This window comes from Mycobacterium sp. 134 (assembly GCF_048282715.1).
GTDB lineage: Bacteria > Actinomycetota > Actinomycetes > Mycobacteriales > Mycobacteriaceae > Mycobacterium > Mycobacterium septicum.
In genome coordinates this window covers 3,455,014-3,570,356 of sequence record NZ_JBLVUN010000008.1, presented here as the reverse complement: position 1 = coordinate 3,570,356, position 115,343 = coordinate 3,455,014, and the positions used below count along the sequence as shown (strand labels likewise).

99 protein-coding genes and 2 pseudogenes (2 of these 101 only partly in view) are annotated in these 115,343 nt (G+C 67.1%); 74 read left to right on the top strand and 27 right to left on the bottom strand.

Going from position 1 to position 115,343, the window contains the following annotated elements; translation table 11 throughout:
• From gmk to metK, 4 genes are all read left to right on the top strand, one after another.
• Positions 1–6, top strand: the end of a protein-coding gene (gene gmk / locus ACNQVK_RS21750; protein ID WP_418031151.1) for a guanylate kinase. The gene continues 588 nt to the left of window position 1, outside the view; the window shows 6 of its 594 coding nt (coding positions 589–594); its start codon lies beyond the left edge, outside the window; the stop codon is at positions 4–6.
• A gap of 94 nt (positions 7–100) precedes the next feature.
• Complete coding sequence (gene rpoZ / locus ACNQVK_RS21745; RefSeq protein WP_044518192.1) at positions 101–421, top strand: DNA-directed RNA polymerase subunit omega; 321 nt, start codon at positions 101–103, stop codon at positions 419–421.
• A gap of 19 nt (positions 422–440) precedes the next feature.
• Positions 441–1,688, top strand: a complete 1,248-nt coding sequence (coaBC, locus tag ACNQVK_RS21740) for a bifunctional phosphopantothenoylcysteine decarboxylase/phosphopantothenate--cysteine ligase CoaBC (protein ID WP_418031149.1) — start codon at positions 441–443, stop codon at positions 1,686–1,688.
• Positions 1,689–1,832: 144 nt separating this feature from the next.
• Positions 1,833–3,032: a methionine adenosyltransferase gene (gene metK, locus ACNQVK_RS21735; protein ID WP_409551994.1), complete on the top strand. Its 1,200-nt coding sequence runs from the start codon at positions 1,833–1,835 to the stop codon at positions 3,030–3,032.
• Between the two features lie 56 nt (positions 3,033–3,088).
• Here the strand turns inward: metK and ppk2 are convergent, their stop codons facing one another.
• Positions 3,089–3,955: a polyphosphate kinase 2 gene (gene ppk2, locus ACNQVK_RS21730; RefSeq protein WP_418031148.1), complete on the bottom strand. Its 867-nt coding sequence runs from the start codon at positions 3,953–3,955 to the stop codon at positions 3,089–3,091.
• 115 nt (positions 3,956–4,070) lie between these two features.
• On the opposite strand from ppk2, the gene ACNQVK_RS21725 reads away from it, so the two are divergent.
• The gene (locus ACNQVK_RS21725; protein ID WP_418031147.1) at positions 4,071–4,520 is read left to right on the top strand and encodes a hypothetical protein; all 450 of its coding nucleotides are present in this window, start codon (positions 4,071–4,073) and stop codon (positions 4,518–4,520) included.
• 12 nt (positions 4,521–4,532) lie between these two features.
• Here ACNQVK_RS21725 and ACNQVK_RS21720 read toward each other — a convergent pair whose 3' ends face one another.
• Complete coding sequence (locus ACNQVK_RS21720; RefSeq protein ID WP_418031146.1) at positions 4,533–6,005, bottom strand: flavin-containing monooxygenase; 1,473 nt, start codon at positions 6,003–6,005, stop codon at positions 4,533–4,535.
• Complete coding sequence (locus tag ACNQVK_RS21715) at positions 6,005–7,384, bottom strand: cytochrome P450 (RefSeq protein ID WP_418031145.1); 1,380 nt, start codon at positions 7,382–7,384, stop codon at positions 6,005–6,007. The genes ACNQVK_RS21720 and ACNQVK_RS21715 overlap by 1 nt, the downstream gene beginning before the upstream one ends.
• Before the next feature lie 88 nt (positions 7,385–7,472).
• On the opposite strand from ACNQVK_RS21715, the gene ACNQVK_RS21710 reads away from it, so the two are divergent.
• The 3 genes from ACNQVK_RS21710 to ACNQVK_RS21700 all read left to right on the top strand — a co-directional run bounded on the left by ACNQVK_RS21710 (position 7,473) and on the right by ACNQVK_RS21700 (position 10,302).
• Entirely contained in the window at positions 7,473–8,525 is a 1,053-nt protein-coding gene (locus ACNQVK_RS21710; protein WP_418031144.1) for an AraC family transcriptional regulator ligand-binding domain-containing protein, read from the top strand.
• A gap of 74 nt (positions 8,526–8,599) precedes the next feature.
• Positions 8,600–9,736 carry a catalase family peroxidase gene (locus ACNQVK_RS21705; protein ID WP_418031143.1) on the top strand — a complete coding sequence of 379 codons (1,137 nt, stop codon included), beginning with the start codon at positions 8,600–8,602 and terminating at the stop codon, positions 9,734–9,736.
• Positions 9,736–10,302, top strand: a complete 567-nt coding sequence (locus tag ACNQVK_RS21700) for a cytochrome b (protein ID WP_418031142.1) — start codon at positions 9,736–9,738, stop codon at positions 10,300–10,302. The genes ACNQVK_RS21705 and ACNQVK_RS21700 overlap by 1 nt, the downstream gene beginning before the upstream one ends.
• A 13-nt stretch (positions 10,303–10,315) precedes the next feature.
• On the opposite strand, the gene ACNQVK_RS21695 is transcribed toward ACNQVK_RS21700, so the two are convergent.
• Complete coding sequence (locus ACNQVK_RS21695) at positions 10,316–11,260, bottom strand: alpha/beta hydrolase (RefSeq protein WP_418031141.1); 945 nt, start codon at positions 11,258–11,260, stop codon at positions 10,316–10,318.
• On the opposite strand from ACNQVK_RS21695, the gene ACNQVK_RS21690 reads away from it, so the two are divergent.
• From ACNQVK_RS21690 to ACNQVK_RS21650, 9 genes are all read left to right on the top strand, one after another.
• A complete protein-coding gene (locus ACNQVK_RS21690; protein ID WP_418031140.1) occupies positions 11,223–11,981 on the top strand; it encodes a lysoplasmalogenase in 759 nt (252 codons plus the stop codon). The genes ACNQVK_RS21695 and ACNQVK_RS21690 overlap by 38 nt on opposite strands.
• Complete coding sequence (locus ACNQVK_RS21685) at positions 11,978–13,978, top strand: primosomal protein N' (RefSeq protein WP_418031139.1); 2,001 nt, start codon at positions 11,978–11,980, stop codon at positions 13,976–13,978. Before ACNQVK_RS21690 ends, ACNQVK_RS21685 begins: the two co-directional genes overlap by 4 nt.
• 48 nt (positions 13,979–14,026) lie before the next feature.
• Positions 14,027–15,856: a DUF2207 domain-containing protein gene (locus tag ACNQVK_RS21680; protein WP_418031138.1), complete on the top strand. Its 1,830-nt coding sequence runs from the start codon at positions 14,027–14,029 to the stop codon at positions 15,854–15,856.
• Positions 15,850–16,386, top strand: coding sequence for a LemA family protein (locus ACNQVK_RS21675; protein ID WP_409551969.1), 537 nt, complete (start codon positions 15,850–15,852; stop codon positions 16,384–16,386). The genes ACNQVK_RS21680 and ACNQVK_RS21675 overlap by 7 nt, the downstream gene beginning before the upstream one ends.
• Positions 16,387–16,419: 33 nt before the next feature.
• Positions 16,420–17,349: a methionyl-tRNA formyltransferase gene (gene fmt / locus ACNQVK_RS21670; protein WP_418031137.1), complete on the top strand. Its 930-nt coding sequence runs from the start codon at positions 16,420–16,422 to the stop codon at positions 17,347–17,349.
• Entirely contained in the window at positions 17,346–18,746 is a 1,401-nt protein-coding gene (locus ACNQVK_RS21665) for an RsmB/NOP family class I SAM-dependent RNA methyltransferase (protein ID WP_418031136.1), read from the top strand. Before fmt ends, ACNQVK_RS21665 begins: the two co-directional genes overlap by 4 nt.
• A gap of 5 nt (positions 18,747–18,751) precedes the next feature.
• Positions 18,752–19,429, top strand: a complete 678-nt coding sequence (gene rpe, locus ACNQVK_RS21660; RefSeq protein WP_418031135.1) for a ribulose-phosphate 3-epimerase — start codon at positions 18,752–18,754, stop codon at positions 19,427–19,429.
• The gene (ribD, locus tag ACNQVK_RS21655; protein ID WP_418031134.1) at positions 19,426–20,427 is read left to right on the top strand and encodes a bifunctional diaminohydroxyphosphoribosylaminopyrimidine deaminase/5-amino-6-(5-phosphoribosylamino)uracil reductase RibD; all 1,002 of its coding nucleotides are present in this window, start codon (positions 19,426–19,428) and stop codon (positions 20,425–20,427) included. Before rpe ends, ribD begins: the two co-directional genes overlap by 4 nt.
• 154 nt (positions 20,428–20,581) lie before the next feature.
• A complete protein-coding gene (locus tag ACNQVK_RS21650) occupies positions 20,582–20,737 on the top strand; it encodes a hypothetical protein (RefSeq protein WP_418031133.1) in 156 nt (51 codons plus the stop codon).
• Positions 20,738–20,742: 5 nt separating this feature from the next.
• Here ACNQVK_RS21650 and ACNQVK_RS21645 read toward each other — a convergent pair whose 3' ends face one another.
• Together ACNQVK_RS21645 and ACNQVK_RS21640 are read right to left on the bottom strand one after the other, a co-directional pair.
• A complete protein-coding gene (locus tag ACNQVK_RS21645) occupies positions 20,743–22,416 on the bottom strand; it encodes an MFS transporter (protein ID WP_418031132.1) in 1,674 nt (557 codons plus the stop codon).
• Positions 22,416–23,135 (bottom strand): LppX_LprAFG lipoprotein, encoded by a 720-nt coding sequence (locus ACNQVK_RS21640; RefSeq protein WP_090425546.1) that lies wholly within the window; start codon positions 23,133–23,135, stop codon positions 22,416–22,418. Before ACNQVK_RS21640 ends, ACNQVK_RS21645 begins: the two co-directional genes overlap by 1 nt.
• Positions 23,136–23,208: 73 nt before the next feature.
• Here ACNQVK_RS21640 and ACNQVK_RS21635 point away from each other — a divergent pair, with 73 nt between their 5' ends.
• From ACNQVK_RS21635 to ACNQVK_RS21620, 4 genes are all read left to right on the top strand, one after another.
• Positions 23,209–23,808 (top strand): riboflavin synthase, encoded by a 600-nt coding sequence (locus ACNQVK_RS21635; RefSeq protein WP_044518217.1) that lies wholly within the window; start codon positions 23,209–23,211, stop codon positions 23,806–23,808.
• Positions 23,809–23,905: 97 nt separating this feature from the next.
• Entirely contained in the window at positions 23,906–25,234 is a 1,329-nt protein-coding gene (locus ACNQVK_RS21630; protein WP_090426248.1) for a bifunctional 3,4-dihydroxy-2-butanone-4-phosphate synthase/GTP cyclohydrolase II, read from the top strand.
• Positions 25,231–25,710, top strand: a complete 480-nt coding sequence (ribH, locus tag ACNQVK_RS21625; RefSeq protein ID WP_276125550.1) for a 6,7-dimethyl-8-ribityllumazine synthase — start codon at positions 25,231–25,233, stop codon at positions 25,708–25,710. The genes ACNQVK_RS21630 and ribH overlap by 4 nt, the downstream gene beginning before the upstream one ends.
• 7 nt (positions 25,711–25,717) lie before the next feature.
• Entirely contained in the window at positions 25,718–26,170 is a 453-nt protein-coding gene (locus tag ACNQVK_RS21620) for a PH domain-containing protein (protein WP_418031131.1), read from the top strand.
• A gap of 10 nt (positions 26,171–26,180) precedes the next feature.
• On the opposite strand, the gene ggt is transcribed toward ACNQVK_RS21620, so the two are convergent.
• Positions 26,181–28,235 carry a gamma-glutamyltransferase gene (gene ggt, locus ACNQVK_RS21615; RefSeq protein ID WP_418031130.1) on the bottom strand — a complete coding sequence of 685 codons (2,055 nt, stop codon included), beginning with the start codon at positions 28,233–28,235 and terminating at the stop codon, positions 26,181–26,183.
• Between the two features lie 50 nt (positions 28,236–28,285).
• Between ggt and uvrC the strand changes: the two genes are divergently transcribed.
• The 11 genes from uvrC to secG all read left to right on the top strand — a co-directional run bounded on the left by uvrC (position 28,286) and on the right by secG (position 40,083).
• Entirely contained in the window at positions 28,286–30,409 is a 2,124-nt protein-coding gene (uvrC, locus tag ACNQVK_RS21610; RefSeq protein ID WP_418031128.1) for an excinuclease ABC subunit UvrC, read from the top strand.
• A gap of 37 nt (positions 30,410–30,446) precedes the next feature.
• Complete coding sequence (rapZ, locus tag ACNQVK_RS21605) at positions 30,447–31,361, top strand: RNase adapter RapZ (RefSeq protein ID WP_044518226.1); 915 nt, start codon at positions 30,447–30,449, stop codon at positions 31,359–31,361.
• Entirely contained in the window at positions 31,358–32,416 is a 1,059-nt protein-coding gene (gene yvcK / locus ACNQVK_RS21600; RefSeq protein ID WP_090425560.1) for a uridine diphosphate-N-acetylglucosamine-binding protein YvcK, read from the top strand. The genes rapZ and yvcK overlap by 4 nt, the downstream gene beginning before the upstream one ends.
• On the top strand, positions 32,413–33,390 hold the full coding sequence (gene whiA / locus ACNQVK_RS21595; RefSeq protein WP_301684381.1) for a DNA-binding protein WhiA: 978 nt from the start codon (positions 32,413–32,415) through the stop codon (positions 33,388–33,390). The genes yvcK and whiA overlap by 4 nt, the downstream gene beginning before the upstream one ends.
• Positions 33,391–33,638: 248 nt before the next feature.
• A complete protein-coding gene (locus ACNQVK_RS21590) occupies positions 33,639–33,785 on the top strand; it encodes a hypothetical protein (RefSeq protein WP_418031127.1) in 147 nt (48 codons plus the stop codon).
• A 129-nt stretch (positions 33,786–33,914) separates the two neighbouring features.
• The gene (locus tag ACNQVK_RS21585; RefSeq protein ID WP_418031126.1) at positions 33,915–35,690 is read left to right on the top strand and encodes an ABC transporter ATP-binding protein; all 1,776 of its coding nucleotides are present in this window, start codon (positions 33,915–33,917) and stop codon (positions 35,688–35,690) included.
• Positions 35,687–36,679, top strand: a complete 993-nt coding sequence (locus ACNQVK_RS21580) for a phospholipase D-like domain-containing protein (RefSeq protein WP_418031125.1) — start codon at positions 35,687–35,689, stop codon at positions 36,677–36,679. The genes ACNQVK_RS21585 and ACNQVK_RS21580 overlap by 4 nt, the downstream gene beginning before the upstream one ends.
• 81 nt (positions 36,680–36,760) lie before the next feature.
• Positions 36,761–37,783, top strand: a complete 1,023-nt coding sequence (gene gap / locus ACNQVK_RS21575; RefSeq protein ID WP_418031124.1) for a type I glyceraldehyde-3-phosphate dehydrogenase — start codon at positions 36,761–36,763, stop codon at positions 37,781–37,783.
• Between the two features lie 5 nt (positions 37,784–37,788).
• Positions 37,789–39,015 (top strand): phosphoglycerate kinase, encoded by a 1,227-nt coding sequence (locus ACNQVK_RS21570; RefSeq protein WP_418031123.1) that lies wholly within the window; start codon positions 37,789–37,791, stop codon positions 39,013–39,015.
• 3 nt (positions 39,016–39,018) lie between these two features.
• Entirely contained in the window at positions 39,019–39,804 is a 786-nt protein-coding gene (gene tpiA, locus ACNQVK_RS21565; protein WP_044518247.1) for a triose-phosphate isomerase, read from the top strand.
• A 45-nt stretch (positions 39,805–39,849) separates the two neighbouring features.
• Entirely contained in the window at positions 39,850–40,083 is a 234-nt protein-coding gene (secG, locus tag ACNQVK_RS21560) for a preprotein translocase subunit SecG (protein ID WP_019348649.1), read from the top strand.
• An 18-nt stretch (positions 40,084–40,101) separates the two neighbouring features.
• On the opposite strand, the gene ACNQVK_RS21555 is transcribed toward secG, so the two are convergent.
• Positions 40,102–40,725, bottom strand: a complete 624-nt coding sequence (locus ACNQVK_RS21555; protein ID WP_418031122.1) for a LysE family translocator — start codon at positions 40,723–40,725, stop codon at positions 40,102–40,104.
• 107 nt (positions 40,726–40,832) lie between these two features.
• Here ACNQVK_RS21555 and ppc point away from each other — a divergent pair, with 107 nt between their 5' ends.
• Positions 40,833–43,646 carry a phosphoenolpyruvate carboxylase gene (ppc, locus tag ACNQVK_RS21550; RefSeq protein WP_418031121.1) on the top strand — a complete coding sequence of 938 codons (2,814 nt, stop codon included), beginning with the start codon at positions 40,833–40,835 and terminating at the stop codon, positions 43,644–43,646.
• Positions 43,647–43,668: 22 nt separating this feature from the next.
• Here ppc and ACNQVK_RS21545 read toward each other — a convergent pair whose 3' ends face one another.
• The 9 genes from ACNQVK_RS21545 to tkt all read right to left on the bottom strand — a co-directional run bounded on the left by ACNQVK_RS21545 (position 43,669) and on the right by tkt (position 54,597).
• Positions 43,669–44,793, bottom strand: a complete 1,125-nt coding sequence (locus ACNQVK_RS21545; RefSeq protein WP_418031120.1) for an FAD-dependent oxidoreductase — start codon at positions 44,791–44,793, stop codon at positions 43,669–43,671.
• Positions 44,794–44,809: 16 nt separating this feature from the next.
• On the bottom strand, positions 44,810–46,117 hold the full coding sequence (locus ACNQVK_RS21540; protein ID WP_418031119.1) for an ABC transporter substrate-binding protein: 1,308 nt from the start codon (positions 46,115–46,117) through the stop codon (positions 44,810–44,812).
• Entirely contained in the window at positions 46,084–47,379 is a 1,296-nt protein-coding gene (locus tag ACNQVK_RS21535) for an MFS transporter (protein ID WP_418031118.1), read from the bottom strand. The genes ACNQVK_RS21540 and ACNQVK_RS21535 overlap by 34 nt, the downstream gene beginning before the upstream one ends.
• Positions 47,380–47,585: 206 nt before the next feature.
• Positions 47,586–47,963: a hypothetical protein gene (locus ACNQVK_RS21530; protein ID WP_044518257.1), complete on the bottom strand. Its 378-nt coding sequence runs from the start codon at positions 47,961–47,963 to the stop codon at positions 47,586–47,588.
• A 214-nt stretch (positions 47,964–48,177) separates the two neighbouring features.
• Complete coding sequence (gene pgl, locus ACNQVK_RS21525; protein WP_418031117.1) at positions 48,178–48,885, bottom strand: 6-phosphogluconolactonase; 708 nt, start codon at positions 48,883–48,885, stop codon at positions 48,178–48,180.
• Positions 48,878–49,789, bottom strand: a complete 912-nt coding sequence (gene opcA / locus ACNQVK_RS21520; protein ID WP_044518261.1) for a glucose-6-phosphate dehydrogenase assembly protein OpcA — start codon at positions 49,787–49,789, stop codon at positions 48,878–48,880. Before opcA ends, pgl begins: the two co-directional genes overlap by 8 nt.
• Positions 49,789–51,336, bottom strand: a complete 1,548-nt coding sequence (zwf, locus tag ACNQVK_RS21515) for a glucose-6-phosphate dehydrogenase (protein WP_418031115.1) — start codon at positions 51,334–51,336, stop codon at positions 49,789–49,791. Before zwf ends, opcA begins: the two co-directional genes overlap by 1 nt.
• A 28-nt stretch (positions 51,337–51,364) precedes the next feature.
• On the bottom strand, positions 51,365–52,480 hold the full coding sequence (tal, locus tag ACNQVK_RS21510) for a transaldolase (RefSeq protein ID WP_418031114.1): 1,116 nt from the start codon (positions 52,478–52,480) through the stop codon (positions 51,365–51,367).
• A 26-nt stretch (positions 52,481–52,506) separates the two neighbouring features.
• Positions 52,507–54,597: a transketolase gene (gene tkt, locus ACNQVK_RS21505; protein WP_418034254.1), complete on the bottom strand. Its 2,091-nt coding sequence runs from the start codon at positions 54,595–54,597 to the stop codon at positions 52,507–52,509.
• Positions 54,598–54,831: 234 nt separating this feature from the next.
• Between tkt and ACNQVK_RS21500 the strand changes: the two genes are divergently transcribed.
• Together ACNQVK_RS21500 and ACNQVK_RS21495 are read left to right on the top strand one after the other, a co-directional pair.
• Positions 54,832–55,764 (top strand): heme o synthase, encoded by a 933-nt coding sequence (locus tag ACNQVK_RS21500; protein WP_418031113.1) that lies wholly within the window; start codon positions 54,832–54,834, stop codon positions 55,762–55,764.
• A 72-nt stretch (positions 55,765–55,836) separates the two neighbouring features.
• Positions 55,837–56,766, top strand: coding sequence for a DUF1254 domain-containing protein (locus tag ACNQVK_RS21495; protein ID WP_418034253.1), 930 nt, complete (start codon positions 55,837–55,839; stop codon positions 56,764–56,766).
• A gap of 91 nt (positions 56,767–56,857) precedes the next feature.
• Here ACNQVK_RS21495 and ACNQVK_RS21490 read toward each other — a convergent pair whose 3' ends face one another.
• Positions 56,858–57,832 (bottom strand): quinone oxidoreductase family protein, encoded by a 975-nt coding sequence (locus ACNQVK_RS21490; protein WP_418034252.1) that lies wholly within the window; start codon positions 57,830–57,832, stop codon positions 56,858–56,860.
• Between the two features lie 32 nt (positions 57,833–57,864).
• On the opposite strand from ACNQVK_RS21490, the gene ACNQVK_RS21485 reads away from it, so the two are divergent.
• On the top strand, positions 57,865–58,803 hold the full coding sequence (locus ACNQVK_RS21485) for an ATP-grasp domain-containing protein (protein ID WP_418031112.1): 939 nt from the start codon (positions 57,865–57,867) through the stop codon (positions 58,801–58,803).
• Positions 58,804–58,862: 59 nt separating this feature from the next.
• Complete coding sequence (locus tag ACNQVK_RS21480) at positions 58,863–59,666, top strand: SDR family NAD(P)-dependent oxidoreductase (protein WP_418031111.1); 804 nt, start codon at positions 58,863–58,865, stop codon at positions 59,664–59,666.
• Between the two features lie 16 nt (positions 59,667–59,682).
• Here ACNQVK_RS21480 and ACNQVK_RS21475 read toward each other — a convergent pair whose 3' ends face one another.
• The 4 genes and pseudogenes from ACNQVK_RS21475 to mptB all read right to left on the bottom strand — a co-directional run bounded on the left by ACNQVK_RS21475 (position 59,683) and on the right by mptB (position 64,066).
• Entirely contained in the window at positions 59,683–60,585 is a 903-nt protein-coding gene (locus tag ACNQVK_RS21475; RefSeq protein WP_418034251.1) for a COX15/CtaA family protein, read from the bottom strand.
• Positions 60,586–60,683: 98 nt separating this feature from the next.
• Positions 60,684–61,464: pseudogene (locus tag ACNQVK_RS21470) on the bottom strand (ABC transporter permease).
• On the bottom strand, positions 61,461–62,399 hold the full coding sequence (locus ACNQVK_RS21465) for an ABC transporter ATP-binding protein (RefSeq protein WP_418034250.1): 939 nt from the start codon (positions 62,397–62,399) through the stop codon (positions 61,461–61,463). The pseudogene ACNQVK_RS21470 and the gene ACNQVK_RS21465 overlap by 4 nt, the downstream one beginning before the upstream one ends.
• Positions 62,390–64,066, bottom strand: a complete 1,677-nt coding sequence (mptB, locus tag ACNQVK_RS21460) for a polyprenol phosphomannose-dependent alpha 1,6 mannosyltransferase MptB (RefSeq protein WP_418031110.1) — start codon at positions 64,064–64,066, stop codon at positions 62,390–62,392. The genes ACNQVK_RS21465 and mptB overlap by 10 nt, the downstream gene beginning before the upstream one ends.
• A gap of 116 nt (positions 64,067–64,182) precedes the next feature.
• Here mptB and ACNQVK_RS21455 point away from each other — a divergent pair, with 116 nt between their 5' ends.
• The 13 genes from ACNQVK_RS21455 (at position 64,183) to ACNQVK_RS21395 (ending at position 75,164) form a co-directional block, all read left to right on the top strand.
• Positions 64,183–65,007, top strand: coding sequence for a helix-turn-helix transcriptional regulator (locus ACNQVK_RS21455; RefSeq protein ID WP_418031109.1), 825 nt, complete (start codon positions 64,183–64,185; stop codon positions 65,005–65,007).
• Positions 65,004–66,434 carry a Fe-S cluster assembly protein SufB gene (gene sufB, locus ACNQVK_RS21450; RefSeq protein ID WP_276125525.1) on the top strand — a complete coding sequence of 477 codons (1,431 nt, stop codon included), beginning with the start codon at positions 65,004–65,006 and terminating at the stop codon, positions 66,432–66,434. The genes ACNQVK_RS21455 and sufB overlap by 4 nt, the downstream gene beginning before the upstream one ends.
• Entirely contained in the window at positions 66,435–67,613 is a 1,179-nt protein-coding gene (gene sufD, locus ACNQVK_RS21445) for a Fe-S cluster assembly protein SufD (protein WP_418031108.1), read from the top strand.
• 2 nt (positions 67,614–67,615) lie between these two features.
• Positions 67,616–68,389 (top strand): Fe-S cluster assembly ATPase SufC, encoded by a 774-nt coding sequence (gene sufC, locus ACNQVK_RS21440; RefSeq protein WP_418031107.1) that lies wholly within the window; start codon positions 67,616–67,618, stop codon positions 68,387–68,389.
• 1 nt (position 68,390) lies between these two features.
• Positions 68,391–69,647 carry a cysteine desulfurase gene (locus tag ACNQVK_RS21435; RefSeq protein WP_418031106.1) on the top strand — a complete coding sequence of 419 codons (1,257 nt, stop codon included), beginning with the start codon at positions 68,391–68,393 and terminating at the stop codon, positions 69,645–69,647.
• 2 nt (positions 69,648–69,649) lie between these two features.
• Entirely contained in the window at positions 69,650–70,102 is a 453-nt protein-coding gene (gene sufU / locus ACNQVK_RS21430) for a Fe-S cluster assembly sulfur transfer protein SufU (protein WP_210741441.1), read from the top strand.
• Complete coding sequence (locus ACNQVK_RS21425) at positions 70,099–70,479, top strand: metal-sulfur cluster assembly factor (protein WP_418031105.1); 381 nt, start codon at positions 70,099–70,101, stop codon at positions 70,477–70,479. Before sufU ends, ACNQVK_RS21425 begins: the two co-directional genes overlap by 4 nt.
• A 28-nt stretch (positions 70,480–70,507) precedes the next feature.
• Entirely contained in the window at positions 70,508–71,035 is a 528-nt protein-coding gene (locus ACNQVK_RS21420) for a hypothetical protein (RefSeq protein ID WP_418031103.1), read from the top strand.
• A gap of 128 nt (positions 71,036–71,163) precedes the next feature.
• The gene (locus ACNQVK_RS21415) at positions 71,164–71,850 is read left to right on the top strand and encodes a heme peroxidase (protein ID WP_418031102.1); all 687 of its coding nucleotides are present in this window, start codon (positions 71,164–71,166) and stop codon (positions 71,848–71,850) included.
• A 113-nt stretch (positions 71,851–71,963) separates the two neighbouring features.
• Positions 71,964–72,338, top strand: coding sequence for a thioredoxin (gene trxA / locus ACNQVK_RS21410; protein WP_044518301.1), 375 nt, complete (start codon positions 71,964–71,966; stop codon positions 72,336–72,338).
• 18 nt (positions 72,339–72,356) lie between these two features.
• Positions 72,357–73,187, top strand: coding sequence for an enoyl-CoA hydratase (locus tag ACNQVK_RS21405; RefSeq protein WP_418031101.1), 831 nt, complete (start codon positions 72,357–72,359; stop codon positions 73,185–73,187).
• A gap of 24 nt (positions 73,188–73,211) precedes the next feature.
• A complete protein-coding gene (locus ACNQVK_RS21400) occupies positions 73,212–74,840 on the top strand; it encodes an ABC-F family ATP-binding cassette domain-containing protein (RefSeq protein ID WP_409551940.1) in 1,629 nt (542 codons plus the stop codon).
• Positions 74,841–74,969: 129 nt separating this feature from the next.
• The gene (locus tag ACNQVK_RS21395; RefSeq protein ID WP_409551939.1) at positions 74,970–75,164 is read left to right on the top strand and encodes a helix-turn-helix domain-containing protein; all 195 of its coding nucleotides are present in this window, start codon (positions 74,970–74,972) and stop codon (positions 75,162–75,164) included.
• 29 nt (positions 75,165–75,193) lie between these two features.
• On the opposite strand, the gene ACNQVK_RS21390 is transcribed toward ACNQVK_RS21395, so the two are convergent.
• Both ACNQVK_RS21390 and acnA read right to left on the bottom strand, forming a co-directional pair.
• Positions 75,194–75,772 carry a TetR/AcrR family transcriptional regulator gene (locus ACNQVK_RS21390; RefSeq protein WP_044518305.1) on the bottom strand — a complete coding sequence of 193 codons (579 nt, stop codon included), beginning with the start codon at positions 75,770–75,772 and terminating at the stop codon, positions 75,194–75,196.
• A 67-nt stretch (positions 75,773–75,839) separates the two neighbouring features.
• Positions 75,840–78,668: an aconitate hydratase AcnA gene (acnA, locus tag ACNQVK_RS21385; RefSeq protein WP_409551938.1), complete on the bottom strand. Its 2,829-nt coding sequence runs from the start codon at positions 78,666–78,668 to the stop codon at positions 75,840–75,842.
• 274 nt (positions 78,669–78,942) lie between these two features.
• Here acnA and ACNQVK_RS21380 point away from each other — a divergent pair, with 274 nt between their 5' ends.
• From ACNQVK_RS21380 to ACNQVK_RS21340, 9 genes and pseudogenes are all read left to right on the top strand, one after another.
• On the top strand, positions 78,943–79,527 hold the full coding sequence (locus ACNQVK_RS21380) for a DUF6676 family protein (protein WP_418031100.1): 585 nt from the start codon (positions 78,943–78,945) through the stop codon (positions 79,525–79,527).
• A 222-nt stretch (positions 79,528–79,749) separates the two neighbouring features.
• On the top strand, positions 79,750–81,195 hold the full coding sequence (ripA, locus tag ACNQVK_RS21375) for an NlpC/P60 family peptidoglycan endopeptidase RipA (RefSeq protein WP_418031099.1): 1,446 nt from the start codon (positions 79,750–79,752) through the stop codon (positions 81,193–81,195).
• Positions 81,196–81,205: 10 nt separating this feature from the next.
• Positions 81,206–81,901, top strand: a complete 696-nt coding sequence (gene ripB, locus ACNQVK_RS21370) for an NlpC/P60 family peptidoglycan endopeptidase RipB (protein WP_211154230.1) — start codon at positions 81,206–81,208, stop codon at positions 81,899–81,901.
• A gap of 136 nt (positions 81,902–82,037) precedes the next feature.
• On the top strand, positions 82,038–83,201 hold the full coding sequence (locus tag ACNQVK_RS21365) for an AAA family ATPase (protein WP_418031098.1): 1,164 nt from the start codon (positions 82,038–82,040) through the stop codon (positions 83,199–83,201).
• Positions 83,198–84,142 carry a DUF58 domain-containing protein gene (locus tag ACNQVK_RS21360; protein WP_276125512.1) on the top strand — a complete coding sequence of 315 codons (945 nt, stop codon included), beginning with the start codon at positions 83,198–83,200 and terminating at the stop codon, positions 84,140–84,142. Before ACNQVK_RS21365 ends, ACNQVK_RS21360 begins: the two co-directional genes overlap by 4 nt.
• 75 nt (positions 84,143–84,217) lie before the next feature.
• On the top strand, positions 84,218–85,225 hold the full coding sequence (locus tag ACNQVK_RS21355) for a VWA domain-containing protein (RefSeq protein ID WP_044518318.1): 1,008 nt from the start codon (positions 84,218–84,220) through the stop codon (positions 85,223–85,225).
• An 84-nt stretch (positions 85,226–85,309) separates the two neighbouring features.
• Complete coding sequence (gene fabG1 / locus ACNQVK_RS21350; RefSeq protein ID WP_418031097.1) at positions 85,310–86,086, top strand: 3-oxoacyl-ACP reductase FabG1; 777 nt, start codon at positions 85,310–85,312, stop codon at positions 86,084–86,086.
• Between the two features lie 62 nt (positions 86,087–86,148).
• A complete protein-coding gene (gene inhA, locus ACNQVK_RS21345) occupies positions 86,149–86,958 on the top strand; it encodes an NADH-dependent enoyl-ACP reductase InhA (RefSeq protein WP_044518324.1) in 810 nt (269 codons plus the stop codon).
• A gap of 125 nt (positions 86,959–87,083) precedes the next feature.
• Positions 87,084–88,196 (top strand): annotated as a pseudogene (locus ACNQVK_RS21340) (ferrochelatase); the annotation flags it as partial.
• On the opposite strand, the gene ACNQVK_RS21335 reads toward ACNQVK_RS21340, so the two are convergent.
• Entirely contained in the window at positions 88,165–89,022 is an 858-nt protein-coding gene (locus ACNQVK_RS21335) for a hypothetical protein (RefSeq protein WP_044518328.1), read from the bottom strand. The pseudogene ACNQVK_RS21340 and the gene ACNQVK_RS21335 sit on opposite strands and share 32 nt — an antisense overlap.
• Before the next feature lie 57 nt (positions 89,023–89,079).
• On the opposite strand from ACNQVK_RS21335, the gene ACNQVK_RS21330 reads away from it, so the two are divergent.
• Both ACNQVK_RS21330 and ACNQVK_RS21325 read left to right on the top strand, forming a co-directional pair.
• Positions 89,080–89,514: an NfeD family protein gene (locus ACNQVK_RS21330; RefSeq protein ID WP_418031096.1), complete on the top strand. Its 435-nt coding sequence runs from the start codon at positions 89,080–89,082 to the stop codon at positions 89,512–89,514.
• A 51-nt stretch (positions 89,515–89,565) separates the two neighbouring features.
• Positions 89,566–90,780 carry an SPFH domain-containing protein gene (locus tag ACNQVK_RS21325; RefSeq protein WP_418031095.1) on the top strand — a complete coding sequence of 405 codons (1,215 nt, stop codon included), beginning with the start codon at positions 89,566–89,568 and terminating at the stop codon, positions 90,778–90,780.
• A gap of 10 nt (positions 90,781–90,790) precedes the next feature.
• Here the strand turns inward: ACNQVK_RS21325 and ACNQVK_RS21320 are convergent, their stop codons facing one another.
• Complete coding sequence (locus ACNQVK_RS21320) at positions 90,791–91,267, bottom strand: nitroreductase family deazaflavin-dependent oxidoreductase (protein ID WP_418031094.1); 477 nt, start codon at positions 91,265–91,267, stop codon at positions 90,791–90,793.
• Between the two features lie 22 nt (positions 91,268–91,289).
• Entirely contained in the window at positions 91,290–92,045 is a 756-nt protein-coding gene (locus ACNQVK_RS21315) for a TVP38/TMEM64 family protein (protein WP_418031093.1), read from the bottom strand.
• A 138-nt stretch (positions 92,046–92,183) separates the two neighbouring features.
• Here ACNQVK_RS21315 and mutA point away from each other — a divergent pair, with 138 nt between their 5' ends.
• From mutA to ACNQVK_RS21250, 13 genes are all read left to right on the top strand, one after another.
• On the top strand, positions 92,184–94,088 hold the full coding sequence (mutA, locus tag ACNQVK_RS21310) for a methylmalonyl-CoA mutase small subunit (protein ID WP_418031092.1): 1,905 nt from the start codon (positions 92,184–92,186) through the stop codon (positions 94,086–94,088).
• A gap of 1 nt (position 94,089) precedes the next feature.
• Complete coding sequence (gene scpA / locus ACNQVK_RS21305; protein WP_418031091.1) at positions 94,090–96,348, top strand: methylmalonyl-CoA mutase; 2,259 nt, start codon at positions 94,090–94,092, stop codon at positions 96,346–96,348.
• Positions 96,349–96,388: 40 nt separating this feature from the next.
• Positions 96,389–97,360: a methylmalonyl Co-A mutase-associated GTPase MeaB gene (meaB, locus tag ACNQVK_RS21300; protein WP_418031090.1), complete on the top strand. Its 972-nt coding sequence runs from the start codon at positions 96,389–96,391 to the stop codon at positions 97,358–97,360.
• Between the two features lie 66 nt (positions 97,361–97,426).
• Positions 97,427–97,768 (top strand): DUF4333 domain-containing protein, encoded by a 342-nt coding sequence (locus tag ACNQVK_RS21295; protein WP_418031089.1) that lies wholly within the window; start codon positions 97,427–97,429, stop codon positions 97,766–97,768.
• A 75-nt stretch (positions 97,769–97,843) separates the two neighbouring features.
• Positions 97,844–99,109, top strand: a complete 1,266-nt coding sequence (locus ACNQVK_RS21290) for a serine hydrolase domain-containing protein (protein WP_418031088.1) — start codon at positions 97,844–97,846, stop codon at positions 99,107–99,109.
• Between the two features lie 512 nt (positions 99,110–99,621).
• Positions 99,622–101,244: an IS21 family transposase gene (gene istA, locus ACNQVK_RS21285; protein ID WP_055111511.1), complete on the top strand. Its 1,623-nt coding sequence runs from the start codon at positions 99,622–99,624 to the stop codon at positions 101,242–101,244.
• 1 nt (position 101,245) lies between these two features.
• On the top strand, positions 101,246–102,046 hold the full coding sequence (gene istB, locus ACNQVK_RS21280) for an IS21-like element helper ATPase IstB (protein ID WP_055110181.1): 801 nt from the start codon (positions 101,246–101,248) through the stop codon (positions 102,044–102,046).
• A gap of 684 nt (positions 102,047–102,730) precedes the next feature.
• Positions 102,731–109,018 carry a sulfolipid-1 biosynthesis phthioceranic/hydroxyphthioceranic acid synthase gene (gene pks2 / locus ACNQVK_RS21275; protein WP_418031087.1) on the top strand — a complete coding sequence of 2,096 codons (6,288 nt, stop codon included), beginning with the start codon at positions 102,731–102,733 and terminating at the stop codon, positions 109,016–109,018.
• 24 nt (positions 109,019–109,042) lie between these two features.
• The gene (locus ACNQVK_RS21270) at positions 109,043–110,494 is read left to right on the top strand and encodes a condensation domain-containing protein (protein ID WP_418031086.1); all 1,452 of its coding nucleotides are present in this window, start codon (positions 109,043–109,045) and stop codon (positions 110,492–110,494) included.
• A 24-nt stretch (positions 110,495–110,518) separates the two neighbouring features.
• Positions 110,519–111,931, top strand: a complete 1,413-nt coding sequence (locus ACNQVK_RS21265; protein WP_418031085.1) for a hypothetical protein — start codon at positions 110,519–110,521, stop codon at positions 111,929–111,931.
• A 3-nt stretch (positions 111,932–111,934) separates the two neighbouring features.
• Positions 111,935–113,308 (top strand): hypothetical protein, encoded by a 1,374-nt coding sequence (locus tag ACNQVK_RS21260; protein ID WP_418031084.1) that lies wholly within the window; start codon positions 111,935–111,937, stop codon positions 113,306–113,308.
• Between the two features lie 100 nt (positions 113,309–113,408).
• Positions 113,409–115,157 carry an AMP-binding protein gene (locus ACNQVK_RS21255; protein ID WP_418031083.1) on the top strand — a complete coding sequence of 583 codons (1,749 nt, stop codon included), beginning with the start codon at positions 113,409–113,411 and terminating at the stop codon, positions 115,155–115,157.
• On the top strand, positions 115,157–115,343 hold the beginning of the coding sequence (locus ACNQVK_RS21250; protein WP_418031082.1) for a hypothetical protein. It continues 1,094 nt past the right edge of the window; only the first 187 of its 1,281 coding nucleotides appear in the window; its start codon is at positions 115,157–115,159; its stop codon lies beyond the right edge, outside the window. The genes ACNQVK_RS21255 and ACNQVK_RS21250 overlap by 1 nt, the downstream gene beginning before the upstream one ends.

Genomic DNA, 115,343 nt, shown 5'->3' with positions numbered 1-115,343 from the left:
CGATGACTCATCGTGGCGGGACCGACGCGATCGGATCCGCGAGCCACCAGCACGCTGTTCGCAAAATGCATTTTCGCCATAACCGCCAGGAGACTTTTTAGTGAGCACCCCGCACGCCGATGCGCAGCTGGCCGCTGCGGACGACATCGATTCGTCCGCCGCCAGCGCCTACGACACTCCGCTGGGCATCACCAACCCGCCCATCGACGAGTTGCTGGACCGCGCGTCGAGCAAGTACGCGCTGGTGATCTACGCCGCCAAGCGCGCGCGTCAGATCAACGATTACTACAACCAGCTGGGTGACGGCATCCTTGAGTACGTCGGCCCGCTGGTCGAGCCGGGTCTGCAGGAGAAGCCGCTGTCGATCGCGATGCGGGAGATCCACGAGGACCTGCTCGAGCACACCGAGGGCGGCGAGTAGCCAGGCCAGGGCCGGGCACGTGAACGCGGGTAAGCGAATCGTCGTCGGCGTGGCCGGCGGCATTGCCGCCTACAAGGCGTGCACCCTGGTCCGTCAACTCACCGAGGCCGGCCACTCGGTGCGCGTGCTGCCCACCGAGTCGGCCCTGCGCTTCGTCGGAGCCGCCACGTTCGAGGCCCTGTCGGGCAATCCCGTGCACACCGGTGTCTTCACCGACGTGCACGAGGTGCCGCACGTGCGGATCGGCCAGGAAGCCGATCTCGTCGTCGTCGCACCCGCCACCGCGGATCTGCTGGCCCGCGCGGTCGCCGGCCGGGCGGACGACCTGCTTACCGCCACGCTGCTCACGGCGCGATGTCCCGTGTTGTTCGCCCCGGCGATGCATACCGAGATGTGGTTCCACCCGGCCACCGTCGACAACGTGGCCACGCTGCGCCGTCGGGGTGCGGTGGTACTTGAGCCCGCGTCTGGGCGGCTCACGGGAGCCGACAGCGGCGCGGGACGGCTACCTGAGGCCGAAGAGATCGCCACGTTCGCACAGCTCCTGCTGGAGCGGGGCGACGCCCTGCCCTACGACCTGGCCGGGGTCAAGGCACTGGTGACCGCCGGCGGCACCCGTGAACCCCTCGATCCGGTGCGGTTCATCGGCAACCGCAGTTCCGGCAAGCAGGGATATGCCGTGGCCAGAGTCCTGGCCCAGCGCGGCGCGGACGTGACATTGGTCGCGGGCAATACCGCAGGTCTGGTCGATCCGGCCGGCGTCAACGTCGTCCACATCGGCTCGGCCGCGCAGTTGCGCGATGCGGTGTCCAAGTACGCCCCGGAATCCAACATCCTGGTGATGGCCGCGGCCGTCGCCGACTTCCGGCCCGCGCAGGTGGCCACCAGCAAGATCAAAAAGGGCGGTGCCTCCGAACCCAGCTCCATCGACCTCGTCCGCAATGACGACGTGCTCGCCGGGGCGGTGCGGTCCCGCACCGAGGGGCAGTTGCCAAATATGCAGGCCATCGTCGGTTTCGCCGCCGAGACCGGCGACGCCAACGGCGATGTGTTGTTCCATGCCAGGGCCAAGCTCCAGCGCAAGGGATGCGACCTGCTGGTGGTCAACGCGGTGGGGGAGAACCGGGCGTTCGAGGTCGACAACAACGATGGTTGGTTGCTGAGCGCCGACGGCGCCGAGGTCGCACTCGAGCACGGTTCGAAGACGCTGATGGCCACCCGTATCGTGGACGCGATCGCGGCGTTTCTGGGCAAGAACGACGGGTGATCCGACGTACGCATCAAGGTGCGGATAAGGGTTGCGCATTCGCGCCCCACGCGCTTGGGTGCAACAGAGCATGGATATTATTCGCCTAACTAAGTAGTTTTGAGACTGAGAACTTTTTCAGATCGCCAAGGAAGGAAGCAGACCGTGAGCCAAGGTCGCCTGTTTACCAGTGAGTCGGTAACCGAAGGACACCCCGACAAGATCTGTGATGCGATCAGCGACTCGGTGCTCGACGCGCTGCTGGAGCAGGATCCCAAGTCGCGGGTTGCGGTGGAGACGCTCGTCACCACCGGTCAGGTGCACGTCGCAGGTGAGGTCACCACGTCCGCCTACGCCGACATTCCGAAGATCGTCCGTGACCGCATCCTGGAGATCGGCTACGACTCGTCGACCAAGGGTTTCGACGGCGCGTCCTGTGGTGTGAACATCGCCATCGGCGCACAGTCGCCCGACATCGCCCAGGGCGTGGACACCGCCCACGAGGCGCGTGTCGAAGGAGCCGGCGATCCGCTGGACTCCCAGGGCGCCGGCGACCAGGGCCTGATGTTCGGTTACGCCATCGGTGACACCCCCGAGCTGATGCCGCTGCCCATCGCACTGGCCCACCGGCTGTCGCGCCGGCTGACCGAGGTCCGCAAGAACGGCGTGCTCGATTACCTGCGCCCGGACGGCAAGACCCAGGTCACCATCCAGTACGACGGCAAGACGCCGGTCCGGTTGGACACCGTGGTGCTGTCCACCCAGCATGCCGACGGCATCGACCTCGACGGCACCCTGACCCCGGACATCCGGGAGAAGGTCGTCAACACCGTGCTGGCCGACCTCAACCACGAGACGCTGGACACCTCCGATTTCCGCCTCCTGGTCAACCCGACCGGCAAGTTCGTGCTCGGCGGGCCGATGGGTGACGCCGGTCTGACCGGCCGCAAGATCATCGTCGACACCTACGGCGGCTGGGCCCGCCACGGCGGCGGCGCCTTCTCGGGCAAGGATCCGTCAAAGGTGGACCGTTCGGCCGCGTACGCGATGCGCTGGGTGGCCAAGAACGTGGTCGCCGCCGGGCTGGCGGAACGAGTCGAGGTGCAGGTGGCCTACGCGATCGGCAAGGCCGCCCCGGTCGGCCTGTTCGTCGAGACCTTCGGCACCGAGACCGTCGACCCGGCCCGCATCGAGAAGGCCATCAGCAGCGTGTTCGATCTGCGCCCCGGCGCGATCATCCGCGACCTGGACCTGCTGCGGCCGATCTACGCCCAGACGGCGGCCTACGGCCACTTCGGGCGTACCGATATCGAGCTGCCCTGGGAGCAGCTGAACAAGGTCGACGACCTGAAGGCCTCGGTCTAGCTTTTCCTGCCAACAGCCCCCGATCGCTGATCGGGGGCTGTTGTGTATACCGGGGTCTACTCGCGGTCGCCGGTCAGTGTCGCAACATGATCGTCGACGTATCGGGCCAGATCGCGCGACGGGCGTCGGTAATCAGCTCCTGGCACCGGCCGTTCCGGCAACGTCACCTGGGGCCGCTCTACGTCATGGTGGTCGATCGTGGACAGCAGATGCGCCATCATGTTGAGCCGCGCGTGCTTCTTGACATCGGATTCGACGATGTACCAAGGGCTTTGCGGAGTATCGGTATGAACCATCATCTGGTCCTTCGCCCGCGAGTAGTCCTCCCAGCGGTACACCGACTCCAGATCCATCGGCGAGAGCTTCCACTGCCGGACCGGGTCGCTCAGCCTCGACCTGAACCGACGTAGTTGTTCGTCCTCGGAGACCGAGAACCAGTACTTCCGCAACAGGATCCCGTCCTCGACCAGCATCTGCTCGAAGATCGGCGTCTGTCGCAGGAAGAGCTGGTGCTCTTGTGGCGTGCAGAATCCCATCACCTGTTCGACACCGGCGCGGTTGTACCAAGACCGGTCGAACAACACGATCTCGCCCTTGGCGGGCAGGTGCGCGATGTATCGCTGGAAGTACCACTCGCCCCGCTCGCGTTCGGTGGGCGCAGGCAGCGCGGCCACCCGGGCGACACGCGGGCTGAGATATTCGGTGATCCGTTTGATGGTGCCGCCCTTGCCCGCGGCGTCGCGACCCTCGAATACCACTACGACACGAGCGCCGGTGTGTTTGACCCACTCCTGCAGTTTCACGAATTCGGTTTGCAGCCGGAACAACTCGGCCTCATACACCTTGCTCGACAGTTTCGGCCGGCTGCCACGCGGGGATTTTTTCTTCCTGGCCGCCGTCTCGTCGTTGAATCCTGCACCCATGTTCAGATCCTAGGACCACACAGCATCAACACAGATGCAGCCAAGTGCTTTCCCATCGATGTTGATCAGGATGTTCCGGTTGCTCTTTTGACCCAACCGGAAGGAACCCTCTGCGATGACGATCGACTCTCCGCCGGCAGCGGCACGGCGCCGACGGGCCGCGCTCGCTCTCGGGACGGCTGCGCTGGCGGCCTCGTTCGCGGTGGCGTGCGGCTCGCACGGCTCCGGCCCGGAGAAGACCACCACGACCACCACCACGACGCCGACAACGACCGCGACCACCGCCGCGAACGACAACAGCGGATCCTCGGGCGGCGGCAGCGCCGGCGGCGGCGGTGGCGGCGGCCACCACCACGAGGGCGGCCAGCAGCAGGCGCCGGTGACCGATACCGTCACGCAGACCGACACCGCTACCGCCACTGCGACGCAAACCGAGACCCAGACGCAGACGTCCACGCAGACCGTGCAGCAGCGGCCGGGCGGGCAGAACCAGTACGGCGGGCAGAACCAGTACGGCGGGCAGAACCCGTACGGCGGGCAGAACCAGCAGCCCGGTCATCACTGACGCCGGGGGCGGCTACGAGGTGAACGCGTAGTCGTCGAGGTCGAAGCTGCGGCTGCGCCAGTACGCCTCGAACGTGGTGGCGGGCCGCAGCGGCACGTCCCCGTTGCGGTCGAAGTAGTAGCTGTTGGCCAGGCTGCAGCTGTCCTGCCAGAAGATCTGGCGGTGACGCTTGCGCATCATCTCGGCGAAGTACCGGTCGTTGGCCTCCTGGCGGACCTCGACGCGGCGGGCCGTCCGGCGGTCGGCCTGCTCGATGCACCGCACCAGATGACGGGTCTGGGCCTCGATCATCGCGAAGTAGGACGACCCGACGTAGCCGTACGGGCCCATCACGGAGAAGAAGTTCGCGAAACCGGGAACGCTGACGCCTTCGTAGGCCTGCATCCGGTGCTGCTTCCAGAACTCGCTCAGCGACTGCCCGCCCGACCCCACGATGTCGAACGTCAGCGCGTCGACGTCCATCACCTTGAAGCCGGTGGCCAGGATCAGCACGTCGACGTCATGGCTCTCACCGTCGCTGGTCGCGACACCGGAGCCGGTGATCTTGTCGATCGGTTCGGTGACCAACCGGACGTTGTCCCGGTTGAATGTGGCCAGATAGCTGTTGTGGAAGCCGGGTCGCTTACATCCCACCGCGTACCGAGGTGTGAGCTTGTCGCGCACCTCCGGATCACGCACCTGTTGGCGTAGGTACGCCCGGCCGGCTCCACCGGCCCGCTTGGCGAACGGGTTGATCGTGAAGTACTGCGCGGCGAGCGGGAACGTGAACTCCACGTACGCCTGGCTGATCAGGCGGTGCAGCGTCCGGCCGCCGGGCAGCCGCAGCGCCCAGCGTGCGACCGGCGGGATCGGCACGTCGAACTTCGGGAAGCACCAGATCGGGGTGCGCTGAAACACCGTGAGCTGTTTGACCTTCGGGGCGATTTCGGGGATCACCTGGACCGCTGACGCGCCGGTACCGATGATCGCCACCCGCTTACCCGTCAAATCCAGGGTGTGATCCCAGCGGGCGGTGTGCACGGTGGTTCCGGCGAAGGAGTCCACGCCGTCGATCTCGGGCAGCTTCGGGACGGTCAGCACCCCGCTGGCATTGACCAGGAACCGGGCCGTCAGTGTCTCGCCCGAGCCGAGATCCAGCCGCCACAGGTTCTCCCCGTCATCGAAGACCGCGCGGGCGACGGTGGTGTTGAACCGGATCCGGGGCCGCAGGCCGTACTTGTCGACGCAGTTGTCGGCGTAGGCGCGCAACTCATTGCCGGGGGCGTAGGTGCGTGACCACACCCGCGACTGCTCGAACGAGAACTGGTAGGAGAACGACGGGATATCCACGGCCACACCGGGGTAGGTGTTCCAGAACCAGGTTCCACCGGCTCCGTGTCCGGCCTCCACGATCAGATAGTCGTGCAGCCCCGCCTTGTCCAACGCGATGGCGGCGCCGATGCCGGAGAATCCGGCGCCGACGATGAGGGTGTGAAAGTCGGGCATCAGGCCACCTCCCGGCTGCGTCCGGTCATATGAACGCCGTGTTTGGGTCGCAACGTCAACGTAGCCTCCAACTCCACCGAGTGATCAGGATTGAGGTCGAATACGAACCGCCGGCTCATGATCGCGGCGATCAGCGCCATCTCCATCAGCGCGAAACTCTGTCCGGTACAGATGCGGCGCCCGCCCCCGAAGGGGAGATAGGCCGAGCGGGGGCGGTTCTTGGGCGCATCGCCGAGAAAACGGCGGGGGTCGAAGGTTTCCGGATCGGGCCACCATCGGCTGTCGTGGTGGATCTGGTGAATCGGGATGACCACCGTGGTGCCCGGACGGATGCGATGGCCGTCGATGGCGTCGGGTTCGACGGCCTCGCGCGCGACGATCCACACCGCGGAGTAGTACCGCTGCGACTCCTGAAGGCACGCGGTCGTCCACGGCAGCCGGGTCAGGTCGGCGGCTGTGGGACGACGCGCCCCGATCACGTCATCGACCTCGGCCAGCATCCGGTCCCGGGCTTCGGGATGGCGCGCCATCAGGAACCAGAACCACGCCATCGCGTTGGCGGTCGTCTCGTGCCCCGCGAGCATGAACGTCAGCGCCTCGTCCCTGACGCGCCGGCGGGGCCAGGTTCCGTCGTCGGCGCCGAACAACACGTTGAGCAGGTCGGCCGATTCCGTGGGATGGGCGAGACGCTCGTCGAGCACGGTGTTCACCGCGGTGTCGAGAGCAAGGGCGATCCGCTGGCCTTCGCGAAGCGGTGGGGGCAGCGGGATCCCGGAGAACGTGCTGGTGGCGATGGCGTCGTAGACCGGGCGGGGGAGCAGGCCCAGGAGCCCGAGTCTGGCCAGCAGTTCGGTGCGTCGGAGTCCACGGGTCGTGAGGTCTCGCATGCTGTGAACGATCGGGCCGAAATCCTGGCTGAACAGCGCGTTGGAGACCACCCGTAGGGTCGTTTCCACCATTGCCGCGTGCATGTCGAACTGCACGCCGTCGCCCTGTTCGGTGAGCTCGTCCGTGGCCCGTTCGATCGGGTCGATCATCAGGTCGACGATCGTATTGAGGTGACGGCGCGCGAACGTCGGATTCAGTGCCGTGCGGTGACCGGCCCAGGAGTCGCCCTCGTCGGTCAGCAGGTTGATCCCCGCCGCCGCCCGAATCGGTTCGTACTCGTTGGATTTGACGTACCGAAGGCGCGCCTGGTGCAGCACATGGTCGACGTAATCAGGATGCGTGATCGATACGAAACGCCGTCCTGCACAGCGGAACCGGGTGATGTCCCGGCCTTGGGTCCGGGCCAGGAAGCCTCCGTCTGTGCTGAATCCGACCGTGATGGCCTCGCGGGTCATGGTCCACGTGCTCAGTCGTGCCGCCGGCGCCGCCATGAATCCAGCGTATGAGTGACAAGACCGACGAGGAATGGGACTATCGGACACAGAGTTGGGATTTTGGGACAGCGGCTGGAGGCGGACCATGGCCAGGTCGGGTTCGATCTCGCGATCAACATGGTCGGCCGACGTGTGCCATCCGATCCATGCCACCCGGGTGCTGTGCGAGGTGGCCGTGGAGCGCGGCGTCAGTGCGGCGCAGGTGCTGGCCGGAACCGGTGTGACGCCAGCGGATCTCGATGACCCCGATGGTGTGATCAGTGCCCACGACGAGATCCTGGCGGTCCGCCACCTGCAGGCCCGCCTTCCCGATGAACCCGGACTGGGCATCGATGTCGGTGGCCGGTCGGCCCTGACGCACATGGGACTGTTCGGGTTCGCCGTCATGTCCTGTGCCACCCTGCGCGAACTGTTCAGTATCGGGATGCGGTATTTCGCCCTGACGACCCTGCAGATCGATCTGCAACTGTTCGAGGGTGCCGAGGACTGTGTACTCGAACTCAACGCCGGCCATCTGCCCCGCGACGTCCAGCGCTTCTTCGTCGAACGGGATATCGCCGGAATGATCGCCACTACAACAAGTTTCGCGTATCCGGTGGTGGCGCAGTACTCCGACCGGATATCTGCGGAGGTGTCGATCGACGAAGAAGTGCTGCAGCCGCTGCTGACGTTGATGCCGCTGCCGAACGTGGCGTTCGGCCGTGCGCACTCCCGATTGCACTTTCCCCGCGCCATGCTCGACGAGCCGCTGCCGCAAGCTGATCCGTACACGCTCGATCTGTGCATCGCCCAGTGCGATGCGCTGATGCAGCGCTACGAGCAACGTCGCGGTATCACGGCTGTGGTGCGCAGCAAGCTTTTTCGCGATACCGGCCGGTTTCCGGCCCTGCCCGACGTGGCAGCCGAGCTCGACATGCATCCGCGCACATTGCGGCGCCGGCTCGCCGACGAGGGCACGTCATTCCGCGCGTTGGTGAACGAGGCACGCTCGGCGCTCGCGCGCGATTTGCTGTGCAATGTCGGGCTGACCGTCGACGAGGTATCGCGGCGCCTCGGCTACACCGAGACCTCGACGTTCTGCCACGCGTTCAAACGCTGGCACGGGGTGCCGCCGAGCACGTTCTCACAGACACGCTGAGGGAATGAACCGCGGCGCCCGGCAGTTCGTTTCACACTAGGCCGAGGGCGGCGCGGGAAAGGGGAACGACCACGATGGAATCCGATGACGACTCCTCGTTGGCAGACGATGCGGGGGAGAACGAATCGCAGGCTCGATCCCCGGGTGTTCGACCGGTGCTCAGTCGCAGGGGCGCGCTGCTCGGTCTGGCCGCGGTCGGCGGTGTCGCGGCGGTCGGTGTCGGCGGTCTCGCCGAGGCGGCGGGCTGGCTGCGGCCCGGTGCGCTGACTCCGGCGGATTTCGCCGACCGCTTCGAACAGGTCTCCGGCCGTCACGAGGGATTCCGCCGCAACCACGCCAAGGGACTGGCCGCGACGGGAACGTTCACCAGCACGGGCGCGGGCGCTCAGGTGAGCAGGGCGGCGGTGTTCAAACCCGGGACTGTGCCAGTCATCGGACGGTTCTCGCTGTCCGGTGGGCTGCCCGATCAACCCGACAAACCCGACACGGTCAGGGGACTGGGTCTGATGTTCCGGTTGCCCGACGGCGAGCAGTGGCGCGTCGCGATGGTGAATCTTCCGGTGTTCCCCGACAGCACCCCGCGGGGTTTCTATGACCGGATGCTGGCCTCGCGTCCCGTTCCAGAGACCGGCAAGCCGGATCCGCAGGCGATGACGGCGTTCCTGGCCGACCACCCGGAAACCGCCGCGGCGATGAAGATCATCAAGCAGTCTTCGCCGAGTGCAGGGTTCGCAGACAGTACGTACCGCGGCCTCAACGCGTTCCGAGCTACCAACGCCCAGGGCGAGACGACGGCGATCCGGTGGGCGGCCGTGCCGATGACAGGGGAGCTGCCCGCCGGGCAGCCCCTCGGCAACGACAGGGACGTCCTCTTCGACGCGCTCATCGACACTGTTGCCCGTGGCCCGGTCAGCTGGAAGCTCATCCTCACCCTGGCCGACCCCACCGATCCCACCCACGACGCCACCCTGCCGTGGCCGCAGAACCGCGCCACCATCGATGCGGGCACCATCACCATCGATGCCGTACAGACCGAGGCACCCGGCAACGCCCGCGATGTCAACTTCGACCCACTCGTGCTGCCCGACGGGCTCGCCGCCTCTGACGATCCACTGCCGAGCGCCCGATCCGCGGTCTATGCCCGGTCCTTCAACCGAAGGGCCCGAGAACCCAAGTCGCCCAGCGCAGTCGTCGTCCCCGGGGGTGCGTGATGACCACCGCGACGAAGCCGCCGATCACGAAGTTCAACCTGGCGGCCAGGCTGCTGCACTGGTCGATGGCGGTCATGGTGATCGCGCAATTCTTCATCGGTGTCACGATGATCGCGGCGCTCAGTTACTACCCGTTGCTGCTCGCCATTCACCGGCCGTTGGGTATCGCGATCCTGGTGTTCGCGATCGTGCGGCTCGTGAACCGGCTCACCCGCCGACTGCCGCCATTTCTGAAGACCATGGGGCCCGTGGAACGACGGGTCGCCAGCTACTCCGAATACCTGCTGTACGCGCTTCTTTTGGTGCAGCCCCTGATCGGATGGGCCATGCTGTCGGCCGCGCAATCGCCGATCGTGTTGTTCGGGGCGCTTCACCTTCCGGCGATCGCCCCGCACAACATCACCCTCTACGCGGCACTGCGCACGGCACACACCGTGGCCGCCTACCTGTTGTTCGCGACGTTCACCGCACACATCTGTGCGGTGCTGTTCCACGGGCTGGTGCTACGTGACGGGATCATCCGTCGAATGTCGTTGTGGCCCGGCAGAAACCATCTTGACGAGTAGGGGACAGAGACCGTCAGCCGTGCAGCGCATCCCGCAGCGCGGCGATGGCCTTCTCGAACGATTCGGTGGAGGCGGGCACCACGCCGACGTAGCCGAGGTAGCCGTGCACCAGGGTCTCGGCATTGTCGAGCTGCACCGGAACGCCTGCGGCAGCCAGCAATTCGGCGTAGCGGATGCCGTCGTCGCGCAACGGGTCATGGCCGGCCACCGCGACGTAGGCCGGCGCGAGTCCGGACAGGTCGGCCGCACGGGCCGGCACCAGCGTGGCCGGTGGGTCCGAAAGATCGACGTGACCGGCGTACCAACGGGAGAACCCTGTGACGGCGTCGAGCCCGAGGATCGGTGCCTTGGCGTTCTCGGTGAACGACGGCAGGCTGGTGTCCCATGTGGTCGCGGGGTACCAGAGCAGCTGCAAACGCAACGGGACCCCGGCGTCACGCGCCAGCAGCGCCACCACCGCGCTGAGGTTGCCGCCCGCAGAATCGCCGGCGACGGCCATCCGGTCGGCGTCGACGCCCAGCTCTGCGGCGTTGGCGGCCACCCACTGCGTCACGGCCCAGACGTCTTCGACCGCGGCGGGGTACGGGTGCTCGGGAGCCAGCCGGTAGTCCACCGACACCACCACCGCGTTGGCGCCCACGGCATGCTGGCGGGCCGTGCCGTCGTAGCTGTCCAGGTCACCCAGTGCCCAGCCGCCACCGTGGATGAACACGATGACCGGCAGCGACGCACCGTCGGCGGTCGGCGGCCGGTACACGCGGACCGGGACCGGGCCGGCCGGCGCGGGGATCTCGCGGTCCTCGGTCTTCACATCGGGGTGGACCGGCATCCGCGGAATCTCGCTGAATTGGCGCCGGGCTTCCTCGACGCCAATGTCAGTAGATAGTTGGAACGGCACTGCCTCCAGTACCTTCTGCAGGATGGCATCGACAGCCGGTTTTTCGTCAGCAACGGACATCCCGCAACCGTACGCAACCCGCGTCACGGTGTGGTTGTGGGTGGCGGCCGTGGTCGTCGCCGCGGGCTATGGCGTATTCCTGATCGTCACTGCGACGCAGTTGCCGAGAGGTGCCGATCTGACCGGTCAATTCACCCTCCAACCTGCGGTGAAGGCGCTGGCGGCGGTCCTGCTGGCCGCGGCGGCGTGGTCACATCCGATTGTGCGGGAACGTCGCTGGCTCGTCGGTGCGCTGCTGTTCTCCGCGCTCGGCGACTTCCTGCTCGCCATCCCGTGGTGGGAGCCGTCCTTCGTGCTCGGTCTGGGCGCATTCCTGGTCGCGCACCTGTGCTTTCTCGGCGTCCTGGTGCCGCTGGCGCGGCGTTCGACCCCGCGACTGATCGCCGTCGCACTCACCGTCCTGGCCTGCCTGGCACTGCTGACCTGGTTCTGGCCCCGTCTCGTCGAACAGGGGATGGCCGTCCCGGTCGTCGCCTACATCGCCGTGCTCGGCGCCATGGTGTCCGCCGCGTTGCTGGCCCGGCTGCCCACCCTGTGGACCGCGCTCGGCGGGGTGTGTTTCGCGGTGTCGGACGCGATGATCGGTATCAGCCAGTTCGTGCGCGGCGACCAGTTGCTCGCTGTCCCGATCTGGTGGGGCTACGCGGCGTCACTGGTACTGATCACCGCCGGCCTCTTCTTCCGGCGCGCGACACAAGCTCCTGCTAAACCTGCACAGTGACCATCACCCGCCGCGCCGCCGAGCATGAGCCCATCGCGCGGGTGCTTCCCCTACTCACCGTTCCGCACCTGGACCGGGAGTTCGACTATCTGGTGTCGGAGGAGCAATCCGACGACGCCCAGCCCGGCGTGCGGGTCCGGGTGCGTTTCAACGGCAGGCTGGTCGACGCCTATCTGCTGGAGCGGCGGTCCGACACCGACCACACCGGCAAGCTGGGCTGGCTCGATCGGGTGGTCTCGCCCGAGCCGGTACTCACCGCGGAGATCCGGCGGCTCGTCGACGCTGTCGCGGCGCGCTACGCCGGAACACGCGCGGACGTGCTGCGCCTGGCGGTGCCACCGCGCCACGCCAGGGCCGAGAAGCAGACTTCCGCCGAGCCGGAGCCGGTCGCGGCCGTTCCGGTCGACACCAGCGCGTGGGGGCGTTACGGCCGTGGCGAACAGTTCCTGACCGCAATCGGTGAAGGCCGCGCGGCGCGGGCCGTGTGGCAGGCGCTGCCCGGCGAGAACTGGGCACACCGGCTGGCCGAGGCGGCCGCCGTCGCGGTCAACGCGGGTCTGGGCGTGGTGGCCGTGGTGCCGGATCAGCGCGACGTGGATGCGCTGCATGCCGCGGCGACCGAACAGGTGCCCGCGTCGCGGGTGGTGGCGTTGTCGGCCGGGCTCGGCCCGTCGGCCCGGTACCGCCGCTGGCTGGCTGCGCTGCGCGGACAGGCCCAGGTGGTGATCGGCACCCGCAGTGCGGTGTTCGCCCCGGTGACCAACCTCGGGTTGGTGCTGGTGTGGGACGACGGCGACGACAACCTCGCCGAGCCGCGCGCGCCGTACCCCCATGCCCGCGAGGTCGCCATGCTGCGAGCGCATCAGCTGCGCTGTGCCGCGATCATCGGCGGCTACGCGCGGACCGCCGAGGCGCAAGCCCTGGTGCGGACCCGCTGGGCGCACGACGTGGTGGCGGCCCGGCCGGTGGTTCGCGCCGCCGCACCACGGGTGGTCGCGCTGGAAGACAGCGGGTACGCGCAGGAACGTGACCCCGCCGCCCACACCGCCCGGCTGCCGTCCATGGCGCTGCAGGCGGCCCGTTCGGCGCTGCAGGCCGAACATCCGGTGCTCATCCAGGTTCCGCGCCGCGGCTACGTGCCTGCGCTGGCCTGTGCGCGGTGTCGCGCCGTGACCCGCTGCAGGCACTGCACCGGCCCGTTGGCCTTGCCGGACCGCGGGAGCGCAGCCGCCGAATGCCGGTGGTGCGGCCGGGCCGAACCCGCATTACGTTGTGCGCGTTGCGGTTCGGATGCGGTGCGGGCGGTCGTGGTGGGGGCGCGCCGCACCGCGGAGGAGTTGGGCCGGGCGTTCCCGGGCACCTCGGTGATCACCTCGGGCGGCGACGCGGTACTCGGTGCGGTGGGAGCCGGACCGGCCCTGGTGGTCAGCACTCCGGGTGCGGAGCCGATCGCCGAAGGCGGCTACGGCGCGGCCCTGCTGCTCGACGCGTGGGCGCTGTTGGGCCGGCAGGATCTGCGTGCCGCCGAGGACACGCTGCGTCGATGGATGGCCGCCGCGGCCCTGGTCCGGCCGCGCACCGACGGCGGGGTGGTGGCCGTGGTGGCGGAGTCGGCGATCGCCACCGTGCAGGCGCTGATCCGGTGGGATCCGGTGGGGCATGCCGACGCCGAGCTCGACGGCCGCGGTGAGGTGGGACTGCCACCTGCGGTGCACATGGCCGCCATCGACGGGACGACCGCGGCAGTGTCGGCGTTGTTGCTGACCGCGCAGTTGCCCGACGCCGCGGAAACTCTCGGGCCGGTGGAACTCCCGGTCGGAGCGCGCCGGCCACCGGGCCTGGACGCCGACGCCGAGGTGAGCCGGATGCTGGTCCGGGTGCCCAGGGGTGGGGGCCTGGAGTTGGCGGCCGCGCTTCGCAAGGCCACCGCGGTGCTCAGCGCGCGCAAGGATCAGCAACCATGTCGTATCCAAATCGACCCGTTGCACATAGGGTAGGGCGAACACCTCACCCGGTATCGGTGAGTGCCGAACCAGGAGGCTGCCATGCGCCGGGTGTTCTCGTGGCTGTTTACGTTGGGACTCATCGCCTTTGGTCTGCTATGGCCACTGGTGTTCACCGGTGGGTCAGCGTCGGGTCCCGCCGTGGGGCCCGCCGATCCGGTGGTGATCACCGACTACCGGGCCGATTTCACCGTCGACGCCGATGGACGGATGACCGCGGTCGAGACGATCACCGGCGATTTTCCCAGCGGCCGGCACGGCATCTTCCGCTACTGGGATGTGGCGAATCAGAACAATGCCCGCGTCCGGCAGGTACCTGAGATCACGTCGATCACCCTCGACGGGGCTCCGGTGCCCTACCAACTGCTGTGGGAGAGCGGCAAACGGTTCCGGGTGGCCAAGATCGGCGACCCCGCCACCACCCTGGACTGGGGCAGCCACGTCTTCGAGCTCCGCTACATCATCGACGGCGTGCTCGATCCGGGCACCGTCGGTGTCAACCGTCAGTTCGCCGCGAACACCGGTAGCCCCGATGCGCGATCGGCCTTCTACTGGAACGTCGTCGCACCGGCCTGGAACAACACCATCGAGCGTGCCGACATCTCCGTCACCCTGCCCGCCGAGATCACCGGAGCCGGTTGCAGTGTCGGGTTCGGTGTCGGCAGCGCCTGCACGGACCTGCGCACCGATGGCAACACCGTGCGCCTGGTGGCGACCGGCCTGGAGCCCCACACCCCGGTGACGTTGCGCGCCGGGGTCGACGTGGCCACACCGCCGCAGACCACCCTGCCGTGGCCGTTCACCTGGGACCGGATCCTCGGCCGGTCGATGACCGCACTGGCCTGGATCGCCCTGCTCACCGCCGGGATGGGACTGCTCGCCTACTTCTGGTCGCGGAGCACCGTCGAGCCGTCGCCGGGATTTCCGGTGCAGTACGCCCCGCCGGAAGGGCTCGGGCCGGTGCAGACCGAGTTCATCCGCACCGAGACCGTCCCCGCGAACGGTCTCAGTGCGACGCTGTTCCACCTCGCCGAGCGCGGTCTGGTGGAACTGCGGCAGGTCAGTGACAAACATTGGAAGGTCAAGGGTCTCGCGAAGCCGGCGGAGTGGACCGGCGTCGATCCGGTCGGCATCGACGTGGGTGCCGCGCTGAAGGTGATGTCGGTGGGTGCCGAGTTCTCCGCCAAGAACACCGCGACATCGGGCAAGAAGCTGAGCAAGGCCAAAGCCGACATGGCTGTGGCCGTACGCAAATGGGCCTTCGACGGCGGCTTCATGGTCAAGCGCCGCAAGGAGCTGTGGATCCGCGTCGCCAACGTCGCGGCGTTCTTCGCCGCACTTGCGGGCTTCTGGCTCTGGTTCGGAATCCCGATGACGGTGTGGGGGCTGCCCTTCGCGGCGTTCTTCCTGTGCTCATTGCGTGGCTGGTCGGGCGGGGTAGGGACCCGCCGTACTCCCGCAGGCCGGGAATTGTGGTCGCGGGCAGAAGGGTTTCACCGCCTGCTGTCCACCGACTCCGCCGAGACCAGGTTCGACTTCGCCGCCCGCAAGGACCTCTACCTGGCTTACATCCCGTTCGCGGTGGCCGGCGGTGCCGCCGCGCTGTGGGCCAAGAAATACCAGGACACCATGGGCGCCGCTGCGCCCCAACCGGATTGGTACAACTCGTCGTCGTCCTCGTCGGACAGCGGCCACGGGTTCGCCGGCGGATCCGGCGGTGCGGACTTCGACAGTTTCGAATCGGCACTATCGTCGTCGATCGGGGCGTACACCGCCTCCCAGTCGTCGTCCTCCTCTTCGTCGGGCGGCGGATCGTCGTCGTCCGGCGGAGGTGGCGGCGGCGGCGGAGGAGGGGGAGGCGGATCGTGGTGAGCCTGCTGCTGGTCGTGGTGCTGGTACTCGCGGTGGCGGTCTTGGTGGGCTTCGTCATCGGCTACAACAAGCTGAGGGCGGCCGAGGTGCACGTCGCCGAGGCGTTGAGCGGCATCGACGTCGAGCTGACCCGCCGGGCGGCGCTGATCCCGGCGTTGGTGCAGACCGTGGCGACGTTCGCCACACACGAGACGGCGGTCCTCGGCCGGGTCAGCAGTGCCCAGGCGGCGCTGACCTCGGCGACCGGCGGAGCCTCAGTGGTACAGCGCAGCGCTGCCGAACGTGATCTCGACTCCGCGCTGACCGGGGTGCTGGCGCTGGGATCGTCCTACCCGCAACTCAATTCGTCGAACAACTTCCTGAACTTGCAGGAAAACCTGGCCGACACCGAGAACAAGCTGGCGTTCGCCCGGCAGTACTACAACGATGCTGTGGCCACTCTCAACCGGCTCGTCGGCACCATTCCCTGGGTGTATCTCGCCCCGCTGGCCGGAGTGTCCGAGCGGGAGTACTACCAATCGCCGCATTAGGGAAGCAGCGGACCGGATACCTAGACTGATTCGGTGCGCCTCGTCTTTGCCGGAACCCCAGAGCCCGCCCTCCCGTCGTTGCAGCGGCTGATCGACTCGCCCCGTCACGACGTGGTCGCGGTCCTGACCCGGCCCGACGCCGCCGCCGGACGACGCGGCAAGCCCGAACCGTCGCCGGTCGCGAAGCTGGCACTCGAGCACGCGATACCGGTCCTACGGCCGGCCAAGCCCAATTCCGACGAGTTCATCGCCGAGCTGTCCGAGCTGGCACCGGATTGCTGTGCCGTGGTCGCCTACGGCGCCCTGCTGAGTGAACGGCTGCTCGCGGTGCCCAAGCACGGCTGGATCAACCTGCACTTCTCGTTGCTGCCTGCCTGGCGCGGAGCGGCGCCGGTGCAGGCCTCCCTGGCCGCCGGTGACGAGGTGACCGGGGCCACGACCTTCCTGATCGAACCGGCACTCGACTCCGGTCCGGTCTACGGGGTGGTCACCGAGCGGGTGCGTGACACCGACACGGCGGGCGAACTGCTTGGGCGGCTTGCTGATTCGGGTGCGGCGCTGCTGGAGTCCACGCTGGACGGCGTCGCCGAGGGAGCGCTGACCGCAGTGCCCCAGCCGGCCGACGGGGTGAGCCTGGCGCCCAAGATCACCGTGGAGTCGGCCCGGGTGCGTTGGGACCTGCCGGCCCACGTCATCGACCGGCAGATCCGTGCGGTCACCCCGAATCCCGGGGCCTGGACGATGATCGGGGACCTGCGGGTCAAGGTCGGTCCGGTCACGGTGGAACAGTCGGAAGATTCGTTGGCGCCCGGCGAAATCCGTGTCGAACGCAATGCGGTGTTGGTCGGTACCGGCTCACGACCGGTACGGCTGGGGCAGATCCAGCCGCCCGGCAAAAAACTCATGAACGCTGCCGACTGGGCCCGCGGCGCGCGGTTGGAGGAATCGGTGCGCGCATCATGAGCAATACGCCGAACCGGCCCAACCGTGCGACGCAAGGCAAGCGCCCGACCAGGCGCACACCGCTGGATCCCGCCCGCCGCGCGGCGTTCGACGTGCTGCGCGCCGTATCGGAGCGGGACTCCTATGCCAACCTGGCCTTGCCCGCACTGCTGCGCGAACGGGGGATCGAGGGACGCGACGCGGCCTTCGCCACCGAGCTGACCTACGGCGCCTGCCGGACGAAGGGGCTGCTCGACGCGGTCATCGCCGCGGCGGCCGGGCGCCCGACAGACCGGATCGATCCGGTGCTGCTCGACCTGTTGCGGTTGGGCGCCTACCAGCTGCTGCGCACGCGGGTCGAACCACACGCCGCGGTGTCCACCACCGTCGAGCAGGCCGGGATCGAATTCGACTCGGCCCGAGCCGGTTTCGTCAACGGCGTGTTGCGGACGATCTCCCGGAGCACCGAGCAGGAATGGATGGAACAGCTGGCACCGCCGGCGGCCACCGATCCGGTCGGGCACGCCGCGTTCCTGCATGCCCACCCGCGGTGGATCGCCCAGGCCTTCACCGATGCGCTGGGGGCTCGGGCCGGTGAACTCGACGCCCTGCTCACCAGTGACGACGAACGTCCGGTGGTCCACCTGGCGGCGCGGCCCACCGCACTGACCGCGGCCGAGCTGGCCGCACAGTCCGACGGCACAGTGGGCCGCTACTCGCCCTACGCGGTGTATCTGCCCGGTGGCGACCCCGGACAGTTGGCGGCCGTGCGCGACGGTGCGGCCCAGGTGCAGGACGAGGGCAGCCAGCTGGTCGCCCGCGCCCTGACCCTGGCCGAACTCGACGGCCCGGACAACGGTCGCTGGCTGGACCTGTGTGCGGGCCCGGGTGGTAAGACCGCACTGCTGGCCGCCATCGGTGCGGCCTCGGGGGCCCGGGTCACCGCGGTCGAGCCCACGCCGCGGCGTGCCGATCTGGTGGAGGAGAACACGCGCGGTCTCTACGTCGACGTGCGTCGTGTGGACGGCCGGGAATCCGGCCTGGAGCCCGGCTTCGACCGGGTCCTGGTCGATGCACCCTGCACCGGGTTGGGAGCGCTGCGCCGGCGCCCGGAGGCCCGTTGGCGTCGGCAGCCCGGTGACGTCCCCGGGCTGGCGAAACTGCAGCGTGAACTGCTTGCCGCGGCCATTTCGCTGACCCGCCCCGGCGGCGTGGTCCTCTACGCGACCTGCTCGCCGCACCTGGCCGAGACGGTCGGGGTGGTGGCCGACGCGGTGCGCCGGCATCCGGTGACCCAGCTGGACGCCCGCGAGTTGTTTGCCCCGGCCGACGACCTCGGGGACGGACCGCACGTCCAGCTGTGGCCGCACCGGCACGGGACCGATGCGATGTTCGCCGCGGCGCTGAAAGTAGGGTGATCGCCATGGCAGAACCCCTGATCGCCCCGTCCATCCTGTCCGCTGACTTTGCGCGGCTGTCCGATGAGGTCGCCGCGGTGGCCGGGGCCGACTGGCTGCACGTCGATGTGATGGACAACCATTTCGTGCCCAACCTGACGCTGGGTCTGCCCGTGGTCGAGTCCCTGCTCAAGGCGACCGACATCCCGATGGACTGCCATCTGATGATCGACCAACCCGAACGCTGGGCACCGCCGTACGCCGAGGCGGGCGCCTACAACGTCACGTTCCACGCCGAGGCCACCGACAACCCGATCGGGGTGGCGCGCGATATCCGCGCCGCCGGCGCCAAGGCGGGCCTGTCGGTGAAGCCCGGCACCCCGTTGGAGCCGTATCTGGAGATCCTCACGGAGTTCGACACCCTCCTGGTGATGTCGGTGGAGCCCGGCTTCGGTGGGCAGAAGTTCATCCCGGAGGTGCTCTCCAAGGTGAGCACCGTGCGCCGGCTGGTGGATTCGGGTGAGCTGACCATCGTCGTCGAGATCGACGGTGGCATCAATGCCGACACCATCGAGCAGGCGGCCGAGGCCGGCGTGGACTGCTTCGTCGCCGGCTCGGCGGTGTACAGCGCGGCCGATCCGGCCGCCGCGGTGAAGTCCCTGCGTCGGCAGGCGGCGAGCGCCTCGAGACATCTGACGCTATGACGCCCGAGGCCGCAATGCGGCTGGCCATCGAGCAAGCCGAACAGGTCAAGGGCTCGACCTACCCGAACCCGCCGGTCGGCGCGGTGATCCTGGACAGCGACGGGCAGATCGCCGGTGTCGGCGGGACGCAACCCGTCGGAGGCCCGCACGCCGAGGTGATGGCATTGCGGGCGGCCGGGGACCGTGCCAAGGGTGGCACCGCCGTGGTCACCCTGGAACCGTGCAATCACCACGGTCGCACCCCGCCGTGCGTGGATGCGCTTCTGGCAGCAGGGATTTCGTCGGTCACCTTCGCGGTGTCCGATCCCAACCCGGCGGCGGAAGGCGGGGCGCACCGGCTCGCCGAGGCCGGCGTCACGGTCAGCGCCGGGGTGCTGGCGGACGAGGTCGAAAAGGGACCGCTGCGCGAGTGGCTGCACAAGCAGCGCACCGGATTGCCGCATGTCACATGGAAATTCGCGACGAGTGTGGACGGCCGCAGCGCCGCCGCCGACGGTTCCAGCCAGTGGATCACGAGTGAGGCCGCCCGCGCGGACGTCCATCGCAAGCGGGCCGCGGCCGACGCGATCGTGGTCGGTACCGGGACCGTGTTCGTCGACGATCCGACGTTGACGGCGCGTCGGGCCGACGGTTCGCTGACCGGTCATCAGCCCCTGCGGGTCGTGGTGGGTATGCGCGAGGTGTCGCCGGACGCCAAGGTGCTCAACGACGATTCGCACACGATGCTGATCCGTACGCATGATCCGCACGAGGTGATGCGGTCGCTCGGCGACCGGACCGACGTGCTTCTGGAGGGCGGACCGACCCTGGCCGGAGCGTTCCTGCGGGCAGGAGTGGTCAACCGGATCCTGGCCTATGTGGCGCCGATATTGCTGGGCGGCCCGATAACTGCGGTCGATGACATCGGGGTGCCGAGCATCACCCACGCGCAGCGGTGGGGGTTCGACGGCATCACTGCCATCGGGCCGGATGTTCGCCTGAGTCTGGTACCCAACTGATAGTGGGCTCGCAGTCGGTAGCCAGCTTTAGTTAGGGTGACCTAAGTTACGCTCGTGAAATGCCGGGCATCGTCGGTCATGATCGGTACACTCGTACCAAAGCGCGTTCGCTGCCGAATGTGCGCCGGGTGAACACGAGCAAAGGACGCGAGCAATGACTGCACTGCAGGACTGGCTCCCCATGACGCCATGGACTCCCCGCACGATCCGCGCACTGGTGCGCGCTCCGCTACGCCTCGTGCTGCCCGGCCGGCCCGAGGAGGCCGACCGGGCGCCACGTTTGCTGAGCCCCGGAGTCGAACGCTGCTGAGCCGATCAGCTCGATCGATGGCGTCCCGGCGGTTGGTCGGTGCCCTGGACTGGCTGGTCGGCTGACTGGACCGGCAGCACCTCCGTCGGCAGGTACAGCTGCCCCGTCGACGTGTCATCGCTCCCACCGGTGCGCAGCTCCTCGGGAGGACCCGCAGGTTCGTCGACGTGGACGTGCCGCGCGGCGATCAGCAGGCCGAGCACCGCACCCACCACACAGACGATCGCGGTGATCCCGAAGATGTCGCCGTACATCGACACGTAGGCCTCGCGATAGCGCACCGCTTGCGATGCCAGCCGCTCCTGCAGCGACATCTGGCCGGTGTTCGCGGCGGCCGACAAGGATGACAGGTGCTGGTTGAACCGGTACAGACCCCAGGCCGACAGGCCCGCCATGCCGATCAGCATGCCGATCATCCGGGCGACCACCACGAAGGCCGAGGCGATGCCGTGCTGTGCGGCAGGCACCACCCGCAGGGTGGCCGAGGTGAGCGGAGCGATCACCAGTCCGAGTCCCAGGCCGACGATCGCCAGATCGGAGTCCAGGACCGGCACCTTGAACAGAACCAGGTCGTGGACGGCGTCGAGCACATCGATCGACCACTGGGTGATCAGCCAGAATCCGCCGGCCGCGATCATCAGGCCGACGAACGTGATGATGCGATCCCCGACCCGGGTGGCGATCCAGCCACCGATCAGCGCACCGATCGGCAGCGCACCCAGGAACCACAGCAGCAGGAAGGCGGTCTCGTACTTGTCCTTGCCGAGCACGCCCTGACCGAACAGTTCGACGTTGACCAGCGTGACCATCAGTGCGGCGCCGGTGCACAACGAGGCGGCGAGCGCGGCCAGGAACGGCCGGAACTTCACACCCGCGGGTTCGATCAGCCGGGTACGCGCCATCCGTTCCCACACGAAGAACGCCACGGCTGCCACCAGTGCACCGATCAGAACCGGTAGGCCCCAGTTGGGCAGAACCTGCTTGCCGTCGGGTTCCGGGTTGTAGAGGCCGACGACGGCCAGGCCCAACGCGATCGCCAGCAAGATGCCGCCGACGACATCGACCTTCTCGGGGTGGTCGCTCGGCTCCTTGCCCGGCAGGCTGAAATGGATCATCACCATGGCGATGAGCGCCAGCGGCACATTGATCCAGAACACCGATTGCCAGTGATGGAACACCGCCACGGCGCCGATGCCGTACAGCGGGCCAAGCACGCTGCCGAACTCCTGGGCGGCTCCGACGCCGCCGAGCACCGCGGCCCGGTTACGCGCGGCCCACAGATCGGCGGCCAGTGCGAGCGTCACGGGCAGTAGTGCACCGCTCGCGGTGCCCTGCACCACGCGGCCGATGACCAGCATGGTCAGGTCGCTCGACAGCGCGGTGATCACCGAGCCGATGGCGAAGCCGGCCAGGCCGACCTGGATCAGCATCTTGCGCCCGAACCGGTCCGAGGCCCGCCCCAGCAGCGGCATCGCCGCGATGTAGCCCAGCAGGTAACCCGTGATGATCGGCGTGACCTGCTGGATCTTGTTGATCGCGATACCGACGTCGGACATGATGTCGGTCATGATCGTGACCACGACATAGGTGTCGAGGGCACCGAGCAGCACGGCAAGACTGCCCGCGCTGATCGCGATGTGGCGGTTGCGGCCGGACCTCACCGACTCCGCGGTCGACATCAGGAAGCGGGCTTGGTGACGGTGACCTGCTTGCCCCAGTCAGACAGGGTCATGGTGACGCTGTTTCCGGGCGTGGGTTCGAGCTTGGCCTGCAGCAGGGTGTGATTCCCGTCCTCGGTGATCCAGGCGGTTCCCGGGACCGGGCCTTCGGCCTTGAGCTGCGGGGCGATCTTGTTGACCGCGTCGGCGCTGACGGTGCCGGTCACCCGGACCGCTTCCGTGCCGCCGATGGACTCGCGGCCGTCGGCCTTGGGGTCACTGAAGTTCGCCAGCACGTTGGCCAGGCCGTTGTCGGGGTTCAGGATCGCCGAGATGTCGTAGATGTTCGTGGCGGGCCCGTAGTTGGACAGCGGATCGCCCGGGGTGAGCGCCGCGTACAGATCGCCGCCGGCCACCACGAACTTCGCGTCGGCCAGCTTCTGGCCCGCGAACAGCAGGTCGGCGGTGCCCTCGGCAGCCACCTCGGGGGTGTTGGTCAGGTCGCCGTCGAGCTTCTCCACGGGAAGACCCTTGATGGTGCCCTGCACGGTGAGCAGCAGATGCACGCTCTGCTGCGCCTTGGTGCTGGCCGAGGACTCCTGCAGTAGCTGGGCCGCGTCGGGCAGCGGGGCGTTCGACTTCTCCGAGGACGAAGACGACGAGCAGCCGGCCACGAGGGCGGCCGCTGCGAAGAGAATTGCGAGTAAGGACTGGACTGCGAACCGTGGGCGCGTCTGCATTACTGCATCGTAGAGGCTCGCGGCAGTCGGGCGTTTTCTCCAACTCGTACTCGGGCCGAATAGTCTGGTCGGCGTGTTCACCGGAATCGTTGAAGAGCTGGGTGTCCTGGTCGACAAGGCGGAGCTGACGGATGCCGCCCGATTCACCATCCGCGGCCCCGTGGTCACCGCCGACGCCGGCCACGGCGACTCGATCGCCGTGAACGGGGTCTGTCTGACCGTGGTGGACGTGCTGCCCGACGGAGCGTTCACCGCCGACGTCATGGGGGAGACGCTGAACCGGTCGAGCCTGGGTGGGGTCGGGGTGGGCAGCCAGGTCAACCTGGAGCGGGCCGCCGCGGTCAACAGTCGCCTCGGCGGCCACATCGTGCAGGGCCACGTGGACGGCACCGGCACTGTGATCTCCCGCACGCCTTTCGATCACTGGGAAGTGGTCCGCATCGGCCTGCCCGCCGCGCTGTCGCGCTATGTCGTGGAGAAGGGCTCGATCACCGTCGACGGGGTGTCGTTGACGGTGTCCGCAGTGGGTGACGACTGGTTCGAGGTATCGCTGATTCCCACCACGCGTGAGCTCACCACGCTGGGTCAGGCGGACGTCGGGACAACGGTCAATCTGGAGGTGGACATCATCGCCAAATACGTGGAACGGCTGATGGCCGGTCCCGGTGAGTAAGAGCTGGCAATAACCGCTGGATTTCGGTGGTTCATACTGGAGTCGGCGATTGGTCCCGCATTGGGGACCTGTCATTAGAACAGGCAAGGTGGCGCAGATGACCAGGCTCGATTCCGTCGAGAGGGCGATAGCCGATATCGCGGCGGGCAAAGCCGTGGTGGTGATCGACGACGAGGATCGCGAGAACGAGGGCGATCTCATCTTCGCTGCCGAGAAGGCCACCCCCGAACTCGTGGCGTTCATGGTGCGCTACACCTCCGGCTACCTGTGTGTGCCGCTGGACGGCGAGATCTGCGACCGGCTGGGCCTGCTGCCGATGTACGCGGTCAACCAGGACAAGCACGGCACTGCCTACACCGTCACGGTGGACGCGAAAAAGGATGTGGGAACCGGTATTTCGGCTTCCGACCGGGCGACCACCATGCGTACGCTCGCCGATCCGTCCGCCGTCGCCGACGACTTCACCAAGCCCGGCCACGTGGTTCCGCTGCGGGCCAAGGACGGTGGCGTGCTGCGCCGTCCCGGACACACCGAGGCCGCCGTGGACCTGGCCCGCCTGGCCGGGCTGCAACCCGCCGGCGCGATCTGCGAGATCGTCAGCCAGAAGGACGAAGGTGACATGGCGCGCACCGACGAGCTGCGCGTCTTCGCCGACGATCACGACCTGGCGCTGATCTCGATCGCCGACCTGATCGAGTGGCGCCGCAAGCACGAGAAGCACATCGAGCGCATCGCCGAGGCGCGGATCCCGACCCGGCACGGCGAGTTCGTGGCAGTCGGTTACAAGAGCATCTACGAGGACGTCGAGCATGTCGCGCTGGTTCGCGGCGACATCTCCGGTCCGGCCAGCGACGGTCATGACGTCCTGGTCCGGGTCCACTCCGAATGCCTGACCGGTGACGTGTTCGGGTCCCGGCGTTGTGACTGCGGCCCGCAGCTGGACGCCGCGATGGCCATGGTGGCCCGTGAGGGCCGCGGCGTGGTGCTCTACATGCGCGGGCATGAGGGCCGCGGCATCGGTCTGATGCACAAGCTGCAGGCGTATCAGTTGCAGGACGCGGGCGAGGACACCGTCGACGCGAATCTGAAACTCGGTCTGCCCGCCGACGCTCGCGATTACGGCATCGGCGCGCAGATCCTCGTCGACCTGGGTATCCGATCGATGCGGCTGCTGACCAACAACCCGGCCAAGCGGGTGGGCCTGGACGGCTACGGGCTGCACATCATCGAGCGGGTACCGCTGCCGGTGCGGGCGAACTCGGAGAACATCCGCTACCTGATGACCAAGCGGGACCGGATGGGCCACGACCTCGTCGGCCTCGAAGACTATGACGAAGCGGTGAGCATGGACGACTACGACGAGGCGGTGTACCTGCTCGGTGACCGCCGGCCGCCCAGTGCCACCGATTCGGGTTCCACCCTGTGAGCGGCCACGGAGTCCCTGATCTGCCCCAGGTGGACGCGTCGAATGTGAAGCTGGCGATCGTGGCCAGCACCTGGCACACCCAGATCTGCGATGCGCTGCTGGACGGCGCGCGCAAGGTCGCCGCCGACGCCGGCATAGCCGAGCCGACGGTGGTGCGCGTGCTCGGGGCCATCGAAATCCCCGTGGTGGCACAGGCATTGGCGGCCACTCATGACGCAGTGGTGGCGTTGGGTGTGGTGATCCGAGGCCAGACCCCGCATTTCGACTACGTGTGTGACGCGGTGACGCAGGGCTTGACCCGGGTGTCGCTCGATGCATCCACTCCGGTCGCCAACGGTGTGCTCACCACGGACAACGAGGACCAGGCACTGGATCGTGCCGGTCTCCCGGATTCCACCGAGGACAAGGGCGCCCAGGCGGCCGCAGCGGCCCTGACCACCGCGCTGACCCTGCGGGAACTGCGCGCCAAGGCGTGACCGAGAGATGACTGCAGAAACCTGGGATATAGACATCCGGCCTTACCGGACACCGTATTTCGCCTACGGCGCGGCGTTGATCATCTTCCTGGCGCACGTTGCGGTCGGCGTGCTGCTGAAGGTCGGGTCCACCGGCGTGGTCTTCCAGACGTCCGATCAGGTGGCGATCGCCTTGCTGGGAGCCATCATCGGCTGCGTCGTGCTGTTGTTCGCGCGGCCGCGGCTGCGCGTCGGCCCGTCGGGCGTGGCCGTCCGGAATCTGATCAGTTTCAAGGTGATTCCCTGGTCCGAGGCCCTCAGCGTGTCGTTCCCGGTCGGAGCCCGCTGGGCGCGGTTGAACCTGCCCGACGACGAGTACATCCCGCTGATGGCGATCCAGGCGATCGACAAGGACCGTGCAGTCAAGGCGATGGACGAGGTCCGGGACCTGATCGACCGCTACCGCTCAAATCTCGTCTGACACCGCGGGATCAGCCGGCATCGCCCAACACCAGGCCTTCCCGGCGCGGATCGGCGCCGCCGATCCAGCCCGACGGAGTCCGCACCAGGGCTGACAGCCCACTGGACTGATCCGCCAGCGACACCTGATGCCCGAGTGCCCGCAGGCCCTCGACCAGCTGATCACGGTCTCCGTTGGCGACCGTGTCGACCAACGGGTGCTCACCTCCGACGTTGGTCACGGGGGTGTTGGCCGCGCCGAAGTCGATCATCGACACCGCCTGCTGTGGATCCAGGTTCCAATCCATAATGCCGACAAGGGTTTTCACGACGAACTGGATGATCACCGAGCCGCCGGGGGAGCCGACGACCGCGTACAGGGGGCCCCGTTGCGGCCCCGTCTTGTCGAACACCAGCGTCGGCGCCATGGTGCTGCGTGGCCGCTTGCCCGGCTGAACCCGGTTGGGTACGGGCTGGCCCTCGGCGCTGGTCGGCTCGGCGGAGAAGTCGGTGAGCTGGTTGTTGAGCAGGAAGCCGTCGACCATGTGGAACGAACCGAAGGCGGACTCGATCGTGGTGGTCAGTGACGCCGCATTGCCGTGGCTGTCGATCACGCTGATCTGGCTGGTGCCGTGCTCGGGCGGCGGCGGGATGGTCATCGGCGGGGCGAAGTCCCCGGGCGCGGCGGCGCCCATCGTATGGTTGCGCGAGATCAGGGCGGCGCGGCCGGTGAGATAGGCGCCGCCGAGCAGCGACTCGGGCGATCCGCCGGGCAGTGGGACGAAATCGGTGTCGGCGACGTAGCGATCGCGGTCGGCGTAGGCGAGGCGTTCGGCCTCCGAGATCAGGTGCACCCCGGTCACCGATGGGTGTCCGCCGTTGAGGTCGACGCGGACCGGCTTGTAGTCGCTCATGGGGAAGTGCTCGAGCATGCCGAGGGTTGCGGCCACGGCGATGCCGCCCGACGACGGCGGTGGCATACCGCACACCTCGCGACCGCGGTAGGTGGTGCACACAGGGTCGCGGTGTTTGACGGTGTAGCCGGCGAGATCCTGTTCGGTCATGACGCTCGGCGTGCGGCCGCCGCTGGTATCGGCGGCGGCCGCCACGACAGCTCGGGCGATGTCGCCGCTGTAGAAGGCCTTAGCCCCCTCGGATGCGATGGCGCCCAAGGTTTTCGCGTAGGCGGGGTTGGTCATGCGGGTGCCCACCGGCTTGGGGCTGCCGTCGGGGTTGAGGAAGTAGCCGGCGGCGGTGGGATCCAGCCGAAGCTGGGCGTCGGCGTCGTCGATGGCCGCAGCCAGGCGCGGGCTGACGTCGAACCCCTTGTCGGCCAGCGACACGGCCGGGTCGAAGAGATCGCGCCAGGCCTTCTTGCCGAACTGGTGGTGCACGTCGTCGAGCAGCCGCACGATCCCCGGCACCCCGATCGAGCGGCCCGATGCCCGGGCGTCGGGTTTGGGGATGGTGCGGTCGGTCTCCGACACCCAGCGCAGGTAGTTCTCCGTCGCCGCGGCGGGTGCGGTCTCACGTCCGTCATAGGCGCGCACCGCGTTGCCTGCCGCGTCGTAGTAGAGCAGGAAGCCGCCGCCGCCGATCCCGGAGGACTGGGGCTCGACGAGACCGAGCACGGCCTGTGCGGTCACCAGTGCGTCGGCAGCCGTGCCGCCGTCGCGCAGCACCTTGCAGGCGGCTTCGGTGGCCAGTGGATTGGCGGTGGCCACCGCGTAGGTGGCGGTGCGGACGGCTGTCATGTCGCTGCGGTAGCCGGTGCCGATCTCGGGGTTGGCCGCGAGGTCGCGGGTCGTCGGCGGTGCCGACGGTTGGGCAGGGGGCGGCGGTGCCGGCGGTTGGGCAGGGGTCGGCGGTGCCGACGGTTGGGCAGGGGTCGGCGGTGCCGACGGTTGGGCAGGGGTCGGCGGTGGTGCTTGCGGAGGTTTGGGCGACGGGGTCCCGTTGGAAACGATCTGGCACGGGCCGGCATCGGTCCTCGCCGGGCGCCGACTGCCGTCGGAGCATCCGGCAAGGATCACTGCGACGACACTGAGCAGCGCGATGACCGAACGGGTGGACGCCAGCAACCGCACAGTTCGACGGTAGCGGAGTTCCGTCGGATCGCGGCAGTAACCTGGAAACCGTGCCCGATCCAGCGACGTACCGGCCGGCGCCCGGATCGATACCAGTGGAGCCGGGCGTGTACCGGTTCCGGGACCCGCACGGCCGGGTCATCTATGTGGGTAAAGCCAAGAGCCTGCGCAGCCGGCTGACGTCGTACTTCTCCGATATCGCGAGCCTGGCGCCGCGCACCCGGCAGATGGTGATGACGGCGGGCAGTGTCGAGTGGACCGTGGTCACCACCGAGGTCGAGGCACTCCAGCTGGAGTACAACTGGATCAAGGAATTCGATCCACGCTTCAACATCCGCTACCGCGACGACAAGACGTACCCGGTGCTGGCGGTCACGCTCAACGAGGAGTACCCGCGGCTGATGGTGTATCGCGGGCCGCGGCGCAAGGGGGTGCGGTACTTCGGCCCCTATTCGCATGCGTGGGCGATCCGAGAGACACTCGACCTGCTGACCCGGGTGTTTCCGGCCAGGACCTGTTCTGCGGGAGTGTTCAAGCGGCACAGGCAGATCGACCGTCCGTGCCTTCTCGGCTACATCGACAAGTGCTCGGCGCCGTGCATCGGCCGGGTCAGTGCCGAGGAACACCGGCGCATCGTGCTCGACTTCTGCGATTTCCTGTCGGGCAAGACCGACCGGTTGGCCCGCGACATGGAGCAGCAGATGATCGCCGCCGCCGAGGAGCTGGACTTCGAACGGGCCGCCCGGTTGCGTGATGACATCGCCGCGCTCAAACGTGCGCTGGAGAAACAGGCCGTGGTGCTCGGTGACGGCACCGACGCTGACGTGGTGGCGTTCGCCGATGACGATCTCGAGGCGGCTGTGCAGGTCTTCCACGTCCGTGGTGGCCGCGTGCGGGGTCAACGAGGCTGGATCGTCGAGAAGTCCGGTGACCCAGAACAATCCGGGCAGGAGCATCTGGTCGAGCAGTTCCTCACCCAGTTCTACGGCGAGCAGGCCGAACTCGGCGGAGCGGCCGACGAGGCGACCAACCCGGTGCCGCGGGAGGTTCTGGTGCCGGTGCTGCCGCCGAATGCCGAACAGCTGGCGGCGTGGTTGTCGGGGCTTCGTGGTTCGCGGGTGAGCCTGCGGGTGCCGGTCCGCGGTGACAAACGCACGCTGGCCGAAACCGTCGCGCGCAATGCGCACGAGGCGCTGGCCCAGCACAAGCTCAAGCGCGCCGGCGATTTCAACGCGAGATCGGAAGCGCTGCAGAGCATTCAGGATTCCCTGGGCCTGGCCGATGCGCCGTTGCGGATCGAATGCGTGGACATCAGCCACGTGCAGGGCACCGACGTGGTCGCCTCGCTCGTGGTGTTCGAGGACGGTCTGCCACGGAAGTCGGACTACCGGCACTATGCGATCCGTGAGGCTGCCGGCGAAGGGCGTTCGGATGACGTTGCCTCGATCGCCGAGGTGACGCGACGCCGTTTTCTGCGGCACGTGAGCGATGCGCAGCCCGAGCCTGGCGCGGAGCAGCGTCCGCGCCGGTTCGCCTATCCGCCCAACCTGTTTGTCGTGGACGGCGGTGCCCCGCAGGTCAACGCGGCAGCCGCGGTGCTCGACGAGCTAGGCGTGACCGACGTCGCGGTGATCGGGCTGGCCAAGCGACTCGAAGAGGTGTGGGTGCCTGCCGAGCCTGATCCGGTGATCTTCCCGCGCAACAGTGAAGGGCTGTATCTGTTGCAACGCGTGCGCGACGAGGCACACCGGTTCGCGATCAGCTATCACCGCAGCAAGCGGTCCAAGCGGATGACTGCCTCGGCACTGGACTCGGTGCGTGGTCTGGGCGAACAGCGCCGCAAGGCGTTGGTGACGCATTTCGGCTCGGTCGCGCGGCTCAAGGACGCCACGGTGGAGGAGATCACCGCGGTGCCCGGGATCGGTGTGGCGACGGCGAAGGCCGTCCTGGCTGCGCTCGGCGGCGAGCCGCCAAACGAGCCTGGCGGCGAGCCGCCAAACGAGCCTGGCGGCGAGCCGCCAATCGGGTCCGGCGGCGAGCCGCCGATGGAGCCAACAAGCGCGTCGCCATCGGCCCAGAGCGATGGCCCGCGAAGTGAGAACAGCGCCGGACTGGGCGATTCAGGGGCGCCCGCAACGGTTATCGAGGATGATCGACGCAGGGTGTCGGGATGACGGGTAACGGGGACATGAGTAGCCAGGCGGATCGCGCATGAATGAACATCTGCGCGAGGGCGGCATCGTGGGTGGTGCGGACGCGGATTCGGGAATCGACGTGGTGCTGGTCACCGGCTTGTCCGGGGCGGGGCGTGGCACCGCGGCCAAGGTGTTGGAAGACCTCGGCTGGTATGTCGCCGACAACCTGCCGCCGGAGCTGATCGCCCGCATGGTCGAGTTGGGGCTGGCCGCCGGATCGCGGATCACCCAGCTGGCTGTGGTGATGGATGTGCGGTCGCGCGGCTTCACCGGTGATCTCGATTGGGTGCGCAACGAATTGGCGGCACGCAGCATCACCCCGCGGGTCTTGTTTCTCGAGGCCTCCGATGACATCCTGGTGCGCCGCTACGAGCAGAACCGTCGCAGCCACCCGCTACAGGGCACGCAGACCCTGGCCGAGGGGATTGCGGCCGAACGGGCGTTGCTGGCCCCGGTGCGCGCGGCGGCCGATCTGGTGATCGACACGTCTGCGCTCCCGGTGCCTGCGTTGCGTGAGAGCATCGAGCGTGCGTTCGGCGGTGAGACCGTCGCCTACACGAATGTCACCGTGGAGTCGTTCGGCTACAAGTACGGCCTGCCGATGGATGCGGACACGGTGATGGACGTGCGGTTCCTGCCCAACCCGCATTGGGTCGACGAATTGCGGCCGCACAGCGGTCAACATCCGGATGTCCGTGACTACGTGCTGGGACAACCGGGAGCCAGAGAATTTCTCGACACATACCATCGTCTGTTGGACGTGGTGATCGCCGGATACCGCCGGGAGGGGAAGCGTTATATGACCGTCGCCATCGGCTGTACTGGCGGCAAGCACCGAAGCGTGGCGATTGCCGAGGCGCTGGCGGAGCGGTTGCAAGGCGGTGACGGGCTCACTGTGCACGTGCTGCACCGGGATCTGGGTCGCGAATGACCCCGCGCATCGTGGCCCTCGGTGGAGGGCATGGGTTGTACGCCACCTTGTCGGCGGCTCGGCGGCTCAGCCCGCACGTGACGGCGGTGGTGACGGTTGCCGACGACGGTGGGTCGTCCGGGCGGCTGCGCAGCGAACTCGATGTGGTGCCGCCCGGTGACCTGCGAATGGCGTTGGCGGCCTTGGCCTCTGACAGTCCGCACGGCCGGCTCTGGGCGACGATCATCCAGCACCGCTTCGGTGGCAGCGGTGCACTGGCAGGTCACCCGATCGGCAATCTGATCTTGGCGGGCCTCAGCGAGGTGCTGGCCGATCCGGTCGCGGCGCTCGACGAACTCGGGCGAATCCTGGGAGTGAAGGGCCGGGTGCTGCCGATGTGCCCGATCGCCCTGCAGATCGAGGCCGACGTCGCAGGCCTGGAGTCCGATCCCCGGATGAGCCGGGTGATCCGCGGCCAGGTGGCGATCGCCAGCACGGTGGGCAAGGTGCGCCGGGTACGGTTGCTGCCCGGGGATCCACCGGCCACCCGGCAGGCCGTCGAGGCCATCATGAGTGCCGATCTCGTGGTGCTCGGGCCGGGCTCGTGGTTCACCAGTGTGATCCCGCACGTATTGGTGCCTCAGTTGGCGGCGGCATTGCGGTCGACGACGGCCCGGCGCGCACTGGTCTTGAATCTGGCGGCGGAGCCGGGTGAAACGGCGGGGTTCTCGGCCGAGCGTCACATCCACGTTCTGGCCCAGCATGCTCCGGACTTCAGCGTGCATGACATCATCGTCGATGCCAGCCGGGTGCCGAGCGACCGTGAACGGGAGCAACTCATCCGCACCGCCAACATCCTCAATGCCCGCGTTGAGTTTGCTGACGTGTCTCGACCTGGTACACCTTTACATGACCCGGCGAAGTTGGCCGCGGTGCTGGAGGGGGTCCGATTGCGCGCGATGGCGCCCAGGGCTGTACAGGAGTCCACCGTTCCCACGCCCGCTGCGAGGTCGGTCGACGTGGCGCAGCAGGAGCCGGCGCCGAATACACCGAGAGGGGACGATCCGTGGCGATGACAGCCGAGGTGAAAGACGAGCTGAGCCGCCTCGTAGTCAACTCGGTGAGTGCTCGCCGTGCGGAGGTGGCGTCCTTGTTGCGCTTTGCCGGCGGCCTGCACATCGTGGCAGGCCGGGTGGTGGTGGAAGCCGAGGTGGATCTCGGGATCATCGCGCGCCGTCTGCGCAAGGACATCTACGACCTGTACGGGTACAACGCCGTGGTGCACGTCCTGTCGGCCAGTGGAATCCGGAAGAACACCCGGTATGTCGTGCGGGTGGCTGCCGACGGGGAAGCCCTGGCCCGGCAGACGGGGCTGCTCGATCTTCGTGGGCGCCCGGTGCGAGGCCTGCCCGCGCAGGTGGTCGGCGGGAGCGTCGGTGACGCGGAGGCCGCGTGGCGCGGTGCGTTCCTCGCGCACGGATCGTTGACCGAGCCGGGACGGTCGTCGGCGCTGGAGGTCAGCTGCCCCGGCCCGGAAGCGGCCCTGGCCCTGGTCGGCGCGGCGAGGCGGCTCGGTGTCAGCGCCAAGGCCCGCGAGGTGCGTGGCAGTGACCGGGTCGTGGTGCGTGACGGTGAGGCGATCGGCGCCCTGTTGACCCGGATGGGAGCCCAGGACACCAGGTTGACGTGGGAGGAACGGCGCATGCGCCGCGAGGTCCGCGCCACCGCCAATCGCCTGGCCAATTTCGACGACGCCAACCTGCGCAGGTCGGCGCGTGCCGCGGTGGCCGCGGCCGCCCGGGTGGAGCGTGCGTTGGAAATCCTCGGTGACGGGGTGCCCGATCACCTCGCTGCGGCGGGCAAGCTGCGGGTCGAGCACCGGCAGGCGTCGCTGGAGGAGTTGGGCCGGCTCGCCGATCCGCCGATGACGAAAGATGCTGTGGCCGGCCGTATCCGGCGCCTGCTGTCGATGGCCGACCGCAAGGCCAAGCAGGAAGGGCTGCCCGACACCGAGTCGGCGGTGACCCCGGACCTGCTCGACGACGCCTGAGCCGGGCGAAATCGCCAGCACTGCAAGCGATTGTGGTGCCAGTGCCGCCGCGGTCAGTGGGATGTCAAACGCCGCAGAAGTTCTCGTGGTGTACCCACGAGCCGGGGATGCAGTCTGTCCCCGGGGTGCGTACCACCGTCACTGTCGCCGCGCACTTCTTCGCCGAGGGTGCGCCAGTCCGGGTACGGCCTGACCAGACACCGCCACCCACGACCCGATCAAGGTGAAACTGCCACGAAGTCGCCGCCATGGTCGGAGACGTCTGGCGGGCGCAGGCCTGGGGCGGCGGGCTCGGCTGCCTGTTCGGCCCGAGCGGGTGGAGTGAAAACACCGACCTCGCAACGACTGTCGAGCGCAGTGAGCAGAAGCCCTCGGTCCAGAGCGCCATGACCTAGGTGCGTCGGTCGCCGTCATTGCCGACACTTGCCGGGTTGTCGTGCTCGCGTCACCCCGACGTCATTGCGGCGTTGTAGTGTGTGGCGACAAACCTCCACGTCAACCCCCCGATTGAGGCAGCGCTCGCGATGAGACTGATTCTTGAGCTGATTCGCCCTTACCGGTTGCTGGTCGCCGGAATCTTCGCGGTCCTGCTGATACAGATCGCGACTGGCCTGGCCGCGCCCTGGCCGTTGAAGGTCGTGCTGGACAGTGTGGTCGGCCACCACCCGCTGCCGGGATGGCTACACGGTCTGCTGCAGCCACTGCTCGGTGGCGAAGGCAAGATGCACATCGCCGGTCTGGCCGCGATCATGGTGTTCGTCATCGCGGTGATCGCCGCGATCGCGTCGTACGTCGCGAACTACCTGACCGAAACGGTCGGTCAGCGCATCGGCAACGACCTGCGCACCCGCGCCTACCACCACCTTCAGCAGCTGTCTCTGAACTACTTCGACACCCATCGGGTCGGGCCGATCCTCAGCACGCTCACCGATGACGTCGACACCATCCAGGGGTTCGCGTCGGCCTCCACGCTGGGCATCGCGACCGACCTGCTGACCATCGTCGGCATGTTGGCCATGATGCTGTGGCTGCAATGGGATTTCACGCTCATCGCGCTTGCGGTGGCGCCGCTGCTGCTGCTGTTCGTCTCGCGGATTCGTAAGGCCGTCAAGGCGGCGACACACGAAGTGCGCAAGCGGGAATCGGACATCGTCGCGGTCGCAGAGGAAGGTCTGCAGTCGATCCGCGTGGTCAAGGCGTTCGACCGCGAGGAACTGCAGGAGCGCCAGCTGGCGATGGCCGGTCAGCAGGCGGTGGATGCCGCGCTCAACGCCAGGCGGGTGAAGTCGGTGGTGTCGCCGATCGTCACCGTCGTGGTGGCCGCCTGCACCGCGGTGGTGCTGTGGCGGGGTTCGGCACTCATCCTCGCCGGTGCGATGACGGCGGGCACGCTGACCGTGTTCATCTCCTACCTGGCGTCGTTCTTCAAACCCGTGCAGGATCTGGCCAAGCTCACCAACACCATCGCGATGGCCTCGGTCGGGGTGGACCGCGTCAACGCCCTGCTGACCGCCGAGACGTCGGTCGAGGAGAAGCCCGAGGCGATCGAACCGGAGAAGATCAAGGGTGAGATCAGCTTCGAGCGGGTGGCCTTCAGTTACGACAGCGAAACTCCCGTGCTGCGCGATGTCACCTTCGAAGTGAAACCCGGACAGCTCGTAGGCGTCGTGGGGCACACGGGAAGCGGGAAATCCAGTCTGGTCAGCCTGATTCCCCGGTTCTACGACCCGAGTATGGGCACCGTCCGCATCGACGGCGTCGACCTGCGCGACTACAAACTTCACGAACTCCGGCGTCAGATCGCCTACGTGCTGCAGGACACCGTCCTGTTCCGGGGCACAATCCGGGACAACATCGCCTTCGGCCGGCCCGAGGCCGACCACGACGAGATCGTCGAGATGGCCAAGCTGGCCAACGCGCACGAGTTCATCTCCGAGATGCCGCAGGGCTATGACAGCCCGGTCGGGGAGCGCGGGCTCACCCTCTCCGGCGGTCAGCGTCAGCGCATCGGTATCGCCCGCGCCCTCATCCGGGACAGCCCGATCCTCATCCTCGACGAGCCGACCGCCGCCCTGGACGCCGAGTCCGAGCACCTGGTGATGTCAGCGCTGCAGCGCCTGATGAGCGGACGCACGGTCATCACGATCGCCCACCGCCTCAGCACCATTCGCGATGCGGACAAGATCGTCGTGCTCGAGGAGGGTCGAGTGGTCGAAGAAGGATCGCACACCGAACTGCTGACCGCAGGCGGCAGATATGCCGAGTTGCACCGCATCCAATACGAGGACGAGACAACGTGACGCGTTCGCTGATCATCCTGCCCGACGACTCGGCGAAGCCGGTGCTCGACGCGATCGCCGCGTCCACCCGGTCGGTGCGGATCAAGATGTTCGCCTTCAACCACCTGCCGCTGCTGGAGGCGGTCGTGGCCGCCCACCGGCGCGGCGTGGATGTCAAGGTCATGCTCAACCCCGAACGTCGCGACGGGGAAACCGACAACGATGTCGCGCGGGAGACGTTGCAGCGGTTCGGCATCGAGGTCCGGGCCAGCAACCCGGCCTTCGATCTGACGCACGAGAAGTCCATGGTGGTCGATGACGACCATGCGTTCGTCGAGTCGTTGAACTGGACCGAGGAGAACTTCACGGTGACGCGCGACTACGCCGTCGTCACGCCCAGCGCCTACGAAGTCGCCGAGATCGTCGACTGCTTCGAAGCCGACTGGGCTCGGGAGGCGTTCGACCCAGGCGGCGGGGCACACCTGATCTGGTGCCCGAGCAACGGTCGGCATCGCATCGCCGAGTTCATCGACAGTGCCAAGCACACCCTGTTCGTCCAGAACGAGCGCTATCAGGATCCGGTGATCATCGAGCGCCTGGTCCGAGCGGCGCATCGCGGGGTGAAGGTTCACGTCATGGCCCGCGCGGCCCACCACCTCAAGTCGGGCAAGCTTCTCGAAGGCGTCAGCGGGATGCGCATCCTCGACGACGTCGGCATCAAGATCCACCGGCTCAAGCACATGAAGCTGCACGCGAAAATGATTCTGGCCGACCACGAGCGGGCCATCGTCGGCTCGATCAACTTCTCCCCGGGAAGCTTCGACCATCGGCGCGAGCTGGCCATCGAGGTGACCGATCACCACATCATCAAACGCCTGAACGAGGTGGCGCATCACGACTGGAAACACTCCGAGCCGATGGACCTGTCGGACGAGGGGTTGATCGCCGATCTCGTCGGTCAGGACCCGCACGAACTCGACCAACTCGCCCTACACGACCCCGATATCTGATGCACTGACCGGGCCGCACGTACAGGACGCATCACTACTAGGCTGGCGGCGGGCAGTTACCGGCAACTGAGGGAGAATCACGTGACCATCCGGGTAGGCGTTAACGGCTTCGGCCGAATCGGGCGCAACTTCTACCGGGCCCTGGCGACGCAGCAGGCCGAGGGTCAGAACACTGACATCGAGATCGTGGCGGTGAACGACCTCACTGACAACGCCACCCTGGCTCACCTGCTGAAATTCGACTCGATTCTGGGCCGGCTGCCGCAGGACGTCAGCCTGGAGGGCGAAGACACCATCGTCATCGGCGACAAGAAGATCAAGGCGCTGGAGGTCAAGGAAGGCCCGGCGGCGCTGCCCTGGGGTGACCTGGGCGTCGATGTCGTCGTCGAGTCCACCGGTATCTTCACCGCCCGCGCCAAGGCGCAGGGGCACCTCGATGCCGGCGCCAAGAAGGTCATCATCTCCGCGCCGGCCAGCGATGAGGACATCACCATCGTGCTGGGCGTCAACGACGACAAGTACGACGGCAGCCAGAACATCATCTCCAACGCCTCGTGCACCACGAACTGCCTCGGCCCGCTGGCCAAGGTCCTCAACGACGAGTTCGGCATCGTCAATGGCCTCATGACCACCATCCACGCCTACACCCAGGATCAGAACCTGCAGGACGGCCCGCACAAGGATCTGCGCCGCGCCCGCGCTGCCGCGCTGAACATCGTGCCGACCTCGACCGGCGCCGCAAAAGCGATTGGCCTCGTCTTACCCGAACTGAAAGGCAAGCTGGACGGCTACGCCCTTCGGGTGCCGATCCCCACGGGTTCGGTCACGGACCTGACCGCCGAGCTCAAGAAGTCGGCCAGCGCCGACGAGATCAACGCGGCCATGAAGGCCGCCGCCGAGGGGCCGATGAAAGGCATCCTCAAGTACTACGACGCGCCGATCGTGTCCAGTGACATCGTCACCGACCCGCACAGCTCGATCTTCGACTCGGGCCTGACCAAGGTGATCGACAACCAGGCCAAGGTCGTCTCCTGGTACGACAACGAGTGGGGCTACTCCAACCGTCTCGCCGATCTGGTCGCGCTCGTCGGAAAGTCCCTCTAGTACCGATGACTGTCAAGACACTCGCCGACCTGCTGGCCGAGGGCGTGGAAGGTCGGGGCGTTCTCGTGCGCTCCGACCTGAACGTCCCCCTCGATGACGAGGGCAACATCACCGACCTGGGCCGCATCATCGCCTCGGTCCCGACCCTGTCCGCGCTGGCCGAAGCCGGCGCCAAGGTCGTCGTCACCGCGCACCTGGGCCGCCCCAAGGGAACCCCGGACCCGAAGCTGTCGCTGGCCCCGGTCGCCGCGGCGCTGGGGGAGAAGCTGGGACGCCACGTCCAGCTGGCCGGCGACGTGGTCGGCACCGACGCACTGGCTCGCGCCGAGGGACTCACCGACGGTGACGTCCTGCTGCTGGAGAACATCCGTTTCGATCCCCGGGAGACCAGCAAGGACGACGCCGAGCGGCTGGCGCTGGCCAAGGCGCTGGCCGCCCTGGTCGAGGGTGCCGACGGCTCGCCGGGTGCCTTCGTCTCCGACGGCTTCGGCGTGGTGCACCGCAAGCAAGCCTCGGTGTACGACGTCGCCACCCTGCTGCCGCATTACGCGGGCACGCTGGTGGCCACCGAGGTCAAGGTGCTCGAGCAGCTGACCAACTCGACCGAGCGGCCCTACGCCGTGGTGCTCGGCGGGTCCAAGGTCTCCGACAAACTCGCGGTGATCGAGAACCTGGCCACCAAGGCCGACAGCATCGTCATCGGCGGCGGTATGTGCTTCACCTTCCTTGCCGCCCAAGGGGTTTCGGTCGGAACCTCGCTGTTGCAGGAAGAGATGATCGACACCTGCAAGCGGCTGCTGGACACCTACGCCGACGTGATCCACCTTCCGGTGGACATCGTCGTGGCCGACAAGTTCGCCGCCGACGCCGAGCCGGAGACCGTGGCCTCCGATCGCATCCCGGAGGGCAAGATGGGCCTGGACATCGGTCCGGAGTCGGTCAAGCGCTTCACCGCGCTGCTGTCCAACGCCAAGACCGTGTTCTGGAACGGCCCGATGGGCGTGTTCGAGTTCCCGGCCTTCGCGGCGGGCACCAAGGGTGTGGCCGAGGCGATCATCGGTGCCACGGAGAAGGGCGCGTTCAGCGTGGTCGGCGGCGGCGACTCGGCGGCCGCCGTGCGCCAGCTCGGCCTGCCCGAGGACGGCTTCTCTCACATCTCGACCGGCGGCGGCGCGTCGCTGGAATACCTTGAGGGCAAAACCCTGCCCGGCATCGAAGTACTGGAGTCGTAGAACATGGCCCGTAAGCCGCTCATCGCCGGCAACTGGAAGATGAACCTCAATCATTTCGAGGCCATCGCGCTGGTGCAGAAGATCGCATTCGCCTTGCCGGACAAGTACTTCGACAAGGTGGATGTCACCGTCATCCCGCCGTTCACCGATCTGCGCAGCGTGCAGACCCTGGTCGACGGAGACAAGCTGCGCCTGACCTACGGGGCACAAGATCTGTCGCAACACGACTCGGGCGCCTACACCGGTGACATCAGCGGGGCGTTCCTGGCGAAGCTTGGCTGCAGCTTCGTGGTCGTCGGGCACTCCGAGCGGCGTACGTACCACCACGAGGACGACGCGTTGGTGGCCGCCAAGGCCGCCGCGGCGTTCAAGCACGGCATCACCCCGATCATCTGCATCGGCGAGCAGCTCGAGGTGCGCGAGGCCGGCAACCACGTCGAGTACAACGTGAACTCGCTGCGCGGTTCGCTGGCCGGTCTGAGCAAGGAGCAGATCGGCCAGGCGGTCATCGCCTACGAGCCCGTGTGGGCGATCGGCACCGGGCGGGTGGCCAGCGCGGCCGACGCGCAGGAGGTCTGCAAGGCCATCCGCGGTGAGTTGGGCAACCTGTCCTCGCCGCAGCTCGCGGCCGGTGTACGGGTGCTCTACGGCGGGTCGGTGAACGCCAAGAACGTCGGCGAGATCGTGGCGCAGGGCGACGTGGACGGTGCACTGGTCGGCGGTGCTTCGCTGGACGGCGAGCAGTTCGCCACGCTGTCTGCCATCGCCGCGGGCGGACCGCTGCCGTAACCCCGGGGGCCTGGGCCGGACACCGCACCCGGTAGTCTTACAGCCATGGAATTGGCTCTGCAGATCACTCTGGTCGTGACCAGCGTGCTGGTCGTGCTCTTGGTGCTGCTGCATCGTGCCAAAGGTGGCGGTCTGTCCACCCTGTTCGGTGGCGGTGTCCAGTCCAGCCTGTCCGGCTCCACCGTGGTCGAGAAGAACCTCGACCGGCTGACCCTGTTCGTGACCGGCATCTGGCTGGTCTCGATCGTGGGCGTCGCGCTGCTGATCAAGTACAGCTAGCCGGTCCCGCCGCGCGGATCACGCCTCCGTCGCGAGCCGCACTCCGAATCCCACGAGTACCAGCCCGGTGAGGGTGTCCAGCCGCCTGCGTATCCGCGGTGTCTGCATCCAGCCCGAGATGGTTCCTGAAGCCACCACCAGGCCGGCGCAGTAGAGCGCGGTCAACACGATGAAGATCGCGCCCAGCGTCAGCGTGGCCCAGCCCACCGGGTAACCGTGCGGTACGAATCCCGGCAGGAAGCTCAGGAAGAACACGCCGACCTTGGGATTGAGGATGTCGGTGAGGAACCCGGCCGTGAAACCGTGCTGCAACAGCCCGGCCCGTTCGGTACCCGGCGCTGCCATCTCGGCCGCGGTCTGTCGCAATGACCGCAGCGACTGCACACCCATCCACACCAGGTAGCAGGCACCGGCGACCTTGAGCACCTCGTAGCCGATCTCGCTGGCCCGCAACAACGCGGCCAGCCCGACGGCTGCCGCGGCCACCCACACCACCAGGCCGCACAACACGCCCAGTGACGTCAGAATCCCGCTGCGGGTGCCGCCGCGCACCAGACTGCGCACCACCACCAGGGTGTCGGGCCCGGGCAAGAGCACCACGACCACGGCAGCCCCTATGAACGAGATGAGGCTGACCAGCACCGGCTCATGGTAAACGCCGGTGTGCCGGGGACACAGGTTGGGCGCCGGGTGATCACGCCGGCAGGCTCGTCATGCGCGACCAAACCGCGCCGCCGATACTTGAACACATGGTGGAGAGCGGACAGGCCGACACAGCACTCGATCCCATCGGCGCGGTCCAGCGCACTCCGGTGGGCCGCGAGGCCACGGAGCCGATGCGCGAGGACATCCGGCTGCTCGGCGCGATACTCGGCGACACCGTGCGCGAGCAGAACGGCGAGGAGGTCTTCGACCTGGTCGAGCGGGCGCGGGTGGAATCGTTCCGGGTACGCCGTTCGGAGATCGACCGGGCCGAGCTGGCCGCGTTGTTCACCGGCATCGACGTTCACCAGGCCATCCCTGTCATCCGCGCCTTCACCCATTTCGCATTGCTGGCCAATGTCGCCGAGGACATCCACCGCGAGCGGCGCCGGGAGGTGCACGAGGCGGCCGGCGAGCCGCCGCAGGACAGCAGCCTGGCCGCGACGTATCTCAAGTTGGACGCGGCCGGTCTGGACGGCGCGGGCGTCGCCGACGCATTGTCCGGCGCTCTGGTGTCACCCGTCATCACCGCTCATCCCACCGAGACCCGGCGCCGCACCGTCTTCGACACCCAGCATCGGGTGACCGAGTTGATGCGGCTGCGCCTGCATGGGCAGACCCGCACCGCCGATGGCCGCGACATCGAGACCGAGTTGCGCCGCCACATCCTCACGCTGTGGCAGACCGCCCTCGTGCGGTTGTCCCGGCTGAAGATCTCCGACGAGATCGAAACCGGCCTGCGGTACTACCCGGCCGCATTCTTCGAGGTCATTCCGCAGGTCAACGCCGAAGTGCGGACCGCGTTGCAGGCCCGTTGGCCCGGGGCGAACCTGTTGGAGCAGCCGATCCTGCGGCCGGGCAGCTGGATCGGCGGGGACCGCGACGGGAACCCCAACGTCGACGCAGGCGTGGTGCGGCAGGCCACCGGGCGAGCCGCCAATGTCGCCTTCGCGCACTACTTCACCGAGATGACCGCGCTGGAAGAAGAGCTGTCGATGTCTGCGCGGCTGGTCAAGGTCAGCGACGGGCTCACCGCGCTGGCCGGCGCCTGCAACGAGCCGGCGCGCGCCGACGAACCCTACCGGCGGGCACTGCGGGTGATCCACGCCCGCCTCACGGCCACCGGACACGAGATCCTCGACGAGCAACCCGAACACGAACTCGATCTGGGGCTCGAACCCTATCGCGCGCCGGGGGAGTTCCTGGCCGATCTCGACACGGTGGACGCCTCGTTGCGGGTCAACGGCAGTGCGGTGCTGGCCGACGATCGGCTGGCCCGCCTCCGAGAAGCGGTGCGGGTCTTCGGTTTCCATCTGTGCGGCCTGGACATGAGGCAGAACTCCGAGGTGCACGAGCAGGTGGTCGCCGAGCTGCTGGCCTGGGCCGGCGTGCATCCCGACTACGCATCGCTCCCCGAATCGCAACGGGTGGAACTGCTCGCCCGCGAGATCTCGACACGTCGTCCGCTGATCGGTGAGGGTGCCGAGCTGTCGGAGTTGGCTCGCAAGGAACTCGACATCGTCGGTGCCGGAGCGCGGGCGGTCAGCGTATTCGGCCCCCAGGCCGTCCCCAACTACATCATCTCGATGTGCCAGTCGGTGTCCGATCTGCTCGAAGCAGCGATCCTGCTCAAAGAGGCCGGCCTGCTGGATGTTTCCGGCGCGGGTCACGGAGACGAGGTGTACGCACCGGTCGGGATCGTGCCGCTGTTCGAAACCATCGACGATCTACAGCGGGGGTCCTCGATCCTGCAGGAGGCGCTCGCGCTACCGGTCTACCGCAGCATCGTCTCCGCACGCGGGCAGCATCAGGAAGTGATGCTGGGATATTCGGACTCCAACAAGGACGGCGGATACCTGGCCGCGAACTGGGCGCTGTACCGCGCCGAACTGGACCTCGTCGAAGCCGCTCGCAAGACCGGAATTCGGTTGCGCCTGTTCCACGGTCGGGGCGGCACCGTGGGCCGCGGTGGCGGACCCAGCTACGACGCGATCCTGGCGCAGCCGCCCGGCGCGGTGAAGGGGTCGTTGCGGATCACCGAACAGGGCGAGGTGATCGCGGCGAAGTACGCGGAGCCGCGGATCGCGCACCGCAACTTGGAGACACTGTTGGCGGCGACGCTGGAATCCACCCTGCTCGACGTCGAGGGGTTGGGCGACGAAGCCGAGCCGGCCTATCAGGTGCTGGATGAACTGGCCGCCCTGGCGCAGCGGTCCTACGCCGAATTGGTCCACGAGACAACGGGATTCGTCGAGTACTTCAAGGCGTCGACACCGGTCAGCGAGATCGGTGCGCTCAACATCGGCAGTCGCCCCAGCTCACGCAAACCGACCACGTCGATATCCGACCTGCGAGCCATCCCGTGGGTCCTGGCCTGGAGCCAGTCCCGGGTGATGCTGCCCGGCTGGTACGGCACCGGCACCGCGTTCGAACAATGGATCGGCGACGACGAGTCCCGAGTGGCCGTGCTGCAGGACCTCTACGAGCGTTGGCCGTTCTTCCGCACCGTGCTGTCGAACATGGCGCAGGTGCTGTCCAAGTCGGATCTGGGCCTGGCGGCACGGTATTCCGAGCTGGTCGACGACGCCGAGCTGCGGGCCCGGGTATTCGACAAGATCGTTGCCGAACACGACCGCACCATCGCCATGTACAAACTGATCACCGGCCAGGACGACCTGCTGGCGGACAACCCGGCGTTGGCCCGCTCGGTGTTCAACCGGTTCCCGTACCTCGAACCGCTCAACCACCTTCAGGTCGAGCTGCTGCGCCGGTACCGTGCGGGGGACACCGACGAACTGGTGCAGCGCGGAATCCTGCTCACCATGAGCGGACTGGCGACCGCCCTGCGCAACAGTGGCTGAATTGTCGCTGTCGCGACGGTGGCTAGCCCACCAGAATGTCAGCCAGCCGGAGCGACACCGTGGCCCGGCGGTCGGCATAACCCCGTGCGGCACGCTGGATCTCGGCCGTCTGCTCCGTTCTGATGCGTTGGTAACGCCGCAGCGCCTGGGTGAGGTCGCCGTCGCGCGTGGTGGAGATCTGGGTTGCCAGCTCCGCGGCGTCCTGGATGGCCTGGTTGGCGCCCTGGCCGCCGAACGGTGTCATCGGGTGGGCCGCGTCCCCGAGTAGAGCAACCCGTGCACTCGTCCACCGGTCGATCGGATCCCGGTCGTACACCGGATGCATGTAGACCGGGCTCGTCGCGGCCCGCAGCATCCGCCCGACCGCGGGATCGAACTCGTCGAACTGGCGGGCCAACGCCTGCAGATCGGCTTGGGCCGACCACAGGTGCAGCGGCGGTTCGTCCACCCCGAGGGTGGCGTCGACGGCCACCTGTCTGCCGGCCCGCACCGGCATCGAGATGACGTGTTTGGCGTAGTCCGCGGAATGCCACGACCGGAGTCGGTCGTTGGAGGCCTCAAGACATTCGGCGGGGCTCACGGCCCGGAAGATCACCGAGCCGCAGTAGTGAATGTCATCGCTGCTGAACATCTTTCGCACTCTCGAACGCAGGCCGTCGGCTGCGATCACCAAACCGGCCCGCAGTACCTCACCGTTGGTGAAGCTGAGCTCGACGTGATCGTCGCGCTCGGTGATGCCGGCGAGCTCATGGCGCAGCCGCACCTGCCCGGAACCCACGGTCGACACCAACAGGCTGTGCAGATCCGCGCGGTGCACGGTGCGTGGCGACACCTCGGCGTCGGCGTAGCCGAACCGGCCGTGTTCGGATCCGGCTTCCGGGGTGGCGGCGTAGTCGGTGATCCTCTCCAGCCGCCCCTTCTGATCGAGGTTCTCGAAGTATTTTGTGGCCGAAGAAATCTCGTTGAAGGCATCGACGATGTTCCACTGGTCGAGCAGTCTCAGGGTCTGCGGTGAGATCCCAAGCGGGCCGCCGACCTCGCCTAGTTCGCGGGTCTTGTCGTACACGACGGGACGATGGCCGTGGTGCTGCAGCGCGACAGCGGCGGCCAGTCCGCCGAGGCCGGCACCGATGATGGCGATTTCCATGATGTGCCTCTCAGGTTCAGGGGATGCGGGCCAGGGCCTCGGCGTCGAGGTAGACACCGGACAACGCGCCGGGCCGATAGCTGGTGACGGTGCGGACATTGCAGAGCGGCAGCCACAGGCCGCTGTCGAGGATCCGCCGCTGGATGTCGTGCACCAGCGCGCCGCGAGCGTCGAGGTCTGCGCAGGTGAGCTGGGCGTCGAGCAGTGTGTCGAGATCGTCGGGTCCGTTGCGGCGGTTCATGTTCCGCTGGCCGACGGCGAACTGGTACCGCAACAGATCGGGGTCGCTACCGGTGAAATAGAAGAATCGGAAGTCGTAGTCGCCGGATTGCTGGCGGCTTCGGAGTTCGGGGAAGTCGACATCTGCGAGGATGAGCTCGATGCCGTGGTGCTGCCACTGTGCCGCGACGGCGGTGAGGATTGCGGCGTCGACGGGGGAGAACGTGCTGTTGAACACCACCTCGAACGAAAGTCGTCGAGCGTCTGCGGCAGTGAGAAGCCGGTGAGCGGTCGCCGGATCGTGGCCGAGGTCGGCCGAGCAGTCCCGGTAGCCGTCGGTCGTCGGCGTGAGTACCGACGACGCGACACCGTACCCATCGACATCCAGGATTGGCCGCAACGCTTGCCGATCGATCAGCAGAGACAGCGCACGCCGGATTCTGGGATCGGTCAGCGGGCCGCGGGATGCGTTGGGGCACAACCCGTAACTGATGCCAGGGTTGTGGAGTTCGGCGACAACGTATCCGTCGATCGGCCCGGCGTACACATCGCCGGTGCCGGCCTTGCGGAACGCCAGCCGACGTGTTCCGTCGGCGACGCCTTCCTCGGTCTGCACCCACCGGCCGGTGCCCAGTCCCGCTGGGCTCCTGATCGCGAGGTTCACACTGGCCAGCGACCGGAGGAATGCCGCGTTGTGTCGCACGAAGTGAAACGTCACCTTGTCGGCCCCGGCCTCGATGCGGCCGAGTCCGGTGAGCATCGTGACCGCGGCCGGCAGCGGTGAAACCTGTTCGAGGGCAATGATGCCGGAGAAGCTCCGCACAACCGCCTCGGGCGTGAGCGGCGTGCCATCGGAGAAGCGCCTGTCGGGCCGGATGGTCAGGTCCAGGGTGAGCGGGTCACGGTAGTGCCATGCGGTGGCCAGCCACGGCAGCAGGTTCCCGGTGTCCGGGTCGATGTCGAGCAGGCTCTCGTAGATCAGCCGGCAGTGCGTTTTCGAGATGCTGTTGTATGCCAGGCGCGGATCGTCGGTGAGCTGATGCGTCGGCCAGCCGAAGGTGAGGTCGCGCATCATCGCACCCGCACCGATTGTGTTGCCTGCCATGCCGAACAGGCAGCCAGCGTCGCGATCAATCCGGTCACCGTCACCACCACGGCCGCCCCGCCGAACAGTGCGGTGCCCAGGCCGTCGATCATCGTCGCTCCCGTTGCCACCCCGATCGCGGCGCCCAGCGCCCGAAGGTAGTGGTACAGGCTGGAATCGAACGGGATGTGCGTCGAATTGGTCAGTACGTTACTGGCCAGCGAACTCCACAGGAATCCCATCGCGGCGCCCATCAGCACCGCACTGATCAGTAGTTGCTGGGCAGGCAGGCTCAGACCGGTCACGATCAGGAATGCCGAGCCGGCACACACGAGCCGAGTGCTCTTCGGATTGTCCCCGGGCCTGCCGAACCTCAGCATGGGGATCAGCCCGGCGAAGAACGCCATCGGCACCAGGAACAGCGCCGAGCCATAGGAATTCAGCCCTCGCACCTGTTGCAGGACGTACACCACCGACAGCGTGAACACGTTCGTCGCGATGCCGGCCACGAACACCACCAGCAGGCTTCTCGACAGGACACGTGCCTGTGACCGGCCGCGCAGGACGATCACGGCAATCCCGAGCAGGATCGCGACCGCGAGCAGGGCCACCTTGCTGTGCAGCGTGCCGGACCAGCCGATCGCCAGGAAGATCGCCAACTGCACCGCGGCGAGGCCCACGAGCGGGATCGCCTCCCGGTGGGGCGTGGTGTGTTCGTCGGTGGTAGCCGAGGTCCCCGGTGCCAGGGCCAACAGCACCATCGCCACGACCGTGGTCACCACCGTCTCGTACGGGAACGAGCGCCAGCCCCACAGATCGTTGAGCAGAGCGGTGATCAACGGGGAACACAGTGCGGATGCCGACACCACCAGGCCCCACGCGCCGAGGACGGTCGAGTGATGGTCCGGATAGAACTGAGCCCGGATGATCCGGAAGATCTGGGGTGCGAGCACAGCCGAGGCGATGCCCTGCAGGAACCGCAATGCGATGAGGACCCAGAACTCGGGACTGAGGCCGGCGGCGACACCTAGCACGGCCAGCGCCGCCGAACCGGCGAAGAACACGGCGGCGGGCCGGCACCGGTGCGACAGCAGGCCCGCGGGCAGTAATGCCAGGCAGAATCCGGCCAGGAATGCCACACCGATGTAGGCGGCCTGGGAGAACGGGATACCGAAGTGGCCGGCGATCGCTGAGTTCAGCAGCACAGCCGACGACGAGTTGGAGTAGAGGGTGTATTCGGTCAGGTAGAGCGACGCCGCAACGGCGTATAGGGACGGCTTCATGACGCCTCGAAGCTGATAGCAGGATCAAATGGGCAGCGAGAGCTAACCCGCGATCCTCTTCAGCGGTGCCAGGCGGGCCCGGTTCCAGATCGACGCCAGCAAACTAGGTGCGAACGCTGCGGCAGCGTGCACGTGACGTGCTTCTGCGCGATCGAATCCGGCACCCATGACGACCACTGTAACCGAGGGCGTCGAGTGGGCCGGTTCTAGAGAAAGGATCGATCGCGGATTGCCTTGACGATGCCGCGCACGGCGGTTTCGGTGGCTGCCAGCGGTGACATCACCGCTTCGCCGATCCCGACGATGACTTCGACGCGGTCCACGATCGACTCGAGGCGTTCGACCACGCCGATGAGGCGCGGCGCGAGCTCGTCGATTCGGGTGATGGTGTCGTTGAACCGGTCCAGGGTCGCATCCAGGCCGCCGGTCGACTTGTTGAGGTCGACCAGAGTGGTGCTGAGATCGGTGAGCAGGGTGTCGACCTGCTCCACGGTCATGTCGGCGTTGAGCGCGGCCTGCGTCAGTGTCCGAATTCTCTGCCGCCCGGAATTCGGGCGGGTGCGGCCGTCGCCTTTGTCTGCCATGCCGACAGTATGGCCGGAAAGGAACCAAACATGGACGAACTGCGTCTGAATGGCTGTGCGGCAATTCTGCGAACACCGAGCCCGATCGGCCGTGGCGGCCGATCGGGTCACACGCAACCATCAAGTGGCCGAATACCTGGCCGGCTACGCCGAGGCTTTGGCGGATTCGACGAGCGAGCGGCGCGGTGGTGCCGCGGATGACTAGACGGTCGACTCAGAGCTTGCCGGCGGCGGCCTCGTCGAGCAGCCAGATGGTCTTCTCCTGACCGATGGCGCCGGCAGCGGGAATGTCGACCGGATCCGCACCGCCGACCGCGGCGGCGACCGCTTCGGCCTTCGCCTCCCCGGACACCACCAGCCAGACCTCGCGGGACCGTTGAATCGCGGGCAGGGTCAGGGTGATCCGGCGCGGCGGTGGCTTGGGGGAGTCGGTCACCGCGACCACCAGTCGGGTGGTCTCCCGCACCGCCGGGGTGTCCGGGAACAACGAGTTGATGTGTCCTTCGCCACCCATGCCCAGCAGATGCACGTCGAACTGTGCCGGCAGCTCCTTTTCGTATGCGGCGGCGGCATCGTCGATGGCGTCGCCGAACAAGCCGTCGCTGGTGGCCATCCGGTGCACATTCGCCGGCGGAATGTTGATGCTCTCCAACAGCGCGTCATGTGCTTGCTGGTCATTACGCTCGGCGTCGCCCTGGGGCACGTAGCGATCGTCACCCCAGTACAGCTGCACGTTCGACCATTCGATCTCGGCGCCGGCGACATGTCGCAGCAGTGCGATGCCGACCGTGCCGCCGGTCAGCACGATGTTCGCCGTGCCGCGGGTGGCGATGGCCGAAGTGATCGCACCGACCAGCCTCGCACCTGCCGCCTTCGCCAATTCGCCTGCGTCGGTGTAGGTCTCGATGATGCGTTCAGACATAGCTCACCTTGTCGATGCCCGTGAGGGCGTCGTAGTAGATTTCGTCGGCGTCGAGGCGGCGTAGATCCTCGGCCAGGCACTCCTTGGCCTCGCGGCGGGCCAGCGGCACCAACGCATCCGGCTTGCCGGTACGGCTCAGTACGGCGGTGACGCCGGTCTGCGGACGTGCCAGGGTCACGGTTTCACTGGGTCTGGTCAGCTCGACCTTCAATTCGCCCGTCGTCCGGGTCACTGGCCCGTCGATTCGGTTGGCCAACCAGCCGGCCAGGATGTCAAGTGCCGGTTCGTCCTTGAGCCCGGACACCAGTGCGGACGTGATGGGTTCGTGCGGCGGCTGGTCGATCGCCGCGGCCAGCAATGCGCGCCAATAGGTGACGCGGCTCCAGGCCAGATCGGTGTCACCGGCCGTATAGCCGTTGAGCCTGCTCTTGATGCAGGCCAATGGATCGGTGCCGTTGGTGGCGTCGGTGATCCGGCGAATCGCCAACTTGCCCAACGGATCCTTTGCGGGGACGGCAGGCGCGAGGTCGGGCCACCAGGTCACCACGGGGGTGTCGGGCAGCAGGAACGGCGTCACCACACTGCTGGCGTGGTTGGCCAGCGGACCGGACAGACGCAACACCACCACCTCGTTCGCGCCGGCGTCGCGGCCCACCCGCAGCTGGGCATCCAGCCGGGCCTCGGTGGTCAGTCGGTCCCCGGGAATGACCACGATCACGCGGCACGGATGCTCACGGCTGGCCCAGTTGGCCGCCTCGATCGACTCCTCGAGCACCGATTCGGTGTCGGGGGCGATGACCAGGGTCAGCACCCGACCGAGGGTGATCGCACCGCCCTCCTCGCGCAGAGCGACGATCTTCTTGTTGATCGCCCCGGTATTGGTCTCGGGCAGATCGACGATCATTAGGGTCGCCTCCATTCCCGGCCCGACCGGCGCAGCATCTCGAACGCCGAATCGGGGCCCCACGTTCCGGACTCGTACGAATCGGGCTTACCGTGCGTCGCCCAGTACTCCAGTGCGGGATCCAGGATCTTCCAGCACAATTCGACCTCGGCATTGACCGGGAACAGCGATGGCTCGCCCAGCAGTACATCGAGGATCAGGCGTTCGTATGCTTCCGGTGACTCCTCGGCGAAGGCCGAGCCGTAGGAGAAGTCCATGCTGACATCGCGGACTTCCATGATGTGGCCGGGAACCTTGGACCCGAACCGCAGGGTGATTCCTTCGTCGGGTTGTACCCGGATCACGAGTGCGTTCTGGCCGAGCTCGTCGGTCATCGTGGCATCGAAGGGCAGGTGTGGCGCGCGCTTGAACAACAGTGCGATCTCGGTGACTCTGCGGCCCAAGCGTTTTCCGGTGCGCAGATAGAACGGCACACCGGCCCAGCGCCGGGTGTCCACATCCAGGGTGATGGCTGCGAACGTCTCAGTGGTCGATGTCTTCGAGAAGCCTTCCTCGTCCAGCAGCCCGACGACCTTCTCGCCGCCCTGCCAGCCGGCGGCGTACTGCCCGCGGGAACTGGTCTCGTCCAGCGGCTCGGCGAGCCGGGTCGCCGAAAGGACCTTGATCTTCTCGGCTTGCAGCTCGGCGGGGGAGAAGCTCACCGGCTCCTCCATCGCCGTCAGCGCCAGCAGCTGCAGCAGGTGGTTCTGGATGACGTCCCGGGCGGCACCGACACCGTCGTAGTAGCCGCCGCGCCCACCGAGCCCGATGTCCTCGGCCATCGTGATCTGCACACTGTCGACATAGTGCGAGTTCAACACCGGCTCGAACATCTCGTTGGCGAAGCGCAGCGCCAGGAGGTTCTGAACGGTCTCCTTGCCCAGGTAGTGGTCGATGCGGAACACCGACGACTCCGGGAACACGCTGTTGACCACAGCGTTGAGTTCCTCGGCGCTCTTGAGGTCGTGACCGAACGGCTTCTCGATGACCACCCGGCTCCAGCTGCCCTCCGGCTTGTCGGCCAGCCCGGATTTCGACAGTTGCTCGCAGACCTGAGGGAATGCCTTCGGCGGGATCGACAGGTAGAAAGCATGATTGCCGCTGGTGCCGCGTTCGACGTCGAGTTTGTGCAGGGTCTCCTTGAGGCGTTCGAACGAGGCGTCATCGTCGAAAGTGCCCTGTACGAACCGGAACCCCTCCGCCAGGCGATCCCAGACCTCCTGGCGGAAGGGCGTGCGGGCGTGCTGTTTGACCGCGTCGAAGACGATCTTGCCGAAATCCTCATCCGCCCAATCGCGGCGAGCGAAGCCCACCAGCGCGAAGCTGGGTGGCAGCAAGCCGCGATTGGCCAGGTCGTAGATGGCCGGCATCAGCTTCTTGCGGGCCAGGTCACCCGTGACGCCGAAGATCACCACCGCACAGGGCCCCGCGATGCGGGGCATGCGCTTGTCGCGCTTGTCCCGCAACGGGTTACGCCAGGCGGTCGTGTCGGCGCCGGCCGGGCTCATCGTCGTCCTCGGCTCTTCGCGCAGGCGCTCATCGCGTGGCGGCGTCGAGTTGGCCCTGTGTTGCGTCGAGCAGTTCCTGCCACGACTTCTCGAACTTGTCCACACCCTCGTCCTCGAGCACCTTGAAGACATCGACCAGGTCGATGCCGACGGCGCTGAGACTGTCGAAGACTTCCTGCGATGCCGCCGCAGTCCCGGTGATGGTGTCACCGGTGATCTTGCCGTGGTCGGCGACCGCTTCCAGCGTCTTCTCCGGCAGGGTGTTCACCGTGTGCGGTGCGACCAACTCGGTGACGTAGAGCGTGTCCGAGTAGTCCGGGTTCTTGACGCCGGTGGACGCCCACAGCACGCGCTGCACGCGGGCGCCGTCACCCTTGAGCGCCGCGAAGCGCTCGCCGCCGAAGACTTCCTCGTAGGCCGCGTAGGCCAGGCGCGAGTTGGCCACACCGGCCTTGCCGCGCAGTGCCAACGCGTCTTCGGAACCGATCTTCTCTAGCCGGTTGTCGATCTCGGTGTCCACGCGGGACACGAAGAACGAGGCGACCGAGTGGATCTTGGACAGATCGTGGCCGGCTTCGCGGGCCTTCTCCAGTCCGTCCAGGTAGGCATCCATCACCGCGCGGTGCCGCTCGACCGAGAAGATCAGCGTGACGTTGACCGAGATGCCCTCTGCGATCACCGCGGTGATCGCGGGCAACCCGGCAAGCGTCGCGGGAATCTTGATCAACAGGTTGGGCCGGTCGACGATCTTCCACAGCTCGATCGCCTGCAGGATCGTCTTGTCGGTGTCGTGGGCCAGCCGCGGGTCGACCTCGATCGACACCCGGCCGTCGACACCCTCGGAGGCCTCGTACTGCTTGGCCAGGACGTCGCAGGCGTTGCGGACGTCGTCGGTGGTGACGGTGCGGATGGTGGCGTCGACGTCGGCGCCCCGCTCGGCGAGTTCCTTGACCTGAGCGTCGTAGGCGGTGCCCTTCGACAGCGCAGCCTGGAAGATCGACGGGTTGGTGGTCACACCCACGACGCTGCGGGTATTGATGAGCTCCGTCAGGTTTCCTGATTGCAACCGCTCGCGCGACAGATCGTCGAGCCAGACGGACACACCCGCGGCACTCAGCGCCGCGAGATTCGGGTTCTGAGTCATATTCGCCTTCTCCTGCCAGTCGTCTGTCAGTTGTCTAGGGATCGTTCCGCCGCGGCCGCCACGGCCTCGGGGGTGAAACCGAACTCACGGAACAGCGTCTTGTCGTCGGCCGAGGCGCCGTAGTGCTCGATCGAGACGATCTCGCCGGTGTCGCCGACCAGCTTGTACCAACTCTGCGCCACTCCGGCCTCGACCGCCACCCGGGCCGAAACCGCAGGCGGCAGCACCGAATCGCGGTACTCCTTGGGCTGCGATTCGAACCATTCGACACACGGCATCGACACCACGCTGGCGGTGATCTCCTTGTCCGCCAACAGCTTCTGCGCTGCGACGGCGAGCTGGAGCTCGGAACCCGTGGCGATGATCACCACGTCGGGGTTCTCGTCGGGGGCGCCGCCGAGCACATAGCCACCGCGGGCCACGCCTTCGGCGCTGGTGCCCTCGATCACCGGGACCCCCTGACGGGTCAGGATCAAGCCGACCGGTCCGGTGCTGGCGGTGCGCTCCAGCACGGTCTTCCAGGCGTAGGCGGTCTCGTTCGGATCACCCGGACGGACCACCGACAGGTTCGGGATCGCGCGCAGCGCCGCCAGGTGCTCGATCGGCTGGTGCGTCGGGCCGTCCTCGCCGAGGCCGATCGAATCATGCGTCCAGACGTAGACCGGATCGATGTTCATCAATGAGGCCAAACGCACGGCGGGCCGCATGTAATCCGAGAACTGGAGGAACGTTCCGCCGTACGGGCGGGTCGGGCCATGCAGCACGATGCCGGACAGGATGGCGCCCATCGCATGCTCGCGGATACCGAAGTGCAGGGTGCGGCCGTACCAGGTCGCATTCCAGTCCTCGGTCGAGATCGACGGAGGCCCAAACGAATTCGCGCCCTTGATGGTGGTGTTGTTGCTGCCGGCCAGGTCGGCCGAACCGCCCCACAGCTCGGGCAGCGTCTGGCCGACGGCGGCCAGCACGGCACCCGAGGCGGCACGGGTGGCCACCGGCTTGGAATCGAGCTCCCAGTGCGGCAGGTCGGCGTCCCAGCCCTCGGGGAGCTTCTGTGCCTGCAGCCGGTCCAGCAGCTCCTTGCGCTCGGGCTCGCGCTCGGCCCAGGCATCGAAGGTCACCTGCCAGTCGGCGTGCGCCTTCTTGCCGCGGTTCACCAGCTCACGGGTGTGGGCGATGACGTCGTCGCGCACGTCGAAGCTCTTGTCGGGGTCGAAGCCGAGGATCTTCTTGGTCGCTGCCACCTCGTCGGCGCCCAGGGCCGACCCGTGCACGCCACCGGTGTTCATCTTGGTGGGGGCGGGGTAGCCGATGATGGTCCGCAGCGCGATGAACGAGGGCTTGTCGGTGACCTTCTTGGCCTCGGCGATCGCCTGTTCGATCCCCACGACGTTCTCGCCGCCCTCGACCTCCTGGACGTGCCAGCCGTAGGCGCGGTAGCGCGCGGGCACATCCTCGCTCAGCGCGATGTCGGTGTTGTGCTCGATGGAGATCTTGTTGTCATCCCAGAACACGATGAGATTGCCGAGCTGCTGGGTGCCCGCGAGCGACGACGCCTCGCTGGTGACGCCCTCCTCCATGTCGCCGTCCGAGGCCACCACATAGATGTAGTGGTCGAACGGGCTCTCGCCCGGTGCGGTGTCGGGATCGAACAGGCCACGCTCGTAACGAGCGGCCATCGCCATTCCGACCGCCGACGCCAGCCCCTGGCCGAGCGGACCGGTGGTGATCTCCACACCCTTGGTGTGGTGGTACTCGGGATGGCCCGGGGTCAGCGAACCCCAGGTGCGCAGCGCCTCGATGTCGGCCAGCTCCAGGCCGAACCCGCCGAGGTAGAGCTGCAGGTAAAGGGTCAGGCTGGAATGCCCGCAGGACAGTACGAAACGGTCCCGGCCGATCCACTCGGTGTCGCTGGGATCGTGGCGCAGCTGCCGCTGGAACAGCGTGTAGGCGAGGGGAGCCAGGCTCATCGCTGTTCCCGGGTGGCCGTTGCCGACCTTCTGCACCGCGTCAGCCGCGAGCACCCGGACGGTGTCGACCGCAACGCTGTCGACTTCGGTCCAGTCATCTGGGTGGTTGGGCTGGGTGAGAGCGGTGATCTCTTCGGCGGTGGTCACTAAGCTCACTTCCTCGTCTTCTATCTGCCGGCACGTGCGCGCGCAGTTGCCATGCTGCTACCTCAAACACCCTAGTGGGGCCGACTCATCCGATGCAGACTGGTTCTCACACCGATACCCCGTCGTTTACCCCGTTGTCGCCCGGAACAGACCCTGCGGTGCCGAGCTGTTCGGGCGGCGGTCTACCATCGTCTGTAGTAGAAGCCGCGTGACGCCACCCGAGGAGTTATTTGCGTGAGCATTCGCGAGCGCCGGCTCATCAATGGGGCGCCGAGCCGAATACGATCCACCATCCTGTCGTATTTGGCGTTGACCAAGCCGCGTGTGATCGAGTTGTTGCTGGTCACCACCATCCCGGCGATGTTGCTGGCAGACCGGGGCACTGTTGACCCGCTGCTGATCCTGAACACGTTGGTGGGCGGCATGCTGGCCGCGGCCGGAGCCAACACCCTCAACTGTGTGGCCGACGCCGACATCGACAAGGTGATGAAGCGCACCGCTCGCCGCCCGCTGGCCCAGGCCTCGGTCCCGACGCGGCACGCACTGCTCTTCGGTCTGGTGCTCTCGGTCACCTCGTTCTGCTGGCTGACCTGGACGTCGAATCTGCTGTCGGGTGTGCTGGCAGTGGCCACCATCGCGTTCTACGTTTTCGTCTACACGTTGCTGCTCAAGCGCCGCACCTCGCAGAACGTGGTGTGGGGCGGGGCGGCCGGTTGCATGCCGGTGATGATCGGCTGGTCCGCGGTGACCGGCACCATCCAGTGGCCGGCATTGGTGATGTTCCTGATCATCTTCTTTTGGACTCCGCCGCACACCTGGGCGCTGGCGATGCGCTACAAGGACGATTACAAGGCGGCCGGGGTGCCGATGCTGCCCGCCGTGGCCACCGAGCGCCAGGTCACCCGCCAGATCCTGATCTACACCTGGCTCACGGTCATCACCACGCTGGTGCTCGCGCTGGCCACCGGATGGCTCTACGGCGCCGTCGCGCTGCTTGCGGGCGCCTGGTTCCTGGTGATGGCCCACCAGCTCTACTCCGGGGTCAAGCGTGGCGAGCCGGTGAAGCCGCTGCGGTTGTTCCTGCAGTCGAACAACTACCTCGCCGTGGTGTTCTGCGCCCTGGCCATCGACTCGGCGCTCGCGCTGCCGACACTCTTCGGTCACTAGGCGCCATCGCTTAGCCGGTCCAGCCGCCTCCGGCACCGTTGGTGTGGCAGCGTTGTGGGCATGACCGAACTGGTGAGCCCCGACAACTTCGCGCGCGCCGAATCCGACCTGTACTTCGCAAGTGCGGTCAAGGACGGCGGTTTCGGTAAGTTCTTCCACAACCGCGAACTGACCCCGATCGACCACCAGATCGTCATCCGGCAGAACCGGGACACGCTGTACTCCGCGGCGGTGTTCGATCTCGACGGCGGTCCCGTGACCATCACGCTGCCCGAGAGCGGGGACCGGTTCATGTCGCTGCAGGTCATCAGCGAGGACCACTACACCACCAACATCGCCTATTCGCCGGCCGAGGTGACGTTCAGCCGCGACTCCGTCGACACCCGTTTTGCGATCGTGGCGGTGCGCACCCTTGTCGATCCGGGCGATACCGCTGACCTGGCCGCGGTGCACGCCCTGCAGGACGCGATCACCGTCGCGCAGGCCGTGCCGGGATTCTTCGAGGTCCCGCAGTGGGATCCGGTCAGCCAGAAGACGGTTCGCGATGCGCTCATCACGTTGTCAACCACACTCAAGGACACCAACCGGATGTTCGGCCCCAAGTACGAAGTGGAGCCGGTCCGGCATCTGATCGGCTCGGCGTTCGCCTGGGGCGGCAACCCCGCGCGCGACGCGCTCTATCTCACAGTGGTGCCGGCCGGGAACGACGGCTCCACCGTGCACCGCCTGACCGTGAAAGACGTCCCGGTGGACGGGTTCTGGTCGGTGACCGTCTACAACAAGGACGGCTATTTCACCGCGAACCCGCAGAACGCCTACTCGCTGAACAACATCACCGCGGTCAAGGACGACGACGGCTCCACCACCGTGCAGTTCGGTGGCAGCGGCGCGACCAACGTGCTGCCGATCACCGAGGGCTGGAACTACATCGTGCGGCTGTACCGGCCGAGGCCCGAGATCCTCGACGGGTCGTGGACGTTCCCCGACGCGCAGCCCGTCTAGGGGCGCGACTCACCCGAGATCATCAATATGGTCGAAAATTTGGTCCGGAAACGACCATAGTGATGATCTCGCGGGCTCAGAGCCGGCCGGGCTAGGGCACCAGCACGATCGAGCCGACGGTCTTGCGGCCCTGCAGGTCGGTGTGGGCCTGGGCCGCATCGGCCAGCGGGTAACGGCCACCGACGGTGATGGTGATGGATCCGTCTGCGATGGCATTGATCAGTTCTCCCGCACGCCAGGAGAATTCATCGGGCGTGCGGGTGTGGTGGGCCAGCGTCGGACGGGTCAGGAACACCGAGCCGGCCGCGTTGAGGCGCTGCGGATCCACCGGCGGCACCGGCCCGCTGGCCGCACCGAACAGAGCCAGCGTGCCGCGCACCGCGAGGCTGGCCAGGCTGGCGTCGAACGTCGACGCACCGACCCCGTCATAGACGGCGGCCACTCCCGCCCCGCCGGTGAGATCGCGGATCTTGTCGCCGAACTCGGCCGGATCCTCCGGATACTCGAGTACCTCGATCGCGCCGGCGTGCCGGGACAGTTCGGCCTTCTCCGGCGTCGAGGCCGTCGTGATCACCCGGGTGCCCATGCTGGTGGCCCACTGGGTGAGGATCAGGCCGACGCCGCCGGCGCCCGCATGCACCAGCACGGTGTCGCTCGGCTGCACGGCATAGGTGGATTTGATCAGGTAGTGCGCGGTCATGCCTTTCAGCAGCGCCGACGCGATGGCGTCGGGTGCCACGCCGTCGGGCACATACGCGACGAAATCAGCTGGGGCGACACAGAAGTCGGCGTAGGCGCCGGTGGCATTCGCGGTCACCACGCGGTCACCGACGGCCAGCGCCGCCACATCGTCGCCGACCGCTGCGACGGTGCCGCACACCTCGGACCCGACGATGAACGGGACCTCCCGCGGATACAGCCCGGATCGGAAGTAGGTGTCGATGAAGTTGACGCCGACCGCCTCGGCCTTGATCAGTACCTCGCCGGGACCCGGGGAGGGCTCGGGCCGCTCGACGTAGCTCAGGACTTCGGGTCCGCCGGTCTCGGCAACTTCGATGGCATACACGCCATCCATCATCCACACCTATCATCGCGAGGGTGAAGCTCGCCCGTCCGGATGTGTTCCATCCCCGCATCGTGCTGGCCGGTTGCGCCGCATTGCCCGAGGGCGACGGCGACGACGCCGGCCTGCTCATGGCGCTGCGCAACCGCGGGCTGCACGCGCGCTGGCTGCCCTGGGACGACCCGGCCACCCTCGATGCCGATCTGGTGATCCTGCGGGCCACCTGGGACTACACCGAGCGTCTCGACGAGTTCCTCACCTGGACGCGGTCGGTGCCCCACCTGATCAACTCGGCGCAGATCGTCGAGTGGAACACCGACAAGCGTTACCTCGACGATCTGCACCGCATGGGGGTGCCGGTGGTGCCGACCGGATATTTCGCGGTCGGCGACAAGGTCAGCGTGCCCGACGGCGAAGTCGTGGTGAAGCCCGCGGTGGGGGCCGGCTCGACCGGGGCACAGCGGTTCGTCGATGCCTCGGAGGCCCTGGCCCACGCGGCAGCGCTGCACGCCGACGGCCGTGCCGTGTTGGTGCAGCCCTACGATCCGCGGATCGCCGACGGCGAGACCGCTCTGGTGTTCCTGGGTGGTCAGGAATCCCACGCGTTCACCAAGGGACCGATCCTGCCGCCGGCCGGGCAGTCACCCGAATTCGAGGAGACCGGCACCTATGCCCAGGAGTCGCTGTCGCCGGCGGATCCCGATGACGAGGTCTGGGAGGTCGGCCGCCTGACGGTTGACGCGGTGATCCGGCGGTTCGACCTTGAGCCCGAGGACCTGGTGTACGCCCGGGTCGACGTGATCGGCGGTCCGGAGGATCCCCGGCTACTGGAGCTGGAACTGGTCGAGCCGGGACTGGGATTCCGGCAGCTAGATCAGACCGCGCGCGAGCGTGCCGAGCGCCGGTTCGCGGTCGGCGTGGAGGGCGCCCTGGAGCGGTTCGGGCTGGGCCCGCTGTCACACCGGGGATTCTGAGTAGCAGTAGGTCAGCGATTTCGGCGAACCGGTTGACCGAGCCGCTCTAGAGTCGGCCGGTGCATACCTTTGAGGGGCGCGGCGCCGTGGTCACCGGCGGGGCCAGCGGTATCGGCTTGGCGACGGCGCGCCAATTCGCCGCGCGGGGAGCCCGGATTGTGCTCGCCGACCACGACGAAACGGCGCTCGGTCGAGCCGTCGCGCAACTGCGGTCCGAAGGGCACGACGCTCATGGCGTGCCGTGCGATGTCCGCGAACTCGACCAGGTGACTCATCTCGCCGACGAGGCCTTCCGGCTGCTGGGCGCCGTCCACGTGGTGTTCAACAACGCCGGTGTGGCTGTCGACGGGCCGATCGCACAGATGACCCACGACGACTGGCATTTCGTCCTCGACGTCGACCTGTGGGGGCCGGTTCACGGTGTCGAGGCATTTCTGCCCCGACTGATCGAACAGGGCCAGGGCGGGCATCTCTTGTTCACCGCGTCCTTCGCCGGTCTGGTCCCCAACGTCGGCCTCGGCGCGTATTGCGTGGCCAAGTACGGTGTGGTCGCGCTGGCCGAGGTGCTGGCCCGCGAGGTCGACAGCAATGGCATCGGGGTTTCGGTCTTGTGCCCGATGATGGTGGGCACCAACCTTCTTGCCACGTCGGCGCGAGCGCGCGGGGAAGCGGTCGAGGATCAACTGATCGCCGGCACCGACGTTCTCGACGTCGACGAGGTGGCCCGGCTCACCGCCGAGGCGGTGCTTGCCGACCGGCTGTACGTGCTGTCGCACGAAGCGTCACGAACTTCTATCCGCCGAAGATTCGACCGCATCGACGCGACGTTCGACGCGCAGACCGCCGCCGGGTGGAACCACTGACGAGGATGCCGCCGGACTAGTCGCCGGCCTCGACCCGCTCACGCATCGAGGCCCACAACGCCGCGGTGGCCGCGGTGCAGGTGGCCGCACCGGCGACGTGGACGGCGACCAGGACCGCGGGAACACCGGTGTAGAACTGCACGATGCCGACGAGTCCCTGGGTGCACACCAGCACCACCAGAACTGCGAGCCGGACCATGACCGGGCGTGGGGCGCGCACCGCGGCGAGACCGAATCCCAGCGCGACGATCAGCGACAGGTAGGCGACCAACAGCGACGAATGCATGTGCACCAGCGTGGTGATCTCGACCTGCAGGCGCGGCACCACGCGATCGAGGCTCTTGTCGCCGGCATGAGGGCCGGCCCCGGTCACCAGAGTTCCCGTCACCAGGACTGCGGCCAGGAGGACAGCGCTCAGGACGGCCAGCTGCCGCAACGGTTTCGGCACGGTTTCCGTCGGCGCACCGGTGTCGGGCTGCCCGATCTTGACGAACAGCAGAACCGCGAGCCACACCATCGCCATGGACGCCAGCAGGTGAATGGCCACGGTCCACCACAGCAGGCCCGTCCGCACCGTGATGCCGCCGATGATGGCCTGGACCACGGTGGAGGCCGGCATCAGCCAGGCGTAGATCAACACCTCGCGGCGGCGACGGGCGCGGGTCACGGCCAGGACCGCGGCGATGGCCGTCAACACCACCAGGAAGGTGATCATCCGGTTGCCGAACTCGACCACCTGGTGCACGACGGCGACTTCGGCGTGCGGTACGGGCGTGAAGCTGCCCGGGAAGCACTGGGGCCAGGTGGGGCAGCCAAGGCCGGACGCGGTGACCCGGACGATCGCCCCGGTGACCGAGATACCGCCCTGGGTGAGGATCACCAGGAACGCGACCAGGCGCTGAACCCGCAGACTCGGCATGGGCAGCAGATCGACCAGTCGCTGGAAAGCTGTTCCGCCGGGCACGGCCTGATCGTAGTTGATCAGGAACTACAGCCCGTAGTAGGGCTGGTTTGGGGTCAGGTGAACCGGAACCAGCGCAGCGCGCAGATCGCCGCGACGGCACCCCACACCACCAGTACGGCCACGCCGAACCAGTCCATCGACACCGTCATCGCCTGGGTGAGGGATTCGGTGAGGGCGCCCGATGGCGTCAACCGGGCAGCCCAGCGCAGCGCGGACGGAACCGGGCCGCCTTCCAGCGTCAGTGCGCCGAGGCCGGCGAACACGAACCACAGCAGGTTCGCCAGCGCCAGCACGATCTCGGCCTTCAGGGTGCCGCCGAGCAGCAGCCCCAACGCCGCGAACGTGGCGGTGCCCAGCGCGATGATCACCGCGCCCAGCGCCAGACCTGCCGGTGAAGGCCGCCAGCCCAGTGCAAAACCTATGGCGCCCAACAGGATTGCCTGCAAGAACACGACGGTCACCACGGCCAGCGACTTGCCGGCGATGATGCCCCACACCGGCAGTGCGGTGGCGCCGAGCCGTTTCAGGGCGCCGTACCGGCGGTCGAAGGCCACCGCGATGGCCTGCCCGGTGAACGCCGTGGAGATCAGGGCCAGCGCCATGATGGCCGGGGTGAAGGTCGCCGCCCGATTGTCACCGAACGAGCCCAGCGGCAGCAGTGTCATCCCGACCAGCAGTGTGATCGGGATGAACATCGTCAGCAGCAGCTGTTCGCCGTTGCGCAGCAACAACTTCAGTTCCAGCCCGAACTGGGCGGCCAGCATGGCCGGCACCTTGGCCGGCGGGGTCCGGGGAGAAGGTGCCCGGGGCGAATCTGTTCGGAGCACTCGTCATGACCGCAGCTCCCGTCCTGTCAGGTCGAGGAATACATCTTCGAGGCTGCGCTGCTCCACCCGCATATCCGTGGCGAGCACGTCGAGCCGGGCGCACCACGCCGTCACGGTGGCCAGCACCTGCGGATCGATGTGACCCTCGACCAGGTACTCGCCGGGAGCGGTCTCGGTGGCCTTGTAGTTCTCCGGCAGGGCCGCGGTCAGCAGGGACAGGTCGAGCTTGCGCGGCGCGCTGAATCGCAGCTGGTTCTCGGCGCCGCTGCGGGTCAGCTCGGCCGGTGTGCCGGTGGCGACCGCAACGCCGTGATCGATGATGACGATCCGGTCGGCGAGTTCTTCGGCCTCGGTGAGATGGTGGGTGGTCAGCACTACGGTGACACCGTCACGGCGCAGCGCATCGATCAACTCCCACACCACAATTCGGGCGTGGGCGTCCATCCCGGCGGTGGGCTCGTCGAGGAACACCAACTCGGGGCGACCCACCACGGCGCAGGCCAGTGCCAGACGTTGTTGCTGGCCGCCCGACAAACGCCGGTAGGTGGTGCGGGCGGATTCGGTCAGGCCGAGGGTGTCCATCAACCAGGCCGGGTCGAGGGGATCGGCGGCGTAGGAGGCGACCAAATTGAGCATCTCGCCGGCCTTCGCCGCGGGGTACCCGCCGCCGCCCTGCAGCATCACACCGATCCGCTCACGCAGCTGGGCGTTGTCGGCAACGGGATCCAGGCCGAGGATCTCGACCCGGCCGCCGTCGGGGCGGATGAACCCCTCGCACATCTCGACGGTGGTGGTCTTGCCCGCGCCGTTGGGGCCGAGCAGGGCGAGCACCTCGGCGCGTTGCACGTCGAGGTCGAGGTTGGCGACCGCTGTTGTCGATCCGTAGCGCTTGATGACGCCGCGGAGCAGCACCGGATGTTCAGAACGCGAGGTCACGGGGATTCAGCGTAGGCGTCGGGGGACTGCGTGCGTGCCGGCGGTGGGCTTGTGTCCGTCTGACGTGACGCGCGCCACGGTAGCCGGCGCCACGTCAGCCCGATCAGGATCAGCACGATCAGCGCGCTGGCCAGCGTCGCCATCACGATCTGGAACAACGTGAACCGGTCGCCGTTGGCCGTCGGACCGAAGATGCCGACGACCAGGGTGATGGCGATCGTGGATCCGCGGAACCCTGGCCGGGTTGCCCACGCGGCCAACGGGATCACCGCCCACAGCAGATACCACGGTTGCACCACGGGGAACAGCAGGATCGTGCCGCCGAGGGCGACGCCCAGGCCGCCCACGGCATGCAGGCGGCCGCGCATCACCGCCAGCAGCAGCCAGCTGACCAGGATCGCGATCAAGAAGACGCCGATGGCGCGGGTCAGGGCCAGCACCGCGGTGGTGTGGTCACCGAGACCCAACAGGATGCCGACCTGGCCGGTGCCCAGGGCCAGCAATGTCGGTGGTGACATCCAGCTGCGCACGACGTTGGCCGTGCCCAGGGTGCCCAGCCAGCCGAACCCCAGCCCGCTGGCCCAGCCGATCAGGGCCATCACGGCCAGGGACACCGTGCCGAGCGGGACACTCGCCACGAAGAACGCCTTGATCGTGCCGCCCAGACGCCAGGCCAGGGCCATCGCGACGAATCCCAGTGCCAGTAGCGACGGCAGCTTGACCTGGGAGGACAGGGTGATCAGCACAGTCCCGAGCAGCAGCATCGCCGCGGGATACCAGTGCTCCCAGTCTTCGCGGGTATGTGGCCAGGTCAGCGGCCGCGGGATCAGGGGCGCGGCCGCGTCGATGCCGCGCAGCGCGAACTCCGTGCCGGCCAGCATCAGCCCGAGCATCAGCGCCTCGTTGTGGATCCCCGCCACCAGGTGCATGAACAGCAGGGGATTACAGGCGCCCAGCCACAGCGCGCTGACCTCGGCGACGCCGCAGCGCCGGGCCAGCCGCGGCGTCGCCCACACGATCAGCCCGACACCGAGCAGCACCACGACGCGGTGGCACAGCACGGCGGCGACGATGTTCTCTCCGGTCAGCGCAGAGATGCTCTCGCCGATCCACAGGAAGAGCGGCCCGTACGGGGCCGGGGTCTCGCGCCACAGACTGGGCACCGACAACGTGAACACGTGATCGAGGCCGAGGCCGGTCGCCGGGCCGACTTTGTAGGGGTTGAGACCGATGTACCCGATCTCGCTCTGGGCCAGGTACGAGTAGACGTCCTTGCTGTACATCGGCGGCGCGATCAGCAGGGGGATGGCCCACAGCAACAGCGTGCGGTCGAGCTGGCTGCGCGACATCCGCCGGGGGCCGAGGGCGAAGCGTCCCAGCATGAGCCAGGCCAGCGCCATCATCACCGCACCGGTGGTGGTCATCGTCAGCGACACGGTCTGGATGCGGGAGGGCAGGTTGAGCAGCCGCACCCCGAAGGTGGGGTCCTGCACGACGGGGCGGGCTCCCGCACCGAGGGCGCCGATCGCCATCAGGACGGTTCCGGTGGCCCCGAACAGCCGGGTACGGCGCTGCGCGATGACCTCGGAGGCGTTGAGTGGGGACCCGACGGTCCGTTCGTCGCCGTGCCACCGGGCGATCGATGAGCTGAAGGTCGACAGGCGGCTTGCCATCAGGGCAGCGTAACCGTCGACGGAGGCGGTCCTCGCCAGGCAACGGTGGCCCAGGTCACGTAAGGGTGCCCTTGCTAGAACCCTGCGTGGAATTCCGTCACAATGGTGTTGTGAAAATGCGTCGTACGGCTGCGGGCTCTGCTTCGAGCCCAGCTTCGGTCAGTGTGCCGAAGCCGGTCAACGACGTGGTGCCGGCCTCCGACGGGCATACCCGGAGGGCGATCATCCACCTGTTGCTCGAAGGCCCCATCACGGCCGGGCAGATCGGTGAGCGGCTCGGAATCTCGGCTGCCGGCGTCCGTCGTCACCTCGATGCCCTGATCGAGGCCGGCGATGCGCAGGCCAGTGCCGCCGCCGCGTGGGAGCACAACGGCCGGGGTCGCCCGGCCAAACGCTACCGGCTGACCGCTGCGGGGCGCGCCAAACTCGGCCACACCTACGACGACCTCGCGGTCGCCGCGATTCGGCAACTGCGTGAGATCGGTGGCAAGGATGCCGTGCGGACTTTCGCGCGGCGCCGGGTGGACACCATCCTGGCCGGGGTCACCGAGGGGTCCGGCGGAGTCGCCGAGACCGCCCAGCGTGTCGCCGACGCGCTCACCCGGGCCGGGTACGCCACCACCACGACACCGGTGGACGGCCCGATCCACGGGGTGCAGATCTGCCAGCATCACTGTCCGGTATCGCATGTCGCCGAGGAGTTCCCGGAGTTGTGCGAGACGGAGAGCGAGGCGTTCGCCGAGATTCTGGGCACCCACGTACAGCGCCTGGCCACCATCGTCAACGGTGACTGCGCCTGCACCACTCACGTTCCACTCGACGCGGACAGCGTCGAGACCGAAGCAAGTACAGACAGTGCGACCAAGGTTCGGGGCACAGCCCGCGCCCGGACGACCGCAGTGACAAGCCAAACAGCGAGCAAGCAAGGAGCGGCGACATGACCATCACGCCCGAAACGCCATTGACCCAGGAAGAGACCATCGCGTCACTGGGCAACTACGGCTACGGCTGGTCGGACTCGGATGTCGCAGGCGCGAGTGCGCAGCGCGGCCTGTCCGAAGCCGTCGTGCGTGACATCTCGGCCAAGAAGAACGAGCCGGAATGGATGCTCGACGTCCGGCTGAAGGCGTTGCGCACCTTCGACAAGAAGCCCATGCCGCACTGGGGTTCCAACCTCGAGGGCATCGACTTCGACAACATCAAGTACTTCGTGCGGTCCAGTGAGAAGCAGGCCGCGTCCTGGGAGGAACTGCCCGAGGACATCAAGAACACCTATGACCGCCTCGGCATCCCGGAGGCCGAGAAGCAGCGCCTGGTGGCCGGCGTCGCCGCGCAGTACGAGTCGGAGGTGGTCTACCACTCGATCCGCGAGGACCTCGAGGCCCAGGGCGTCATCTTCCTGGACACCGACACCGGTCTGAAGGAACATCCCGAACTGTTCAAGAAGTACTTCGGCACCGTGATCCCGGCCGGCGACAACAAGTTCTCGGCCCTGAACACCGCGGTGTGGTCGGGTGGCTCGTTCATCTACGTGCCGCCGGGTGTGCACGTCGACATCCCGCTGCAGGCGTACTTCCGGATCAACACCGAGAACATGGGCCAGTTCGAGCGGACGCTGATCATCGCCGACGAGGGCTCCTACGTGCACTACGTCGAGGGTTGTACCGCTCCGATCTACAAGTCGGATTCGCTGCACTCCGCAGTCGTCGAGATCGTCGTCAAGCCCGGTGCCCGGGTGCGTTACACCACGATCCAGAACTGGTCGAACAACGTCTACAACCTGGTCACCAAGCGGGCCCGGGCCGAGGCCGGCGCCACCATGGAGTGGATCGACGGCAACATCGGTTCCAAGGTCACGATGAAGTACCCGGCCGTCTGGATGACCGGCGAGCACGCCAAGGGCGAGGTGCTCTCGGTGGCGTTCGCCGGTGAGGGTCAGCACCAGGACACCGGTGCCAAGATGCTGCACCTGGCTCCGCACACGTCGTCCAACATCGTGTCCAAGTCGGTGGCCCGTGGCGGTGGCCGCGCGTCCTACCGTGGCCTGGTGCAGGTCAACAAGGGTGCGCACGGCAGCAAGTCGAGCGTGAAATGCGATGCGCTGCTGGTCGATACGATCAGCCGCTCGGACACCTACCCGTACGTGGACATCCGCGAGGACGACGTCACGATGGGTCACGAGGCCACCGTGTCCAAGGTCAGCGAGGATCAGCTGTTCTACCTGATGAGCCGCGGCCTGACCGAGGACGAGGCGATGGCGATGGTGGTGCGCGGCTTCGTCGAGCCCATCGCCAAGGAACTGCCCATGGAATACGCGCTCGAGCTCAACCGGCTGATCGAGCTGCAAATGGAAGGCGCGGTCGGTTAAGTGACACAGAATCTGACTGAAGCGGTCGAAGGGGTCGCCGCCAACAAGGGCGAGTTGTTCGCATCGTTCGACGTCAACGCCTTCGAGGTGCCCGGCGGTCGCGACGAGCTGTGGCGGTTCACCCCGCTCAAGCGGCTTCGCGGCCTGCACGACGGCTCTGCTGTCGCGAACGGCAGTGCCGGCATCACCGTGACCGAGCGGACCGGCGTGACCGTGGAGACCGTCGGCCGGGACGACAAGCGTCTCGGCGAGGGTGGTGTGCCCACCGATCGTGTTGCGGCCCAAGCCTACTCGTCGTTCGAGACGGCGACCGTGGTGACGGTCAAGCGCGATACCGAGGTGGCCGAGCCCATCGAGATCGTCGTGGACGGACCCGGTGTGGACACCGTGGGCTACGGACACCTGCAGATCCGGGTGGAAGAGCTCTCGCGTGCCATTGTGGTTGTCGACCTGCGCGGCAGCGGAACCTACGCCGACAACGTCGAGATCATCGTCGGCGATTCGGCCGGCCTCGGATTGATCTGGATCGCCGACTGGGCCGACGACATGGTGCATGTCAGCGCCCACCACGCCAAGCTCGGCAAGGACGCGGTGCTCGGACACGTCAACGTCACCCTCGGTGGCGACGTGGTGCGTACCGCGGCCACCGTGCGGTTCACCGGACCCGGCGGTGACGCCAAGATGCTCGGCACCTACTTCGCCGACGACGGTCAGTTCTTCGAGTCGCGGCTGCTGGTCGACCACGCTCAGCCGCACTGTAAGTCCGACGTCCTCTACAAGGGCGCGTTGCAGGGTGATCCGGATTCCAGCAAGCCCGACGCGCACACGGTGTGGATCGGCGACGTGCTGATCCGGGCCGAGGCCACCGGTACCGACACCTTCGAGGTGAACCGCAACCTGGTGCTCACCGACGGTGCCCGCGCCGATTCGGTACCCAACCTCGAAATCGAGACCGGCGAGATCGTCGGTGCCGGGCACGCCAGTGCCACCGGGCGTTTCGACGATGAGCAGTTGTTCTACCTGCGCGCCCGCGGCATCCCCGAGGATCAGGCCCGACGTCTGGTCGTGCGCGGATTCTTCAACGAGATCATCGCCAAGATCGCCGTACCCGAGGTACGTGAGCGCCTGACCGCAGCCATTGAAAAAGAACTAGCCATCACTGAATCGAGAACTTCGTAGTCATGACCACTCTGGAAATCAAGGACCTGCACGTCTCGGTCAACGCCGCCGAAGGCGCCGAGAACACCGAGATCCCGATCCTCAAGGGTGTCGACCTCACCGTGAAGTCGGGGGAGACCCACGCGGTGATGGGCCCCAACGGCTCGGGCAAGTCGACGCTGTCGTACGCCATCGCCGGACACCCGAAGTACACCGTCACCTCCGGTTCGATCACGCTCGACGGACAGGACGTCCTCGAGATGAGCATCGACGAACGGGCCCGGGCGGGTCTGTTCCTGGCCATGCAGTACCCGGTCGAGGTGCCCGGGGTGTCGATGTCGAACTTCCTGCGGACCGCGGCCACCGCGGTCCGAGGCGAAGCGCCGAAGCTGCGCCACTGGGTCAAGGAAGTCAAGGCCGCGATGGACCAGCTGGAGATCGACCCCGCGTTCGGTGAGCGCAGCGTCAACGAGGGCTTCTCCGGTGGCGAGAAGAAGCGCCACGAGATCCTGCAGCTGGATCTGCTCAAGCCGAAGATCGCGATCCTCGACGAGACCGACTCTGGCCTGGACGTCGACGCGCTGCGCATCGTGAGCGAGGGCGTCAACCGCTACGCCGAGGCCGAGCACGGCGGCATCCTGCTGATCACCCACTACACCCGGATCCTGCGCTACATCCGTCCGCAGTTCGTGCACGTGTTCGTCGGCGGTCGCATCGTGGAATCGGGCGGGCCGGAACTCGCCGACGAGCTCGAAGAGAACGGATACGTGCGCTTCACCCAAGCTGTCGGGGCCTGACATGACCACCTCGGCGACGACATTGGACCAAGCCGGGCTGGCCAGGATCAGAGCTGATTTCCCGATTCTGAGCCGGGTGATGCGCGGCGGAAAACAGCTGGCGTACCTGGATTCCGGTGCGACGTCGCAGAAGCCGCTACAGGTCCTCGACGCCGAACGGGAGTTCCTCACCACCTCCAACGGTGCGGTGCACCGCGGCGCGCACCAGCTGATGGAAGAGGCCACCGACGCCTACGAGCAGGGCCGTGCGGACATCGCGGCGTTCGTCGGTGCCGAGCCCGATGAACTGGTGTTCACCAAGAACGCCACCGAGTCGATCAACCTGGTGTCGTATGTGCTGGGGGACAAGCGGTTCGAGCATGCGGTCGGCCCCGGCGACGTCATCGTCACCACCGAGCTGGAACACCACGCGAACCTGATCCCTTGGCAGGAACTGGCCCAGCGCACCGGTGCGACGCTTCGCTGGTACGGCGTCACCGACGACGGCCGTATCGATCTCGATTCGCTGGAACTCGACGAGCGGGTGAAAGTGGTGGCGTTCAGCCATCATTCGAACGTCACTGGCGCGGTGGCCCCGGTGGGCGAGTTGGTGTCGCGGGCCAAGGCGGTCGGTGCACTGACCGTGCTGGACGCGTGCCAGTCGGTACCGCACCAGCCGGTCGACTTCCATGCCCTCGATGTCGATTTCGCGGCTTTCTCGGGTCACAAGATGCTCGGGCCCACGGGTATCGGCGTGCTCTACGGCCGGCAGCAACTGCTGAACTCGATGCCGCCGTTCATCACGGGCGGTTCGATGATCGAGACCGTCACGATGGAACAGACCACGTATGCGCCGGCCCCGCAGCGTTTCGAGGCAGGCACCCCGATGACCTCGCAGGTGGTCGGATTGGCCGCTGCCGCACGGTATTTGAGCGACATCGAGATGGACGCGGTCGAGGCGCACGAGGCGGAATTGGTGGCGGCCGCCCTGGCCGGTCTGGCAGGCCTGCCACAAGTCCGCATCATCGGACCGACGACGACAGAGCACCGCGGATCGCCGGTCAGTTTCGTGGTCGACGGGATCCACGCCCACGATGTCGGGCAGGTGCTCGACGACGAGGGCGTCGCGGTACGCGTCGGGCACCACTGCGCCTGGCCGCTGCACCGCCACTTCGGCATCGCCGCGACGGCTCGTGCGTCGTTCGCGGTGTACAACACACTCGACGAGGTGGATCGACTGGTGGCCGGCATCAAGCGTGCCGTGGAGTTCTTCTCGTGAAAATGGAACAGATGTACCAGGAAGTGATCCTGGACCACTACAAGCATCCGCATCACCGCGGACTGCGGGAGCCCTTCGCTGCCGAGGTGCATCACGTCAACCCGACCTGCGGGGACGAGGTGACGTTGCGGGTCGCACTCTCCGACGATGCGGAAACGGTCGCCGACATCTCGTATGACGGCCAGGGCTGCTCGATCAGTCAGGCCGCCACTTCTGTGCTCACCGATCAGGTCATCGGCCTGAGCGTCGGCGACGCACTCAAGACGGTCGAGGCGTTCACCGAGATGATTTCCTCACGCGGCAACGTCGAGGGGGACGAAGATGTACTCGGTGACGGCATCGCGTTCGCCGGTGTCGCCAAATATCCGGCGCGGGTGAAGTGTGCGCTGCTGGGTTGGATGGCTTTTAAGGATGCGCTGGTGCAGGCCAGCGACGACGTGGAGGACAAACGATGAGTGACGTACCGGCCGATACGAGCGCAGCGAGCGGGGAAGTTGCCGGGGCCTCAGAGGAACTGCTGGCCGACGTCGAGGAGGCCATGCGTGACGTGGTGGATCCCGAGCTGGGCATCAACGTCGTCGACCTCGGGCTGGTCTACGGACTCAACGTCGAGCAGGGCGACGAGGGCGCGGTCGCGCTGATCGACATGACACTCACCTCGGCGGCCTGTCCGCTGACCGACGTGATCGAGGACCAGTCGCGTACCGCGTTGGTGGGTGCGGGGCTGGTCAACGAGATCAAGATCAACTGGGTCTGGAACCCGCCGTGGGGCCCGGACAAGATCACCGACGATGGGCGCGAGCAGTTGCGCGCTCTCGGTTTCACGGTCTAGATCCCGACAGACACCGCACAATGACCGTGTGATCACGGTCCCAGCGTTCGTCTGGCGTAGCGGCTTCGCGGGTCGGGCGCTGATCGTCGGCGCCGGTGTGGGTTTCGTGCTGGGTGCGCTCGCCTGGCTGGACTCCGGGTTCTGGGTCTCGGCCGTGCTGGTCCTTGTCATCGTCGGCACGTTCTACGGCATCTGGATGGCGCGCCGGATGGCCCGGTACTGGCCCATGTCGCAGCAGTTGACCGGAGCCGACCGCGTTGCGGTCGTGCGCGCTGCCCGCGCCGGTCGGCGCATCGAGGATCCACGACTGGCTGACCCCGCTCGCGACTACGGCCGCGGAGTGCACGAGGCGGCAGAGACGGCTCGCCCGTTTCGCTGGCTGCTGCCGTTGGTGCTCGTCGTCGCCTTGGCAAGCGCGTTGTGGGACGCCGTATTCGGATCGGTCGGCAATGCCGTGGTGTCGGTCATCTACTTGGCGGCACTGGCGGTCGAACTCTTTTGGTGGCCGAGGCGGCAGGCGCAACTGCTGGCCAACGTCGACCGAGCATGCCGCTAGAGCAAGAACCAACCCTGTGGATAACTCCCGATTCTGAGCCGATCCCGGGCTGGGTTTCTCGGCCTGCGTCTTTAGCTTTCGGCGCAATGGGGACGGATGGCGTTCCCACGTAACCGGAAGGCACCACGATGAGCACCGAAGCTGAACGACTGCACGCGGCCTGCGAACGCGATCTCGGCGGCCCGGCGGGCTGGCCGGACCCCACCGCTTATCCAAATGCGTTGGCGCTGTGCATCATTGACGCGATCTATGTCACGGGAGCGCGTCATCTGACCGTCGAGCGGATCGTGGAGCGGTATCGCGGTCACCGGGCCGGGCAAGGAGGCGACGCCGACTCCGACGGCGCCCGGGAATTGCTGGCGAGCATCCACGGCCTCGGCGGACCGCGGCAGTGGGCGTCCCAGGTCGGCAACCGTCGCCCGACCTCCACCGCCAAAGGTGCGCCGCTGCGGTCGGTCGCACTCCTCGCAGCCGCCCAAGCCCTTGTCGAACTGGGCATCCGGACGGCCGAGGACCTCCGTACGGCCGCCCAGGACGACGATCGCCGCGCCGCGGCCAAGGCCGCGTGGTGCGCGGTGCCGGGGCAGCAGTCAGGTTTCACATGGGGCTACCTGGTGACGCTCGCGCAGGTCCCCGGCGTCACGGTGGACCGGGCGGTGGAGGGCTACGTCGCCCGCGAGGCGGGTGCGGCCGCGCCCGCTGCCACGCTGCTGCGCGCGGTGTCGGAATCCGCGGGCTGGGAGAACGCTGCCCTTCACCACGCGATCTGGCGATTCGAGTCGGGACGCCCGTACCAACGGGAAGTGCCGGCCTGACGGTCGGCGGGCGCGGGTCGCTTTCGGCGGCCCGCGCCCGCCGAAAGCCTGCTGCCAGTTCATGTTGCCCATATGGTGGGAACAGGCCGCTACGCCCCGACGTTAGGAAAAGTGTGAGTACGCAGGACATCACCGCAGATCAGTTCAATGACATCGTCAACGGCAACGACATCGTGCTGGTGGATTTCTGGGCGTCGTGGTGCGGACCGTGTCGTGCCTTCGCACCGACGTTCAAGGCCGCCTCGGAGCAGCACCCCGATGTCGTGTTCGCGAAGGTGGACACCGAGGCTGAGCAGGGTCTCGCCGCGGCCGCCGACATCCGGTCGATCCCGACCTTGATGGCGTTCAAGAAGGGCAAGCTGGTCTTCAACCAGGCCGGAGCGCTGCCACCGGCGGCGCTGGAGGATCTGGTTCAGAAGATCAAGGAATTCGACATCGACGCGGCCATGAAAGAGCAGGCCGCTGAGGGCGACGCCGAACAGGTGTGATGAACGGCACGCGATAGCGTGCTGTCCGTGACTGCGCAGAACGAATTCGTACTGGTTGACCGTCCGCGACCGGACGTGGCCCTGGTGACCCTCAACCGGCCTGAGCGGATGAACTCGATGGCGTTCGACGTCATGGTGCCGCTCAAGGGCGTCCTCGAAGAGCTCCGCTATGACAACAGCGTGCGCGTCGTGGTGCTCACCGGGGCCGGCCGGGGCTTCTCGTCCGGGGCCGATCACAAGTCGGCCGGCTCCGTTCCGCACGTCGCAGGTCTGACCAGGCCGACGTACGCCCTGCGGTCGATGGAGATCCTCGACGATGTGATTCTCGCCCTACGCCGTCTGCACCAGCCGGTGATCGCCGCCGTCAACGGCGCGGCCATCGGGGGCGGTCTCTGCCTGGCGCTGGCATGTGACGTCCGGGTCGCCGCCGAGAGCGCCTACTTCCGCGCCGCGGGGATCAACAACGGGCTTACCGCCAGTGAGCTGGGCTTGTCCTACCTGCTGCCGCGGGCCATCGGGTCGTCACGGGCGTTCGAGATCATGTTGACCGGCCGTGACGTCGACGCGCAGGAGGCAGAGCGCATCGGTCTGGTCTCCAGCGTGGTGGCCGAGGAGGCGCTCCTGGACGCCTGTTACTCGATGGCGGACCGCATGGCGGCGTTCTCCCGGCCGGGTATCGAGTTGACCAAGCGCACACTTTGGAGTGGACTGGACGCCGCTAGCCTGGAGGGGCACATGCAGGCCGAGGGCCTGGGACAACTTTTCGTGCGCCTGCTCACCGCAAACTTTGAGGAAGCGGTTGCCGCGCGCGCGGAGAAGCGCCCAGCCGTATTTACCGACGAGAAGTAACACAGACACCGAGGAGGACGCAGCGTGATCACCGCAACGGACCTGGAGGTCCGCGCCGGCGCGCGCACGCTGCTGTCCTTCGAGGGCTCCGCGCTGCGCGTGCAGCCCGGCGACCGGATCGGACTGGTCGGGCGCAACGGCGCGGGCAAGACCACCACCATGCGCATCCTGGCAGGGGAAGGCGAGCCGTACGCCGGCAGCATCTCGCGTACGGGCGAGGTCGGTTACCTACCCCAGGACCCCAAAGAAGGCGACCTCGACGTCCTGGCCCGCGACCGGGTGCTCTCGGCGCGCGGTCTCGACACGCTGCTGGCAGACCTGGAGAAGCAGCAGGTCTTGATGGCCGAGGTGGCCGACGATGCGGCCCGCGACAAAGCGGTGCGCCGCTACGGGCAGTTGGAGGAGCGGTTCTCGGCGCTGGGTGGTTACGCCGCCGAGAGCGAGGCCGGCCGGATCTGCGCCAGCCTGGGCCTGCCCGATCGGGTGCTGACGCAGCCGCTGCGCACGCTCTCCGGTGGCCAGCGCCGGCGTGTCGAGCTGGCCCGCATCCTGTTCGCGGCCAGCGACACCGGTTCGGGATCTGCCACAACTCTCTTACTCGATGAGCCCACCAACCACCTCGACGCCGACTCGATCGGCTGGCTCCGCGACTTCCTTCACAACCACACCGGTGGACTGGTGGTCATCAGCCACGATGTCGAGCTGCTCGACGAGGTCGTCAACCGGGTGTGGTTCCTCGACGCGGTACGCGGTGAGGCCGATGTTTACAACATGGGCTGGAAGAAGTACCTCGACGCGCGCGCGACCGACGAACAGCGCCGTCGCCGAGAACGTGCCAACGCCGAGAAGAAAGCGGGCGCCTTGCGGGCCCAGGCCGCCAAGATGGGCGCAAAGGCCACCAAAGCCGTTGCCGCACAGAACATGTTGCGTCGCGCTGAACGGATGATCGCCGAACTCGACGCCGAGCGGGTGGCCGACAAGGTGGCCCGCATCAAGTTCCCCACGCCGGCGCCGTGCGGTAAGACCCCGCTGGTGGCCAAGGGGCTGACCAAGACCTACGGGTCGCTGGAGATCTTCACCGGTGTCGATCTGGCGATCGACCGCGGATCCCGGGTGGTGGTGCTCGGACTCAACGGTGCGGGCAAGACGACATTGCTGCGGCTGCTCGCCGGCGCCGAGACCGCCGACGCCGGAGTCCTGGAACCCGGGCACGGGTGCAAGATCGGATACTTCGCCCAGGAACACGACACCCTCGACAACGAGTCGACCGTCTGGGAGAACATCCGTCACGCCGCGCCGGACACCGGCGAGCAGGATCTTCGAGGTCTGTTGGGCGCCTTCATGTTCACCGGCCCGCAGTTGGAGCAGCCTGCGGGCACGCTGTCCGGCGGTGAGAAGACGCGGTTGGCGCTGGCCGGCCTGGTCGCCTCGACGGCCAACGTGTTGTTGCTGGACGAGCCGACCAACAACCTCGACCCCGCGTCACGCGAGCAGGTTCTGGACGCGCTGCGCAGCTACCAGGGTGCAGTCGTGTTGGTGACCCACGATCCGGGTGCGGCCGAGGCCCTGGATCCGCAGCGGGTGGTGCTGTTGCCGGATGGCACCGAGGACTTCTGGTCCACCGAATACCGGGACCTCATCGAGCTCGCCTGACGGCGAATTCTCAAGAACCACCGCATCTTCGAGAACGTCAATATAAGACGTTGGACAAATCGGCCCACCGGTGTGTTTCTGGTTTCTAGTGTGGGTACCCGTCGGGACATCACAAGCTGGGAGATGTCGATGAGGGAAATGAACAAGAATCGCGGCGAACTGCTGACAGAGCTTCGCAGGGCATACGAAGGGGGCGCCAGCATCCGCACGCTGGTGGCTACCACCGGACGTTCCTATGGCTCGATCCATAGCTTGCTGCGCGAGTCGGGAACGACGATGCGCAGCCGCGGTGGGCCCAACCACCGCACTCGGGCGAGGGTGTGACAAGCACAACGGCTGTGCGGTAGCCGGATTCAGCTGTCCGCCGGCGTCTGCTGCCGCACGCTGTCCTCGACCAGGTCGAGCACCGCGGTGAGGTTCTTCGGGTCCTCTCCGGAGGCGATCCGGGCAACCAGGCCGTCGAGCACCAGATCCAGGTAGATGTGCAGCACCGCACTCGGCACGTCGTCACGTAGGCGCCCGGCCTGCTTCTGGCGGCGCAGGCGCTCGGTGATCGCGGCGTCCAGCTCGGCGGACCGTTCCGCCCAGCCTTGGTGAAAGGCCGGATCGTTGCGCAATTTTCGGGCGATTTCCAGCCGGGTGGCCAGCCAGTCGAACTGCTCGGGCGCGGCAAGCATGTTCCGCATCACCTGGATCAGGCCTTCGCGGGCGGCCACTTCGGCCATCCGCTCGGCGTCCTCCCGGGCCAGCTCGAAGAACAAGGTGTCCTTGTCCTTGAAGTGGTGAAAGATTGCGCCGCGCGACAGCCCGATGGTTTCTTCGAGCCGCCGCACGGTCGCACTCTCATATCCGTACTGACCGAAGCAGCGCCGGGCGCCGTCGAGAATCTGACGACGCCGGGCGGCAAGATGATCGTCCGTCACCCTGGGCACTGGAGAACTCCTCGCCCAAGCGCGGCTCGGCGCCGCGCCTGTGCTGCTTCGGTTGTCGGATTCAGGATTACTTCGACTTCAGCATGTTGCGCAGCACGTACTGCAGGATGCCGCCGTTGCGGTAGTAGTCGGCCTCACCGGGGGTGTCGATGCGGACCACCGCGTCGAACTCCACCTTGGAGCCATCCTGCTTGGTGGCGGTGACCTTGACCGTCTTCGGGGTCTTGCCCTTGTTGAGCTCCTCGATGCCGGTGATGTCGTAGGTCTCGGTGCCGTCCAGCTTGAGGCTCGCCGCCGACTCACCCGCCGGGAACTGCAGCGGGATGACGCCCATGCCGATCAGGTTCGACCGGTGGATGCGCTCGAAGGACTCGGTGATGACGGCCTTCACGCCGAGCAGCACGGTGCCCTTGGCCGCCCAGTCACGCGAGGAGCCCGACCCGTATTCCTTGCCGCCCAGGACGACCAGCGGGATGCCGGCTTCCTTGTAGTTGACCGAGGCGTCGTAGATGAACGCCTGCGGGCCATCGGGCTGGGTGAAGTCGCGCGTGTAGCCACCGGAGACGTCGTCGAGCAGCTGGTTCTTGAGCCGGATGTTGGCGAAGGTGCCACGGATCATCACCTCGTGGTTGCCGCGTCGCGACCCCAGCGAGTTGTAGTCCTTGCGCTCAACGCCGTTGGCGTCGAGGTATTGCGCGGCCGGGGTGCCCGGCTTGATCGAACCGGCCGGGCTGATGTGATCGGTGGTCACCGAATCGCCCAGCAGGGCAAGGACTCTGGCGCCCTTGATGTCACCGACCGGCTCCGGCTCGGCGGGCATGCCGTCGAAGTACGGGGCCTTGCGGACGTAGGTCGAGGCGTCGTCCCACTCGAAGATGTTGCCTTCGGGGGTGGAGAGCGAACGCCAGCGGTCATCGCCCTTGAACACGTCGGCGTAGGAGTCGGTGAACATCTCCCGGTTGATCGAGGACGCGATGGTCTCTTCGATCTCGGCTGCCGACGGCCAGATGTCCTTCAAGAAGACGTCATTGCCGTCCTGGTCCTGCCCGAGCGGGTCGGACTCGAAGTCGAAGTCCATGGTGCCTGCGATGCCGTAGGCGATGACCAGCGGCGGCGAGGCCAGGTAGTTCATCTTGACGTCGGGAGAGATGCGGCCCTCGAAGTTGCGGTTACCCGAGAGCACCGCGGTCACCGAAAGGTCGTTGTCGTTGATGGCCTTGGAGATCTCGTCGGGCAGTGGACCGGTGTTGCCGATGCACGTGGTGCAGCCGTAGCCGCCCAGGTAGTAGCCCAGCTTCTCCAGGTAGGGCCACAGGTTGGCCTTGTTGTAGTAGTCGGTGACGACCTGGCTGCCCGGTGCCATGTTGGTCTTGACCCACGGCTTGCTGGTCAGGCCCTTCTCGACGGCTTTCTTGGCCAGCAGGGCCGCGCCGAGCATGACCGACGGGTTGGAGGTGTTGGTGCACGAGGTGATGCCCGCGACGACGACCGCGCCGTGGTCGAGCACGAAGTCGCCGCGCTCCTCGGAGCGCACGGTGACCGGCTTGGATGGCCGGCCTTCGGAACCGTTGGCCGCCGACGGGCGGACGTCGACCGCACCGTCGTCGGCGAAGGACAGCGCGACGGAATCGCTGGCCGGGAAGGACTCGTCGACGGCCTCGTCGAGCTTGGTCTCGGGAGTCGGGAGGTTCTCCTCGACGTAGTTGTGGATGTCCTTGCGGAACGCGTTCTTGGCGTCCGACAGCTCGATGCGGTCCTGCGGGCGCTTCGGGCCGGAGATCGAGGGCACCACGGTCGACAGGTCGAGCTCGAGGTACTCGGAGAAGGCCGGCTCGTGGTCGGCGTTGTGCCACATGCCCTGCGTCTTGGCGTACGCCTCGACCAGTGCCAGCTGCTCCTCGGTACGGCCGGTCAGCCGCAGGTAGTTGATGGTCTCTTCGTCGATCGGGAAGATCGCTGCGGTGGAACCGAATTCGGGGCTCATGTTGCCCAGGGTGGCGCGGTTGGCCAGCGGCACCTCGGCGACGCCCTTGCCGTAGAACTCGACGAACTTGCCGACCACGCCGTGCTTGCGCAGCATGTCGGTGACGGTGAGCACCACGTCGGTGGCGGTCACGCCGGGCTTGATCTCACCGGTCAGCTTGAAGCCGACGACGCGGGGGATGAGCATCGAGACGGGCTGGCCCAGCATGGCGGCCTCGGCTTCGATACCGCCGACGCCCCAGCCCAGCACACCGAGACCGTTCTCCATGGTGGTGTGGCTGTCGGTGCCCACACAGGTGTCCGGGTAGGCCACCCCGTCGCGCTCGAACACCACTCGGGCCAGATATTCGATGTTGACCTGATGCACGATGCCGGTGCCCGGGGGGACGACCTTGAAGTCGTCGAAGGCGCCCTGCCCCCAGCGCAGGAACTGGTAGCGCTCGGAGTTGCGTTCGTATTCGAGTTCGACGTTGCGCTCGAACGCGCCGGCATTGCCGAACACGTCGAGGATCACCGAGTGGTCGATGACCATCTCCGCCGGCGAGAGCGGGTTCACCTTGTCCGGGTCCCCACCCAGGGCCGCGACCGCCTCGCGCATTGTCGCCAGGTCGACGATGCACGGCACGCCGGTGAAGTCCTGCATCAATACCCGCGCCGGCGTGAACTGGATCTCGACGCTCGGCTCGGCCGAGGGATCCCAGTTGGCGATGGCCTGGATGTGGTCTTTGGTGATGTTGGCGCCGTCCTCGGTGCGCAGGAGGTTCTCCGCGAGCACCTTGAGGCTGTACGGCAGTTTTTCGGTACCGGGTACCGCGTCGAGGCGATAGATCTCGTAGCTCTTGTCCCCGACAGTCAGAGTGTCGCGGGCACCAAATGAGTTAAGGGACGAATTTTCCGTATTCTCGCTGCTCACATCAACTCCCGGTTAGATCTCGCCGCGACGGGCTGTGTCGGCGGCGTGCTGATCCTAACAGTACGCTTGTCCTGCAATGGCCGGCGGGCCGGGGTCCAGTCTTCACTGGTCGCGTGTTCGTTGCCACCCCGTCCGGGCGATCCGTGTGATCCGTGGGCCGGCGCCCGCCCAACGCCCGCTCGAGCGTCACCCCGGCGTGACGATAGGTGGTCGATGCGGTGACGATTTCCGTGTCGCTTCGCAGGGGCGGATGGGCTCGGGATACCGTGCGTCTGTGACCGGACCCCATGTCATCCCGTTCCTGCCGGCCTACATCCCGGTCGAGGTGTGTGACACCGTCGGGATGGATCCGGCGCAACCCGAAGGGGTGGCCAAGTGCATGGCGGCCGTGCAGGCGGACGTTCGCGACGACGGGGTCAGTGCACCGGCTGCCGATGTCGAGGCGCTGCGCCAGGTGGTCAGCGACGCCCGTCAGGGCGGGGTCGACCTCAAGATCGTGGTGCTGCCGCAGAATCCCGGCATCGATACGCCGCTGCGTGACATCGCCTCGGAGGTCGGGGAGGCCAATCCGGGTGCGACCGTGCTCGCGCTGAGTCCGTCTTTCGCCGGTACGTACAGCCCGACTGTCGACCGGGTGACTTTGGAAGCCGGACAGGATGTGGCCAAAACCGGTAATCCGGTGTTGTCGGCGAAGAATTTCGTCGGGGAGATTTCGACCCCCGACTTTCCCTGGACCGCACTCACGATCGTGCTGACGCTCGGAGTTGCCGCGGCGGCTGCACTGACTCGCACTCTGCAGGTGCGCAGCAAACGATTGGCCGGGTCAGGGGCCTCGAGCGCCCCTTCGGCAGAGGTCTGAAAACCCGTCGAACATTAGTTCGGAATATCTCCCAATATCACTAATAGGTCACACTATTCGCAATTACATTCCTGTAATTTGTGACTAAAGTTTCTTTGGCTTCAGATGTGACGTACGGTGCAATCGGTACCCATTGTTGCAGTTGTGCTTCGTGTGACTTCTGTGCAAAGGCCCCGAGCAAACGCCGTACGCCGGCGTTGAGCCATAGGAGACTTGAGTCGAATGAGACGCACCGTCGGCGTCCCGCGCACGCGAGGAACAGTTGGGGCATCTGCACCCCGGCTGGTCGGCCGTTTCTGGGCTGTGCCGGTGACCGTTGCGATGCTGTTGGCCACGGCGATGTCGGGCGGTGTCCCGGCCGCGGCTGATCCCGGGGCGCCCGATCAGGTCGCAACGCTCGTCGCCGCGGTGGCCAACGCCGATCAGAAGCTGCAGGAGTTGGGCGCTGCCATCCAGACCCAGCAGGAAGCCGTCAACAAGGCCATCGTCGACGTGCAGGACGCCCGCGACGCGGCAGCCACGGCACAGCAGGAGGTCGACGCCAGCCAGCAGGGAATCGCCGACGCCAATGCCGCCATCGCCGAGGCTCAGAAGAGGTTCGACACCTTCGCCGCGGCCACCTACGTCAACGGCCCGTCGAGCTCGTATCTGACCGCGTCGGACCCCACCGACATCGCGCGCACCGCGGCGACCGGCCAGACCCTGGCGACCAGCACGGACAAGGTGATCACCGATCTGCAGCGTGCCCGCACCGAGCAGGTGAACCGCGAGTCGGCCGCCCGGCTGGCCAAGCAGAACGCCGACCAGGCCACGGTCAACGCCCAGACCAGTCAGGACTCCGCGGTCGCAGCACTGCAGCAGGCGCAGCAGACGTTCAGTTCCCAGCAGGGTGAACTACAGCGGTTGACCGCCGAACGGGCAACGGCGGCAGCCCAACTCGCTCAGGTGCACAAGGCGTCGGCGCCGATCGCCGCCGGGCCGGCGCAGGGCGCGGCACCGCAGGTCGCGGCGGGGGACTGGGATCGGGCTCCCGGTGCACCGGCTCAAGCGGGCCAGAAGTGGGACGGCGAATGGGATCCCACGCTGCCCGCGATTCCCAGCGCGTTCGTCAGCGGTGACCCGATCGCGATCATCAACACCGTTCTGGGGATCTCGTCGACCTCGGCTCAGGTCACCCAGAACATGGGCCGAAGCTTCCTGCAGAAGCTCGGCATCCTGCCCACTCCGACCGGCTATACCAACGGGGCCATCCCGCGGGTATACGGAAGGCAGGCATCTGAATACGTCATCCAGCGGGCCGGCTCCCAGATGGGGGTTCCGTACTCCTGGGGCGGTGGGAACGCGGCCGGTGCCAGCCGTGGCATCGATTCGGGTGCCAACACGGTCGGGTTCGACTGTTCGGGTCTGATCCTCTACGCATTCGCCGGTGTCGGCATCAAGCTGCCGCACTACTCGGGCTCGCAGTACAACGCCGGTCGCAAGATCCCGTCCTCACAGATGCGGCGCGGCGACGTGATCTTCTACGGCCCCGGTGGCAGCCAGCACGTGACGCTCTACCTCGGCAACGGCCAGATGCTCGAAGCGCCCTACACGGGTTCGCACGTCAAGATCTCGCCGGTCCGGACCAGCGGGATGACCCCGTACGTCGTTCGCTACATCGAATACTGATGGGAATACCTTGCGCTCCTTCGTCTTACGTTGCCTGATACTGATCGCCGCAACCGCGTTCGCAGCGATCAGTATGGTGGCGCCGGCCGGTGCCGCGCCTGACGACGGACAGTGGGATCCCACTCTTCCGAAGCTGGTCAGCTCCGGGGCGCCCGGCGACCCGGTCGCCATCGCCAACGCGTCGTTCCAGGTCAGCCAGCTCGCACTGCAGACCACGCAGAACCTCGGCCAGCAGTTCCTGCAGACCATCGGCCTGGCCCCGAAGCAGGCGGCCTCGACATTCCCCGGCGGCCGGGTCCGCGGCCCCCAGGCCATCGAATACGCGATCCGGCGCGGGGGCACCCAGATGGGCGTGCCCTACTCGTGGGGCGGTGGCACACTCACCGGTCCCGGCCCCGGTGTGGACTACGACGCCGGAAAGATGGGCTTCGACTGTTCCGGCCTGACCCGCTACGCCTTCGCCGGCGTGGGTGTGCAGATTCCGAAGTATTCCGGTGACCAGTACAACACCGGCCGCAAGGTGCCGGTGGCCCAGGCAAAGCGCGGTGATCTCCTGTTCTGGGGCCCCGGCGGTAGCCAGCACGTGGCGATGTACCTCGGCGGCGGGAAGATGCTGGAGGCGTCGGGCAGCGCGGAGAAAGTCACCGTGAGCCCGGTCCGCACCTCGGGCATCCAGCCGTATGCGGCCCGCATCATCGAATCCTGAGGGGAACCTGAAGTCTTCCGGGCAGCGTCGACGGATCTCGAAGTGCCTGGAATAGTTGACGACGGGCACCCGATTGCCCGATAGAACAAGTTTGCAAGACCAGCGTTTTGTAGTCGAACACCGTGGGAGGAAGTTGATGACGTCACCGAGTGGACCGCCGCAGGGCGCCGGAGGTTATCCCGGTTCGAGCCCGGCGCCGGGCTTTCCGCCCGGGTCGACCGGCTCCCACGCCGGGCCGGCTGCCCCGCAGGCCGCGACCAACGGCAGCCTGCAGGCCGAGGTACACACCCTGGAACGTGCCATCTTCGAGGTCAAGCGGATCATCGTCGGCCAGGACCAGCTCGTCGAGCGGATGCTCGTAGGGTTGCTTGCGAAGGGTCACGTCCTGCTCGAAGGCGTGCCCGGTGTGGCCAAGACCCTGGCGGTAGAGACGTTCGCCAAGGTCGTCGGCGGCACCTTCGCGCGCATCCAGTTCACCCCTGACCTGGTGCCCACCGACATCATCGGTACCCGCATCTACCGGCAGGGCAAAGAAGACTTCGACATCGAGCTCGGCCCGGTGGTGGTGAACTTCCTGCTCGCCGACGAGATCAACCGTGCGCCGGCCAAGGTGCAGTCCGCGCTCCTCGAGGTGATGGCCGAGCGCAAGATCTCGATCGGCGGCAAGACCTTCCCGCTGCCCAGCCCGTTCCTGGTGATGGCGACCCAGAACCCGATCGAGCAGGAAGGCGTCTACGCGCTGCCGGAAGCCCAGCGTGACCGCTTCCTGTTCAAGCTCAACGTCGACTACCCGACGCCGGAGGAAGAGCGCGAGATCATCTACCGAATGGGCGTCAAGCCCCCGGAGCCCAAGCAGATCCTGAACACCGGCGACCTGCTGCGGCTGCAGGAACTCGCGGCCAACACCTTCGTGCACCACGCGCTGGTGGACTACGTGGTGCGGATCGTCACCGCGACGCGCGAGCCCGAGAAGTTCGGCATGCCCGATGCGAAGGCGTGGATCGCCTACGGTGCCTCGCCGCGTGCCTCGCTCGGCATCATCTCGGCGGCCCGCGCGCTGGCTTTGGTGCGCGGCCGTGACTACGTCATCCCGCAGGATGTCGTAGAGGTGATCCCCGATGTGCTGCGCCACCGCCTCGTGCTGACCTACGACGCGCTGGCCGATGAGGTCTCGGCTGAGACCGTGGTCAACCGGATCCTGCAGACCGTTGCCCTGCCGCAGGTGAATGCGCTTCCGCAGCAAGGGCATTCGGTTCCGCCCGCCGTACCTGCCGCGGCCGGCGCGGCGGGTGGTCGGTGACCAGTTCCCGACGCACCGTCGACCTGCCGTCGCTGAAGCGCGGGGAGATTCGGGACCCCGCTCTCACGGCGGCGTTGCGCAAGCTTGAGCTGACGGTGCGGCGCAAGCTCGACGGAGTTCTGCACGGCGACCACCTCGGTCTGATCCCAGGTCCGGGATCAGAGCCGGGGGACTCGCGGATCTACCAGCCCGGCGACGACGTGCGCCGGATGGACTGGTCGGTGACGGCGCGGACACAGACGCCCCACGTGCGGCAGATGATCGCCGACCGCGAGCTGGAGACCTGGCTGGTCGTCGACATGTCGGCCAGCCTGGACTTCGGTACCGCCGGTTGCGAGAAGCGTGATCTGGCGGTGGCGGCCGCGGCTGCGATCGCGTTCCTCAACAGCGGTGGCGGCAACCGGATCGGCGCGATCATCGCCAACGGGGACACCGTGCGCCGGGTCCCGGCATTGAGCGGGCGGCTGCACGAGCAGGAGTTGCTGCGGGCGATCGCCACCACACCCAAGGCTCCGACCGGGGTGCGGGGCGACCTGGCCGCCGCCATCGATGCGCTCCGTCGCCCCGAGCGCCGGCGCGGCATGGCGGTGATCATCAGTGACTTCCTCGGCCCGATCAACTGGATGCGCCCGCTGCGCGCGATCGCCGGCCGCCACGAGGTGCTGGGGATCGAGATCCTCGACCCGCGTGATGTCGAGTTGCCCGCTGTCGGCGATGTGGTGCTGCAGGACACCGAGACCGGTGTCACCCGCGAGTTCACCATCGACGAGCAGTTGCGCAGCGATTTCGAGCGGGCCGCCGCGGCCCATCGCGAGGAAGTGGCCCGCACGCTGCGGCGTTGTGATGCGCCGCTGCTGAGCCTGCGCACCGACCGGGACTGGATCGCCGACGTGGTCCGGTTCGTGGCGAACAGGCGGCGCGGCGCCCTGGCCGGCCGATGAGCGCTTGCGCGAAGAGGAAACCCGCACAGATGACTGAAAGCTTGATCAGCAATCAACCGAAATGACTTCTAGCACATGACTTTACCGATTCTCGGTCCGATGAGCCTGACGGGCTTCGCGCACGCGTGGTGGTTCCTGTTCCTGTTCGTGGTACTGGGCCTGCTGGCGTACTACGTCATCGTGCAGCGCGCGCGGAAGCAGCGGATCCTGCGGTTCGCCAACATGGAGCTGCTCGAAAGTGTGGCGCCCAAGCAGCCGACCCGGTGGCGGCATCTGCCTGCCGCGCTGTTGGCGGTCTCGCTCGTGCTGCTGACCGTGGCGATGGCCGGTCCCACCCATGATGTGCGGATTCCCCGCAACCGTGCGGTGGTGATGCTGGTGATCGACGTGTCGCAGTCGATGCGTGCCACCGACGTCGCGCCCAGCCGGCTGGCCGCCGCCCAGGAAGCCGCCAAGCAGTTCGCCGATCAGCTGACCCCGGGGATCAACCTGGGCCTGATCGCCTACGCAGGCACGGCCACGGTGCTGGTACAGCCGACCACCAACCGCGAGGCCACCAAGAACGGCCTGGACAAGCTGCAGCTGGCCGACCGGACCGCCACGGGTGAAGGCATCTTCACGGCGCTCCAGGCGATCGCCACCGTGGGTGCGGTGATCGGCGGCGGTGACGAGAAGCCGCCCGCGCGCATCGTGCTGATGTCCGACGGCAAGGAGACCGTGCCGTCCAACCCGGACAACCCCAAGGGCGCCTACACCGCGGCGCGCACCGCCAAGGACCAGGGGGTGCCGATCTCCACGGTGTCCTTCGGTACGCCCTACGGCTACGTCGAGATCAACGATCAGCGCCAGCCGGTGCCGGTCGACGACGAGATGCTCGGCAAGATCGCCAAACTGTCCGGCGGCGACGCCTTCACCGCGTCCAGCCTGGAGCAGCTGAAGCAGGTGTTCACCTCGCTGCAGCAGCAGATCGGCTACGAGACGATCAAGGGCGACGCCAGCCTCGGCTGGCTGCGGCTGGGGGCATTGGTGCTGGCGCTGGCCGGTGTGGCGGCCCTGTTGATCAACCGCAGACTGCCCGGCTAGGACGCGATCCGGCCCGCGTGGTCGCCGATCGACACGGGTGATGCGATTTTCAGACCATGCTGGTGAGGAGATAAGTTGGCGGGCATGAGTGACAGCGTCGCCACCGAGAATGCCACCGAAAGCCCCACCGCAGAATCCGGCGGCCGACCGGCATTCGTCTCCCGCTCCGTGCTGGTCACCGGTGGAAACCGGGGGATCGGCCTGGCGATCGCACAGCGGCTGGCCGCCGACGGGCACAAGGTGGCCGTCACCCACCGCGGATCCGGAGCGCCCGACGGGCTGTTCGGCGTCGTCTGCGACGTCACCGACAACGAGGCCGTCGACCGCGCGTTCAAAGAGGTCGAAGAGCACCAGGGTCCGGTCGAGATTGTGGTGTCCAACGCGGGGATCTCCCAGGACGCGTTCCTGATGCGGATGACCGAGGAGCGGTTCGAGAACGTCATCAACGCGAACCTCACCGGGGCATTCCGGGTGGCGCAGCGGGCCTCGCGCAGCATGCAGCGCAAGCGGTTCGGCCGGATCATCTTCATCGGCTCGGTTTCGGGCATGTGGGGGATCGGCAACCAGGCCAACTACGCGGCCGCCAAGGCCGGCCTGATCGGCATGGCCCGCTCGATCTCCCGGGAATTGTCCAAGGCCGGTGTCACCGCCAACGTCGTGGCCCCCGGCTACATCGACACCGAGATGACCCGTTCCCTCGACGAGCGGATTCAGGCGGGCGCACTGGAATTCATCCCGGCCAAGCGGGTCGGCACCGCAGACGAGGTCGCCGGTGCGGTCAGCTTCCTGGCGTCCGAGGATGCCGGCTACATCGCCGGTGCGGTGATCCCGGTCGACGGCGGCATGGGTATGGGGCACTGACCCAAAAGCTCTGGACAACACGAACTTTCGCATAACTCTTCACCGAAGTAGGAGTCAGGACAATGGCAGGTTTGCTCGAAGGCAAGCGCATCCTCGTCACGGGGATCATCACGGACAGCTCGATCGCGTTCCACATCGCCAAGGTGGCCCAGGAGGCCGGCGCCGAGCTGGTGCTGACCGGATTCGACCGGATGAAGCTGATCCAGCGCATCGCCGACCGGCTGCCCAAGCCGGCGCCGCTGCTCGAGCTCGACGTGCAGAACGAGGAGCACCTGGCAAGCCTGGCCGGACGCATCGGCGAGGTCATCGGTGAGGGCAACAAGCTCGACGGTGTGGTGCACTCGATCGGCTTCATGCCGCAGACCGGCATGGGCGTCAACCCCTTCTTCGACGCCCCCTACGAGGACGTCGCCAAGGGCATCCACATCTCGGCGTACTCCTACGCCTCGCTGGCCAAGGCCACGCTGCCGATCATGAACGAAGGCGGCAGCATCGTCGGCATGGACTTCGATCCGACCCGCGCGATGCCGGCCTACAACTGGATGACGGTGGCCAAGAGCGCACTCGAGTCGGTCAACCGGTTCGTCGCCCGTGAGGCCGGCCCGTTCGGTGTTCGCTCCAACCTTGTTGCGGCAGGACCGATCCGGACCCTGGCCATGAGCGCCATCGTCGGCGGCGCACTGGGTGCCGAAGCCGGGGATCAGATGCGGCTGCTCGAAGAGGGCTGGGATCAGCGTGCGCCGGTCGGCTGGAACATGAAGGACCCGGAGCCGGTCGCCAAGACCGTGTGTGCGCTGCTGTCGGACTGGCTGCCCGCCACCACCGGCACCATCGTCTACGCCGACGGCGGCGCCAGCACCCAGCTGCTGTGATGAGCGCTTGCGCGCGGAGTCGACGGCTCTGACTTGTTTTTCGCCGAAACCGCATTCCGGCAGGTGTGCCAGTCGCACAATCCCTGCCGGAGTGCGGTTTCGCGGTTCAAAGGAGAGGCACCCTGATGGAGATTGATGAGCCGCTTGCGCGACGATCATCAAGCTTTGACGCCGTTCTGCTGCTGTCCTTCGGGGGACCGGAGGCGCCGGACCAGGTGATGCCGTTCCTGGAGAACGTGACCCGGGGGCGCGGCATCCCCGCCGAGCGGCTGGCCGACGTCGCCGAGCACTACCTGCATTTCGGTGGGATATCGCCGATCAACGGGATCAACCGGGCACTGATCGAGCAGTTGCGGGCCGAATTGCCCGGTATGCCGGTCTATTTCGGTAACCGGAACTGGGATCCCTACGTCGAAGACACCGTTGCGGCGATGCGTGACGACGGAATTAGGCGGGCGGCAGTGTTCACCACGTCGGCCTGGGGTGGGTATTCCAGCTGCACCCAGTACGTCGAGGACATCGCCCGAGCCCGGACTGCGGTGGGCGAGAACGCCCCCGAGCTCGTCAAACTGCGCCAGTACTTCGACCATCCGCTGCTGGTGGAGATGTTCGCCGACGCGATCGCGGCAGCGGCAGCCACATTGCCTGCCGAGCTGCGCGACGAGGCCCGGTTGGTGTTCACCGCGCACTCGGTACCCATCGCGGCCGATGAGCGGCACGGACCGCGGCTCTACAGTCGCCAGGTCGGCTACGCGACGCGGCTGGTGGCCGCCGCCGCGGGCTACCAGGACTTCGACCAGGTGTGGCAGTCGCGGTCGGGTCCGCCCCGGATCCCGTGGCTCGAACCCGACGTCGCCGATCACCTGACCGCATTGGGCCAGAAGGGAACCCGGGCGGTCATCGTGTGCCCGATCGGGTTCGTCGCCGACCACATCGAGGTGGTGTGGGATCTGGACTACGAGCTGAGGCTGCAGGCCGAGCAAGCCGGTATCGCCTTCGCGCGGGCCAGCACCCCGAACGCCGACAGGCGTTTCGCCCGGTTGGCCGCCGGGTTGATCGATGAGCTCCGCACCGGTGCGGAGCCGCTGCGGGTGGCCGGCCCTGAGCCGGTGCCCGGCTACGGATTCAGCGTCAACGGTGCGCCGTGCTCACCGCTCTGCTGTGGCACGCCGTCCTAGAACACGAACCACCTGGGGCCCGGAAAAGTCAGTCCCGCCAAGCCGATTGCAGGATCGCCTCGAGTGCGGCCAGCCGTGCTGAGCGCACCACCCGGTCCAAGGGCCTCATGGCATCGCCGGCAATCTGGACCTCCGACGAACTCTGCAGGCCGATCGGCATCAGCCCAGAGCTCACCGTGATGATCGCTTCCACGTGGGCGGCGTTCTCCAGCACCCGAACGGCCCGGGTCGGGGCATGGTCCGGGATCGGGTGCATCCGGCCGGCCTCGAGGATGTCCTCCACCATGCCGCGCGGGTCGTCGATGTCGATACCGACACCGGCCCGCAACGCGACCAGGGTGTCGGCGGCCGAGCGGACCGCCGACTTCAACTCGTACTCGGCCTCGCCGAGGTCGTAGTGCTGCGGCGGCGGCAGAACAGGCAGTGAGTACACCGTCCACGACAGTGCCCGCGGTTCGGGCGCCAACGTGGATTCGGTTTCCACGTCATCGAATTCGAAATACTCGAACTCCGGCACCAGCCCGACGCCGTCCAGCTCGTCATGGGTCACGAGCACCGCTTCTCCGACCGCCAGCGCATCCCGCTGGAACTGCGAACCCGCAGGCAGACCGCGGACGTCGCCGGGAACCGGCAGGGCCACCCTGATCGAGGGCCTGGTTCCGGATCTGCCGACAGCGGTGCGCAGGGTCTGCAGCAACGACACCGAACCGGAGTCCTCCAACTCCGGCCAGGGCAGGCTGGTTCGGACCGCCGCCTGCGAGTCATAAGCCGTCACAGAATGCATTGGTGCCCACTGGGATAACGCGTCGAGGACGTCGTCAGGCGCGGCCGCGCCGGCAAGCCAGGCGTTGGCCCACATCGAAAGAGTTGCACTTGGACACCACATGATCCTGGCAGTGTAATTGTCGGTCGCCGATCAGGCCTGATTCGCTAGGGTGGGCGCATGCCCCTACCGCTGATCTGGCTCATCCTGGCGCTGGGACTCGCCGGGGCAGAAGCGCTGACCGGCGACATGTTCCTGCTCATGCTGGCCGGCGGTGCATTGGCCGCGAGCGGATCGAGTTGGCTGTTCGACTTCCCGCTCTGGGCCGACGGCGCGGTGTTCCTCGTGGTGTCGGTGCTGTTGCTGGTGCTGGTCCGGCCCGCGTTGCGGCGCCGTTTCGAGGCCGGACGAGGCCTTCCCGAGCCCGTCAAGGCGCTCGAAGGCAAGACCGCGCTGGTGTTGGATCGGGTGGCCCAGCACGAAGGGCAGGTCAAGCTAGATGGAGAAGTCTGGACGGCCCGGCCTCTCAACGACCACGATGTGTACGAACCAGGTGAGCATGTGACCGTGGTCAGGATCGACGGTGCCACCGCGGTGGTCTTCAAGACGATGTAGTGCCTCTTCAAAACGACTTCGAAACGACGTAGCTCCAGGGAGGGATTCACCATGGAAGGTGCCGTGGCCGGGCTGGTCTTGTTGCTTGTGCTGGTGGTGTTCGCGATCATCGTCGTGGCCAAATCGGTCGCGCTCATTCCCCAGGCGGAGGCCGCGGTGATCGAGCGCCTCGGCCGCTACAGCCGCACCGTCAGCGGACAGCTGACGTTGTTGGTGCCGTTCATCGATCGGATCCGGGCGCGCGTGGATCTCCGCGAACGGGTGGTGTCGTTCCCGCCGCAACCGGTGATCACCGAGGACAACCTGACCCTCAACATCGACACCGTGGTCTATTTCCAGGTCACCAACCCGCAGGCAGCGGTGTACCAGATCAGCAACTACATCGTCGGTGTGGAACAGCTGACCACCACCACGCTTCGCAACGTCGTCGGTGGCATGACGCTGGAGCAGACCCTGACCTCGCGCGACTCGATCAACGCCCAGTTGCGCGGTGTGCTCGACGAGGCGACCGGCCGGTGGGGGCTTCGCGTCGCCCGGGTGGAGCTGCGCAGCATCGACCCGCCGCCGTCCATCCAGGAGTCGATGGAAAAGCAGATGAAGGCCGATCGTGACAAGCGGGCCATGATCCTCACCGCCGAGGGTGTGCGGGAATCCTCGATCAAGCAGGCCGAGGGCCAGAAGCAGTCGCAGATCCTGGCGGCCGAGGGCGCCAAGCAGGCCGCGATCCTGGCCGCCGAGGCCGACCGGCAGTCCCGGATGCTGCGGGCCCAGGGTGAGCGGGCCGCTCAGTACCTGCAGGCCCAGGGGCAGGCCAAGGCCATCGAGAAGACGTTCGCCGCGATCAAGGCGGGCCGACCCACCCCGGAAATGCTGGCGTATCAGTACCTGCAGACGCTGCCGCAGATGGCCAAGGGCGAAGCGAACAAGGTCTGGCTGGTCCCCAGCGATTTCGGTTCGGCGTTACAGGGTTTCACCAAGATGCTGGGGGCGCCCGGCGAGGACGGCGTCTTCCGGTACACCCCGTCGCCCGTGGACGAGGACCTGCCGAAGCCCGAGGACGACAGCGACGAGGTCGCCGAATGGTTCAACACGGAGACCGATCCGGAGATCGCCCGGGCGGTTGCCAAGGCCGAGGCCGAGGCTCGGGCCACCACTCCGCCGCTGAGTGCCAGGCCGCCGCAATCGTCGTTGGAGACCCCGCCGGAGACCCCGCCGCCGGGGACCCTGCCCAACGAACTGGAGGGTGGCGCGCACGGGGCGCAGTAGCGCCGGTGCGTCAGCGCTTCGGCCGTAGCCGGATCTCGACCATCGGCAGCGGTGTGTCCGTCTCGGTGATCGGCTGGCCGAGGGTCTCTTCGAGGACGAGTTTGAACTGCTGCCACGTCGCCGGGTGGCGCTCCCGGTAATCGGTCAGCACCTGATCGGCGCGGCGCTGGTCGAGGACATGGGCATCGCCGCACACCGGCCGGTGACTGCCCAGCCACACCCTGACCTCCGGATTGACGGCGATGTTGCGGAACCACTGCGCTTTTGTACCGAAGCCGGAGGCGACGACGACGGTGTCGGGACTCGGTCGGTCCACGACTTCGAGCACGACGTGTCGGCGTTCGCCGGAGGTGCGGCCGATGTGCTCGAGCATCATCATTCTCGTGCCGAGCAGCGCTCCGGCCCGGATCCGGTAGAGCCAGATCGGGGCCCGCACGAGCCTGCGGTTGCGTAGGAGGCGTGCACCGAAATCGGGCAGTGCGCTCATACGTCGTCTCCTCTCGCCCCGTTCACGGCTCCGTGAAGGTGCGTGGAATGTCCACCGGTTCCGGTGTGTCGGCCTGCAGATGCGCACGCTCGCGGTGGTGGAGGCGCATCTCGTAGACCAGTCCGGTCACACCGAGTGCGGCGGTGCCCAGCGACACCAGGATCAACGCCGGGCTGATGTTTCCGGTCAACGCGTCGCCCAGGATGACGACCGCCGCGGTGCCGGGGAACAGCCCCACCAGCGTCGCCAAGGTGTAGGGCACCACCCGTACGGCGGACGCGCCGGCGGCGTAGTTCAGCACCGAGAACGGCACCGCCGGAATCAGCCGCATGGACAGCACCACCGGCCAGCCACGCCGCCGCAGCCGGGTGTCCAGTGAGTCGATCCGGGGGTGGGGCAGCAGCCGGTTGAGCTGCCAGCCGGCCGCGCGGATCAGGAACAGGGCCAGCACCGCACTCACCGCGCTGGCCGCCACCGCGATCGCCACGCCCAGTACGGGGCCGAACAGCAGACCTGCGGCCAGGGTGAAGGCGGTGCGGGGGAACGGGAAGACCGTCACCACGATGTGGGCGCCGAGGAAGGCCAGCGGGAACCAGGGCCCCACCGAGGTGGCCCAGTCCCGCATCTGCATCGCCGTGGGCAATGGAATCAGCACGGCAACTGCGACGAGAATCACAATGCCGGTCAATAGGCCCACGATCCGCCGAGGTGGCAGCTGGGAAGCCGTCGCGATCACCGCGGCGCGCACGACGCGCAGGGTTCTGACGACGGGTTTCACGTCATACAACAGTACGGGCCGCCGGCGCGGAACACCGGTGGGCGCCGCCGTGAGTCGACCGACCAGCGGTCAGCGCCGTGACGGCGATCATTTAGCCTGAGGGGCGAGTGGGTAGGTCACACGCTGCGATAACAGGAGATGCGGGTGTCGTTACAGGGGACTAGTGCGGTCGAGTCGGACCGTCAGCAGTGGCGGACGGCGGTCGCCGGCGTGCTGGCCAAGAGCAGTCGGCGGGACGTCGCCGATCTGCCGGCCGAGCCGGAGCGCCTACTGGATTCGAAGACCTATGAGGGTTTCGCCATCCGGCCGCTGTACACCAGCCTGGACGCGCTTCCGGAGACCACCCTGCCGGGGCAGTGGCCGTTCGTGCGCGGCGGTGATGCCCTTCGGGATGTGAAGTCCGGCTGGAAGGTCGTCGAGAGCTTCCCCGCTGTCGCGGGCAGCGCCGTGGGCACGGTCAACGGTGCGGTGCTGGTGGCGCTGACCGAGGGTGCCAGTGCGCTGGCCGTGCGGGTCGGCGAGGACGGTATCGCTCTGGGCGAGCTGGACCGCCTGCTGGACGGTGTGTTCCTGGATCTGGTGCCGGTGATCTTCGAAGGCGTTGCGAACTCCGCGGCGGACCTGGCCGCCGTCGCCGACGCGGTGTTGCCGCTTCTCGAAAACCTTGACGACGACCAGCGGTCGCGTTTGTCGATCGACCTGGGTGTCGACCCGCTGACCGCGCCGCTCTCCGGGCAGCCCGCCGTCGGTGGGGCCGACAATTCAGCCACCGCCGATGACTCGGACTTACTCGCCACCGTCGCCAAGCTGACCGGCTACGCCGGCGGAGTGCGGGCGATCACGGTCGACGGCCCGGCGTTCCACAACCTGGGCGCCAGTGCGGCGTGGGAGCTCGCCGGCTCGGTTGCCGCGGCCGTCGCCTATCTGCGGATCCTCAACGACGGCGGAGTTGCGGCACCGGATGCGCTGAGGCAGATCAGTTTCCGGTACGCCGCCGATGACGATCAGTTCATGACGATCGCCAAGTTGCGGGTCGCGCGGCAGCTCTGGGCCCGGGTCGCCGAGGTGGTCGGTGCCGACACTGCAGATGACGCCGGAGCAGCGCGCATTCATGCCGTGACCTCGCTGCCGATGATGACGCAGCGGGATCCCTGGGTGAACATGCTGCGCACCACTCTGGCCGCCTTCGCCGCGGGCGTCGGGGGAGCCGACACCGTGCAGGTGCACCCGTTCGACGCGGCGATTCCCGACGGCCTGGACGGGACGTCGACGAGTTTCACCCGCCGCATCGCCCGCAACACCCAGCTGCTGCTGCTCGAGGAGTCGCACATCGGTCAGGTGCTCGACCCGGCCGGTGGCTCGTGGTTTGTCGAAGACCTGACCGCGCAACTCGCCGAGCAGGCCTGGGCGCATTTCCAGGACATCGAGGCGCGCGGCGGATTCGTCGCGGCCCGCGACTACATCGCCGCCCAGATCGCCGACGTCGCCGCCCGGCGCAGTGCCGACATCGCGCACCGCCGCACTTCGATCACCGGTGTCAACGAATTCCCCAACCTCGACGAAAAGCCGCTCCCACAAAGTGGTTCGGTGTCCTCGATCGCTCGGTACGCGGCCGGATTCGAGGCGCTGCGCGACCGCTCGGATGCGTTCCTGGCAACGACCGGTGCCCGTCCCAAGGTTCTGTTGCTGCCGCTGGGGCCGCTGTCCGAGCACAACATCCGCACCACGTTCGCGTCGAACCTGTTGGCTTCCGGCGGTATCGAGGCGATCAACCCCGGGGTCCTGGACGCGGCCGCGGTTGCCGGGGCAGTGGCAGAGGCCGGTGCCCCGACGGTGGCGGTGCTGTGTGGAACCGATGCCCGTTACGGCGCAGAGGCGTCCGGAGCGGTGGCGGCCGCACGCGCTGCCGGTGTCCGGCAGGTGTTGCTCGCCGGCCCGGAAAAGGCTGTCGCCGAAGCTGACTCGAAGCCCGACGGATATCTGACCGCGAAGATCGATGCGGTCGAAGCCTTGTCGAACCTCCTCACCGGACTGGGGGCCTGAGATGACTGCCACAACTGGATCAGAGATCCGTAGTTTCGCCGACGTACCACTGCGCGGTGACGAGCCGGCTCGGTCCGTCACCCCCGACGCGGTGCAGGAGCATGTCGCGGCCGCCGCCGCCGCGCACGGCTACGCGCCCGAGCAGTTGACCTGGGCGACGCCGGAGGGCATCGACGTCAAGCCGGTGTACATCGCTGCCGACCGCGACGAGGCGGCCGAGGCCGGCTATCCGCTCGACAGTTTCCCGGGCGCACCGCCTTTCGTGCGCGGGCCGTACCCGACGATGTACGTGAACCAGCCGTGGACCATCCGGCAGTACGCCGGGTTCTCGACGGCCGCCGAGTCCAACGCGTTCTACCGCCGCAACCTGGCCGCCGGCCAGAAGGGTCTGTCGGTGGCCTTCGACCTGGCCACCCACCGCGGGTACGACTCGGACCATCCGCGCGTGCAGGGTGACGTCGGAATGGCCGGTGTGGCCATCGATTCCATCCTCGACATGCGCCAGTTGTTCGACGGCATCGACCTGTCGACCGTGTCGGTCTCGATGACGATGAACGGCGCGGTGCTGCCGATCCTGGCGCTCTACGTCGTCGCCGCCGAGGAGCAGGGGGTGCCGCCGGAGAAGCTGGCCGGGACCATCCAGAACGACATCCTCAAAGAGTTCATGGTCCGCAACACCTACATCTATCCGCCCAAGCCGTCGATGCGGATCATCTCGGACATCTTCGCCTACACCAGCGCCAAGATGCCGAAGTTCAACTCGATCTCGATCTCGGGTTACCACATCCAAGAGGCCGGTGCCACAGCGGATCTGGAGCTCGCCTACACGCTCGCCGACGGTGTCGAGTACATCAAGGCCGGCCTGGATGCCGGACTGGACATCGACAAGTTCGCACCGCGGCTGAGCTTCTTCTGGGGCATCGGCATGAACTTCTTCATGGAGGTGGCCAAGCTTCGGGCCGGCCGCCTGCTGTGGAGCGAGTTGGTGGCCCAGTTCGATCCCAAGAGTGACAAGTCGTTGTCACTGCGCACCCACTCACAGACCTCGGGCTGGTCGCTGACCGCACAGGACGTGTTCAACAACGTCGCCAGAACCTGTATCGAGGCGATGGCGGCCACGCAGGGGCACACCCAGTCGCTGCACACCAACGCCCTGGACGAGGCCCTGGCGCTGCCTACCGATTTCTCCGCCCGGATCGCCCGCAACACCCAGCTCCTGCTGCAGCAGGAGTCGGGAACCACCCGGCCGATCGACCCGTGGGGCGGTTCCTACTACGTCGAGTGGCTGACGCATCAGCTGGCCGAGAAGGCACGTGCCCACATCCACGAGGTGAACGAGCACGGCGGCATGGCGCAGGCGATCAGCGACGGGATTCCGAAGCTGCGTATCGAGGAGGCGGCCGCCCGCACCCAGGCGCGTATCGACTCCGGCGCCCAGCCGCTGATCGGCGTCAACAAGTACCAGGTGGAAGAGGACCAGGAGATCGAGGTCCTCAAGGTCGAGAACAGCCGGGTGCGGGCCGAGCAGCTGGCCAAGCTGCAGCAGCTTCGAGCCGACCGGGACGAGTCGGCGACGCAGGCCGCTCTGGCAGAGCTGACCCGTGCGGCCGAGGCCATCGGGTCCGCCGGCGAAGACGGTCTGGGCAACAACCTGCTGGCCCTGGCCATCAATGCGGCCCGGGCCAAGGCCACCCTCGGCGAGATCTCCGACGCGCTGGAGAAGGTGTACGGGCGCCACCAGGCCGAGATCCGTACGATTTCGGGCGTCTACCGCGACGAGGTTGGAAAGGGCAGCAACATCGCTACCGCGACGGAGCTGGTGAACAAGTTCGCCGAGGCCGACGGCCGTCGGCCCCGCATCCTGGTGGCCAAGATGGGCCAGGACGGTCACGACCGTGGCCAGAAGGTGATCGCGACGGCATTCGCCGACATCGGCTTCGACGTCGACGTGGGCTCGCTGTTCTCCACCCCGGAGGAGGTGGCCCGGCAGGCCGCCGACAACGACGTGCATGTGGTCGGGGTGTCCTCGCTGGCGGCGGGGCATCTCACCTTGGTGCCGGCGCTGCGTGACGCGCTGGCCGAGGTGGGTCGCCCGGACATCATGATCGTCGTCGGCGGGGTCATCCCGCCCGGGGATTTCGACGAGCTGTACGAGGCCGGGGCGACCGCGATCTTCCCGCCGGGCACCGTGATCGCCGACGCCGCCATCGGCCTGCTGCAGAAGCTGGCAGACCGGCTCGGGTACCAGCTGGGCGAGTAGTGGCTTCCGTTCGGAGGGCAGGAGCGGAGCGACCCGGGATATGAACTCAGTTCGCGAACTGGCGGCGGCCGTCCGCAACGGCGACCGCGCCGCGCTGGCACGGGCCATCACGATGGTCGAGTCCACCCGGGCCGATCATCGTGACCAGGCCCAGCAGTTGCTGCTAGAGCTCATGCCGGACGCCGGCAAAGCCCAACATGTCGGTATCACCGGGGTGCCGGGGGTCGGCAAGTCGACGACGATCGAAGCCCTCGGCATGTACCTGATCGAGGCAGGTCACCGGGTCGCGGTCCTGGCTGTCGACCCGTCGTCGACCCGGACCGGCGGCTCGATCCTGGGCGACAAGACCCGGATGGCCCGCCTGGCGGTCCATCCGGATGCCTACATCCGGCCGTCGCCGACCTCAGGGACGCTCGGCGGGGTGGCGAAGGCCACCCGGGAGACCATCGTGCTGCTGGAGGCGGCGGGCTACGACGTCATCCTGGTTGAGACCGTCGGGGTGGGGCAGTCCGAGGTCACGGTGTCGAACATGGTCGACACATTCGTCTTTCTCACCCTGGCCCGCACGGGCGACCAGTTGCAGGGCATCAAGAAGGGTGTCCTGGAGTTGGCCGATGTCATCGTCGTCAACAAGGCCGACGGTGAGCACGCGATCGAGGCCAAGGCGGCCGCCCGCGAACTGACCGGAGCCATCCGTCTGATCTATCCCCGCGAAACACTGTGGCGGCCACCGGTTCTCACGATGAGCGCGATCGAAGGTCACGGGCTTGCCGAGCTGTGGGAGACAGTGATCAAGCACCGCGAGGTGCTCACCGAGGCGGGCGAGTTCGAAGCCAGGCGCCGGGCGCAGCAGGTGGACTGGACCTGGTCGATGGTGCGCGACACGGTGCTGGACCGGGTGATGTCGCATCCTGGGGTGCGCGAGATCCGCGACGAGGTGGAACGCCGGGTGCGCGAGGGCGAACTGACCCCGGCGCTGGCGGCCCAGGAGATTCTCGACGCTGCCGACTGACGGGACGTCTGCCGCACTTACGCTGTTGCAAGCGACACGGAAGCGAAAGGCTGGGCTGAGCCGGAGATGAGGGACGTGAAGGCGAAACTGCGTGTGCTCGTGGGCGCTGCGTTGGTCGGCGGTGTGGTGTTGACCGGGTGTGGGGGCGGCGGGTCGACCGGGGCACAACCCACCGTGGCCAAGACCAAGCTGCAGGCTCTGGCAAAGGAGAAGCTGGAAGCCGCGGCCAAGCGCAAGGCCAAGTCTGTGACCTGCGAAGACGGCATCGCCGGCAAGGTGGGGGCGACCCAGCGTTGTGTGCTGACAGCCAAGGACGGCACCAAGTACGGCGTTACGGCTACGGTCAAAACCGTCGAGTCCGACAACGTCAACATCGACTTCAAGGTGGACGACAAGCCGAGCCAGTGATCTGGGGGCCGATCTCCGGCTAACAGGTAGGTAACGCTTGTGGAATTTGCCGGGGGTCCAGGTAAATTCGAGTGTGTGACCGATCACAACGGGGTGCGCGACGAGGCGCTCCCACACGGCGTCCAAGGCGCGGCGGACAGGAACTTCTCCTGTACGGTCCGCGGGTTCTCGAAATTGTTCCCAGGCCGGAAGTACGGCGGCGGGGCGCTGGTGATTCTGCAGGACGGGGTGCCGGTCGTCGATGTCTGGACCGGCTACTCGGATCGTGAAGGTACACAACATTGGACGGCCGATACCGGCGCCATGGTGTTCTCCGCGACAAAGGGGATGGCCTCGACCGTCATCCATCGCCTCGTCGACCGCGGTCTGATCGAATACGACAGCCCGGTGAGCGCGTACTGGCCTGAATTCGCGGCCAGCGGCAAATCCGCGATCACGGTGCGGCAGGTGATGGCGCACGAGGCCGGGCTGTCTCAGCTCAATGGCGTCAGCAAAGCCGATCTGCTGGATCACCTGGTGATGGAGGGCCGGGTTGCCGCCGCGCCGGTCAACTCGATTCTGTTCGGCAAGCCGGCTTACCACGCCCTGACCTACGGCTGGTTGTTGTCAGGTCTGGCTCGTGCGGTGACCGGGCGGAGCATGCGTGAGCTGTTCCGTGCCGAGTTGGCCGAACCGCTGGGGACGGACGGCCTTCACCTGGGGCGCCCACCGGTTGGGTCTCCCACCCGGGCCGCGCAAATCCTTCTGCCGCAACGGCATTGGCCCAACCAGATCTTTGACTTCGTTGCGCCGAGGGTCGCTGCGCTGAACTTCTCCCGGGCCTTCGGCTCGATGTACTTCCCCGGCGTGATGTCGCTGGTTCAGGGCGAGACTCCGTTCCTGGACTCCGAGGCGCCTGCGGTCAACGGCGTGGCAACTGCCCGAGGCCTGGCCAGGATGTACGGCGCGATCGCCAACCGGGGCCGCTTCAACGGCGCCGAATACCTGTCCGAGCGCACCGTGGCCGGGCTGACCGGTCCGCCCGGATTGCGTCCGGACCACAATCTGGGGGTGCCACTCGGCTTCCACCTCGGATATCACTCGGTCCCGTTCGGGGTGATGCCCGGATTCGGGCACGTGGGGCTCGGTGGGTCGGTCGGCTGGGCGGACCCGGCCAGCGGGCTGGCGATCGGCTTCGTCCACAACCGGCTGTTGACGCCGATGGTGCTCGACATGGCCGCCTTCGTCGGTCTGAACGCTCTGATCCGGAAGGACGCCGCCCGCGCCCGCGAGCGGGGATACGTGGCCGTACCGGATCTCGGTGCGTCGCCGCACGGGGTACCCAGGCCCGCCGCGGGGTAGTTGGTCGCTCACCCGACATAAAGCCGATCTGACGAATGCCGTCAGGTCGGTTTTATTCGTTGCGGTGGGTCGCAGCGGGCCCACGAACGCGGTCGCACCGCTCCTAGCTGCAGTGATATACATCACATAATGTCCCAGTTGTGGGACACCACTACCGGACATGCAGCGCTTCTCCGCCGTTAACCCTGGTTGGTTTGCTTTCAATCCATGCAGTGGGCTTGCTCACGCATTCGCGGGTGGCGTGCGCTGAGTCTCAGCGCACCGCGGTCCGGGGCCCCGATGGGCGCATCGGCGCCCGGTGGGGTAGCGAGCGAATGGCCGATCTGGACGATCTGCGCTGGTGGATACGTTGCTGTCGTCTGCCAGGAGGATGGGACCAGTGTGAGCTGATTTTGCCAGGGTGATGGGACCACCTGGATTGCCAGTTATGGGACCACCGGCGCGTCGCGTCGGTGGTCTCTTCATCTGTTCGTTTGATCGCCGTGATGGTCCAAGTCACGGAGGCGGCGGGCATGGCTTTTCGGGAGGTCAGTGTGAACGAGATCAGGGAAGTGCTGCGGGTGTGGCTGGGGGTCGCGGGGCTACCGGCACCGGGGTACCGCACGATCGCCGCGCATTGCGGCGTGGACCGCAAAACGGTGCGCCGCTACGTCGAGGCCGCGCAAGCGGCTGGTCTGCGCCGTAGCGACGGCGTCGAGGCTGTCGATGACGGGTTGATCGGGGCTGTCGCCGACGCGGTGCGCCCAGTACGCCCCGATGGCCACGGCGCAGCGTGGGAACAGCTGCTGGGGTTTGAGGACCAGATCACCGCGTGGGTGGCCGGCGATGGTCAGGCGCGGCCGTTGACGATCACCAAGATCCAGACGTTGCTGGCCCGTCAGGGGTGCGTGGTGCCGTATCGAACGTTGAACCGATTCGCCGGTGAGCGTTGCGGTTTCGGCCGCAAGGACACCACGGTGCGGGTCGCTGACGGGGATCCCGGGGTGGAATGCCAGATCGATTTCGGCTACCTGGGGATGCTGACCGACGCCACCGATGGGCGGCGTCGCAAGGTGCACGCGTTGATCTTCACTGCCGTCTACTCCCGGCACATGTTCGTGTGGCTGTCCTACTCACAGACCCTGGCGGCGGTGATCGCCGGCTGCCAGGCGGCGTGGGAGTTCTTTGGCGGGGTGTTCACGGTGCTGATCCCAGACAACCTCAAGCCGGTGATCGCCGCTGCTGATGCGGTCAACCCCCGATTCACCGCGGGCTGGCTCGACTACGCCGGCCATGTCGGGTTCCTTACCGACCCGGCCCGGGTGCGTTCCCCGAAAGACAAACCGCGGGTGGAACGTGCGGTGCAGTACGTGCGCCGAAACTTCTGGGACGGTGAAACATTCACCAGTATTGAGCAGGCACAGCAGGCTGTCACCGCGTGGTGTCTTCGTACTGCCGGGACCCGTATCCACGGCAGCACGTGTGCACGGCCAGTGGAGGTGTTCACCACCGAAGAACAGGCCCTACTGCTTCCGGTGCCGGGCGCTTACGACGTGCCGATGTTCAAGACCGTAAAGGTGCACCGCGACTTCCACGCCGAAGTCGCCAAAGCCCTCTACTCGCTGCCCGAGCAGTGGATCGGCACCGCGTTGGACGTGCGCGCCGATAGTGAGCTGGTGAAGTTCTATCACCGCGGTGTGCTGGTCAAAGTCCATCCCCGCCAGTCTGCAGGTGGCCGCAGCACCGACCGCGCCGATCTGCCCGAACACAAGGCCGTTTACGCGATGCGGGACTTGACGACACTGATCGCCACCTGCGCCGCGCACGGCCCCAACGTCGGGATCTACGCCGAACGCATCCTCGACGATCCGCTGCCATGGACGCGGATGCGCACCGTCTACCGACTCCAGGGCCTGGTGCGCCGATACGGCGCGCAACGCGTCGAGCAGGCCTGTTCGATGGCGCTGGACCTCGATGTCGTCTCGGTCAACAAGATCGCCTCGATGCTCGAACGCGCCACCGAGAACACGATTCCGGCGCTGCCGCTGGCCGTCGGCCACACCGCTACCCGGTTCTCCCGAGATCCCTCTGAATTCAACACCACCTCAACATCATTGAGTGTCGTTGCTAGTGCCGACTCCGAGGGGACCTGCTGACATGACCACCACAAACCGCGTGGCCGCAGACCCGGTCGGCGCAGACCTGCTCCGACTGCTCAAAGCGCTCAAACTCGGCGCCCTGGCCGACACCCTGCCCGAACGGGCCGCACTGGCCCGCCAGCACAAGCTCAGCCACATTGGATTCCTGGAAACACTGCTCGCCGACGAGGTCTCCCGGCGCGAATCCCGTTCAGCTGCCCTGCGGGCGGCCAAAGCCGGCCTCGACCCCACGATGCGTTTCGACTCCTGGACCGCACAACAGGACCTGCGCTATGACCGCACCCTGCTCGGCGACCTGACCGCGTTGCGATTCCTCGACGCCGGCCAGTCCGCGATCATCCTCGGACCCGTCGGAGTAGGCAAGACGCATCTGGCAACAGCGCTGGGGCACTTGGCTATTCGCCGCCGCCATAGTGTCCTGTTCGCCCGATCCGACAAACTGTTCACCCGGCTGCGTGCCGCTCGACTCGACCACACCGTCGACGCCGAGATCCGACGGCTGGCAGCCGTGGACGTCCTGATCATCGACGACTTCGCGCTGCGGCCCCTCGACGCCACCGAAACCAGCGACTTCTACGAAATCGTCGTCGAACGCCACCAAACCAAGACCACCATCGTGACGTCCAACCGCGAACCCGCCGAATGGTTGACCATGACCGCCGACACCCTGCTCGCCCAATCAGCCATCGACAGACTGACCGCTGCAGCCCACACCCTGGTCATCGAAGGACCGTCCTACCGCCAACGCACTCGACCCGGCCAGCTTGACCCAGAAGGGCCCGACGAGCATCCTCGATAACGCGCCACGGTGGTCCCATCCCCCTGGCAATCAGGTGGTCCCATCACCCTGGCAAGCGACAGTTGCGGTGTCAATTAAACCCATTAGCTGATGGGCTTATCGGGTACATAATCGTACCATTATCAGAGCCCGTGTAAGCGGAACGTGAATTCGGTTCAACTACGGTTTCGGTAGTTTGCGTGCCGGTTGCCAGCTAACTAATTGAAGGCTTCCTATGAATTAACTGGGAGCGGTCATTTGAACACGTGTATCGATTCGTGGACAACCCGCGAAAAGGTGTTTCAGTGCGCGGTATTAGCGCGACGCTAGTTAGCGGAATAATTTCTGTGGCCCGTCGGAGATATCGCGGGATTCGATGAAGTGTGTTGGGCCACAAGTGTATTCGGGTGTTTTCTGGCTAAGTGGTTGGGCTTCCCGGGGTCTCGCTGAGGAAAACGACTGCCACTGCCAGTTTTGAATATGAGGTTCGTCCAGCGAACATGCGATCGTTTTTGCGATCGGATGTTTCCAACATCTAGGTTGGGCCACGCGCTAGGCTACGGACCCGCGTTGGCAACGACTCGAACCGGATACGGGGATTCGGTACCGTGCGTCGATGGCGACGTAGCGCACTTTCTTTTCCACGTCCTAAGTACGTTGATCGGAGCTTTGCTCATCGATCGAACCGAGAGAGGTTGAGCCCACTTGGCCGAGACTCCAGTGACCCCGATTGCCGTAATCGGCATGGCATGCCGGCTACCCAACGGGATCGACTCGCCTGCCAAGTTGTGGGATGCATTGTTACGGGGCGACGACCTGGTCACCGAAGTTCCGCTCGACCGCTGGGACGCCGAGGAGTTCTACGACCCCGAAGCCGGGGTCGCCGGCCGGTCGGTGTCGAAGTGGGGTGGATTCCTCGACGACATCGGTGGTTTCGACGCCGACTTCTTCGGGATCGGCGAGCGCGAGGCGATTGCGCTGGATCCCCAGCAGCGTCTGTTGCTCGAGACCTCCTGGGAGGCCCTTGAGCACGGCGGTATCGACCCGGCTTCTCTCGCAGGATCGCTGACCGGCGTCTTCGTCGGCATGACCGGCGCCGACTACCAATTGGTGGCCGCCGACGCCCAGGCCCTGGACGGGCCGTACGGCTTCACCGGAAGCAATTTCAGCATGGCGTCCGGACGTATCGCGTACGCGCTCGGCGCGACCGGGCCCGCCTACACCGTGGATTCCGCATGCTCGTCGGGGCTGCTCGCCGTGCACAACGCGTGCCGCAGCCTCCACGACGGTGAGAGTGACCTCGCGCTGGCCGGCGGAGTCAACGTCGTCCTGGAGCCACGCAAGATGTCATCAGGTTCCGCGCAGGGAATGCTGTCCCCGACAGGTCGCTGCCACGCATTCGATGCGGACGCGGACGGCTTCGTCTCGGGCGAAGCCGTCGGCATGGTGCTGCTGAAGCGACTCCCGGATGCGGTGCGGGACGGTGATCGGGTTCTCGCGGTGATCCGTGGTACCGCAGCCAACCAGGACGGGCGCACCGTCAACATCGCCACGCCGTCGCGCGATGCGCAGGTGGCCGTGTACCAGGCGGCGCTGGCCGCGGCGGCCACTGATCCCGCCACGATCGGGATGGTTGAAGCACACGGGACCGGTACGCCGGTCGGCGATCCGATCGAGTACGCCGGACTGGCCCACGTCTACGGCACCGACGGCCCGTGCGCGCTCGGCTCGGCGAAAACCAACTTCGGCCACACCCAGTCGGCCTCGGGCACCGTCAGCCTGATCAAGGCCGTGCTGGCCCTGCAGGAGGCGGTCGTTCCGCAGAGCCTGCATTTCAATCGGCTGCCCGACCAGATGGCTGCGATCGACACCAACCTGTTCGTGCCCCAGGCGAATGTGCCGTGGCCGGCGCTCGCGGGGCATCCGCGCCGAGCGGCCGTGTCGTCGTACGGCCTTTCCGGAACCAACGTCCACGCGGTCGTCGAACAGGCGCCGGCGTACTCGCCCGCCGTCACCGTCGAGGGCGGGGACGCGGAACCGGCGCCGGCCGACGGCCCCAAGCTGTTCACCATCTCCTCGAGCTCGGCCGAGGCGCTCAGGCAGACCGCGGGAGGCCTGGCCGACTGGGTAGCCGCTCAGGCGGGTGCCGGCGAACTCACCGATCTCGGCTATACGCTCGCCCGTCGCCGCGGACACCGCGACGTCCGGACCTCCGTGCTGGCAGGCAGCTCGGAAGAACTCGTCAAGGCCCTTCGCGAGGTGGCCGACGGCGATGCGCCGTACCAGCCCGCGGTTGCAGCCGGTGGCCGTGGACCGGTCTGGGTGTTCTCGGGGCATGGATCGCAATGGGCCGGGATGGGCGCCTCCCTGTTGGCCGCCGAACCCGTCTTCGCAGCGACCGTGGCCGAACTCGAGCCGCTCATCGCCCGTGAGTCCGGGTTCTCGGTGACCGAGGCGATGTCGGCTTCCGAGGTCGTGACCGGGATGGACCGGGTACAGCCGACGGTCTTCGCGATGCAGGTCGCGCTGGCAGCCACGATGAAGGCCTACGGGGTGAACCCGGGCGCGGTGATCGGCCATTCGATGGGGGAGGCCGCCGCGGCTGTCGTTGCGGGTGCACTGTCGGTCGAGGACGGCGTGAAGCTGATCTGCCGCCGGTCGCGGTTGATGGCGCGCATTGCCGGATCCGGTGCGATGGCTTCGGTGGAACTTCCTGCGGCGCAGGTGCTTTCCGAACTCGCGGCTCAGGGTGTCGGCGACGTCGTGCTGTCGGTGGTGGCCTCGCCGCAGTCGACGGTGGTCGGCGGCGCAACCGAGTCGATCCGAAACCTGGTGGCAGGCTGGGAGAAGCGGGGCCTGCTGGCCCGCGAGGTGGCCGTCGAGGTCGCCTCGCATTCGCCCCAGGTCGACCCGATCCTCGATGAGCTGGCCGACGAGTTGGCTGATCTTTCCCCCATGGAGCCGACGGTTCCGTACTACTCGTCCACCCTGTATGACCCGCGCGAAGAACCCATGTGGGACGCGGATTACTGGGCCGACAACCTGCGATACACCGTGCGGTTCGCCGCGGCGGTGCAGGCCGCGCTCGAAGACGGCTACCGGGTGTTCGGTGAACTGTCGCCGCACCCGCTGCTGACCCTTGCCGTCGAGCAGACGGCCCGCAGCCTGGACATGTCGACCGCGGTCCTGGCGAGCATGCGGCGCGAACAGGAGATGCCTTCGGGGCTGCGCGGTTTCGTGGGTAACCTTCACGATTCTGGTGCGGCAGTCGATTTCTCGGCGCTGTATCCCGACGGCCGCCTGGTCGAGGCGCCGTTGCCGGCCTGGACCCACCGCACCCTGATGCTGGCCCGGGGAGGGCAGGACCAGCTGGGCCACGGTGGCCACAGCGTCGCGGTGCATCCGCTGCTCGGCGCGCACATCCTGCTGCCCGAGGACCAGGAACGCCATGTCTGGCAGGCGGACGTCGGCACCGCGGGACAGCCCTGGCTCGACGACCACCGGGTGCACGACGTGGCGGCCCTGCCCGGCGCGGCGTACTGCGAGATGGCGTTGACCGCCGCCGCGGGCGTTCTCGGTGCGGGCGCCGAGGTGACCGACCTCGCGTTCCATGACCTGCTCCTGCTCGACGACCAGACCGTCGTGTCGACCGTGGCGGCCGTGCTCACCGACGGTGTTGCCGAATTCGGGATCGAGACCACGCGCGACGGTGAACGGGTCCGCCGGGCATCCGCGCGACTGCAGGCCGGCGACGGGTCCGTGCCGCAGAGTCGCGACATCACTGTGCTGCTGGCTACCCACGCCGACCGCACGGACGGTGCCGAACTGCGGGAATCGTTTGCGGTGCACGGCATCCAGTACGGGCCGGCATTCGCAGGCCTGGTCTCGGCGGGAACCGGACCCGGAGGTTCTGTCCTCGCCGAAGTCGCACTGCCTCCGGCACTTCGCTCGCAGCAGTCCGCATACTCCGTGCACCCCGCGCTTCTCGACGCATGCTTCCAGTCGGTTGCTGTGCATCCGACGATCGGTGACGACTCGACCGGGGCGTTGCTGCTGCCGCTGGGCGTACGCAGGATTCGCGTGCACGCCGCCACCCGCCAGGCGCACTACTGCGTTGCGCAGGTCAGGAAGGTCGGCGAGGCGCTGGTGGAGGCGGATCTGGAGATCCTCGACGAGCACGGAGCCGTACTCGTCACGATCGACGGCCTGCGACTCGGCTCGCACGCGGGAGCCTCCCAACGCGATCACACGCTCAACAACCGGCTGCTCACGGTGGACTGGATCCAGCCGAGCCTGCCGAAGGCCGGCGACTTCGGCAGCCGATCGGTGTTGGTGATCGGGACGACCGAGCCGGGCGACCCGCAGTCCGACGGCCTCGTGGCGGCGCTGACATCGCACGGCGTCACCGCCATTCAGATGGCCTGGCCGAGCGGCATCGACGATGCCGCTGCCCGAGCCGCGCTGGAAGCGCACCTGGAAAACGAAAACATCGGGGCCGTCGTGGTATTCGCCGGTGGCGAGCCGGCCGCCGCGTCCGACTCGGCCGTGGTGTCGCAGGGCGCCGACGAGGTTCGTCGGCTGGTGCACATCGCCCGCCTGTTGCCCGAAGCGTCTGGTGCGCCCCGGCTCTATCTGCTGACCCGGAACGCACAGTCAGTGGCCGAGGGTGATGTGGCGAACCTCGCCCAGGCCGGGTTGCGCGGCCTGATCAGGGTGATCGGGGTCGAGCACCCGCATCTGCATCCGACGATGATCGACCTCGACGGCCACACGGATGCCGAGCACGTGGCCGCCCAGGTTCTGGCGGGATCCGAAGAGGACGAGACAGCTTGGCGTGACGGGGTTTTCTACGCGGGGCGCCTCAATCTCAGCCCGTTGGGTTCGGACGATTTCCGGTCGACCGTGGTGGACCACCAGCGCGACGGGGTCCGACTGCAGATCCGTACCCCCGGCGACCTGCAGTCGCTGGAACTGGCCGCCGTCGATCGGGTGGAGCCGGGACCCGGGCAGATCGAGGTCGCGGTGCGCGCATCGAACCTCAACTTCGCCGATGTCCTCGTGGCACTGGGCCGGTACCCCAGTTTCGAGGGGCGCATGCCGCAGCTCGGTGCCGATTACGCCGGTGAGGTCGTGGCGGTCGGACCTGGCGTGACCGAGCATGAGGTGGGTGACCTCGTGGCCGGAATCTCCACCAACGGAGCATGGGCCACCTACATCACCTGCGACGCCAACCTCGCTGTCGCCCTGCCGCCGTCCTTGACCGCCGGCCAGGCCGCCGCGGTGCCCAGTGCGCACGCCACGGCGTGGTACGGCCTGCACAACCTGGCCAGAATGTCCTCGCGTGACAAGGTTCTGATCCACTCCGCCACCGGTGGAGTGGGTCAGGCCGCGATCGCGCTCGCGCGTGCGGCGGGTGCCGAGATCTTCGCCACCGCAGGAAGCCCGCATCGGCGAGAGTTGTTGCGCGGCATGGGCATCACTCATGTGTATGACTCGCGCAGCATCGATTTCGCGGACCAGATCCGCCGCGACACCGATGGCTACGGCGTTGACATCGTGCTCAACTCACTGCCGGGTGCCGCGCAGCGGGCCGGACTGGAACTGCTGTCGTTCGGCGGGCGCTTCGTCGAGATCGGCAAGCGTGACATCTACGGAGACACCCGGTTGGGGCTGTTCCCGTTCCGGCGCAACCTGGCCTTCTACGCAGTGGACCTGGCGTTGTTGACGCTCACCGATCCCAACACCGTGCGCGACCTGCTGACGACGATCTACCAGCGCATCGCTGACGGTGTCCTGCCTGCACCCGAAACCACGCACTACCCGCTGACCGACGGCGCAACGGCAATCCGCGTGATGGGTGCCGCCGAGCACACCGGAAAGCTGGTGCTGGATGTGCCGCGCAGTGGTCAGGACCCCGCGGTCGTTCCTCCGTCGGAAGTCAAGACCTTCCGCGCCGACGGTTCCTACATCGTCACCGGCGGTCTGAGCGGCCTCGGGCTGTTCCTTGCCGAGAAGATGGCCGAAGCAGGTTGCGGCCGCATCGTTCTCAACGGGCGATCGGCACCCGGGCCGGCGGCACAGTCGGCGCTGCGGCGGATTCGGTCGCACGGCGTCGAGGTCGAGGTGGAGCGCGGTGATATCGCCGACCCGGCCACTGCCCGGCGGCTGGTGGCAGCGGCGACGGCATCCGGCCTTCCGCTGCGCGGTGTTCTGCACGCGGCCGCCGTGGTCGAGGACGCGACACTGAGCTCGATCACCGATGAGCTCATCGAGCGTGACTGGGCGCCGAAGGTCCGGGGCGCCTGGAACCTTCACGAGTCGACGACGGATCAGCCGCTGGACTGGTTCTGCTCGTTCTCCTCGGCGGCGGCCCTGGTCGGCTCGCCCGGCCAGGGGGCCTACGCGTCGGCCAACAGCTGGCTGGACGCTTTCGCCCACTGGCGCAAAGCCCAGGGGCTGCCTGCGACTGCGATCGCGTGGGGAGCCTGGTCCGAGATCGGTCAGGGGCAGAACCTGGCGCAGGACGAGGCCATGGCGATCCAGCCCGAAGACGGTGCCTACGCGTTCGACTCCCTGCTCCGGCACGACCGCACTCACACCGGGTATGCGCCGGTGGCGGGCGCGCCGTGGTTGGCGTCGTTCGCGCAGACCCGGCCTTTCGCCGAAGCGTTCCGCAACCTCGACAAGGGGCGCGCGGGCGGTAGCCAGTTCCTCGCCGAATTGCGGTCGATCCCAACAGAAGAATGGGCGGCACGGCTGCGCAGGCTGATCTCGGATGCGATCAGCCTGATTCTGCGGCGATCGGTCGATCCCGACCGGCCGTTGTCGGAGTACGGGCTGGATTCCCTCGGCAACCTCGAGCTGCGTACCCGGATCGAAACCGAGACAGGTATCCGGATCAGCCCGATGGGCATCACCACCATTCGGGCCCTCGCCGAGAGCCTGACCGAAACGTTGGCCGACGAAGCAACTGCTTCGACACCGTCACGATGATCCGGAAGTAGGGCTGGGAGACACATGGTCGCCTTCGAAGCAATCCACGACTGGGTCGACGCGCCGGGCACGGTTGTCTCGTGGGAGCCCTCGGCTGCGACGCTCGCCAAAGTCGCCGAGGCCCCGATCAGCAGTGTCCCGGTCAGCTATCAGCAGGCGCAGCATCTGCACGCATACCGCGATCACGCCGCCAAGGGCCGCAACATGGCGCGGTTGAACATTCCGTCGTGGAACATCGCGGGGCAGTGCGACATCCGCGCGATGTCACATGTCATCAACGCCTACTTGAGGCGCCACGACACGTTCCACAGCCGGTTCGAGGATGACGGTGCCGGCGGTTTCGTCCGCCGCACGCTGGCCAACGCCCGAGATATCCGGTTCGCTCCGAAGAATCTCGCAGAGATGGCCGCGGAGGATTGGCGCGCGCATCTGCTCGCCACGCCGGATCCGCTGCAGTGGGACTGCTTTCGCTTCGGGATCATCCAGCGGTCGGACCACTTCACGTTCTACCTGAGCGTCGATCACGTCCACGCGGACGCGATGTTCATGGGTGCCCTGTTCGTCGAGATCCACATGATGTACGCGGCTCTGGTCGGCGGCGGCGCACCACTGCAGCTGCCGGAGGCGGGCAGCTATCACGATTACTGCATCCGTCAGCATGAGTACACCACCGGACTCACGGTGGATTCGCCCGAGGTGCGGGGGTGGATCGATTTCGCCGGGCAGAATTCCGGCACCTTGCCGAAGTTCCCGCTGCCCCTCGGCGAGAATGCGGAGGCCTGTGGTGGAGCGCTGCTGACAGTGCAACTGCTCGACGACGATCAGACCGAGCGTTTCGAAACCGTGTGCGCTGCAGAGGGAACCCGGTTCAGCGGTGGCGTCTTCGCCTGCGCCGCAATGGCCGACCACAAGATCACCGGTGCGGGGACGTACCACGTGATCACCCCCACGACCACCCGCAGAACGCCGGCCGAGTACATGACCACCGGATGGTTCACCGGACTGGTCCCGATCAGCGTGCCGGTGGCGGGATCGTCGTTCGGTGCCATTGCCCGGGCGGCGCAGGAATCGTTCGACTCCCGTATCGATCTGGCGAATGTGCCGTTCGAGCGCGTGCTGGAACTCGGCGCCGATGCCGGCGTGCGGAAACCCACCTCCGGCGTTCCGATGCTGTCGTACCTCGATGCCGGGCTCCCGCCGCTGTCGCCCGCGATCATCGCGGAGTGGAATCAGCTCAACGGTCGTGTCTTCGCCGATGCCGGTGACGCGCACCAGGTCGGGATGTGGGTGAACCGGCTGGGCAAGGGAACCACTGTTACGGTCGCCTACCCCAACAATGCCGTCGCTCGTGAATCGGCACTGCGGTACGTCGAGGCGATGAAGGCCGAATACCTCGACGTCGTGGCCGGACGTGTGGGCACCGTCTCGAGCGCCCCGCTGCCTGCACTCGCAGCGTTGAGCTCGACGGTGAGTTGATCGGTGGGGCAGGAGGTTCGATCAGTGGCAGTGCTGCACGGCTCGCGAGGTGCGAACATCGACCCCTCATCGCCTGATTCGGCGATGCACCCGGACAACCGACTCGACTACACCGACCAGGCCATGTTCTTGGCGCTGCGCGCGACGGGCGAAGAATCCATGGCGCAGCTGGTGTGGGTGTACGAGCGCCCTGTAGATCTCGAAGCGGTGCGAAAGCTGCACGAGAATCTCGGGTTCGGGCTGTTCGGACGGCGCATCGAGACCTCGCCGCTGCCGTTCGGGCGGCATCGTTGGGTCGCCGCCACCGGCCCGGCGGCACCGTTGGACATCGAACAGTCCGCCCGGCCGCGAACCGAACTCACGGACTGGGCCGACGAGCGGGCGGGTCTGCCGATCGACCCGGAGACCGGTCCCGGCTGGCGCCTCGGGTTGCTGCCGATGACCGACGGATCCACCGCGATCAGCCTCGAGATATCCCATTGCCTCACCGACGGCATGGGTGCCGTGCTCACGATCACGGACGCCATGAAGGGCATCCGGCGGGAGCTCGGATATCCGGTGCCGCAATCCCGCACGAGGTCGCGTGCGCTGAAATCCGATGCCCGCGAGACATTTCGGAGCCTGCCAGAGGTCGCCCGGACGGTGGCGAAGACGGTTCGGCTGGCGTACCAACGTCGCAACGACATCAGCCGGTCGGCCCCGCCACCACAGTTGTCCTACGTAGGTGATCCCGACGCCGAGGTACAGGTGCCGGCCATATCGGTGTTCGTCGATCTCGACGAATGGGATCGCCGCGCGGAGGAATTGCAGGGGAATTCGCATTCGCTGCTGGCCGGGTTCGCGGCGAGGCTCGGCGCGCGTCTGGGGCGACAGCGCGCCGACGACGGTGCCGTCAGTCTGCTGATTCCCATCGCGGACCGCGCCGAGGACGACACGCGTGCCAACGCGGTCTCCCTGGACAGCATCGCGGTGAATCCGGCGCCGGTGACGACCGACCTGTCCGGTGCACGTGCAGCGATCAGGGCGGGCTTCAAGAAGCGCCGGGACGAACCCGACGAGTCGCTGGAACTGCTCCCGCTGATCCCGTTCGTGCCCAAGGTCGCCGTGAAACGCGGCGCCGACGTGTTGTTCGGCTTTGCCGACCTACCGGTGTCCTGCACGAATCTCGGCGATCTCGACCCGGCTCTGGGCCGCGCTGACGGCAACGATTGCGCGTATCTGTTGCTGCGAGGTGTCAACGGAAGGATCCCACGAAAATTGCTCGAACAGCGGCGTGGGCTGCTGACTGTGGCGTCGGGCCGCATCGGTGGCCAGATTTCCATCACGGTCGTTGGTTACGAGCCGGGCGCGGTGAACACCAAGCAGAGCCTGCGTGAGCATGTCACACACGTGTTGGGTGAGTTCGGATTGACCGGCATTCGCCAGGCTGAGGGCTGACCGATGCGCAAAGCGAATACCGGTACGGGAAAAGACAATCGGCTGGTCTATCTGGACCAGGCGATGTTCGATGCCATGCGGGCGGGCAACCGTGCGCAACTCATGCAGTGTCTGTGGATCTACGAACACCCGGTGGACCTCGACGCCCTGCGACAGTTCCACCACCATCTGGGCGGGACCTTCGCCGGTCGGTTGGTGGAGCGGTCGCCGCTGCCCTTCGGCCGGCACCGGTGGATCTCCGCACCCGGCACAGAACTCGCCATGGACGTCGAATCCGAGCCGAGACCCCGGGCCGGGCTGAGCGATTGGACCGACGAGCAGGCCGCCCGGCCGATCGACCCCGAGCGAGGGCCCGGGTGGCGACTCGCCGTCCTGCCGATGACGGACGGTTCGACGGCGATCAGCCTCGTGGCGTCGCATTGCATGGCCGACGGTGTCGCGGGCATCGTCTCGGTGATATTCGCGGCCAAGGGGGAATCCCTGAACTTCGGCTATCCGCAGGCCCGTTCGAAGACCGCTCGAGCCTGGCTGCGCGCCGCCCGCCGGGATGTCGCAGCGACCGCACGCGACCTGCCAGAAGTGTTCCGCACCGTCGGGGCCGCTGCGAGGTTGATCATCCGGCGCCGGGATGAGCTGGCGTCGCCGGCTTCCACCGCCGAGAGCATCGGTGCGGCCGGAAGCGAACGGGTGGTGACCGTACCGGCGATATCGCTGTTCATCGATGTCGAGCAGTGGGACGCACGCGCGAAATCACTTGGCGGAAACACGTACTCGATGCTGGCCGGTTTCGCCGCAAGGCTCGGTGCGCACATGGAACGGCGGGGCGGTGAGGACGGCGCGGTCAATCTGCTGCTCGCGTTGAGTGACCGTGGCCTCGACGACACCCGTGCCAACGCGATGACGATAGGCAACGTCGGTGTGGATCCCAGCGTGGTGACCTCCGATCTGTCATCCGCGCGGTCATCGATCAGGGCCGCGATCGCCGATCGGCGCGACACGCCGGACGAGACCGCGACGTTCCTGCCGTTGATTCCGTTCGTCCCGAAACGGGCGATGACCCGGTTGTCGGATGCCTTCGTCGGCGCGGCCGGCCTGCCGGTGTCCTGCTCGAACATGGGGGAGTTGGACCCGGCATTCAGCAGGGTCGACGGCACCGACGCGGAATACGTGGTGATGCGCGGTGTCGACCAGGGTGTCATTGAACGCGACATCAACCGCGCCGGAGGACATCTGGTCCTGGTGTCCGGCCGGCTCGGTACGAAGATCTCGATCTCCGTCGTCGGCTACCAGCCCGGTGCCGAAAACACGAAGGCCTGGCTCCGCGCCGTTGCCACACAGGTTCTGGGGGAATTCGACCTCACCGGGACGGTCATCTGATGGCCGCCGGACCAATCCCCGTGACGTGCCGTCGCGGTCTGGATATCACCACATCGACAGGTCTGCGAACGCAGTCCGTCGAGCACGAAAGGTATTTCACGTGATCGCATCTTCTCTGACTGCCGTGCTGCGGGAGCGCGCAAGTGTGCAGCCGAACGAACCTGCGTTTACCTACATCGACTACGACCACAGCTGGGACGGCGTCGAGGAGACGCTGACCTGGGCGCAGATGTACCGCCGGGTGAAGAACCTCGCCGTGGTGCTCCGCGAGCATGCGTCGGTGGGGGACCGCGCCCTGATCCTGGCTCCGCAGAGCCTGGAGTACATCGTGGCCTTCCTCGGGGCGATGGAGGCGGGTCTGATCGCGGTCCCGCTGTCGACGCCGATGGCCGGGGCGCACGACGAACGGGTGAGCGCGGTGCTGCGCGATGCAGCGCCGACCGTGCTGCTCACCACGTCCGCGGTGGCCGGCGATGTCGCGCCTTACGCGCAGTCCGACTCCGGTGGTGTCGCTCCCACCGTGGTCGAGGTGGACGCCCTCGACCTGGATGCGCGCAGCGGCGGGCGCCTCAAACGCGAGACCCTGCCCGAAACCGCCTATCTCCAGTACACGTCGGGCTCCACCCGGACCCCTGCGGGCGTCATGGTGTCGAACCGCAATCTGACGGCCAATTTCGAACAGATGATGGGCGGCTTCTACTCGGACTACGACCGCGTACCGCCCGCCGACAGCACCGTGGTGTCGTGGCTGCCCTTCTATCACGACATGGGGTTGCTGCTGGGGGTGTGCGCACCGATCCTCGGTGGCTGGCGGACCGTCGTGATGAGCCCGCTGTCGTTCCTGGCGCGGCCCGCACGGTGGCTGCAGCAGGTGGGTACCCGCCCGCACGCGCTCACCGCGGCTCCCAATTTCGCCTTCGACCTGGCAGCTGCCCGCACCAGCGATGAGGACCTGGCCGGGTGCGATTTCGGCAATGTCCTGAGCATCATGAGCGGTGCCGAGCGTGTGCACGACGTGACGGTGCGCCGCTTCGCGGATCGCTTCGCGCGCTTCAACCTCCGCGCGGCGGTGATCCGCCCCTCCTACGGTCTCGCCGAGGCGACGCTGTACGTGGCGACGAGATCGCCGGGGCAGCCTCCGCTGGTGGCGCAGTTCGAGCCGGAGAAACTATCGGCCGGACACGCCGAACGGTGTGCCAACGGAACGGCTTTGATCAGTTACGGCACGCCGGATTCGCCGCTGGTGCGGATCGTGGAGCCCGAGCTGCGCACCGACTGCCCGGCGGGCGCGATCGGCGAGATCTGGGTGCACGGCGAGAACGTCTCCGCCGGATACTGGAACAAGCCGGACGAGACCGAGCAGACCTTCGGCGGCAGCCTCGTCGATGCGCCTGCCGATGTGCCGACCGAAAAATGGTTGCGCACAGGAGATCTGGGGTTCGTGTCCGAGGGTGAGCTGTTCATCATCGGCCGCATGAAGGATCTGCTGATCATCCGTGGACGCAACCTCTACCCCGACGACATCGAAGCGTCGGTGCAGGTGATCACCCGTGGGCGGGTGGCTGCTGTCGCCGTGCCCGACGATGCGACGGAAACGCTGGTGGTGGTCGCAGAGGTCAAGAACAAGGGCGATGACGCCGATGCCGTCGCCGAGCACCACCGGACCGTGAAAGGCGAAGTCGCCTCGGTGGTGTCCACGGCACACGGGGTGGCAGTCGCCGATGTGGTGCTGGTTTCCCCGGGCTCGATTCCCATCACCACGAGCGGCAAGACCAGGCGCTCGGCGTGTGTGCAGAAGTACCGGGAAGGCAGCTTCAGCCGCGTCGATGCGAAGGTGCCCGTCAGCTAGTGGTCGGGTCGGTATCTGAGCGACGGGTTCGACGTCCACTGCTCTCGCCGTCGGGCCTGGGTCGCGGCCGGGTTGCCGTCTACGCCGGCGTCGCGCTGCTGATAGCTGCCTGGACGCTGGCCATCGTCTACATCGCGGTGTCGGTCGTTCCGATCGACCACTACCTGATCTCGTACTACGTCGTCG

Bases quoted from the DNA above. Each gene is read 5' to 3' on its own strand.
- ppk2 (WP_418031148.1), bottom strand. From the start codon at position 3,955: ATGGGTGCAGGATTCAACGACGAGACGGCGGCCAGGAAGAAAAAATCC.
- ACNQVK_RS21725 (WP_418031147.1), top strand. From the start codon at position 4,071: ATGACGATCGACTCTCCGCCGGCAGCGGCACGGCGCCGACGGGCCGCG.
- ACNQVK_RS21720 (WP_418031146.1), bottom strand. From the start codon at position 6,005: ATGCCCGACTTTCACACCCTCATCGTCGGCGCCGGATTCTCCGGCATC.
- ACNQVK_RS21715 (WP_418031145.1), bottom strand. From the start codon at position 7,384: ATGGCGGCGCCGGCGGCACGACTGAGCACGTGGACCATGACCCGCGAG.
- ACNQVK_RS21710 (WP_418031144.1), top strand. From the start codon at position 7,473: ATGGCCAGGTCGGGTTCGATCTCGCGATCAACATGGTCGGCCGACGTG.
- ACNQVK_RS21705 (WP_418031143.1), top strand. From the start codon at position 8,600: ATGGAATCCGATGACGACTCCTCGTTGGCAGACGATGCGGGGGAGAAC.
- ACNQVK_RS21700 (WP_418031142.1), top strand. From the start codon at position 9,736: ATGACCACCGCGACGAAGCCGCCGATCACGAAGTTCAACCTGGCGGCC.
- ACNQVK_RS21690 (WP_418031140.1), top strand. From the start codon at position 11,223: ATGGCATCGACAGCCGGTTTTTCGTCAGCAACGGACATCCCGCAACCG.
- ACNQVK_RS21695 (WP_418031141.1), bottom strand. From the start codon at position 11,260: ATGTCCGTTGCTGACGAAAAACCGGCTGTCGATGCCATCCTGCAGAAG.
- ACNQVK_RS21680 (WP_418031138.1), top strand. From the start codon at position 14,027: ATGCGCCGGGTGTTCTCGTGGCTGTTTACGTTGGGACTCATCGCCTTT.
- ACNQVK_RS21665 (WP_418031136.1), top strand. From the start codon at position 17,346: ATGAGCAATACGCCGAACCGGCCCAACCGTGCGACGCAAGGCAAGCGC.
- rpe (WP_418031135.1), top strand. From the start codon at position 18,752: ATGGCAGAACCCCTGATCGCCCCGTCCATCCTGTCCGCTGACTTTGCG.
- ribD (WP_418031134.1), top strand. From the start codon at position 19,426: ATGACGCCCGAGGCCGCAATGCGGCTGGCCATCGAGCAAGCCGAACAG.
- ACNQVK_RS21650 (WP_418031133.1), top strand. From the start codon at position 20,582: ATGACTGCACTGCAGGACTGGCTCCCCATGACGCCATGGACTCCCCGC.
- ACNQVK_RS21645 (WP_418031132.1), bottom strand. From the start codon at position 22,416: ATGTCGACCGCGGAGTCGGTGAGGTCCGGCCGCAACCGCCACATCGCG.
- ACNQVK_RS21640 (WP_090425546.1), bottom strand. From the start codon at position 23,135: ATGCAGACGCGCCCACGGTTCGCAGTCCAGTCCTTACTCGCAATTCTC.
- ACNQVK_RS21630 (WP_090426248.1), top strand. From the start codon at position 23,906: ATGACCAGGCTCGATTCCGTCGAGAGGGCGATAGCCGATATCGCGGCG.
- ACNQVK_RS21620 (WP_418031131.1), top strand. From the start codon at position 25,718: ATGACTGCAGAAACCTGGGATATAGACATCCGGCCTTACCGGACACCG.
- rapZ (WP_044518226.1), top strand. From the start codon at position 30,447: ATGAATGAACATCTGCGCGAGGGCGGCATCGTGGGTGGTGCGGACGCG.
- yvcK (WP_090425560.1), top strand. From the start codon at position 31,358: ATGACCCCGCGCATCGTGGCCCTCGGTGGAGGGCATGGGTTGTACGCC.
- whiA (WP_301684381.1), top strand. From the start codon at position 32,413: ATGACAGCCGAGGTGAAAGACGAGCTGAGCCGCCTCGTAGTCAACTCG.
- ACNQVK_RS21590 (WP_418031127.1), top strand. From the start codon at position 33,639: ATGGTCGGAGACGTCTGGCGGGCGCAGGCCTGGGGCGGCGGGCTCGGC.
- ACNQVK_RS21585 (WP_418031126.1), top strand. From the start codon at position 33,915: ATGAGACTGATTCTTGAGCTGATTCGCCCTTACCGGTTGCTGGTCGCC.
- ACNQVK_RS21570 (WP_418031123.1), top strand. From the start codon at position 37,789: ATGACTGTCAAGACACTCGCCGACCTGCTGGCCGAGGGCGTGGAAGGT.
- tpiA (WP_044518247.1), top strand. From the start codon at position 39,019: ATGGCCCGTAAGCCGCTCATCGCCGGCAACTGGAAGATGAACCTCAAT.
- secG (WP_019348649.1), top strand. From the start codon at position 39,850: ATGGAATTGGCTCTGCAGATCACTCTGGTCGTGACCAGCGTGCTGGTC.
- ppc (WP_418031121.1), top strand. From the start codon at position 40,833: ATGGTGGAGAGCGGACAGGCCGACACAGCACTCGATCCCATCGGCGCG.
- ACNQVK_RS21545 (WP_418031120.1), bottom strand. From the start codon at position 44,793: ATGGAAATCGCCATCATCGGTGCCGGCCTCGGCGGACTGGCCGCCGCT.
- ACNQVK_RS21540 (WP_418031119.1), bottom strand. From the start codon at position 46,117: ATGGCAGGCAACACAATCGGTGCGGGTGCGATGATGCGCGACCTCACC.
- ACNQVK_RS21535 (WP_418031118.1), bottom strand. From the start codon at position 47,379: ATGAAGCCGTCCCTATACGCCGTTGCGGCGTCGCTCTACCTGACCGAA.
- ACNQVK_RS21530 (WP_044518257.1), bottom strand. From the start codon at position 47,963: ATGGCAGACAAAGGCGACGGCCGCACCCGCCCGAATTCCGGGCGGCAG.
- pgl (WP_418031117.1), bottom strand. From the start codon at position 48,885: ATGTCTGAACGCATCATCGAGACCTACACCGACGCAGGCGAATTGGCG.
- opcA (WP_044518261.1), bottom strand. From the start codon at position 49,789: ATGATCGTCGATCTGCCCGAGACCAATACCGGGGCGATCAACAAGAAG.
- zwf (WP_418031115.1), bottom strand. From the start codon at position 51,336: ATGAGCCCGGCCGGCGCCGACACGACCGCCTGGCGTAACCCGTTGCGG.
- tal (WP_418031114.1), bottom strand. From the start codon at position 52,480: ATGACTCAGAACCCGAATCTCGCGGCGCTGAGTGCCGCGGGTGTGTCC.
- ACNQVK_RS21475 (WP_418034251.1), bottom strand. From the start codon at position 60,585: ATGCCGAGTCTGCGGGTTCAGCGCCTGGTCGCGTTCCTGGTGATCCTC.
- mptB (WP_418031110.1), bottom strand. From the start codon at position 64,066: ATGGCAAGCCGCCTGTCGACCTTCAGCTCATCGATCGCCCGGTGGCAC.
- ACNQVK_RS21455 (WP_418031109.1), top strand. From the start codon at position 64,183: ATGCGTCGTACGGCTGCGGGCTCTGCTTCGAGCCCAGCTTCGGTCAGT.
- sufB (WP_276125525.1), top strand. From the start codon at position 65,004: ATGACCATCACGCCCGAAACGCCATTGACCCAGGAAGAGACCATCGCG.
- sufC (WP_418031107.1), top strand. From the start codon at position 67,616: ATGACCACTCTGGAAATCAAGGACCTGCACGTCTCGGTCAACGCCGCC.
- ACNQVK_RS21435 (WP_418031106.1), top strand. From the start codon at position 68,391: ATGACCACCTCGGCGACGACATTGGACCAAGCCGGGCTGGCCAGGATC.
- sufU (WP_210741441.1), top strand. From the start codon at position 69,650: ATGGAACAGATGTACCAGGAAGTGATCCTGGACCACTACAAGCATCCG.
- ACNQVK_RS21425 (WP_418031105.1), top strand. From the start codon at position 70,099: ATGAGTGACGTACCGGCCGATACGAGCGCAGCGAGCGGGGAAGTTGCC.
- ACNQVK_RS21415 (WP_418031102.1), top strand. From the start codon at position 71,164: ATGAGCACCGAAGCTGAACGACTGCACGCGGCCTGCGAACGCGATCTC.
- ACNQVK_RS21395 (WP_409551939.1), top strand. From the start codon at position 74,970: ATGAGGGAAATGAACAAGAATCGCGGCGAACTGCTGACAGAGCTTCGC.
- ripA (WP_418031099.1), top strand. From the start codon at position 79,750: ATGAGACGCACCGTCGGCGTCCCGCGCACGCGAGGAACAGTTGGGGCA.
- ACNQVK_RS21365 (WP_418031098.1), top strand. From the start codon at position 82,038: ATGACGTCACCGAGTGGACCGCCGCAGGGCGCCGGAGGTTATCCCGGT.
- ACNQVK_RS21355 (WP_044518318.1), top strand. From the start codon at position 84,218: ATGACTTTACCGATTCTCGGTCCGATGAGCCTGACGGGCTTCGCGCAC.
- fabG1 (WP_418031097.1), top strand. From the start codon at position 85,310: ATGAGTGACAGCGTCGCCACCGAGAATGCCACCGAAAGCCCCACCGCA.
- inhA (WP_044518324.1), top strand. From the start codon at position 86,149: ATGGCAGGTTTGCTCGAAGGCAAGCGCATCCTCGTCACGGGGATCATC.
- ACNQVK_RS21335 (WP_044518328.1), bottom strand. From the start codon at position 89,022: ATGTGGTGTCCAAGTGCAACTCTTTCGATGTGGGCCAACGCCTGGCTT.
- ACNQVK_RS21330 (WP_418031096.1), top strand. From the start codon at position 89,080: ATGCCCCTACCGCTGATCTGGCTCATCCTGGCGCTGGGACTCGCCGGG.
- ACNQVK_RS21325 (WP_418031095.1), top strand. From the start codon at position 89,566: ATGGAAGGTGCCGTGGCCGGGCTGGTCTTGTTGCTTGTGCTGGTGGTG.
- ACNQVK_RS21320 (WP_418031094.1), bottom strand. From the start codon at position 91,267: ATGAGCGCACTGCCCGATTTCGGTGCACGCCTCCTACGCAACCGCAGG.
- mutA (WP_418031092.1), top strand. From the start codon at position 92,184: ATGCGGGTGTCGTTACAGGGGACTAGTGCGGTCGAGTCGGACCGTCAG.
- scpA (WP_418031091.1), top strand. From the start codon at position 94,090: ATGACTGCCACAACTGGATCAGAGATCCGTAGTTTCGCCGACGTACCA.
- meaB (WP_418031090.1), top strand. From the start codon at position 96,389: ATGAACTCAGTTCGCGAACTGGCGGCGGCCGTCCGCAACGGCGACCGC.
- ACNQVK_RS21295 (WP_418031089.1), top strand. From the start codon at position 97,427: ATGAGGGACGTGAAGGCGAAACTGCGTGTGCTCGTGGGCGCTGCGTTG.
- istA (WP_055111511.1), top strand. From the start codon at position 99,622: ATGGCTTTTCGGGAGGTCAGTGTGAACGAGATCAGGGAAGTGCTGCGG.
- istB (WP_055110181.1), top strand. From the start codon at position 101,246: ATGACCACCACAAACCGCGTGGCCGCAGACCCGGTCGGCGCAGACCTG.
- ACNQVK_RS21270 (WP_418031086.1), top strand. From the start codon at position 109,043: ATGGTCGCCTTCGAAGCAATCCACGACTGGGTCGACGCGCCGGGCACG.
- ACNQVK_RS21260 (WP_418031084.1), top strand. From the start codon at position 111,935: ATGCGCAAAGCGAATACCGGTACGGGAAAAGACAATCGGCTGGTCTAT.